Source organism: Candidatus Methanoplasma termitum, assembly GCF_000800805.1.
Lineage (GTDB): Archaea > Thermoplasmatota > Thermoplasmata > Methanomassiliicoccales > Methanomethylophilaceae > Methanoplasma > Methanoplasma termitum.
In genome coordinates this window covers 402,808-518,150 of sequence record NZ_CP010070.1, presented here as the reverse complement: position 1 = coordinate 518,150, position 115,343 = coordinate 402,808, and the positions used below count along the sequence as shown (strand labels likewise).

110 protein-coding genes, 1 tRNA gene, 1 other RNA gene and 2 pseudogenes (2 of these 114 only partly in view) are annotated in these 115,343 nt (G+C 48.7%); 55 read left to right on the top strand and 59 right to left on the bottom strand.

Annotated features, from left to right (window positions below):
- Nucleotides 1-1,066, bottom strand: partial view of a phenylalanine--tRNA ligase subunit beta gene (pheT, locus tag Mpt1_RS02425; RefSeq protein WP_048111761.1) — the 5' portion only. It extends 590 nt beyond the left edge of the window; 1,066 of the gene's 1,656 nt are visible here — the first part of the coding sequence; its start codon is at nucleotides 1,064-1,066; its stop codon lies off the left edge, out of view.
- 4 nt (nucleotides 1,067-1,070) lie between these two features.
- Entirely contained in the window at nucleotides 1,071-2,225 is a 1,155-nt protein-coding gene (hmgA, locus tag Mpt1_RS02420; protein ID WP_048111759.1) for a hydroxymethylglutaryl-CoA reductase (NADPH), read from the bottom strand.
- Nucleotides 2,226-2,297: 72 nt separating this feature from the next.
- Here hmgA and Mpt1_RS02415 point away from each other — a divergent pair, with 72 nt between their 5' ends.
- The 3 genes from Mpt1_RS02415 to rbr all read left to right on the top strand — a co-directional run bounded on the left by Mpt1_RS02415 (nucleotide 2,298) and on the right by rbr (nucleotide 4,795).
- A complete protein-coding gene (locus tag Mpt1_RS02415) occupies nucleotides 2,298-3,488 on the top strand; it encodes a sterol desaturase family protein (protein ID WP_048111757.1) in 1,191 nt (396 codons plus the stop codon).
- Nucleotides 3,489-3,531: 43 nt separating this feature from the next.
- Nucleotides 3,532-4,152: a tetratricopeptide repeat protein gene (locus Mpt1_RS02410; protein WP_048111756.1), complete on the top strand. Its 621-nt coding sequence runs from the start codon at nucleotides 3,532-3,534 to the stop codon at nucleotides 4,150-4,152.
- 103 nt (nucleotides 4,153-4,255) lie between these two features.
- Nucleotides 4,256-4,795, top strand: coding sequence for a rubrerythrin (gene rbr, locus Mpt1_RS02405; RefSeq protein WP_048111754.1), 540 nt, complete (start codon nucleotides 4,256-4,258; stop codon nucleotides 4,793-4,795).
- A gap of 25 nt (nucleotides 4,796-4,820) precedes the next feature.
- Here rbr and Mpt1_RS02400 read toward each other — a convergent pair whose 3' ends face one another.
- Both Mpt1_RS02400 and Mpt1_RS02395 read right to left on the bottom strand, forming a co-directional pair.
- The gene (locus Mpt1_RS02400; RefSeq protein WP_048111752.1) at nucleotides 4,821-5,348 is read right to left on the bottom strand and encodes a PH domain-containing protein; all 528 of its coding nucleotides are present in this window, start codon (nucleotides 5,346-5,348) and stop codon (nucleotides 4,821-4,823) included.
- Entirely contained in the window at nucleotides 5,345-5,887 is a 543-nt protein-coding gene (locus Mpt1_RS02395) for a zinc-ribbon domain-containing protein (RefSeq protein ID WP_048111750.1), read from the bottom strand. Before Mpt1_RS02395 ends, Mpt1_RS02400 begins: the two co-directional genes overlap by 4 nt.
- Before the next feature lie 98 nt (nucleotides 5,888-5,985).
- Here Mpt1_RS02395 and Mpt1_RS07905 point away from each other — a divergent pair, with 98 nt between their 5' ends.
- Complete coding sequence (locus Mpt1_RS07905; RefSeq protein ID WP_082007225.1) at nucleotides 5,986-6,183, top strand: zinc-ribbon domain-containing protein; 198 nt, start codon at nucleotides 5,986-5,988, stop codon at nucleotides 6,181-6,183.
- A gap of 7 nt (nucleotides 6,184-6,190) precedes the next feature.
- On the top strand, nucleotides 6,191-6,508 hold the full coding sequence (locus tag Mpt1_RS02390; protein ID WP_082007224.1) for a hypothetical protein: 318 nt from the start codon (nucleotides 6,191-6,193) through the stop codon (nucleotides 6,506-6,508).
- A 152-nt stretch (nucleotides 6,509-6,660) separates the two neighbouring features.
- Here Mpt1_RS02390 and Mpt1_RS07570 read toward each other — a convergent pair whose 3' ends face one another.
- Nucleotides 6,661-7,131 (bottom strand): hypothetical protein, encoded by a 471-nt coding sequence (locus Mpt1_RS07570; protein WP_148305803.1) that lies wholly within the window; start codon nucleotides 7,129-7,131, stop codon nucleotides 6,661-6,663.
- Nucleotides 7,132-7,181: 50 nt separating this feature from the next.
- On the opposite strand from Mpt1_RS07570, the gene Mpt1_RS02380 reads away from it, so the two are divergent.
- From Mpt1_RS02380 to Mpt1_RS02340, 9 genes are all read left to right on the top strand, one after another.
- The gene (locus tag Mpt1_RS02380) at nucleotides 7,182-7,760 is read left to right on the top strand and encodes a uracil-DNA glycosylase family protein (RefSeq protein ID WP_048111744.1); all 579 of its coding nucleotides are present in this window, start codon (nucleotides 7,182-7,184) and stop codon (nucleotides 7,758-7,760) included.
- Nucleotides 7,761-7,840: 80 nt separating this feature from the next.
- Complete coding sequence (locus Mpt1_RS02375; protein ID WP_048111742.1) at nucleotides 7,841-8,404, top strand: LemA family protein; 564 nt, start codon at nucleotides 7,841-7,843, stop codon at nucleotides 8,402-8,404.
- 33 nt (nucleotides 8,405-8,437) lie between these two features.
- Entirely contained in the window at nucleotides 8,438-10,321 is a 1,884-nt protein-coding gene (locus Mpt1_RS02370) for a DUF2207 domain-containing protein (RefSeq protein WP_048111740.1), read from the top strand.
- Nucleotides 10,322-10,418: 97 nt separating this feature from the next.
- Nucleotides 10,419-11,054, top strand: coding sequence for a zinc ribbon domain-containing protein (locus tag Mpt1_RS02365; RefSeq protein WP_048111738.1), 636 nt, complete (start codon nucleotides 10,419-10,421; stop codon nucleotides 11,052-11,054).
- Between the two features lie 278 nt (nucleotides 11,055-11,332).
- Nucleotides 11,333-11,761, top strand: a complete 429-nt coding sequence (locus Mpt1_RS02360; RefSeq protein ID WP_048113690.1) for a 30S ribosomal protein S19e — start codon at nucleotides 11,333-11,335, stop codon at nucleotides 11,759-11,761.
- A gap of 11 nt (nucleotides 11,762-11,772) precedes the next feature.
- Nucleotides 11,773-12,105, top strand: coding sequence for a DNA-binding protein (locus Mpt1_RS02355; RefSeq protein WP_048111736.1), 333 nt, complete (start codon nucleotides 11,773-11,775; stop codon nucleotides 12,103-12,105).
- A gap of 2 nt (nucleotides 12,106-12,107) precedes the next feature.
- A complete protein-coding gene (locus Mpt1_RS02350; RefSeq protein WP_048111734.1) occupies nucleotides 12,108-12,263 on the top strand; it encodes a 50S ribosomal protein L39e in 156 nt (51 codons plus the stop codon).
- Nucleotides 12,264-12,269: 6 nt separating this feature from the next.
- Nucleotides 12,270-12,533 carry a 50S ribosomal protein L31e gene (locus tag Mpt1_RS02345; protein ID WP_048111731.1) on the top strand — a complete coding sequence of 88 codons (264 nt, stop codon included), beginning with the start codon at nucleotides 12,270-12,272 and terminating at the stop codon, nucleotides 12,531-12,533.
- A gap of 5 nt (nucleotides 12,534-12,538) precedes the next feature.
- Nucleotides 12,539-13,198 carry a translation initiation factor IF-6 gene (locus tag Mpt1_RS02340; RefSeq protein WP_048113688.1) on the top strand — a complete coding sequence of 220 codons (660 nt, stop codon included), beginning with the start codon at nucleotides 12,539-12,541 and terminating at the stop codon, nucleotides 13,196-13,198.
- Here the strand turns inward: Mpt1_RS02340 and Mpt1_RS02335 are convergent, their stop codons facing one another.
- Nucleotides 13,199-13,840, bottom strand: coding sequence for an MBL fold metallo-hydrolase (locus Mpt1_RS02335; protein WP_048113686.1), 642 nt, complete (start codon nucleotides 13,838-13,840; stop codon nucleotides 13,199-13,201). It abuts the gene before it with no gap.
- A gap of 126 nt (nucleotides 13,841-13,966) precedes the next feature.
- On the opposite strand from Mpt1_RS02335, the gene Mpt1_RS02330 reads away from it, so the two are divergent.
- From Mpt1_RS02330 to Mpt1_RS02315, 4 genes are read left to right on the top strand one after another with little or no spacing between them, the layout of a single operon-like run.
- Nucleotides 13,967-15,109, top strand: a complete 1,143-nt coding sequence (locus Mpt1_RS02330; RefSeq protein WP_048111729.1) for a DUF373 family protein — start codon at nucleotides 13,967-13,969, stop codon at nucleotides 15,107-15,109.
- Nucleotides 15,087-15,782 carry a 6-hydroxymethylpterin diphosphokinase MptE-like protein gene (locus Mpt1_RS02325; protein WP_238603140.1) on the top strand — a complete coding sequence of 232 codons (696 nt, stop codon included), beginning with the start codon at nucleotides 15,087-15,089 and terminating at the stop codon, nucleotides 15,780-15,782. The genes Mpt1_RS02330 and Mpt1_RS02325 overlap by 23 nt, the downstream gene beginning before the upstream one ends.
- Before the next feature lie 26 nt (nucleotides 15,783-15,808).
- Nucleotides 15,809-17,377 carry a site-2 protease family protein gene (locus Mpt1_RS02320; protein ID WP_048111727.1) on the top strand — a complete coding sequence of 523 codons (1,569 nt, stop codon included), beginning with the start codon at nucleotides 15,809-15,811 and terminating at the stop codon, nucleotides 17,375-17,377.
- A 44-nt stretch (nucleotides 17,378-17,421) separates the two neighbouring features.
- Complete coding sequence (locus Mpt1_RS02315; protein ID WP_048111726.1) at nucleotides 17,422-18,399, top strand: methanogenesis marker 2 protein; 978 nt, start codon at nucleotides 17,422-17,424, stop codon at nucleotides 18,397-18,399.
- 2 nt (nucleotides 18,400-18,401) lie between these two features.
- Here Mpt1_RS02315 and ffs read toward each other — a convergent pair.
- An RNA gene (gene ffs / locus Mpt1_RS07410) (signal recognition particle sRNA) lies at nucleotides 18,402-18,707 on the bottom strand.
- A 146-nt stretch (nucleotides 18,708-18,853) separates the two neighbouring features.
- Here ffs and Mpt1_RS07685 point away from each other — a divergent pair.
- The 6 genes from Mpt1_RS07685 (at nucleotide 18,854) to twy1 (ending at nucleotide 24,631) form a co-directional block, all read left to right on the top strand.
- The gene (locus tag Mpt1_RS07685) at nucleotides 18,854-19,003 is read left to right on the top strand and encodes a hypothetical protein (RefSeq protein ID WP_158386738.1); all 150 of its coding nucleotides are present in this window, start codon (nucleotides 18,854-18,856) and stop codon (nucleotides 19,001-19,003) included.
- Complete coding sequence (locus Mpt1_RS02310; RefSeq protein ID WP_082007223.1) at nucleotides 19,003-20,769, top strand: sodium:solute symporter family protein; 1,767 nt, start codon at nucleotides 19,003-19,005, stop codon at nucleotides 20,767-20,769. The genes Mpt1_RS07685 and Mpt1_RS02310 overlap by 1 nt, the downstream gene beginning before the upstream one ends.
- Before the next feature lie 84 nt (nucleotides 20,770-20,853).
- Nucleotides 20,854-21,636 carry an ABC transporter ATP-binding protein gene (locus tag Mpt1_RS02305; RefSeq protein ID WP_052399243.1) on the top strand — a complete coding sequence of 261 codons (783 nt, stop codon included), beginning with the start codon at nucleotides 20,854-20,856 and terminating at the stop codon, nucleotides 21,634-21,636.
- 19 nt (nucleotides 21,637-21,655) lie between these two features.
- Nucleotides 21,656-22,204, top strand: a complete 549-nt coding sequence (locus Mpt1_RS02300; protein WP_048111723.1) for a zinc ribbon domain-containing protein — start codon at nucleotides 21,656-21,658, stop codon at nucleotides 22,202-22,204.
- 6 nt (nucleotides 22,205-22,210) lie between these two features.
- Nucleotides 22,211-23,665 (top strand): replication factor C large subunit, encoded by a 1,455-nt coding sequence (locus Mpt1_RS02295; RefSeq protein ID WP_048111719.1) that lies wholly within the window; start codon nucleotides 22,211-22,213, stop codon nucleotides 23,663-23,665.
- A gap of 6 nt (nucleotides 23,666-23,671) precedes the next feature.
- Nucleotides 23,672-24,631 (top strand): 4-demethylwyosine synthase TYW1, encoded by a 960-nt coding sequence (gene twy1, locus Mpt1_RS02290; RefSeq protein ID WP_048111717.1) that lies wholly within the window; start codon nucleotides 23,672-23,674, stop codon nucleotides 24,629-24,631.
- Here twy1 and Mpt1_RS02285 read toward each other — a convergent pair.
- A complete protein-coding gene (locus tag Mpt1_RS02285) occupies nucleotides 24,606-24,887 on the bottom strand; it encodes a DUF1294 domain-containing protein (RefSeq protein WP_048111715.1) in 282 nt (93 codons plus the stop codon). The two genes, twy1 and Mpt1_RS02285, sit on opposite strands and share 26 nt — an antisense overlap.
- The gene (locus Mpt1_RS02280; RefSeq protein WP_158386736.1) at nucleotides 24,884-25,291 is read right to left on the bottom strand and encodes a flavodoxin family protein; all 408 of its coding nucleotides are present in this window, start codon (nucleotides 25,289-25,291) and stop codon (nucleotides 24,884-24,886) included. The genes Mpt1_RS02285 and Mpt1_RS02280 overlap by 4 nt, the downstream gene beginning before the upstream one ends.
- A 158-nt stretch (nucleotides 25,292-25,449) precedes the next feature.
- Here Mpt1_RS02280 and Mpt1_RS02275 point away from each other — a divergent pair, with 158 nt between their 5' ends.
- Together Mpt1_RS02275 and Mpt1_RS02270 are read left to right on the top strand one after the other, a co-directional pair.
- On the top strand, nucleotides 25,450-26,394 hold the full coding sequence (locus Mpt1_RS02275; protein ID WP_048111713.1) for an HPr kinase/phosphorylase: 945 nt from the start codon (nucleotides 25,450-25,452) through the stop codon (nucleotides 26,392-26,394).
- A gap of 4 nt (nucleotides 26,395-26,398) precedes the next feature.
- On the top strand, nucleotides 26,399-27,286 hold the full coding sequence (locus Mpt1_RS02270) for a hypothetical protein (RefSeq protein WP_048111711.1): 888 nt from the start codon (nucleotides 26,399-26,401) through the stop codon (nucleotides 27,284-27,286).
- Here the strand turns inward: Mpt1_RS02270 and sfsA are convergent.
- The 9 genes from sfsA to Mpt1_RS02230 form a co-directional block, all read right to left on the bottom strand.
- Nucleotides 27,277-27,873, bottom strand: coding sequence for a DNA/RNA nuclease SfsA (sfsA, locus tag Mpt1_RS02265; protein ID WP_202965157.1), 597 nt, complete (start codon nucleotides 27,871-27,873; stop codon nucleotides 27,277-27,279). The two genes, Mpt1_RS02270 and sfsA, sit on opposite strands and share 10 nt — an antisense overlap.
- 99 nt (nucleotides 27,874-27,972) lie before the next feature.
- Nucleotides 27,973-28,542, bottom strand: coding sequence for a nitroreductase family protein (locus Mpt1_RS02260; RefSeq protein ID WP_048111708.1), 570 nt, complete (start codon nucleotides 28,540-28,542; stop codon nucleotides 27,973-27,975).
- 96 nt (nucleotides 28,543-28,638) lie between these two features.
- Nucleotides 28,639-28,726 (bottom strand) — tRNA-Ser (locus Mpt1_RS02255).
- Between the two features lie 32 nt (nucleotides 28,727-28,758).
- Nucleotides 28,759-29,694 (bottom strand): bile acid:sodium symporter family protein, encoded by a 936-nt coding sequence (locus Mpt1_RS02250; RefSeq protein ID WP_048111707.1) that lies wholly within the window; start codon nucleotides 29,692-29,694, stop codon nucleotides 28,759-28,761.
- Between the two features lie 40 nt (nucleotides 29,695-29,734).
- On the bottom strand, nucleotides 29,735-31,705 hold the full coding sequence (locus Mpt1_RS02245; protein WP_238603139.1) for an ATP-dependent DNA helicase: 1,971 nt from the start codon (nucleotides 31,703-31,705) through the stop codon (nucleotides 29,735-29,737).
- A gap of 90 nt (nucleotides 31,706-31,795) precedes the next feature.
- The gene (locus tag Mpt1_RS07680; RefSeq protein ID WP_158386734.1) at nucleotides 31,796-31,957 is read right to left on the bottom strand and encodes a hypothetical protein; all 162 of its coding nucleotides are present in this window, start codon (nucleotides 31,955-31,957) and stop codon (nucleotides 31,796-31,798) included.
- A 185-nt stretch (nucleotides 31,958-32,142) separates the two neighbouring features.
- Complete coding sequence (locus tag Mpt1_RS02240) at nucleotides 32,143-33,060, bottom strand: hypothetical protein (protein ID WP_052399241.1); 918 nt, start codon at nucleotides 33,058-33,060, stop codon at nucleotides 32,143-32,145.
- 112 nt (nucleotides 33,061-33,172) lie between these two features.
- Nucleotides 33,173-33,817: an acyltransferase gene (locus tag Mpt1_RS07780; protein WP_052399240.1), complete on the bottom strand. Its 645-nt coding sequence runs from the start codon at nucleotides 33,815-33,817 to the stop codon at nucleotides 33,173-33,175.
- A 164-nt stretch (nucleotides 33,818-33,981) separates the two neighbouring features.
- Complete coding sequence (locus Mpt1_RS02230) at nucleotides 33,982-36,741, bottom strand: SpaA isopeptide-forming pilin-related protein (RefSeq protein WP_048111703.1); 2,760 nt, start codon at nucleotides 36,739-36,741, stop codon at nucleotides 33,982-33,984.
- Nucleotides 36,742-37,235: 494 nt separating this feature from the next.
- Here Mpt1_RS02230 and Mpt1_RS02225 point away from each other — a divergent pair, with 494 nt between their 5' ends.
- The 9 genes from Mpt1_RS02225 to Mpt1_RS02185 all read left to right on the top strand — a co-directional run bounded on the left by Mpt1_RS02225 (nucleotide 37,236) and on the right by Mpt1_RS02185 (nucleotide 45,215).
- On the top strand, nucleotides 37,236-38,084 hold the full coding sequence (locus Mpt1_RS02225; protein ID WP_048111702.1) for a pyridoxamine kinase: 849 nt from the start codon (nucleotides 37,236-37,238) through the stop codon (nucleotides 38,082-38,084).
- A gap of 3 nt (nucleotides 38,085-38,087) precedes the next feature.
- Entirely contained in the window at nucleotides 38,088-38,567 is a 480-nt protein-coding gene (locus Mpt1_RS02220; RefSeq protein WP_048111700.1) for a GNAT family N-acetyltransferase, read from the top strand.
- Between the two features lie 9 nt (nucleotides 38,568-38,576).
- Nucleotides 38,577-40,289, top strand: a complete 1,713-nt coding sequence (locus tag Mpt1_RS02215) for a YgiQ family radical SAM protein (protein WP_048111698.1) — start codon at nucleotides 38,577-38,579, stop codon at nucleotides 40,287-40,289.
- Nucleotides 40,273-40,956, top strand: coding sequence for a M48 metallopeptidase family protein (locus Mpt1_RS02210; protein WP_048111696.1), 684 nt, complete (start codon nucleotides 40,273-40,275; stop codon nucleotides 40,954-40,956). The genes Mpt1_RS02215 and Mpt1_RS02210 overlap by 17 nt, the downstream gene beginning before the upstream one ends.
- A 230-nt stretch (nucleotides 40,957-41,186) precedes the next feature.
- On the top strand, nucleotides 41,187-41,699 hold the full coding sequence (locus Mpt1_RS02205; protein WP_048111303.1) for a helix-turn-helix domain-containing protein: 513 nt from the start codon (nucleotides 41,187-41,189) through the stop codon (nucleotides 41,697-41,699).
- Nucleotides 41,696-42,226, top strand: a complete 531-nt coding sequence (locus Mpt1_RS02200; RefSeq protein WP_048111305.1) for an IS630 family transposase — start codon at nucleotides 41,696-41,698, stop codon at nucleotides 42,224-42,226. Before Mpt1_RS02205 ends, Mpt1_RS02200 begins: the two co-directional genes overlap by 4 nt.
- A gap of 31 nt (nucleotides 42,227-42,257) precedes the next feature.
- A complete protein-coding gene (locus Mpt1_RS02195) occupies nucleotides 42,258-43,577 on the top strand; it encodes an ATP-binding protein (protein ID WP_048111694.1) in 1,320 nt (439 codons plus the stop codon).
- A 99-nt stretch (nucleotides 43,578-43,676) separates the two neighbouring features.
- Nucleotides 43,677-44,567 carry a tetratricopeptide repeat protein gene (locus Mpt1_RS02190; RefSeq protein ID WP_048111687.1) on the top strand — a complete coding sequence of 297 codons (891 nt, stop codon included), beginning with the start codon at nucleotides 43,677-43,679 and terminating at the stop codon, nucleotides 44,565-44,567.
- 12 nt (nucleotides 44,568-44,579) lie between these two features.
- On the top strand, nucleotides 44,580-45,215 hold the full coding sequence (locus Mpt1_RS02185) for a tetratricopeptide repeat protein (protein ID WP_048111685.1): 636 nt from the start codon (nucleotides 44,580-44,582) through the stop codon (nucleotides 45,213-45,215).
- A gap of 9 nt (nucleotides 45,216-45,224) precedes the next feature.
- On the opposite strand, the gene Mpt1_RS02180 is transcribed toward Mpt1_RS02185, so the two are convergent.
- Complete coding sequence (locus Mpt1_RS02180) at nucleotides 45,225-47,843, bottom strand: hypothetical protein (protein ID WP_048111683.1); 2,619 nt, start codon at nucleotides 47,841-47,843, stop codon at nucleotides 45,225-45,227.
- Nucleotides 47,844-48,141: 298 nt separating this feature from the next.
- Here Mpt1_RS02180 and Mpt1_RS02175 point away from each other — a divergent pair, with 298 nt between their 5' ends.
- The 4 genes from Mpt1_RS02175 (at nucleotide 48,142) to Mpt1_RS02155 (ending at nucleotide 52,529) form a co-directional block, all read left to right on the top strand.
- Complete coding sequence (locus tag Mpt1_RS02175; protein WP_052399239.1) at nucleotides 48,142-48,651, top strand: hypothetical protein; 510 nt, start codon at nucleotides 48,142-48,144, stop codon at nucleotides 48,649-48,651.
- Between the two features lie 74 nt (nucleotides 48,652-48,725).
- Nucleotides 48,726-49,604: a S1 family peptidase gene (locus tag Mpt1_RS02170; RefSeq protein WP_048111681.1), complete on the top strand. Its 879-nt coding sequence runs from the start codon at nucleotides 48,726-48,728 to the stop codon at nucleotides 49,602-49,604.
- A 313-nt stretch (nucleotides 49,605-49,917) separates the two neighbouring features.
- Nucleotides 49,918-51,024 (top strand): IS110 family RNA-guided transposase, encoded by a 1,107-nt coding sequence (locus Mpt1_RS02160; protein WP_048111665.1) that lies wholly within the window; start codon nucleotides 49,918-49,920, stop codon nucleotides 51,022-51,024.
- A 1,130-nt stretch (nucleotides 51,025-52,154) separates the two neighbouring features.
- A complete protein-coding gene (locus Mpt1_RS02155) occupies nucleotides 52,155-52,529 on the top strand; it encodes a fluoride efflux transporter FluC (RefSeq protein ID WP_052399238.1) in 375 nt (124 codons plus the stop codon).
- 426 nt (nucleotides 52,530-52,955) lie between these two features.
- Here Mpt1_RS02155 and Mpt1_RS02150 read toward each other — a convergent pair whose 3' ends face one another.
- The 12 genes from Mpt1_RS02150 to thsA form a co-directional block, all read right to left on the bottom strand.
- The gene (locus Mpt1_RS02150) at nucleotides 52,956-53,210 is read right to left on the bottom strand and encodes a hypothetical protein (RefSeq protein WP_048111663.1); all 255 of its coding nucleotides are present in this window, start codon (nucleotides 53,208-53,210) and stop codon (nucleotides 52,956-52,958) included.
- 51 nt (nucleotides 53,211-53,261) lie between these two features.
- Nucleotides 53,262-54,422 (bottom strand): IS1634 family transposase, encoded by a 1,161-nt coding sequence (locus Mpt1_RS07225; protein ID WP_148305802.1) that lies wholly within the window; start codon nucleotides 54,420-54,422, stop codon nucleotides 53,262-53,264.
- 238 nt (nucleotides 54,423-54,660) lie between these two features.
- On the bottom strand, nucleotides 54,661-55,197 hold the full coding sequence (locus tag Mpt1_RS02140) for a hypothetical protein (protein WP_148305801.1): 537 nt from the start codon (nucleotides 55,195-55,197) through the stop codon (nucleotides 54,661-54,663).
- A gap of 452 nt (nucleotides 55,198-55,649) precedes the next feature.
- Nucleotides 55,650-56,051, bottom strand: a complete 402-nt coding sequence (locus Mpt1_RS02135) for an IS110 family transposase (protein WP_048111659.1) — start codon at nucleotides 56,049-56,051, stop codon at nucleotides 55,650-55,652.
- Nucleotides 56,052-56,059: 8 nt separating this feature from the next.
- On the bottom strand, nucleotides 56,060-56,491 hold the full coding sequence (locus Mpt1_RS02130) for a hypothetical protein (protein ID WP_048111657.1): 432 nt from the start codon (nucleotides 56,489-56,491) through the stop codon (nucleotides 56,060-56,062).
- 55 nt (nucleotides 56,492-56,546) lie between these two features.
- Nucleotides 56,547-66,248, bottom strand: coding sequence for a beta strand repeat-containing protein (locus Mpt1_RS02125; RefSeq protein ID WP_048111655.1), 9,702 nt, complete (start codon nucleotides 66,246-66,248; stop codon nucleotides 56,547-56,549).
- Between the two features lie 345 nt (nucleotides 66,249-66,593).
- On the bottom strand, nucleotides 66,594-67,433 hold the full coding sequence (locus Mpt1_RS02120) for a recombinase family protein (RefSeq protein WP_048111653.1): 840 nt from the start codon (nucleotides 67,431-67,433) through the stop codon (nucleotides 66,594-66,596).
- 9 nt (nucleotides 67,434-67,442) lie between these two features.
- Nucleotides 67,443-68,240 carry a recombinase family protein gene (locus Mpt1_RS02115; RefSeq protein ID WP_048111650.1) on the bottom strand — a complete coding sequence of 266 codons (798 nt, stop codon included), beginning with the start codon at nucleotides 68,238-68,240 and terminating at the stop codon, nucleotides 67,443-67,445.
- A gap of 142 nt (nucleotides 68,241-68,382) precedes the next feature.
- Complete coding sequence (locus Mpt1_RS02110) at nucleotides 68,383-68,628, bottom strand: hypothetical protein (RefSeq protein WP_048111649.1); 246 nt, start codon at nucleotides 68,626-68,628, stop codon at nucleotides 68,383-68,385.
- Entirely contained in the window at nucleotides 68,629-69,087 is a 459-nt protein-coding gene (locus tag Mpt1_RS02105) for a type II toxin-antitoxin system VapC family toxin (RefSeq protein ID WP_052399236.1), read from the bottom strand.
- Complete coding sequence (locus Mpt1_RS02100; RefSeq protein WP_048111647.1) at nucleotides 69,084-69,299, bottom strand: hypothetical protein; 216 nt, start codon at nucleotides 69,297-69,299, stop codon at nucleotides 69,084-69,086. Before Mpt1_RS02100 ends, Mpt1_RS02105 begins: the two co-directional genes overlap by 4 nt.
- Before the next feature lie 195 nt (nucleotides 69,300-69,494).
- Entirely contained in the window at nucleotides 69,495-71,132 is a 1,638-nt protein-coding gene (thsA, locus tag Mpt1_RS02095; RefSeq protein WP_048111645.1) for a thermosome subunit alpha, read from the bottom strand.
- Between the two features lie 168 nt (nucleotides 71,133-71,300).
- Here thsA and Mpt1_RS02090 point away from each other — a divergent pair, with 168 nt between their 5' ends.
- Nucleotides 71,301-72,629: a cation:proton antiporter gene (locus Mpt1_RS02090; RefSeq protein WP_048111643.1), complete on the top strand. Its 1,329-nt coding sequence runs from the start codon at nucleotides 71,301-71,303 to the stop codon at nucleotides 72,627-72,629.
- 45 nt (nucleotides 72,630-72,674) lie between these two features.
- On the opposite strand, the gene Mpt1_RS02085 is transcribed toward Mpt1_RS02090, so the two are convergent.
- The gene (locus Mpt1_RS02085) at nucleotides 72,675-73,052 is read right to left on the bottom strand and encodes a YegP family protein (RefSeq protein WP_048111641.1); all 378 of its coding nucleotides are present in this window, start codon (nucleotides 73,050-73,052) and stop codon (nucleotides 72,675-72,677) included.
- A 537-nt stretch (nucleotides 73,053-73,589) separates the two neighbouring features.
- Here Mpt1_RS02085 and Mpt1_RS02080 point away from each other — a divergent pair.
- From Mpt1_RS02080 to Mpt1_RS02050, 7 genes are all read left to right on the top strand, one after another.
- Nucleotides 73,590-74,441, top strand: a complete 852-nt coding sequence (locus Mpt1_RS02080; protein ID WP_148305800.1) for a hypothetical protein — start codon at nucleotides 73,590-73,592, stop codon at nucleotides 74,439-74,441.
- On the top strand, nucleotides 74,371-75,906 hold the full coding sequence (locus Mpt1_RS02075) for a hypothetical protein (RefSeq protein ID WP_148305799.1): 1,536 nt from the start codon (nucleotides 74,371-74,373) through the stop codon (nucleotides 75,904-75,906). Before Mpt1_RS02080 ends, Mpt1_RS02075 begins: the two co-directional genes overlap by 71 nt.
- A gap of 234 nt (nucleotides 75,907-76,140) precedes the next feature.
- On the top strand, nucleotides 76,141-76,491 hold the full coding sequence (locus tag Mpt1_RS02070) for an ArsR/SmtB family transcription factor (RefSeq protein WP_048113666.1): 351 nt from the start codon (nucleotides 76,141-76,143) through the stop codon (nucleotides 76,489-76,491).
- 2 nt (nucleotides 76,492-76,493) lie between these two features.
- A complete protein-coding gene (locus Mpt1_RS02065; RefSeq protein WP_048113664.1) occupies nucleotides 76,494-76,715 on the top strand; it encodes a cation transporter in 222 nt (73 codons plus the stop codon).
- Nucleotides 76,712-78,589 carry a heavy metal translocating P-type ATPase gene (locus Mpt1_RS02060; RefSeq protein WP_202965156.1) on the top strand — a complete coding sequence of 626 codons (1,878 nt, stop codon included), beginning with the start codon at nucleotides 76,712-76,714 and terminating at the stop codon, nucleotides 78,587-78,589. The genes Mpt1_RS02065 and Mpt1_RS02060 overlap by 4 nt, the downstream gene beginning before the upstream one ends.
- Before the next feature lie 38 nt (nucleotides 78,590-78,627).
- Nucleotides 78,628-79,086, top strand: a complete 459-nt coding sequence (locus tag Mpt1_RS02055) for a hypothetical protein (protein ID WP_048111635.1) — start codon at nucleotides 78,628-78,630, stop codon at nucleotides 79,084-79,086.
- A 101-nt stretch (nucleotides 79,087-79,187) separates the two neighbouring features.
- Nucleotides 79,188-80,600 carry an aminopeptidase gene (locus Mpt1_RS02050; RefSeq protein ID WP_048111634.1) on the top strand — a complete coding sequence of 471 codons (1,413 nt, stop codon included), beginning with the start codon at nucleotides 79,188-79,190 and terminating at the stop codon, nucleotides 80,598-80,600.
- Between the two features lie 8 nt (nucleotides 80,601-80,608).
- Here the strand turns inward: Mpt1_RS02050 and Mpt1_RS02045 are convergent, their stop codons facing one another.
- Together Mpt1_RS02045 and menA are read right to left on the bottom strand one after the other, a co-directional pair.
- Nucleotides 80,609-81,364 (bottom strand): ubiquinone/menaquinone biosynthesis methyltransferase, encoded by a 756-nt coding sequence (locus Mpt1_RS02045; RefSeq protein ID WP_048111633.1) that lies wholly within the window; start codon nucleotides 81,362-81,364, stop codon nucleotides 80,609-80,611.
- The gene (gene menA, locus Mpt1_RS02040) at nucleotides 81,364-82,299 is read right to left on the bottom strand and encodes a 1,4-dihydroxy-2-naphthoate octaprenyltransferase (protein WP_048111632.1); all 936 of its coding nucleotides are present in this window, start codon (nucleotides 82,297-82,299) and stop codon (nucleotides 81,364-81,366) included. The genes Mpt1_RS02045 and menA overlap by 1 nt, the downstream gene beginning before the upstream one ends.
- A 74-nt stretch (nucleotides 82,300-82,373) precedes the next feature.
- Here menA and Mpt1_RS02035 point away from each other — a divergent pair, with 74 nt between their 5' ends.
- Entirely contained in the window at nucleotides 82,374-83,393 is a 1,020-nt protein-coding gene (locus Mpt1_RS02035) for a bile acid:sodium symporter family protein (RefSeq protein ID WP_048113660.1), read from the top strand.
- Here Mpt1_RS02035 and Mpt1_RS02030 read toward each other — a convergent pair.
- Nucleotides 83,373-84,296 carry a DUF1848 domain-containing protein gene (locus tag Mpt1_RS02030; RefSeq protein ID WP_048111631.1) on the bottom strand — a complete coding sequence of 308 codons (924 nt, stop codon included), beginning with the start codon at nucleotides 84,294-84,296 and terminating at the stop codon, nucleotides 83,373-83,375. The genes Mpt1_RS02035 and Mpt1_RS02030 overlap by 21 nt on opposite strands.
- A 52-nt stretch (nucleotides 84,297-84,348) precedes the next feature.
- Here Mpt1_RS02030 and Mpt1_RS02025 point away from each other — a divergent pair, with 52 nt between their 5' ends.
- Complete coding sequence (locus tag Mpt1_RS02025) at nucleotides 84,349-84,816, top strand: methylated-DNA--[protein]-cysteine S-methyltransferase (RefSeq protein WP_048111630.1); 468 nt, start codon at nucleotides 84,349-84,351, stop codon at nucleotides 84,814-84,816.
- Nucleotides 84,816-85,496: a DNA alkylation repair protein gene (locus Mpt1_RS02020; RefSeq protein ID WP_048111629.1), complete on the top strand. Its 681-nt coding sequence runs from the start codon at nucleotides 84,816-84,818 to the stop codon at nucleotides 85,494-85,496. Before Mpt1_RS02025 ends, Mpt1_RS02020 begins: the two co-directional genes overlap by 1 nt.
- Here the strand turns inward: Mpt1_RS02020 and Mpt1_RS02015 are convergent.
- The 9 genes from Mpt1_RS02015 to Mpt1_RS01975 all read right to left on the bottom strand — a co-directional run bounded on the left by Mpt1_RS02015 (nucleotide 85,493) and on the right by Mpt1_RS01975 (nucleotide 96,563).
- Nucleotides 85,493-86,029, bottom strand: coding sequence for a hypothetical protein (locus Mpt1_RS02015; RefSeq protein WP_048111628.1), 537 nt, complete (start codon nucleotides 86,027-86,029; stop codon nucleotides 85,493-85,495). The two genes, Mpt1_RS02020 and Mpt1_RS02015, sit on opposite strands and share 4 nt — an antisense overlap.
- Nucleotide 86,030: 1 nt before the next feature.
- On the bottom strand, nucleotides 86,031-87,110 hold the full coding sequence (gene hypD, locus Mpt1_RS02010) for a hydrogenase formation protein HypD (RefSeq protein ID WP_048111627.1): 1,080 nt from the start codon (nucleotides 87,108-87,110) through the stop codon (nucleotides 86,031-86,033).
- Nucleotides 87,110-87,490 carry a hydrogenase maturation nickel metallochaperone HypA gene (gene hypA, locus Mpt1_RS02005; RefSeq protein ID WP_048111626.1) on the bottom strand — a complete coding sequence of 127 codons (381 nt, stop codon included), beginning with the start codon at nucleotides 87,488-87,490 and terminating at the stop codon, nucleotides 87,110-87,112. Before hypA ends, hypD begins: the two co-directional genes overlap by 1 nt.
- Before the next feature lie 123 nt (nucleotides 87,491-87,613).
- Nucleotides 87,614-92,215: an InlB B-repeat-containing protein gene (locus Mpt1_RS07850; RefSeq protein ID WP_048111625.1), complete on the bottom strand. Its 4,602-nt coding sequence runs from the start codon at nucleotides 92,213-92,215 to the stop codon at nucleotides 87,614-87,616.
- A gap of 38 nt (nucleotides 92,216-92,253) precedes the next feature.
- Nucleotides 92,254-92,544: a hypothetical protein gene (locus Mpt1_RS07550; RefSeq protein ID WP_148305798.1), complete on the bottom strand. Its 291-nt coding sequence runs from the start codon at nucleotides 92,542-92,544 to the stop codon at nucleotides 92,254-92,256.
- Between the two features lie 328 nt (nucleotides 92,545-92,872).
- Nucleotides 92,873-93,778 (bottom strand): IS5-like element ISMte1 family transposase, encoded by a 906-nt coding sequence (locus tag Mpt1_RS01990; protein ID WP_048111623.1) that lies wholly within the window; start codon nucleotides 93,776-93,778, stop codon nucleotides 92,873-92,875.
- A gap of 63 nt (nucleotides 93,779-93,841) precedes the next feature.
- Complete coding sequence (locus Mpt1_RS01985) at nucleotides 93,842-94,537, bottom strand: endonuclease III domain-containing protein (protein ID WP_048111622.1); 696 nt, start codon at nucleotides 94,535-94,537, stop codon at nucleotides 93,842-93,844.
- Complete coding sequence (locus Mpt1_RS01980) at nucleotides 94,447-95,769, bottom strand: bifunctional folylpolyglutamate synthase/dihydrofolate synthase (RefSeq protein WP_052399235.1); 1,323 nt, start codon at nucleotides 95,767-95,769, stop codon at nucleotides 94,447-94,449. The genes Mpt1_RS01985 and Mpt1_RS01980 overlap by 91 nt, the downstream gene beginning before the upstream one ends.
- Nucleotides 95,769-96,563, bottom strand: a complete 795-nt coding sequence (locus Mpt1_RS01975) for an asparagine synthase C-terminal domain-containing protein (protein ID WP_048111621.1) — start codon at nucleotides 96,561-96,563, stop codon at nucleotides 95,769-95,771. Before Mpt1_RS01975 ends, Mpt1_RS01980 begins: the two co-directional genes overlap by 1 nt.
- A gap of 112 nt (nucleotides 96,564-96,675) precedes the next feature.
- On the opposite strand from Mpt1_RS01975, the gene nikR reads away from it, so the two are divergent.
- Both nikR and Mpt1_RS01965 read left to right on the top strand, forming a co-directional pair.
- Entirely contained in the window at nucleotides 96,676-97,116 is a 441-nt protein-coding gene (nikR, locus tag Mpt1_RS01970; RefSeq protein WP_048111620.1) for a nickel-responsive transcriptional regulator NikR, read from the top strand.
- A gap of 96 nt (nucleotides 97,117-97,212) precedes the next feature.
- Entirely contained in the window at nucleotides 97,213-99,564 is a 2,352-nt protein-coding gene (locus Mpt1_RS01965; RefSeq protein WP_048111619.1) for a DNA topoisomerase I, read from the top strand.
- A gap of 103 nt (nucleotides 99,565-99,667) precedes the next feature.
- Here Mpt1_RS01965 and Mpt1_RS01960 read toward each other — a convergent pair whose 3' ends face one another.
- The 11 genes from Mpt1_RS01960 to Mpt1_RS07675 all read right to left on the bottom strand — a co-directional run bounded on the left by Mpt1_RS01960 (nucleotide 99,668) and on the right by Mpt1_RS07675 (nucleotide 108,211).
- The gene (locus Mpt1_RS01960; protein ID WP_048111618.1) at nucleotides 99,668-99,988 is read right to left on the bottom strand and encodes a hypothetical protein; all 321 of its coding nucleotides are present in this window, start codon (nucleotides 99,986-99,988) and stop codon (nucleotides 99,668-99,670) included.
- A 178-nt stretch (nucleotides 99,989-100,166) separates the two neighbouring features.
- The gene (locus Mpt1_RS01955; RefSeq protein ID WP_048111617.1) at nucleotides 100,167-101,354 is read right to left on the bottom strand and encodes a nicotinate phosphoribosyltransferase; all 1,188 of its coding nucleotides are present in this window, start codon (nucleotides 101,352-101,354) and stop codon (nucleotides 100,167-100,169) included.
- Between the two features lie 4 nt (nucleotides 101,355-101,358).
- On the bottom strand, nucleotides 101,359-102,624 hold the full coding sequence (eno, locus tag Mpt1_RS01950) for a phosphopyruvate hydratase (protein WP_048111616.1): 1,266 nt from the start codon (nucleotides 102,622-102,624) through the stop codon (nucleotides 101,359-101,361).
- Nucleotides 102,625-102,626: 2 nt separating this feature from the next.
- Entirely contained in the window at nucleotides 102,627-103,526 is a 900-nt protein-coding gene (locus Mpt1_RS01945; RefSeq protein ID WP_048111615.1) for a response regulator, read from the bottom strand.
- Between the two features lie 109 nt (nucleotides 103,527-103,635).
- Nucleotides 103,636-103,785, bottom strand: coding sequence for a 50S ribosomal protein L40e (locus Mpt1_RS01940; RefSeq protein WP_048111614.1), 150 nt, complete (start codon nucleotides 103,783-103,785; stop codon nucleotides 103,636-103,638).
- A 56-nt stretch (nucleotides 103,786-103,841) separates the two neighbouring features.
- Nucleotides 103,842-104,789, bottom strand: coding sequence for a TIM barrel protein (locus Mpt1_RS01935; RefSeq protein WP_048111613.1), 948 nt, complete (start codon nucleotides 104,787-104,789; stop codon nucleotides 103,842-103,844).
- A gap of 27 nt (nucleotides 104,790-104,816) precedes the next feature.
- Nucleotides 104,817-105,404: a DUF4443 domain-containing protein gene (locus Mpt1_RS01930; protein WP_238603138.1), complete on the bottom strand. Its 588-nt coding sequence runs from the start codon at nucleotides 105,402-105,404 to the stop codon at nucleotides 104,817-104,819.
- 18 nt (nucleotides 105,405-105,422) lie between these two features.
- Complete coding sequence (locus Mpt1_RS01925; RefSeq protein ID WP_048111612.1) at nucleotides 105,423-106,649, bottom strand: methionine adenosyltransferase; 1,227 nt, start codon at nucleotides 106,647-106,649, stop codon at nucleotides 105,423-105,425.
- 100 nt (nucleotides 106,650-106,749) lie between these two features.
- On the bottom strand, nucleotides 106,750-107,661 hold the full coding sequence (gene rnz / locus Mpt1_RS01920) for a ribonuclease Z (protein WP_048111611.1): 912 nt from the start codon (nucleotides 107,659-107,661) through the stop codon (nucleotides 106,750-106,752).
- Nucleotides 107,662-107,668: 7 nt separating this feature from the next.
- A complete protein-coding gene (locus tag Mpt1_RS01915; protein ID WP_048111610.1) occupies nucleotides 107,669-107,884 on the bottom strand; it encodes a hypothetical protein in 216 nt (71 codons plus the stop codon).
- Between the two features lie 159 nt (nucleotides 107,885-108,043).
- Nucleotides 108,044-108,211, bottom strand: a complete 168-nt coding sequence (locus Mpt1_RS07675) for a hypothetical protein (RefSeq protein ID WP_158386730.1) — start codon at nucleotides 108,209-108,211, stop codon at nucleotides 108,044-108,046.
- A gap of 87 nt (nucleotides 108,212-108,298) precedes the next feature.
- On the opposite strand from Mpt1_RS07675, the gene rpe reads away from it, so the two are divergent.
- From rpe to ileS, 3 genes are all read left to right on the top strand, one after another.
- Complete coding sequence (gene rpe, locus Mpt1_RS01910; protein WP_048111609.1) at nucleotides 108,299-108,964, top strand: ribulose-phosphate 3-epimerase; 666 nt, start codon at nucleotides 108,299-108,301, stop codon at nucleotides 108,962-108,964.
- A gap of 9 nt (nucleotides 108,965-108,973) precedes the next feature.
- Nucleotides 108,974-110,002: a flap endonuclease-1 gene (gene fen / locus Mpt1_RS01905; RefSeq protein ID WP_048111608.1), complete on the top strand. Its 1,029-nt coding sequence runs from the start codon at nucleotides 108,974-108,976 to the stop codon at nucleotides 110,000-110,002.
- 90 nt (nucleotides 110,003-110,092) lie between these two features.
- Nucleotides 110,093-113,041 carry an isoleucine--tRNA ligase gene (gene ileS, locus Mpt1_RS01900; RefSeq protein WP_048111607.1) on the top strand — a complete coding sequence of 983 codons (2,949 nt, stop codon included), beginning with the start codon at nucleotides 110,093-110,095 and terminating at the stop codon, nucleotides 113,039-113,041.
- 19 nt (nucleotides 113,042-113,060) lie between these two features.
- On the opposite strand, the pseudogene Mpt1_RS07900 reads toward ileS, so the two are convergent.
- The 4 genes and pseudogenes from Mpt1_RS07900 to Mpt1_RS01885 all read right to left on the bottom strand — a co-directional run.
- Nucleotides 113,061-113,441: pseudogene (locus Mpt1_RS07900) on the bottom strand (NUDIX domain-containing protein); the annotation flags it as partial.
- 30 nt (nucleotides 113,442-113,471) lie between these two features.
- Nucleotides 113,472-113,843: pseudogene (locus Mpt1_RS07895) on the bottom strand (aconitase X swivel domain-containing protein); the annotation flags it as partial.
- Nucleotides 113,840-115,015, bottom strand: coding sequence for an aconitase X (locus Mpt1_RS01890; protein ID WP_048111606.1), 1,176 nt, complete (start codon nucleotides 115,013-115,015; stop codon nucleotides 113,840-113,842). The pseudogene Mpt1_RS07895 and the gene Mpt1_RS01890, both read right to left, overlap by 4 nt.
- Before the next feature lie 238 nt (nucleotides 115,016-115,253).
- Nucleotides 115,254-115,343, bottom strand: the 3' portion of a protein-coding gene (locus Mpt1_RS01885; protein WP_048111605.1) for a hypothetical protein. 129 nt of this gene lie beyond the right edge of the window; the window shows 90 of its 219 coding nt (coding positions 130-219); its start codon lies beyond the right edge, outside the window; its stop codon occupies nucleotides 115,254-115,256.

Here is a 115,343-nt window from a genome sequence, read left to right as displayed (position 1 = left end):
TCTGCTGGGATATGTAGGGTCCGCCGAACTTCTCGAACCCGTAGCCGATCGCAACATCTTCGAAAACGTCGACCTTGTGCATCATATCAAGTCTTGTCGGCGGGATCGACACTTTGATGTTGTCTCCTTTTACAGAAGCACTCACACCCATCCTTTCTATGGCCTTTTTCATTTCCTTGCCGGAAAGACCCAGACCTAAGAATTTATTACATTCTGAAACAGAGATCGTTACTTCTGTCTCGGTGAGAACGGGGGAGTATTCGGAACTCCCGTTGATAAGTTTGACTGAATGTATCTTCCCGCCCCGCTCGGCCAGCGCTGTAGCGACAATATCCAAAGCTCCTTTGACGGCTTTCTGATCGTTCCCGGTGACATCGATGAAAATATTCTTTGTTCGGGTGGTGACTGTGGTAAGTGCGCCGTTTATTATCGGCGGGAAGGACAGAACATCGTTGTTCTTATCCAGGATGATCGGATATCTCTCTTTCCCGAGGAGAAGATGTGCGTAATCCTTTCCTTTATCGAGGGTTCTCAATATCTCGTTCAGATCCATTTTTTCGGTGCCGTTCAACGGTACAAAAGATACCTCGGACGGTCTTACCGCTGTGTAGACGAACGGCGGCCTTACTTTGTCCATGTCATGGAGGCCGATGGCGATCTTGTTCCTTTTTCTCCCGATGGTCATATGGAGCTTTTCCTGAAGCTCCATCATGGACCTTATCAGATCGTCGGTGACATTGAGACCTTTAACTATCGCACATGCGAAGCACGGCCTTACGTCACGTACAGATTCATCCACGGTCACAATGCAGTCTGAACCGGAGACCTTATACTTCTTCAGACCCGGCTCTATATCCAAGAATGCCCTGAGCGCCCTTGCCAGACCTTCGACGCTGAACAGGTCCGGTCTGTCTGGGAAGAACTCCACCGAAAGATCCTCCGTAAAGCCTTCTATGTGGTGCATGTCCGCACCTATCAGGGGTATCTTCTCCACCAATATCTCTTCGGACACTTTTTTTCCGATCAGATCGCAAAGATCGCTGTATTTGAAATTTATTACCGGCATCAGATCAGCGTCCCAGCTCCTGATGAGCTTTTCCGAGATGGCCTGCCGCCTGAGCGGAGAGCGTTGACAATTCTCCGGCAAGCACCGTTACCGCAACTATCTCTGCCAGTTTCTTTGCCATTCCGTCACCCAGACATCCCATTATGCTGAGCGCCTCGGCCTGGAACGGCAGTCTTGTTCCACCTCCGACGGTCCCCACTTCGACCGACGGCATCCTTACGGAAATGTACAGATCGCCGTCCATATCTTCGCACATTGTCGTGGCCATGCTTCCGCTGACGACCTGTGCGGGGTCCTGTCCGGTCGCAATGTACAATGCAGCCACCATATTGGCTGCGTGGGCGTTAGCGCCCATTGTGACCGAAAGCGAGCTTCCTACGAAGTTCTTTCTGATGTTCGTTTCGACAATGGCGTCCACCGTGGAACGAAGCTTGTTCTCTACGATATCCTTCGGGATCACGGCTTCGGCGATGACCGATTTGCCGCGGCCCCTTATCAGATTTATAGCCGCGGCCTTTTTGTCGGTGCAAAGATTCCCCGATACCGATATCATGACCGCTCCGGTGTGATTCTCTATCTGCCTGCATACTGCTTCGGTCGCTATCGTCGCCATGTTCATTCCCATGGCATCTCCCGTTCCGTAGGTGAAACGGATGAACAGGTTCCTTCCCGCCGGGAAAGATTCGATCGAGGTCAGTTTTCCGTGGTTCGTTGTGGTATCTACGACGGAAGAAAGCATCTCTCTGTTGTCGTTGATCCATTCGATGACCTTTGAGCAGTGATCTATTCCATCTGTTCTGAAGACGGGCGCTCTGGTCATCCCGTCCTGGAATACCTTAACTCTTGCCCCGCCGCTGTTTGTTATTACGGTCATCCCTCTGTTTATCGATGCCACAAGCGCACCTTCGGTGGTAGCAAGCGGAACAAGGAACTCTCCTTTGGCATGGTCCCCTTTAATGAAGACGGGACCCGCGATCGCGAGAGGTATCTGGGTGGCTCCGATCATATTCTCTATGTTCTTGGAAGCCTTCTCGGCGTCAAAACAGAACTTAGAGATGCTTTCAAGCTTTTTCCCTGTGAACTCTTCGACCGCCTGTCGTCTGTCATTGACATCAAAATGAGAATATCCTCGGTTCTTCAGGCCCTTCCTCTCTTCCATATCGGTGGAATTGTTTCAGTGATAATATAACTATCGAATATAGCTTATAATAAGAAGGGCTTTATTGAAGCAATGGGAGAGTCGTCTGACGGGATCAAAGAAAGGAAGCGGAATCCACACGCCCCCGGGAGTAATGTATATGATGCGTCTGACGGGATCAAAGAAAGGAAGCTGAATCTTATTGCATATCTCAGAGGCGTCGTCAACCTCGACGAGGAGACCAAACACGACAAACTCGACAGGCTTGTTCTGAAGATATTCCCTCCTTTTTTGGTGGTCTGTGCGGTGTTGATCCTCGCTTTGGTGGTCTACCTGCACAACTATACGGTGATGGGGGTCGTGTTCGGGATCTGCCTCGGGTTCATGCTCGGATTCACCGTACTCGGCATTGCGTGCATGTTCCTCTCCGACAGAGGGGTGATATCCAGATGGTATGTCATCCCGGCGATCGTATTCATCCCGATCCTTTTGTCGGTGATCCTGTATCCGCTTGGCACAAACTTAGGTTTCAGTGACTTTGTTGTGAGATATTTCGACATATTCGGGGCGAGCGTAAGCATCTATTCTTTCTTGGTAGCGCTTTATTCCGTTACGATCGTGGTATTTTTTGTCGCATACGGCGTCGTCTCGGTGATCGTCGGGTACTTCAGAAGCTACTTCTACAGAGTACTGAGGTCGTTGGAGGTACCCTCGAAAAGCAGGAGGAGACGCATTGCGGACTGGTTGTTCCAGATCCCGGACATCATTGATATCCACGGCGTCGAATTCGAACCAGAGGCCGATAAAGGGAAGTTCAACGTCCAGCTTTTTATGAACACCGCTTTCAGCATATTCGTTCTGGGTATCGTGATCTGTTCGTACATCTTCATCAACCCGCTGTTCCTTCAGATCGTATCATTCGATGAGATGCTGCTGATAGGGATGTTCCTTTCCCTTTTCATCTCCACACTCGTGATACCGTGGAGCATAGTGAAATCCATAGGTGCCAAGATAACTTCGGACGCACCCCGCGACTTCTATCTATGGAAGGGGATGAAGGGCAGACTCTATCAGGGATTCTTTGCGATAACATTTTTTATGATGCTTTTGACGCTCTCGGTGTATCTGGGTATGGACCTGTCCAGAATAGTGACGACATACATCGGATATATTGCGTTCGTCGCGTTGATATCTATAATAACCTCTTTTGTCTACGTGAACACATATTACAAGGGATTCAAGAACGGCATCATCAAAAGCTATATGCGGTCAAAAGAAGAGTGATCGTTCTCACAAATGTTATTAACACGGCATCCTTCGTCTGTTCATGGCAGACCCGGAGTACGAAGCTGTTTCCAAAGCGAAAAGGCAGGCCGAGAGCGGCAACCCCGACGGCGCGATAAGCACTCTGAGGTCATTTTTAGAAAAATACCCGGAAAGCACGACGGCAAGGATACAGCTCGCAAGAACACTCGTTTATGATAAAAAAGAGATCGATGCGGGGGTCAAGGAATTGGACATTGTTCTTGAACAGGACCCTGACAACGTGGATGCTTTGAAAGCGCTTGTGACCGTTCTCATCAAACACAAAAAGAACAACAAGAGGATGGAAGGGCTTTACGAAAAACTGCTGGTTGTATCTCCTGACGCCGATGTTTACAGCGCATATGCGGTATTCCTCAGGATCCAGAAAACGGATTTCAAGAGGTCCGCCAAATACTACGAAAAAGCGATAGCGCTTAAGCCGAACAAACCCGAATTCCACCAGAATTATGCGGTCCTGCTGCTGAACGATCTGAAAGATTACAAAAAAGGCAAAGAAGAGCTGGAGATCCTGCTCAGACTGGATCCGAACAACGAACCGGCAAGGAAGAATTACGACCTTCTTATGAAAAGGAAGTTCGACTCGGAAGGCAATCTGAAAAAGAAATCGCTATTCCGGAAATAACTGCGTAAGCAGCAGACTTTTCACAATATAGATGAGAGACAGTATACAAATGTAACAAAAGCCCTTTTATTTCAATAACACTTTATCACGAACCGGTGAACATATGGAACTAAAAGGATCCAAGACAGAGGCTAACCTTATGACCGCTTTCGCCGGCGAAAGCCAGGCTAGGACGAAATATACGTACTATGCCTCACAGGCAAGGAAAGAAGGATACAACCAGGTCGCAGACATATTCATGGAGACCGCAGAGAACGAGAAAGAGCACGCAAAACTCTGGTTCAAAGCACTCCACGGCGGATGCATACCCGAAACGGTCGAGAACCTGAAAGACGCCGCATCCGGCGAGAACTACGAGCACACTCAGATGTACAAGGATTTCGAGGCCACCGCAAGGAAAGAAGGGTTCAAACAGATCGCAGACCAGTTCAAACTGGTAGGCGAGATCGAGGCCGTACACGAGAAAAGATATCTGGAACTCCTGAAGAACATAGAGAACGGCAAAGTGTTCAAGAAGGACAAGGTCGTAGTGTGGAAATGCCAGAACTGCGGTTATTTACACGTGGGAAAAGAAGCTCCGGCCGTATGTCCCACATGCAACCACCCCCAGTCCTTCTTTGAAGTACAGTCACAGAACTGGTAAACAGCGGGAACCCCCGCTTTTCTTTTTAATTATCTGTCGTTTTAGGACCTCTGCCGGTCCATTTGCTCAGCCTTTCATAAAAACTGACAGTTTCAGCCTCTGTTTCGAGATTGAACACCAAGACCCTTCTGTTGTTACTTCTGACAACGATGTACTTCTTGACCGAGACTATCGCACTTAGGTCGTAGACCCCGAACTCGCTGTTCCTGAATTTGCCTCCGAGCCTCTTCATTCCGGCATATCCGCCTACGCGCAGGCCGAAGTTTATTTCATCTCTTATTTCCACTGAAGTGATATCGCTGTACGGGATCTTCACACTCAACATAGCGCCGCGTACCGTTAAGCCGTCATATCCCAGCTCCGAAGCGGTCTTCCTGTCCTTTAACACGATCGCCAACAACAGAAAAGTGAGGACAAGAACCGCCGCCGTCAACAGAATGTACATGCCGATATTCTCATACCCGAGCACAGCGATCATTAAGATCACGATGGCCAGGACGATGATCGCAGCGACCAGCAGCCAGGATATATTTGCCCTGCCTGTGATCTTCATAACGTTCCCTTTTTGGATGGGGCGAACTCATGCTTTGACTTGTTAAGGAAGTATGCAACGATCAGGCCGATTATGCCGAAAAGCCCTATCAACATCAGCACAGAGCCGATTATGCACAATATGAGCGCGACGGTGTGTTGCTTCCTGATAAAGACAAGGATTGCCGTCATAAGGGACATTATTCCGCTTATTAGCATAAGAGCCCCCACAATAGTAAACACATCAACAAGCGTTTGCGGATCAAAACCAATCGTTTCAAGTTGATCCAAGATGTCCGGAGTAAGAGCACTATAGACCATATCGTGAGCGTTGAGTAATGTGCTCAGGCCGGAATATATCCCAAGGATCGCCCAACCTATCGCAAATATGATTATCACCCACAATGTCGTGCTTCTTTTTGAATCGATGTGTTGCACGTTTTGTGGAGCTGACATCTGTGTCGGTGTAACGCCGACCTCTGCACCGCATTTAGTACAGAATGTATCAGAGTCTTTTAACTGGGCCCCGCAAATGGTGCAAAAAGCCTGTTTCTCTTCCATATCGGTGAAAGGCACATAATTTGTATTTAATTATGACTGGGCAAACGGCATGTTAAAAAAGACAATATAGTTAAATACGAAATAACCTACTTACAATTATGGCATCTTACTGTTCAAAATGCGGTAGACAGCTCGGAGATGGAGAAAGATTTTGTCCATCATGCGGGTTCGATACCATGAGTCAAGGAAACAGTAGCAACCCGTCTGGTAGCGGTTACACTTCGAATAGCAACGAAGGTGCACACAGCAGCGGAAGTTACGAACCTGAAAAAAATCAACAAGGAACATACTTCTAATACAAACGTGAAATCAAGCCCGATACCGACCAGAACTTATTATTTGGGAGGGCTGTTAGCAGGTATATTATCCATTTTACTTGGATTCGTTGACTTTTGGAATTACAGCATCCTTTCGGGCGTAATAACCATCGTGGGTGGCATACTGATCATAATCGGTGCGGTCACGATCAAGAACGGGAGCAATGTTAAACAGGCGGCGATATTTTTCCTGATCGGTTCCATACTACTTGTAGCCAGCCTGATTGGAGTCACACTGATACTTATCCCCATAATCGGTATCATCGGAGTATTATTGGCCCTTATCTTGTTGGTAAAGAAATGAATTAAAAAAATAATGGCCTAAACGGCCGTTTTTCTATTCTCTTTTGATATAAAAATTTCTAATTCCTGAATGGTGACGGTTGATGAAATGGACAAGAATCAGATTCCGCTTACATAAAATCCACACAATTCAGAATAGAACTTTTTTGCCACTCAATGATCAACAAAATCATCTCTGTATTTGTACAGCCTATATGCCACCACCAGCCCTATAACTCCCAAAATAAGGGGGAGAGCTAAAACAGACGAGATGATGCAACACGCAAACGCAGCAATGAATCCTCTCCTGATGAAGGCCAGTATCGCCGTGAACATAGAAAATATACCGCTTAAAACGGCCAGTATGCCTGTTGTTCGTATCATATCCGTAAACGATGATCCGTCCTGCTTAAACACAGACAATAAAAACAGCCCGACAGCAATAGCAAAGACTGCCCATAAGAGCGACCAAATGCCCAAACTCCTCAATCTACCGCTGTTGAATTTGATATTGTTGTACGAAATATTCTGTGAGGTATTTTCTGTTACCGTTACCGGAGCTCCGCAATATCTGCAGTGCCTGTCGGATCCGCTGATTGTTGAACCGCAGTTTTTACAACTTGTAGGGAAGTTGCCATTTTCCATAGTTGTTGATGGTAGAACGTTTATTTAATGAATATCAATTCGGTTTTGCAATGTATGATTTGGAAAAACTCAAGGAGGAGTTATTCGCCTGTAAGGAATGCTGGAATCTCTTCGGCTTCGAGCCCAGGCCCGTCTGCATGGGGAACTCTGATGCAAAGATAGTCCAAGTGAGCCAGGCCCCGTCCGTTCACGTACACAACACAGGCAGGTCCTTCAACGACATAAGCGGCAGAAGACTGAGGAACGATTGGTACAAGATCTCCGAAGAAACATTCTATGACCCAGACATCTTCTATATCACATCAGTGGGACACTGCTACCCCGGAAAATCTAAGAACAAAGGAGATAATCCTCCGCCGAAGATATGCGCTCAGAAATGGCTCAGCAAAGAGATAGAGTTGATCAATAACGACATCTTCATCCTCGTCGGTAAAGCCGCATCTGACTTCTTCTTTCCGAAAAGCGATTTCACAGACCTTGTTTTCTCGGATCACACGATCAAAGGTAAACCGGCGTATGTGATACCTCATCCTTCCCCACTAAATGTCAGATGGTTCAAGGAACATCCCGAGTTCGAGGAGGAAAGGATCGCTGAGATCAGAGACATCATCCACGAGTCGATATTTTAACGCCCTGTTCTTAACAAAAATTTACTGTCTGTCAGTTATTTATATCTACACACAGATAGTGAAACCACAGAGGGGATAAAATGTCGGCACTGACGATAGTTTTGATCGCGTTGGTCGTTGTTGTTATTCTTCTCGCCGTAGTTCTGATTCTGTTCTACAATAATTTTGTAGATAAGAAATTGAAGGTCGAGAACAACTTCAGCCAGATAAAGATCCAATGTAAGAAAAGGTTCGACCTCGTACCGAATCTGGTCGAGACCGTAAAAGGTTACGCAAAGCACGAGCAGGACACTCTTGAGAAAGTGACCATAGCAAGAAGTTTGGGAACGACGGCGGAAAGCGTAAAGGATCTTTCGTCGGCAAACAACCAGCTTACCCAAGCGCTAAGCAAACTGTTCGCATTGGGCGAGCAATACCCGGAGCTGAAAGCGAACACAAGTTTCGAGAATCTTCAGCATGAGTTGGTCAGCATCGAGAAGGATATCGCCACGTCGCGCAGCTTCTACAACGATTCCGTAATGATATACAACAAAGCTGTGAGATCCTTCCCGGGCAATGTCTTTGCTAAGATGCTTAATTTCAAGGAAGCTGAGTTCTTTGACGCACCGGAAGAAGAGATGCAGAACGTTCATGTCAAGTTCTGAGTACACTGATCGAATACTTCGAGCGGGGATGATATGAGAAGACCGGAATTGATCGTTCTGGGCGTATTTGCAACAATAATGGTAGTGATATTTGTATTCTCATTGACGCAGGACGATTCACAGAACAACGGCTTCGATCATTACAAGACAGACGTTCACATTAACCTCCACAACGACGGCAGCGCAACAATATCCGAAACATATGATTTCAGGTGGTCAGGCGAAGACAGCGGCGAGATGTACAGGACCATATCGGACGATGAGGCGGGCAGGATATCTTCTGTCACCTGCACGATCGACGGTGTGCCCGCCGCATTGGTCCCATACGACGCCGGTAAAAATGCAGCATCATCCGCACCTTTGTATTCCTACGGCTGGAACCAGACAGCATATTCAAACGATTGGGAGATCAACGCTTTCTACCAAAGAGCGTACTCCGGAGAACACACAGTGACATTCCAGTATAATGTTTCCAATGCGGTCACAAAATATTCGGACTGCATCGAATTCTACTACAAGGTGTTCGAATATTTCTCAAACGATCTTAAGGACCTCACTGTGACGGTCAACATGCCGACGGGGAGCCTTCAGAACGAGACATACATTTTCGGCCACGGGGACAGTCAAAGCAACCGCTGCGAATTCATCGGCGGCACTGCAAATTCGATCTTTGTAAGCCCGGATCTGGCAGCATATTCATTGTTCGAGATACGTGTGGTAAGCAAGCAGACCAGCCTATATCCGCAGATACCAACCAGCGGCGGCAGGACATTCGACTCGATAATGGCCGAGGAAAAGAACTTCCGGGACACAACGGATCTCCATATCCTGCTGGCGAACATCCAGCTTGTGCTGATAATCATGCTTCTGCTCGGCACGATTTTGTTGGTCTTATTGAGATTCAAGTTTTTCAAACGCAACAAGCCGACCTTCAACCACCCCTATACCCGTGAGATACCCTCGGTCAAACCCAATATCGAGGCGGAGTTCGGCAGTTATTACAAACTGTTCAAGGGGAACAACTTTGGAAATAAGATCGCCGCCACCATTCTGAATCTCGCTTTGAATAAAGCGATCGCGATCGAAAAGGTCGGCGATAAGGAGATAGCTTTTGTCTCTCTCAACGAAAATGCTCCGGTGAGCGGGTTCGAGAGGGGAGTGTACAGCATGCTGTTCTCCACAGTAAGGGGAAAGGAAGAGGTCAGGATCACGCTTACCCAGCTGAAGAAGGATCTTGCGAGCCGCAGGTCCGATAATTTCAATCTTTCCTATACGGATAGGAACGAATTCGCCGCAGGCGGGTATGTTGACTCGAACCTTGAAGAACAGAGCAGGAAGTGGAACAAGGTCCCCATGATACCTCTCGTCCTCGCCGTACCGATCATTGCCGTCGCCATTTACACCGGGTTCAGCGACTACATACCGTACTTCTTCGGTGCTTTGGTGGTATCGTTCCTTTTGGTCGGGGTCACATCGGAAAGGACGCCGAAACCGCTTACAGTCGCCGGCGAGGACGAATACGCTAAAGCGAAGGCATTGAAGAAATTCTACACAGATATGACGCTGATGAAAGAAAGAAGAGCGATGGAACTCCCTCTTTGGGAACAGCATCTTGTTTACGCCACGGCCCTGGGAGTGGCCGACAAGGTGATCAAAGAACTGGATGTGCGGTTCGCAGAACTGAAGGACCTCGGTCTGTATACGCCTGCTTTCACTTATCTTCCGGTGATGTACAGTGCGGGACTTGTTCACAGTATGAACTCGATCAGCCGTGCTCCTTACGCCGCGTTCGTCAGAAGCGCAGGCCCCGGCGGAAGCGGGGGAGGGTACAACAGCGGCGGCCGTATGGGCGGCGGAGGGGGGTTCTCCGGCGGCGGTGGCGGCGGGTTTGGCGGCGGCGGAGGAGGACACAGATAAGTGTTTGGTCGCAGAAACTTTGGTGCATTTTTCGTTCATCTGAACTGGAGGGCCGGGCTACTGCCTATTTAATATATTTACATCTACATATGTAACTATGGCATCATTATGCTCAGAATGCGGGAGTGAAATCGACGATGATACCGGGGTGTGCCCCGCGTGCAGTTCCGAAACGACCGAAAATGCAAACGAGAATGTTTACGCTGAAAACAGCAACGTAGGCAACATCGTTGAAAATAACGATCAGAACTCTACCCAACAAAACGGTCAAAAGCATGAAATGGGTAAATGGCTGAAGGTTCCGTTTGTGCTGGGAGTTATTTGGTTGATATTCGCCTCTGTTGAGGGCATGTTGCTTATCCAGATGAGCCCCTTATACATAGAACGCTACTCGAACTCACTATATTTTGCAGATGCAGTAACATCGTTTTATTGGACGCTTTTTGTTGGAGTTCTTCTGCTCATAAGCAGTATTTTGATCATCCTTTGTTGTATTCATATGTATAAGCTTGAAGAACACAAGAGAACAAGCATCTACTATGTACTTGGGTTTTTGATCGCCATTATTTCTGGGATTGTCTTGATTTATGCTGAGACCAGAGTTGGTGATGTCGTAGTTTATGATATCTCATTGGGCATATTCATTTCCTACGGGTATGGAATTATCGTTGGCGTATTAGGACTGATCTTCTACCTCATCATACGCAAAGAAAAAGATCGTTTCACCTCATAAAGTTTTAAAAAGGGCTTTAGCGGGCCCGTTTTCTTTTTACAATAAAAGAACAGTTCAATTCATATACTTCGTCGATATTCTCTGCTTCACGGATATCATGTAATGAGTTCTCATTCATGCCGTGGCGGGAATTACTCCCGCAGGCCGCACGGGGGCCAGACCGAACGTGCGGAGATGGTTTTTCACTGTTTTAATTAGCTATGCTTTTATATAACATCCCTTATACCAAAGCTCGTAGTTGTCAGAATCATCATTTTGACAAGAAACGAGGAATGAACATGGTAACAGTCTATGATGTCCCTGCCGAGGAACTCATACTCAAGACCGCTGAAAAACTGAAGGGAAACGACAAGATCGTCCCTCCGGAGTGGGCTGAGTTCGCGAGGACAGGCAGGCACACTGAGAGAGCACCTACACAGGATGACTGGTGGTACACAAGGGCCGCCTCCATCCTCAGGAAGCTCTATGTAAAGGGACCGATGGGGTCCTCCAAACTCGCAGCCGAGTACGGTGGATTCGCAGACAAAGGTTCGATGCCGAACAGAGCGGTGAAAGGAAGCCGCAACATTGCAAGAAAGTGTATGATGCAGCTTGAGGCGGCGGGATACCTCCTGCCCACAAGCAAACAGGGCCGCATGATCAGCCCCAAGGGCCAGTCGCTGCTCGACAACACTGCAAAAGAGGTCTTCGACAAAGGAAAGAACTGAAGGTGTAAAGCATGACTGAAGATCCCGAATTGGAAGCACTTAGGCAGAAAAGAATGCAGGAGGTCCAGGCCCAACAGGCCAATCAGGCCGCCCAAGAGGAAAAGGCCCAGCAATTCGAGAACCAGAAACAATCCATCCTGAGACAGATACTCACGCCTGAGGCCAGGGGCAGGCTCGCAAACATTAAGCTTGCGAACCCCGAACAGGCCAACATGATCGAGATGCAGCTCATACAGATCGCACAGAGCGGAAGGCTGCAGAGTGTCATAACGGATGCCATGCTGAGAGACATCTTACAGAAGATCACACCTCAACAAAGAGAGATCAAGATCGAGAGGAGATAATTATGTCCAGTACAAAACCGGCCGCCATGAAGGGCAGGCTTAATAAGAAAATCAAACAGAACCGCCGTGTACCCGCCTGGGTCATGATGAGAACGAACAGGCAATTCCTGCGCCACCCCAAGAGAAGGTCCTGGCGCATGTCCAAGCTGAAGGAGTGATTTGGCATGGCAGATGACATAGAAAAGATAATGGTCATACCGCTGAGGAAGACCAAACAGGCTCCCCGCACAAAGAGGGCGGCCCGCGCGATAAAAGAGATCAGAGCCTACATTATGAGACACATGAAGGTCGAAGAAGAGAACGTCTGGATAGACGCTTCGCTTAACGAGAAGATCTGGGAGAACGGCATAAGGCACCCACCTTCCAAAGTGACCGTCAAGGCAGTCAAATTCGATGACGGGCTCGTAGAAGTCTCCTTGGCAGAGTGAATAAGATGATGAGGCTCTCGCGCTGCAACGGCACTCCGAACATCGGAGTTTATGCATCGGTGAACGAGAGCCTCGCACTTGTGGCTGCAAACTCCGCACCCGGTTTCGTCGAGGATGTCGAGACGGTACTGGGTGTGGAAACTATCTTAACAACTATTTCGGGTTCTTTTGTTCTCGGTTCGTTGATAAGAATGAATTCCAACGGCGCTGTCGTATCCGGAATGGTCGAATCTACCGAGCTGGAGAGGATAAAGGAAAAGATCCACGTCACCGTGCTTCGCGACAAGGTCAACGCCGCCGGCAATAACGTTCTCGCAAATGATCACGGCGCAATAATCAACCCAAAAATAGGTGCCTCTGCGGAGAAGAAGATCGCCGAGGCACTCGGCGTACAGACCGTAAGGTCCGAGATCGCCGGTTTTGACACGGTCGGTTCCGCATGCGTGGCGACCAACAAAGGCTGCCTGTGCAACGTGAACGCTACCGACGAGGACATCGGACTGATAAGGGATATCCTCCGCGTCAACGTTGTAAAGGGTTCTGTCAACCACGGTTCAAAACATGTCGGAGCGGGCATCCTGAGCAACTCGAAAGGTGCGTTGGTCGGCGACGATACCACTCCGATCGAAATGGGGAAGATAGAGGACGGACTGGTCCTCTACTGATCACCTGTCAAATACCCAGACGCCTAAGAATTCATCGAGTTCGTCCGTGGACAGCTCAACTTCGTTCCCAACGTAAAGAATGTTGTCCTTCGGTATTCCGTTGAGGAAATCATCAACGGTTTTTAGCGGAAGTGTTATACCCCCAACCCTATAGTGCATCGGGACTACGATCTTCGGCTCTACCCTGCGGATGAAGTCCTTGAGCAGCGGTATCGACAATGTATAGATTTCGCCAACGGGGATAAAAAGAATGTCTACTTTCCTTATCGCTTTAATGACATCTTCCGAGGGAGTGTCCCCCAGATCCCCGCAGTGACATATGTTTATGCCGTCCATTTTGAATTTGTAGATTATGTTGGATCCTCTTAATGCCCCTTGCTGATCATCGTGGAAAGACGGCAACCCCTCGAAAACGGTACCTTTTACTTCATGTTTTCCGATTTGAGAGATGATTGTGGAATGTTCGTTTTTTATCATTCTTGTAGCATTATGGTCGAAATGGTCATGGGAAACAAGAACGATATCCGCATTGGAGATGGGAGGTTTTATCCCGATTGACTTTCCGTCATGAGGGTCTGTGATAACAGAATTCTTCGGACCGAAGAACTCAAAACACGAATGACCCTGCCACCTTATGCGCATAGCCTCCGACATACCGTAGCTATAGAAAAACACTTGCAATGGTTGTTTTGACTTACAGCTTGAAACACATATAAAACCGCCGTTCTGCACAGAACTCTATTATATTCCTGAAACAATCCAGTTTTAATGAAGAGGACATTGGTTCTGGTCGTGGATAGGGATGACGACTTCGGTGTCAAGGGCGATGTCGACACGCCTGTAATAGGTGTGGAGGATTGCTCGGTCGCAGCGACAGCGTTAGGTATAGCCGATCCGGAGGACTCAGACGTCAATGCGCTTTATGCGGCGATTAACATCTACAAGGAGATCAAAAAAGAAGGGAATGACAACGTTGAGGTCGCACTCATCGGCGGGAATGCGAAAGTGGGCCACCGGTCCGATGCTGCAATAGTTGATGAACTAGAGATCGTCCTAAAAAAGGTAAACCCCGAAAGGGTCATCCTTGTCGGCGACGGAGCAGAGGATGAGTATGTTTATCCGATCATCTCTTCAAGGATCCCCATAGATTCTGTCAAAAAAGTGTATGTTAAACAGGCCCCGGGACTCGAGGGCACAGTCTACATTATCTCTAAGATCCTAGAAGATCCCGCGAAGAAAAAGCGGTTCCTTGCCCCGATAGGCGTGATAGTAGCCCTCATATCATCGGTCTTCCTGATATTTGCGCTCGCATCGTACTTTAATGAGGGGGCTTCCCTTTCTGTTCTGACCACGCCGATGGTCTTTTTCCTTATCGGCGCTTTCATAGTGCTGTATGGGTACAACGTCGCAGAATGGGTCTCTTCGCGCAGAGTAAAATGGATCGACAGGATAAGGAGCGGGAGCGTTTCCTTTACGTTCATTTTTCTTGCCCTGCTTTTTGTGATAGTTGGTCTGGTTGCCGGGTATCTGTCTCTTAATGAACTTTATGTTCCTACGATCCTCGAAGGCGGCCTATGGTTCATCTCAAACGCATTGTGGTTCATCATATTCGCGATCCTGATATATCAGGTAGGTGACCTGGTGGATACATACCTTTCAACGAAGAAGATCAAGATTAGCTTCATTATCGGAAGCATAAACATAGTTGCGATCGGACTTATCATAACAGGCGCTTTGGACATAATCCTTGCATATTTGGAAATGGGAATGCAGAACAACACCCTCTTCGGCCTGGAGCTTGTGGGCGGTATTGTGCTCGCTCTTATCTCGGCTATGCTGCAGCGCCATATGAAGGGGACCATCAAAGCCGCGGAAGAAGAGATAAAGGATGCGGGAAAGGATGCTGCCTGAGGAATGGGAACGTATCTACGAAGACATCCTCTATGATTTCGGATATTCCAGAACCGAAGACGAGAGTTCGGCGCGTCTGCTGAAAGCTGTGATGATGAATTCAGACCTTATCTTTGATGATGACATCAAGGTCCAGCGGAAAGCGACTGTGTTCGGATGCAGTGATGATCTTGAGAACGAGATCGAAAAGGACCCTCCGAAAGGAACGCTGATAGCCTCGGGGTCGGCTGTCGGTAGGCTGAAGGACATAGGCATCATGCCGGATATTGTAGTGACCGACCTGGACGGCGATATTATGCCGCAGATAGAGGCCAGCAAGGCGGGTGCCGTGACATTCATGCACGCACACGGTGACAATTCCGAGCTTATACAGAGATATGCACACAGTTTCATAGGCCCCGTGGTTCTTACGACCCAGTCCAGACCAGACAACATCCTATCGAACTACGGAGGTTTCACAGACGGGGACCGTGCGGTATGTATCGCAAGGCATTTCGGGGCGAAGGACATCCTTCTTTTGGGGTTCGATTTTGAGAGACCTTCAGAAAAAGCGGGAACCGACAGCGGGGTCAAAGCCAAGAAACTCTTGTGGGCGAAAAAGATAATATTCGACCACAACGAGCCCGGGGTTTCCGTCAGGCGCCCGTCTGGTACTTTTTATAACAAAAAGTAATATGGGGGATTACCGGAAGTAGAGTCTTGGAACTAACCTATTGGATCCTGTTGATGTTGGCAGTCGTTTACGTACCGATCTACGTTTGGGTATGGAGATCGCCTACTGCAAAGAAGTACGGCCTTGTGAAATACGGCCCATGCATAATGATCAAGACTAGACTGGGAACAAGCTTGATGGAAAGATGGTCCAAATACAAAAGATTCTGGAGGCTCTTCGGCATCTTCTCCATCACTGTGTCTTTCTGTCTGATGGTGTTCATCGTCTATATCCTGATAATAGGCCTCCTGAACCTTCCCACGAGCCTGAACAGTTCGGGTCTGGGGATAGAGTATGCGCTAGCTATACCGGGTATCAACCCCCTCATGTCGGGAAAATTCTTCTGGTATGCGATACTGGGATTGTTCGTTGCGATGGTCATCCATGAGCTTGCGCACGGCTTCCAGACAAGAGCGAACGATATGCGCGTCGATTCCACCGGCGCCCTGTACGGAGTTGTCCCGTTGGGCGCTTTCGTTGAACCGAACGAAGAGGACATCGGGAAGAGCACCAGAAGAGCAAAATTGGATCTTTATTCGGCGGGGATAACAACAAATTTCCTCGGCGCGATAACCGCGTTTTTCATATTCGCAGTGTTGATGATGGGAGGGATATCCTCCGATTTCGGAGACAACACTGCAGTTTACAAGGTAACCGGGGACTCGCCCGCACTGGAAGCCGGGATCCCCGCCAGTGCGATAATATTGACCGTAGATGGGCAGGCGTACTACTACAACGGCACGAACACAGTGGATTTCGCCCCCGGAAGCTTAGTGAGTGTGGAATATATTACCGAAAGCAGCAGAGATACGCCGATAAGCACTACGATCCAATGGGGGGTATTCATTGAAAATGTGACCGGGGGGAGTCCGGCCGACGGTAAACTGATGAGAAATACATTCATACGTTCGATAACCATTGACGGTGAGAAAACACAATTCTATGACATGGCCGAATTCCTTTCTTTTATGAAGACCACCTCGCCCGGCGATGTTGCCGCGATAGAATACGTCGGCAGAGGCAACGACAACTCCTCAATCGACAGTTCTTCGAAGACCGAGACGATCACCCTGGGGAACAACGGCGGAATAGGATACATCGGCGTCAGTACGACAACTTCCGGTATGAGACTCACAACACCGAATGTAACTCTTGAGATCGGAAGGAACCCCATATACGGTGCGGACGGCATTGTCGGTGTGGGCAGATCGCTGATATCTTACATAACGGGGCCTATGATCGGATACTCTCCGATCCCCTCCGGGGCCCAGTGGTGGTTCGATGTTCCGCTGGGCGGCGCTTTCTGGATAATCGTGAGCGCATTCTATTGGATATTCTGGCTTAACGTAATGCTCGGGGTGTCCAACGCCATTCCCGCGATCCCCTTCGACGGGGGATTCATTTTCCAAGGCGGACTCAGCGCAATACTTGAAAGATTGAAGATGAAAGACGAGAAGAAAAGAGAGGAGCTCGTTTCGCGCATCACCGGCTCTTTTTCAATGATCATGATCTTCGTGCTGATCGTTGTGATAGCTGTAGCGGTCATTCCGCGGTGATTCCGAGGTACGTATTATTTATCTTCGGTACATTATGTGTGTTCATGACTCTGGAGGCCATCGTCAATGCTATCAGGACATTTCCGGGAGTTACCCGCAAGAAGGCCATACATGATATCGTGAGTTCCATTTCATCGAAGAAGTTCCCCCTCATCGGTGCCTCTGAGGGAGAGGACGCCGCCGCCGTGGAATACGGCGACAACTACATTCTTTTTGCGACGGACGGCATTATGGAATCTCTGGTGAATTCTCACCCGTACTATGCCGGTTATTATGCCGTTCTTGTGAATGTCAACGATATAGCGGCGATGGGCGGAAAGTCCTTGGCGATGGTCGACGTTCTTTCCATCTCTAAGGACAGGCTATGCGGCCAGATACTGAAGGGTATGTCGGCCGCGGTCGAAAAGTTCAACGTTCCGATCGTGGGCGGGCATACCCACCCCGACTGCAACTATAACGCGATCGACATGTCGATCATCGGAACGGTGCCTAAAACCGACATCATACTCAGCAGCACAGCGGAGGACGACGACGACATCGTCTTCGTAATGGATCTCGACGGATTCTTCCCCGAGGGGCTCAAATACGCCTGGGACACCACTACGAGAAAGGATGCTTCCATTGTTCAGGCTCAGATGGACATGATGACAGTGATCGCATCGAAACACCTTACTCATTCGGCAAAGGACATGAGCAATCCCGGATCGATCGGGACGCTCGGGATGATGCTCGAGACATCAATGAAGGGAGGCACCGTCGACATAAACAAAATACCGACACCGAAGGGGATCGATCTTATCCAATGGATCTTATCCTATCAGGGCTGTGGGTTTGTGTTCTCCTGTCCCCCCGAGAACTCCGCCGAGATAATCTCTCTTTTCAAGAGTGTGAAGTGCGACGGCGCCGTCGTGGGAAAGGTCGACGGCAGCATGAAACTCAAACTTACGATGGGCGGTAAGACGATGACGCTTTTCGATTTTGAGAAGGATATCATCACCGGCTGCAGTCCGAAAAAGAAATAAAGTGTTAGGCCACAGAGGTGGACATCATATCCGTCCCAAGTTGACCGCTTCGTTTCTCAACCCTGCGACCCCGCAAACGTCAGTAGCACAGAGTAAGGCTGCTCCCGTCAGGACCTGGCCCGGTTCCCCCGATGAATGTGCGCGATACGACCCTCCGGCTGTTCGACACACAAACTCCGACTCTGCAGGACAAGATCTCATAGTTGCTATGCGGGCTTGGACCTTCAACTCTGCCGCCCCCTGCTGTCACCCCCGCTATTGACGATTGCGGGTGAAGGGCACGCCAAGCTCCCCGGTCAAGCCTAACGGCAATACCTATTGAAGGAAGATATTTAATATCTTTCCATAAAAGAATGCGTGTTTATTCTTGTTTTTTGACGTTCTTAATGGTATATTATTATAAACCCGATTGCAATCCATGTACCGTGTTAACATTTAGCATGGAGGAGAAAAAATGGCATTTTTTGGACTGACAGATCCATTCATTATCGCAGGGTATTTAGGATGTTTCTTAACAGTGGCAGCTTGCTGCATTTGGGCAGTTTTCTGGAAAGAAAAAGAAGGTGAGGACATTACCGAGGATGATATAAAGGGTGAGGAATAATGGCTAATGAGGCGGTTTCTTTCCCTCTTTTCATAGCAGTGATGATCCTTTTCATTATTGCGACGATCTTTTTGGGTTGGTACGGTTTCCACCACACAAAAAGCAATAAGCAGTTCCTTCTAGGAAGAAATAAAACAAATCCCTTGATAATCGCCCTTTCATACGGCGCAACATTCCTGAGCGCTTCTGCGATAGTCGGATTCGGAGGTCAAGCGGCCGTACATGGAATGACAATGATCTGGTTGTGCTTCCTGAATCTGTTCTTAGGCTTGTTCATTGCTTTTGTTGTGTTCGGGAGAAGAGTAAGAAGAATAGGTTTGAAGTTGGGAGCGTCGACTTTCTCAGATCTTTTCGGAAAAATTTTCAAATCGAAGGGAATTCGCATGTTTGCTGCAGTAATCATCATTGTAATGATGCCTATCTACTGCGCTGCAGTCCTGAAAGCAGGCGTGAATTCTGTTGTGACCTTTATGGGCCTTCAGGAGTTTTACAATATTATTCTGATAATTTTGGCAGTAATTGTCGGAGCGTATGTAGTGTACGGCGGAATAATCGCCGTTATGTATAACGATGCTCTGCAGGCGGGGATAATGTTCGTCGGCATGATAGTAATTTTAGTTATTACACTCATAACAGTCGGCGGATTCACACATGCTGTTGATTCTTTGAAGGATTATGGCTTTGTAAAGGGTATGTTGGATGGAGGTGTGAATTTAGCGGCATTCCCTGTTTTCAATTCAAAAGAGTTCTGGCTGGTGATATCCACATTTATCTTGGGTGTTGGAATCGGCGCACTTACTCAACCTCAGCTGGTCGTCAGATTTATGTCGGCTAAAGATAATAAGACCCTTAACAAGTCTTTGATCATTGGTAGCATATTCATGATTGCTATCGTGGCCAGTGCCTATACAGTAGGTGCTTTTACAAATGTCTACTTCATGGAAGAACACGGTATGACGGCCGGTCAATATATGCTGTCTCTGCCAGATTATGCGAACGCCAAATCGATACCTGTTGATTACATAATCCCACAATATGTGCTTGAGGTGTTCAAAAAATACAGTTTAGGAGATCTGTTCATTTGTGTCTTCATATTGGCTCTGCTCGCTGCAGCAATATCGACACTCAGTGCACTTATGCACACAATCGGCACCGCAGGAGGCCATGACGTTTTCGCAGTGTGGAAGGATTGGAAGAAAAAGAGAATAGAAGATGGTAAATCCACAAAATTCAGCGACAATATAGTGGCTACTTGGGAAGATTTTAAAGTACGTGTGCGAAAAGGTGGGAGGAAGAAAGAAAGTGATGATCAGCAATCTCTGTTCGTCAACAGATCAGTAACAGCAATAGTAATGGTTCTTATCGTTGTTTATTGTTTCCTTATGCCCAACGACATCGTTGCAAAGGCGACGTCGTTGTTCATGGGTCTGACCGCAGCAGCGATCCTTCCTCTGATGATATACGGATTATTCGGAAAGGATCCGAAGAAGAACGTCGCACTTGCAAGCATAACTGTCGGAACGGTTTCGTATTTGTTTTGGGCACTGTTCATCAACTCAGGCTCGTCGATATTCCTTCCTATTTGTAAATGGCTTACAGGAAACCCAGTATTGTTTGGCGGAACGATACAATACGTCGATGCGTTGATCATTTCGCTTCCGTTATCAGCAGCGACTCTGATCATAGCATATGCCATAATGTGGTGGAAGAACAAAAGGACTGTTGATACGGGAATCGAGGTTGTTGACGAAGGGAACGAATCGTAAATTTCCAGAAACATTTTTTAAAAACATCTTCAAATCTTTCTTTTTTGTGTAACCTTTTTTAGTATGGTTATCTATGGGTCAGGCATGAAGATGCTGGAAATGAAGGATGTTTCTGTGGTAAGGAACGGAAAGAAGATCCTCGATTCCATTGACCTTTCAATAGAAGAGAATGAAAGCGTTGCGATAATCGGATGCAACGGTTCCGGCAAGACCACGCTTATAAAACTGCTTAGGGGCGAGATACGTCCGTTCTATAATGAGGAGTCTCCCGCGGTAATGAAGATATTCGGGGACCCGTATTGGAACATCTTTGACGTGAGGAGCAAAATGGGCATCGTCTCAATGGACCTTCAAAGCCGGTTCGAAGACGATACTACAGTGAGCGAGGTGATCGTTTCCGGATTCTTCGGAAGCTTGGACGTGTTCAGAGGCATGACCGTTACGGAAGAAATGATCTCAAAAGCCCATGACACAGCGGTGATGATGGGCATCGATGATCTTTTGGACAGAACCCTGGACGGGCTTTCCTTGGGAGAGATGAGACGCGCATTGATCGCCAGAGCTTTGGTCACTGATCCTTCCACGCTCGTAATGGATGAACCTATGACGGGCCTCGACATCACAATGGCATCAAAGTTCAGGAAGATGTTCGATATTCTCATAGATTCAGGCGTAAGCCTTGTCATTGTGACTCACAGCCTTGAGGACATTCCCGACAGGATAGACCGCATTATAATGATGAAGGGCGGAAAGATATTCGCCGACGGGAAAAAGACATCGCTGTTCACATCAAAGATCATAAGCGACCTGTACGATGATGATATTAAAGTCAAACACAATAACGGAACATACCATATGCACTTGTGAGTGCAGTTGAAGGAGTAAAATGAATTACATTTGCCCGGAGTGCGGGAGCGACATCCCCGAAGAATCCGAATTCTGCTACCGTTGCGGGAGGAAGAGAGACAACACCATCAGAGTAGATCCGGCAGGGCATTTTGTCGAGCCGGAAAAGAATAAGTGTACTGCCTGCGGGGCGGAGATGTCCCCGAACGACCTCATATGCCAAAAATGCGGCGAGCCGAGATCGAGGATCCAGATGGCAACTTTCAGACCGAAAATGGTAAAGAACGGCTGGATAGGGATCGCACTTGCGGTCATAGGCGGGATACTCGTTTTCCTTCCCATCGGACCGATAGGGCCCTTATCGGGGATGTTCAGTATCTTCGGGCTCGGACACTTTTATTTCAAAAAGTGGAAGAGAGGAGCGTGGTTCCTTCTGATAACCGCGCTAATGTTCTTCATAATGTATACCGAACCGGAAATGACCACACTGATGCATTTCTTATTCTTCACCGCATCGGTGTTCTTCTTCCTTATGCAGACAATGGAAGTGGTGATGCTGGCATTCACCCCTCCGAAAACAACGGAGTGATACCTCTTGGCGGAAGATTGGACCGAGAAATACAGACCGAAGAAGCTTTCTGAAGTAATCGGCAATCCGTCTGCCGTAAAGGAATTGGAAGAATGGGCATTGTCCTGGAAAGCCGGGATACCGGATAAACGTGCGGTCGTGCTGATAGGATCACCGGGCATAGGGAAAACATCATCCGCCATCGCACTCGCTAACGATATGGATTGGGACCTTGTTGAGATGAACGCTTCCGATCAGAGAACGGCCGCGGTTGTGAAGGATATCGCCCAAAGGGCATCATACTTCAACTCCATAGGTATGGATGAGGAGTACAAAGGGGGGAACAGGAAGAAACTCATCGTTATGGATGAGGCGGATAACTTATTCGGGAATGCCGACAGGGGCGCCTTGCCCGCAATAAACGATCTCATCAAAACAACAAAACAGCCTGTGATCCTGATAGTGAACGATTTCTATGCCCTTTCAAAGAAAAGCGCCACGGTGAAGAGCGACACGATACAGATAACGTACAGAAGACCGGTCGCAAGGTCTATCGCAGGCGCTTTGAAGAAGATCGCCGCATCCGAAGGTGTTTCCGCCGACGACGCTGCGCTGATGAAGATAGCCGAGAACTCCAACGGGGACATGAGGGCCGCGGTAAGGGACCTGGAGGCACTCTCCCACGGAAGAAAGGAACTGAACAAGGAATCGACGGAGATACTGCAGGAAAGGATCGTCAAAAAGGACATGTATTCTGTTCTGGGAAAGGTGTTCAGGGAGAACGACCCCTTCGGAGCGAAAAAGACACTGTCAGATGTGGATATAGAACCCAGAGATGCTATGCTGTGGATAGATGAGAATCTGCCGTACGAATACAAAGAACCGGGCGATCTTGTGAGGGGGTATGAAAAGCTTTCACGTTCGGATGTGTTCTTGGGAAGGGTCAGCCGCCGCCAATATTTCGGCCTCTGGTCGTACGCAAGCGATATGATGACCGCGGGCGTGGCGGTCTCCAGACACGGCGGAAAGGCAGGGTACGGACAATTCAGATTCCCGACATATATGGTAAAGATGTCCAGAACAAAATCCATGCGCGGAATAAAGTCGTCGCTGTGTCTGAAGATCGCCTGTGCAATGCATACATCGACCAAAGGGGTTGCATTGGATATCCTGGGTCCTTTGAAAGAACTTGCCAGGAATGATGAAAAAATAAGAATAATGCTTGTGAGAGAGATGGGGCTGGAACCCGAAGAGCTCGGATTCCTTATCGATGCTAAGATAGATTCCAAGATCGTCAAAGAGACCTTGGAGAAAGCTTCGCAAATGAGGACGAATAAAGAAACGGAAACGCCGCGGGAAGAAGTTCCAATTAAAGAAACATATCCGCGCGATACCGGGATACCCGAACAGCCCGAGAAGAATGAAAATAACACACCAATAACGACCGCAAAGAAACCGGGGAAGAACCTGTTCGATTTCTGAGGGACCATGGACGAATCCTATCGTGAATTATTGATAAAACAGCAGTATCGTTTATATAAAGATCACGCGGCAGTGAAACTGTGCCATTGGATGAAAGAGAGTATGATCCACGGAAGACACTGCTATAAGCAGGACTTCTACGGCATAGAAAGCCATCGCTGCCTGCAGATGACCCCGGCGATCAACGAATGCAGCCATTGCTGCAGTTTCTGCTGGAGGGTCCAGGAGAGGGACTTCGAGGTCAGGGATTGGGCAGAGCCCAAAGAGATGTTGGACGCTCTTATCGCACATCACAGACTCCTCATATCCGGGTTCAAAGGCGATCCGAGATGCTCTAAGCAAATGTTCGAAGAAGCATCCGATCCGAATCAGGTTGCCATATCTTTAGCCGGCGAGCCGATAACCTATCCTTACCTGTCGGATCTCATCAAGGAATGCCACAGAAGAAAAATGACCACATTCCTCGTGACTAACGGAACATACCCCGATCAGCTTGGATCTTTGGACGAATTGCCGATGCAGCTGTATGTGACGATCGCCGCTCCCAACGAAGAGATATACAAGAAGGTCTGCCGCCCGAAAATAAACGACGGATGGGGCAGACTCATGAAGACCTTGGACCTTCTTCCGTCACTTGATACACGCACTGTGATAAGACACACTCTGGTAAAGGACCTGAACTTCGGATGGGTCGATGAGTATGGGAAACTTGACAACAGGGCCGATCCGGATCTCATCGAGCCGAAAGGGTATGTCTTTGTCGGTGCATCAAGACAAAGGCTTTCGCTCACATCAATGCCGTCATTCGAAGAAATAAGAGATTTCTCATCTCAATTGGGAGATATCGTAGGTATGTCGATAATAAGGGAAAGGCCGGACAGCAGAGTATTGCTCATGGCAAAAGAAGATCTCGATACAGATGTTAGGAACACGCCGCGCATCAGATCGAGAAATAGAAAAATATGATGTAAATGATGATCAGGTGGACCATCGGGAAGAGATAAACTACCTTGAACTTCAATTTTCTCGTTTTGTGCCTGAATATCTCCATCCCCGCTATCGCACCGAACGGGCCGAGGAACCCTGCCGTCAATAAAGTGGATTCTTTAATGCGGTATTGTTCCTTCATCGCCCTGCGTTTATCTATCCAGAAAAGAAGAAGCGCTGCGATGTTCAGCGCAATGTAAAGAATGATGATCAGAAAGACCGTTTCCCGGTTCATCTTTTCAACATCTCTTTAATGAACTCATCAACAGATACCTCCATTCCGGCATCGTTCTTTTCTCCCTTTCCGTGGAAAAAGAACGCGTCGCGGATCTTGAGTTCGCTTGAGACCCTTTCCAACTGATTCACGCCTTTCATATCATCATACATACAGGATATGAAAAGAGACTCTTTCTTATTTATCAGTTGATTCCGATTCTCATTCAGGAAAGAGACCAGCGCCCCATAAGGTTTTCCTGCGCATATCCCCGTACCGAGCACAATGTGGTCATATTTAGAAAGGTCGATCACAGATTGCTTTTTAAGATCAAATTCATCGGCGTGCAATTCTTTTGCGATGTATTTGGCTATTTTTCTTGTTTTTCCTAGTCTTGAAGTATATATTACTGCTTTCGCTGGCATTTTGTTTCCCATCGTCCCATCCTTCGGCATCTATTTTGTTGATTATTTGATGCAGTATCACCAATGGCATAGCTGATATTTTAATTATATAGTTCTGAAAACGGTTTTTGCCGGCATAGTTCAAGTAAATATGAATACTCCTACCCGAATTAGGCTGTATGGGCTACAAAGTAGAAACGATCGGTTTGGACAGGTCTTATGAGCTGCGTTCCAAATACAAAGGGCTTAAATCCTATTCATCAAAAGTGAACATTTCCGGCCTTTGCGTTGAATTCCTGACAGAGGACAGAGAACATCTGAAAATGTGGGAGGACAACTTCTATTCAATGTCCGAAGAGATAAGGTCACACGCAAAGATCTACTCCATAAGGGATCCATCGCATGAGATGAAGGTCCTTTTCGAACCGTCGACGAATGTAGCTTTCCTATACAATTTTGATTATTACGGATGGATAAAAAGTATAGCGCTGGGTATATCGGGGAATATATTGGAGGAGGCCCACGACATATATTCCGTTCACGGCGCCGTGCTTGATATCGACGGAAAGGGCGTTACCCTGATCGCCCCCTCAAAAACGGGAAAAACAACTCAATCTTGGGGGCTGCTCAGGATGGAGAACGCATACCTCGTCTCTGATGATTGGTACTTTGTCAAACTTGGCGGTGGAAGACCTATTGCATACGGTTCGGAGAAGAACTGCTACATAGATGCAGATATAGGCGATGTTTGGGAAGAGTACAAACCGCTGGTAAGCCAGGTCGTGTTTGATAATAAAGGGAGGGGGATCGCCAATGTCAGATGGGTAACGGGAGAATCTTCGGTGATACCGATGACCAAGATCCGCTGTATATTCCTATTGAAACGCGATAAAGACGATCCCGTTACGATAAGACGCCTGTCGCCAAAAGAAGGAGTTGATTATCTGCTTAAGAACGACCTCTGCAACCCTCACCAGATCATCTGGAACGATCATAAGAAAAAGGTCAGGACAGCGTTCTTCGCTGATTTCCTTTCCAAGTGCGAAGTATATTCTGTGAACACGATAAAGACCCCGCAAGAGACGCAAGAGCTAATAAGAAACACGATCATTCAAGACCTGTGATAGGATGAAAATACCGGATATTGCAAAAAAGATACCGGTTCGGAACAGTCCCAGAAAGAAAGGACATGTCAGTGCCGAAAGGACATACATGTCGAAAATACTGATATTGTCGGTACTTGCGATAATAGCTTCCCTTGTCATCGTCTGGGCCATCTTATTCGTTGCCGGAGAGGGTGTCGGCCCGGCAGAGATCCTGAAAGGAAGTCTGGGGAGCATATTCGCGCTGTTCTTCGCAGTGATATTCCTTGACAACATCAACGCCTATAACGATAAAAGAAAAAGAAAGCGCGACGAAAGGAAGGCTGTGGTCCGTCACAACAGGATCGTCCAACCCATTATTGATATGTATCTGGTCAGAAAGAATATGGTCATCACTCCTAATGACAAGACCGTCAGAAAATTCCAAATAGATTCTACCTTCACAATAAAGGACATGAGGGACATGTACGGCCAATCCGAATTGATATCGGATGTCGGTAAATCGAAGATCGAGATCTATGCCTTCCATCAAGATAAACTGAACGAGAAACTCACGAACCTGGTGGAAGAGATAAATTTCGATTACTATTCGGACCTGTGTGATGCTGCGATGGAATTCATCACCGCCACATCTTACGGCGCATCCGCGATGAACGCAATTCTTGGATACCAGGACGCGATGGCCGGCACAAAGTCAATGAAATCTGTGCTGCTGAACATGCTGAGGGAAGAACCGGAGAACGGAAAGTTCGCCACTGCCCAGCCTGCATTGAAAAATCTATATCTTGTACACCAGATGATCAATGATCAGGAAAAGGCGCTTGTAAAATATCTGAAATTGATACAGCAGATAATCGAAGAAGATGATGCGGACTCCGGGAAGAGCGCCTCTTCGGATGCGGATTACGAATGATCCCTGAACTTAACCTCAACTTGCCTTCCAAAAGTTAAGCCGTCCTCTGTCACTTGGCAGTCGAATGCCAGTATCTTAACTCCTAAACTATAAGCTCTTTCGACCTCCAGTGCGAATTCTTCATGCATCTCATAATTCGGGGTGAAAGATCTCGGCCCGGACATTTGTAAAAGGAACATGACATATGCTTCATAACCGTCCCTCAAGGATGACTCCAACTCTCTGATGTGTTTAAGCCCCCTTTCGGTGGGGGCGTCTGGGAACAGAGCCATGCCGTTGTTCTCAAGGGTCACTCCCTTGATCTCCATAAGCTTCTTTGTATTCCCGGTCTTTGCGAAAATATCTATGCGGGAATCTCCGTAAGTGTATTCGCGGCGTATTTCGTCAGCATCCTCGAAACCTGATATAGACCGTATGGATTCTTCGACCACTTTGTTAGGCGCCTGAGAATCGATGTTTACAAGCATATCCTCTTTGTATACTGCGATAAGATCGTATGCCGTGGATCTGTCCGGGTTATCGGAGATCGAAAGCACTGCTTTGACTCCGGGAATAAGAAGTTCTTTGCATCGACCTGTGTTCTTCACATGGCATTTTTCTTTTTTCCGTTTACCTCAACGTAAGCGATGAATCTGTTCGGCCTCTCTATGAACGTACCGAGCAGTGTCTTTCGGTATCTCATTCGGTCACTTTACCCAGCTGAGTATCTTTATCTCTGAGCGGGAATGCGTCCCCATACTGCCGTCGGGCTTTCCTAACGTCATGCATGCGAGGTATCTGTGGCCTTCCGGAACGTTCAACTCGTTCCTGAATTCTTTATCATTACCCAGTCCTGCGGCGAAGCCTATGAAACACGTGCCGTATCCCATCGAGTGTGCCGCCAACATCATGTTGCCTACCGCCAACGAACCATCCTCGACAGGCGTTACCGCACTAGGGTTCGCAAATACGAACACAAGCATCGGCGCATCGTGGAATATGTCCGCTTCGGGATTCTTCACCATGTTCTCGACCATGGGGTTGGAGTGTCCTGCCGCTCTTATCATGTCGGCATAAAGCAATATGGCCTTCCTGTTGTATTTTTTGATCGCATCCTTATTTTCCAGCACTGCGAATTCGAGCGCCTGGCGATTCATGCCGTTGGCGGCGTGGAATCCGGCTTTTATGATCTCCCTCACATCCTTCTCCGGGACCTTGTCCGGCTTGTATCTTCTTACGGAGGCTCTGCCGTAGATGTTTTTCAGTACTTCGTTCATGACTGGACAACCCATTACTCGCATTAATCTTTATTGCAGGAACAGCTCGGACAAAAATTTTGAATTTGAAAATTCAAACATCTGGGTAGGTAAAAGTGGCGCGGAGGGGGAGATTTGAACTCCCGGGGTGAGACACCACCGGTTTTCAAGACCGGCGCCGTGGGCCGGGCTTAGCTACCTCCGCTTAATTCATGCAATATGGTGGTCATATTTAACTCAACCGTTAACGGCAGAAATAGGATTATCACTAGGCCAGATCTTTTCTATATAACTTGATATCGATGCGAACCAGAGGACCTCGACAAGCAGAGATATGGCGCACGGCAGGGCCGCTCCGGCGGCACTTCCGAACAGAACGAAACACAAAGTCGTTGCAAGACCGGAGTTCTTCCACACCGACATCGGGATGTAAACAAGAGCGTTCTCTCTGTTCGAACCCTTTTTCTTGAAAATGTGGGTCATCAGGAAACCTACGACAAAGACGCGTACTATGCATGCGATGATCACAAGAATAACCACGACCGGTTCCGATGACAGAAAATCCCTGTTCGCACCCAGAGCCAAGAACACCATCAGGAACATCATGATATTGACTGTTATCATTCTTGTCGTGCGGTCGATCTTTATTTTTTTCAGCGGGAAAGACGCCGCCATGGGCACAACGACGAACAATATCACATATGAGAGTATTTTGAGCACGCTGACTGCCTCTCCGAGCATCACCAGAGTTATAAGAGGCGTCAGCGCGAGAGCCAAGAAATATACCACCGCTAACGCAAGCACGCACATCGTCGTGTTGCCTTTAAGATAGAATGACATCGTCACGCATGATACTGCGCAGGGAACTGCCGCAAGCAATACCCATCCATTCCACAGATCTTGGTGACCGGAAATGAAGAATGACCCGATTATCAGCGTAACTCCAGCAGAGATGCCGAAGCACCCGATGACAGAATACAGAATCGGCCTTTTGTTCTTCTTTATATTTTCTGAATTCAGCGTAAGGCCGTCCATGGACAAGGTCATCTGGATTATCAGGACGATGATCAGCAGATTCGAAGAGAAGTCCCCGATCGGCCCGATCAGTAGCGCCATCGCAACGCCCAGAATTATCCAGTACCTCATATTGGACAGGGTGCCGATCAGCGCCATATTCCACTTAAACCTGAGGTCGATATTTCATGCTTTGCATTTATCTTTTTGAAAAGAAGTCGACCGCATCTTTTATCGGGTGTTTTGACAATGTTGCTTCGAGCTGTCTTTGATACTCCGATACCCGGGAGTCGAGTATCACAGCCATGCCGTAGTCCGTTTCGGTCCTGATCATCCTGCCTATGGCCTGTCTGATCTTTCTTATAGCGGGAACTTCGCTGGTGTATCTCCATCCCATCCTCGGCCCATATCTTGCGTCGAACATATCTGACATTGCCTTTAATTCAAGCGATGGCGGCGGGTACGGAATACCCACGATGATGGTGAAACACAACTCTTCGCCCGGGAAGTCGATACCTTCCGCCACTGAACCCCCCATTACGCTGAAGAATACGCCGTTTGAGCCTCTTCTGAACGCATTCAGAGCGTTCATCGTTCTTTTCTGCTGTCCGGATTCCTCCCAGAACATAGGTTTTTTGATCTTAAGTTCAAGACTTGCGCGCATATCCTTCATCATTTTATACGAGGGGAAGAAGACCAGTGTGTTCTTCTCGACCGCATTGCACAGATCGATTATCCTGTTCTCGATACGTGACATCATCACGGGATCCCTTTTGTCGTACTTGGTGGTCACATCGTCCACATATATTACCGAACGATTCTCCTTTGGGAAGGGGGAAGGGTACGTCCTGGCGATCGCCGTTCTGGGTAATCCCATTACTTTGTAATATTGTTCGAGAGGTTGCAACGTTCCGGACATGTGCACAGCGCCTTGCTGCTCCTGCATGAACTTCACTATGTCGGACGGATCTATGCATGCGGCGAACAGGTATTCCCCGTTCTCGGATGTTTTCACTGACCTGACATATCTGTCGTTATCTGACATGACCCAGTCCCTCAAAGCTACGCCGAGTGTGTATATCTCGGAGATGGAGAAATCCCCTTTTTCAGATAGAGTGTCCATTCGTTTGTCGCCGACGCCGATCATATCTTCGATGAGAACGTTCAACTCGTTCCTCGTTACGTTGAAGCGTTTCATGATCAGGCTCTCAAGGGCATCCTTTCCGAGTCTGAATTCTTTTACCCCGAGAGATATGTTTTGGGTCGCAAGTTGTTTTATCGCAGCCTTCAGGAATTTGATAACGTCCTCTATCTTAATGCTATTAAGCGTTTCTCCCGTCTTTGTTACAGTGCATTCGTCCATCGCCGCCTCTATCATCCTCATGGTGATGGAAAAGCTCTCCTGATCCCTCGCCGCATCGATCAGATTGTGCGCCTCATCCACAATAAGTAAAAGCGGAACATCCTCTCCCCCAAGATTTGCGATGAAGTTCGTTCTGATGTCTTCCGACAATATGTGGATATATGGCGCAACGACGACGTCCATCTCCTTCATCAGCATCTTCTTCATCTCATACGGGCAGACGCCCGCTTTCTCGCAGTAGGTATCGAGTTCGGCGGAGGTGGGGAATTCTTTGAGACAGTAGCTCATGACATTGTTGATCTCCGCCTTTGTCCTGTCGAAGAACCTGCAGCCGCCTGCGTTGTCGTTCATGCTCTTTTTTTTCTTGTCGTCGCACATCAGCGAAAGCACATTGGGAGGAAGATCGTCCAAACCCTCTTTTGCAAAGAGAGGGCAGGATTTGTTCCTTCCGGTTATCGTTATTCCTGAGACCTGTTTTATTGTGGAGATGGCTCTCAGCTCTTTCATCACCTGGTCGGATTGAGATATCGTTCTTGTGAGGTAGACTATCTTTTTTCCCGTTCGCATGGCGTGTTCCAAGCCCGCCGCGAGAGAGACGATGGTCTTTCCGGTGCCTGTGCCCGATTCCATCACGATGTGCCTTCCTTCGTCGATCGCACGCCTTACGTCGGTGATGATCTCAAGCTGCATCGGCCTCGGCTCATACGGGAGGTACGGCGCTTCGGGGTTCTCTTCCTTCACCATTTTCTTCTCCGGCTGGGATCTGTTAAGGAAACTGTCCAAGCCGATGCCGGAGGATCTGTCCACTGCACGCCCGCACGAACCGCATTTTTTCTGGTTCGGAAAAATTATCGAACTGCAATTTGGACAGAATTGTTGCTCCATTTGATCCACCTCTTAACCAATTTTCAACTGGTTAGTATTGCTAACCACTTCACAACCTTCCCCACTCCCAATAATATCTATGGTCGAGAACCGCCACTTCTCTTTTTCCTCATCCCATGTTGCACGGACTTCTATGTTCTCGAACAACTTTACTTTTTCACTCGGTTTGTTCATTTTTCATCACCACTGCTCCTTCAGTCGAGTTTTGCTCGTTGTGAAAAATACACCACAGTAAAGTCGGTTTCAACTGTGATTTTGATGACAAAATCCGGTCCCTTTTCACTTAATTAGAATAGTGTTTTTTAGGTATATAAGCAAAATCGGGGGGTGTCCGAAAGTACCCGAAAGTACCGAGAACATCACTTTTTGTCTCTGTTCACATACTCGCGGATGTATTCTTCCGCCCCGTCCATGTTCAGAATCACTTCTCTCATAAGATGCTCTTCGGCCTCTTTGACCATGTTCACGGTCATGTACGAGCTTGCGATGTCCTGATGCATCCTTACCAATACTGAGATATCATCGAGCTTGTTCATGGAAAGAAGTTCTTCCAGCAGGGATATCGCCGCTTTCCTGTCTATGAAATATTGTTCCAAAAGGCCTTTCCTCTGTTCGATATCCCCTCTTACTACAAGCGCAAAAACAAGGGACATATAATCATCCAGCAAATTCTTTTGGAATAGGGTGTATCCGGTGGCGATAGCTTCGGAGAGGTATTCCATCGCCTCGTCCTCCATGCCGAGATCGAACATCGACTGGGCACTGAGATTCATTAACTCGAGGTATCGGTTCTTTGACCAATTGTCGTCCCTGCCGACCAGCATCTCATACAGTCTATCAATGTACGGCGCCGTTCCGCCCGAGAGCCCGTTGTCGACGAGATCTTCGCAGCAGTCCATGCACATGCGGATCATCTTTTTTCGATCGTAGTATTTTGTATCATCTTTGATCTCTGCAAGACGGGTCGAAGCGACGGCGTAATCCTCTGCCATTTGGCTCGGGTCTGCGTTCAGCTCCCCCCTTGAGACAAAAACACGAACAAAGCTTCCGGGGTCGACCGGTTTCCCGTTCTTTTCCATCTGAATTATCAGATCTACGGCATCGTTGTAGTCGGCGAGTGCGGAAGTGTAATATTCCATCATCGAAAGGGCGCTGCCTCTGTTGATCAGGGCGTCCAGCATCTCTTCGTCAGAAAAACCGGATTCCTCAAGCTGATTGATCCTGTCGTTGCAGTCGCGCAAAACAGCCTCGAGATGTTCGTCGAATGATGGCATCATCTTATGCTATGTTATCTTTTGATTTAAATTTGAGCAATGAACTGGATTTTGGATGTGTTTTCAGTAAAAATCATACTGTTGGATCTTTGGCAACACATTCGTTATCATTCGATTAAGCTCTTTCTTTGATCTTTTTTGCCGGTACCCCTACGACAACGCTGTACGGCGGGACATCCTTCACCACAACGCTGCCTGCGCCGACAACTGATCCCTTTCCTATCCTTACGCCTTTGAGTACGGCCACATTTGCGGCGATCCACACGTCGTCCTCGATGACGATCTCCTCTGAGACATGACCCTGCAGGTATATCGGGGTCTTCGGGTCTGTGTATACATGGTTGCCGGTGTTTATCATCACATTGGGCCCTATCAATACATTGTCCCCTATCTCCACCCTGTCCCTGGCCGTAATGAAGACGTTCCTGTTCATGTAGACATTGTCCCCGATGGAGATGTTGTATGGGAAGTAGAATGTTACTCCCGAGTGGATGTACATGTTCTTCCCGCAGTTCGTAAGGGTCTCTTCGTAAAAGATCGCTCTGAGCTTCGGGCCCAGCCCCGCGGAAGCCAAATGACTCAGCTTCTCTTGCTTCACAAGCCATTTATCTGTCCCGGCTTTGTATCTTCTGTAAAAGAACGGTGCCGTTCTTATTCTCAAATTAACATATAATTTTTCAAAAGGAGTTGTTTTGTTCTGATCCGGAAATTTCTTATTGAACTCCAGTATCTCATTTCTCTCGCGGAACTCTCTTTTCATGATGATCCTCTGTTGCGAATTTTATTCTCTTCAGCTATAGTGACAGGAAATTATGTAGCTCTTTTGATTTGATAAAGATGATGGCAAAATGATAGAAAAAATAATGACACGCCCTGAGTGCTTTCGCACCCAGAGTGTGTGCTGTTTGTGATTAAGGTTTTTTATCAGAGGTAGACTATTTCAGTCGAACCGAGAGCTGTCAGGACCAGTGTGCCGAAATCGACGTTGGTCGTTTCGCCGGGTTCTACGGTCACTGTTTCTGTGCCGATGACCTCGCCTCCGGCTGTAACAGACACTGTGTACTCGCCTGCCTTAAGGTTATCGACCAGACCGAGAGCGCCGCTGTAGACCTCATCGCCCGCCGCATTCGTGACGGTCATGGTGACATCTCCCGCGTACTCTCTTGCCAGCGGTCCTTCCTTATGGTCCAATGCCCAACCTGTTTGTACAAGCGGCAAGAGGGTCCATTCGCCCTTATCCACATGGAAGAACAAGTAGACAGTGTCGCCTGCAGGCAGATCGCATGACTGCACTTCGACTCTGAAATGCTTCAGCGAACTGTCGTTGGGGTTGTCGGTCCATGGTGTATCGGACACCTTGATGCCAAACCCTTCTCCCGACCCGAATAGGCTGCTGCTGCATGTGACGACGATCTTATCTCCGACTATCTTCACATTGTATGTGTAGCCGATGCTTGTGTTCGATGGGTCAGACTTAGCGATACCTATGTTTGCACCAGCGTCTCCGAGGGCCCTCAGTGTCCCCACATCTATCTTCAGATAGGTGAATCCGTTGTTGACAACGGCTCCTGTGAAGCCATCGGGCAGATCGGCACGGTTAACGGCCCAGCTTACCAATGTATCGGGACCGGCGGTCTTGTACACTGGCTTGTAGTACCACTTGTAGTAGTTCTCCTGCACATCGGCGGTCACCTTGAGTGCGCCGGGTGCGAGGTAGTTGGTGAAGACAAACATGTTCTGCTGCGCAATTACCGTGCCTTCCTCGACCGCTACGATCTCAAAGGATTCTCCTGCGGTGGATACATATCTGGAACTCTGGGTCACCTCAGAGACGTAGTATATCTCGCCGGGTATGATGTCTTCGGAAGGTCCGAATGTTACGATACCGTTCGCATTCGATGTTGCGTTGGCAATGAAGTTACCGTCTGAGTCATAGGCTGCAAAGGTGAAGTCCGCTCCGGCAGAAGAAGTGCCGTCGATGTTCTCGACCATTTTCTGGAATGAGAACTCTCCCTGTACCTTATTCTCGCCAGGTATGTTCACCGCTCTGACGACCGTGTTGTTCTCGCCGACGACCGTTACCTTGACGGAAGGTGTTGTTACTGCGCTTCCTCCGTCCACGTAATAGGTTGCGGTCCATCCGCTGGCAATCTCTTTTACAGTGTATTCGCCGGGGATGAGGTCAGTGAGCGTTACTGAGCTGTTGGCCGTAACGCTGACTAATTCGCCGTTCGGGAAGCTCGGGCCGGTCACTTTGAAGTCAAATGCCGCTCCGATCGGAGCACCAAAGGTGTTCTCGTATCCGCTGAGACCGTCAAGGTGTATGTATACGAAAACCGGATTCTTCAGGTTCAGCCACGTTGCATTGAATGTGAACGAGTTTCCGCTGAAGGCGATCTGCTGCTGACCGGGTGCTGTCGTCCAGATGTTGTTCTTGTTGTAGTTCTTGTCGTTGGTGTTCTTAGCGGCCAGGATAGTGTTCGAAATGGACAGGTGTGCGCTGTTCGTCGACATTTGGTCGTTGAAGGTCACTGTGAAGCTTGTCCCGCCGTTGTATGTTATAGTATAGTTGCCGACTTGAGTGAGTTTGTCTCCCTGCACAAGTGCAAAGTTATAACTGTCGCCTGCGTTGGCGAACGTCATGCCGGCCGTTTTGTTGTCGGCGGCACCGCCGTTCCACTGGAACCAGTTAACGCCACCCTCACCGAGTTTTGTAGCCAGGTCATGTGCGTATATTGTGTGGTCCCATGTCTCCTTACCGTTCTTTGCGACCGTTGGCTTCGCTTCGGTCGGATAACCGCCTGTTATCGAGCCGGGGTAGCTGGCCTTGTTGCCAAGATCCTTGGCGATCGTAAGGCTGCCGAAGGTCGGCTCAACATAGTTTGTCGGGCCGAAGATCGGGACGATCTGAGGCTGGTGCGAGACCGTGTCGTCCGGGAAATTGGGGCCGACCAGGTAAACGAGGTCTGTTATTGCTCCGCTTCCGGTGTAGCCGGCCGCAACAGCGGCAAGTATCTCTGCTACGGCATCGTCAAAGACACCAAAACAGGGGCTGTAATCCGGGCCGCCGGGGTTAGCATACATAGCCTTAATCACATCGATATTGTCATCCATCAGCATCCATATTGCGATCTGAGAAAGGACATTGGTTGTGCCCTCTACCGTTATCGGCCTGTCGTAAGGCTGCCCAAGCTGACCGTTCCATCCGATCTGATTGTCAACTTGCCACGAATCGATGCTTCCGTATTTGTCGTAGATGTAGTTAAGTGCCGAAAGGATGTTCGCCTTCAGCACCGGATCAAGAGCGCCTGCCTGATAGCTGTCGTCCTGTCCGAAGGATTTCGAGCCGTAATGGGCACAGAACGCTGTGTATGCGCTGTAATTGTTCGGATCCAAAGAGTCCCTGACCGTAATATCAAGAACTGAGTTGCTTCCTCCTATTCCTTTCATGTCGCCCCAGAATCCACCGTCTGTGAACCAGGTGTTGACGACGACTTCGCCTTTCCCAAGGACCCACTGATCAGATATCCAATACTGAGCATTTGGGTCAAAATTGCCACCTGTCGGGCCACTTCCGACAGGCGCCGCCTCGGATGTCGTTGAATGGCTCAGTGGTACAAGTGCTGTCAGCACCATCACCATGACCACGACAAATGCAGCAATTGCAATCGTATTTTTTCTCATGTGTATTTCCTCCCTATACCAGAGAAAATGGCGCCCCCCGCGATTCATATTGACGCGTATCGGCGGCATTCCATGACGGCGATTAGCCCCCCAGTATGGTCACACACTTAATCTCGTTTTTTCTCTTGAAGCGGAATGCCTATTTCTGTATATATATATATATATATATATATATATATTGTCTATTAAGCAGTATAGCTTTAATGTCGGCGTTCATAGATTGCAGAATATTATATTTTACACATCTGGCACATTTACACGCTATCCTTTATATACTATTATTCGGCGGGAATTAACCATCGTTCAAATATGGCTGCTTCGGAGGAAATCGATATATTATCTACGGTTTGAAAAATTACTGACAAAAACATTAAAACAGGTCGGTCAATAAACGATTCGAATCATAACCACATCCAAGAGGACCGCATGTTTTGCAACACGTTCATCCCGCTTCACAGTAGTTTATTATAAATCATCTGACCTTAACTGACCATATGGTCCAAAAAAGGGTCCTCGCCGTACATGATATATCATGCTTCGGCAAATGCTCGCTCACCGTTGCGCTTCCTATAATATCTTCGACAGGAGTGGAATGCACGGTGATGCCGACGGCGGTCCTGTCCACGCATACCGGAGGGTTCACCGGATACACCTACCGGGATCTCACCGAGGATCTCATACCCATACTCGACCATTGGAAGACCCTTGATGTTCGTTTCGACTCCATATATACGGGATTCCTCGGATCCTTTGAACAGATCGATATTGTTTCAAAGATATTCACCGAATTGAAAGACGCGGACACCATGATCATAGTCGACCCCGTAATGGCGGATAACGGAGAGCTCTACCCCATCTTCAACAAAGATTTCCCAAAGGGAATGAGGAGATTATGCGAGACGGCGGATGTTATAATCCCGAACATAACAGAGGCCGCATTGCTTCTCGGTGAAAAATACATCAGGGGTCCATATTCAAAGGATTATATCGAGGGATTGCTGAGAAAGCTGGGGAGGATCGGTTCGAAGAAGATCGTTCTCACCGGCGTGTTCTTCGATAATAAACGCTTAGGTGCGGCGGCCTACGATACCGAAAAGAACGAGATATCATACTCTTTTTACGACCTTATACCCGGCTACTACCACGGGACCGGTGATGTCTTCGGCTCGGTGATAGTCTCCGCTCTCATGAAGGGTCTGGATATTAAGAAAGCAAATGCTTTAGCCGTAGAATTCACTGCCGAAAGCATAAAAAGGACCAGGGAGGCCGGCACGGATATCAGGTTCGGAGTGAACTTCGAAGAAGGACTTGGCAAACTGATCAAAAAGATCGAAGAAGGATAAGAAATGAGATTCTGCGGCGTTGAGGAAGCGAAGGAACTGGCCGATATGGCGGCGGATATCTGGATGGACTACTACACCGGATTCCTTGACAGCGAAATGATAGAGTATATAGTAAAGATGGTCCAGTCCGAGAGCGCGATAAAACAGCAGATAGAAGATGGGTATCTTTATTCTTACATAATGGATGGGAACGATAAAGCAGGATATTTCTGCGTAGTCCCGGAAGACAAATCCCTTTTCATGAGCAAATTGTACCTTTCAAAGGATTTCCGCGGTAAAGGGCTCGGTTCAAAAGCGATAGATGACATTCTGGGTCTTGGAAAGATGATGAAAAAGGAAAAGGTATATCTGCGCGCCAACAAGGACAATAAGCCATCCATCGAATTCTACAAAAGAAAAGGGTTCGTCATCACAGAAGATATCATTGAGGATATCGGCAACGGTTTCTTCCTGGATGATTATAAGATGGAATATTGTTATTGAGATGCCGTTATGTTCATACCAACCACTCCCAAAGAGGTCAACAAAAGAGGATGGAAAGCCCTTGACGTCATCATAGTTTCGGGCGACACATATATCGATTCTTCTTACAACGGAGCTGCGGTCATCGGACATTGGCTGATAGACAACGGATTCAGAGTGGGCATCGTCTGCCAGCCCGATATCGATTCTGATAAGGATATCACAAGGCTCGGGGAACCGGGATTGTTCTGGAGCGTCACCGCCGGTGCGGTTGATTCTATGGTGGCAAACTACACTCCCACCAACAAATTCAGGAAAGATGATGATTTCACACCCGGCGGCATCAACGACCGACGTCCGGACCGCGCCTGCATCGCATACACCAACCTGATAAAGAAATACATCAAGGGCAAGCCTGTCGTACTCGGCGGGATCGAAGCGAGCCTTAGGAGAATAGCACATTACGACGCATGGTCCGACTCAGTCAGAAGAAGCATATTGTTCGATTCAAAAGCGGACGTCATCACATACGGAATGGCTGAATTATCCAATCTGGAACTTGCACAGAGGATGAGGGACGGGAAGGACATTTCAGACGTAAGGGGTATATGCAGGATCGGAAAAGAGCCTCCCTCCGGCGGCTATATCGGTATGCCCGCCTATGAGAAATGCGCCGAGGACAAGAACGATTTCATCAAAGCTTTTAAGATATTCTATGAGAACAATGATCCCGTCTCTTCCAAAGGGATATTCCAAAAACACGGCGATCGGTACCTGATCCAAAACCCGCCGTCGAGACATCTCACATCCGAGGAGTTGGACCGCATCTACTCTCTGGATTATGAGAACGCCGTGCACCCGTATTATCTGAAGAAGGGAGCGGTCAGAGCGATGGATACCATCAAGAACTCCATCACGTCCCACAGGGGATGCTACGGCGAATGTTCCTTCTGTGCGATATCCGTTCACCAGGGAAGGACCGTTATATCCAGATCGGAAGGATCGATCATATCGGAAGCGGAAAGGATCGCTTCCCGACCGGGGTTCAACGGCATAATATACGATGTCGGAGGGCCGACCGCGAACATGTACGGGATCGAGTGTTCGATCAAGCCCATAAAGGGCGCCTGCAAGGACAAGAAATGCCTCTATCCGAAGCCGTGCCCATACCTTCCCATAGACCACTCAAAGCAGATCGCTCTTCTGAAGAAGATGTCCGAGATACCGGGAGTGAAGAAGGTCATGGTCGCCTCCGGAATAAGATACGACATGGTCATCTTTGACAGAAAGAAAGGCGCTGAGTATGTGGATCGGATAGTCGGGAATCATGTTTCGGGTCAGCTGAAAGTGGCTCCCGAACATACCGTCCCGCACGTTCTGGAACTTATGTGCAAGCCCGGCCCCGATGTCCTTATCAAATTCAAGGAGATGTTCGACGAATCGAATAAAAAACAAGGAAAGGACCAATTCCTCACCTATTATCTCATGGCGGCGCATCCCGGCTGCTATGAAGAGGACATGGAAGAACTGAACAATTTTGTCCACAGGGAATTGAAGACCAACCCCGAACAGGTCCAGATATTCACTCCCACACCCTCTACCGTATCCACATTGATGTATCACACAAGAAGGGACCTCGATAACACAAAGAATCTGAAGTCTGAACATTCGATGCAGACGAAACAAAAGCAGAAAGATATCCTGTTGGGATCCAAGGGGAAAGGGTATGAAAAAAGACGATGAGAGACTGTTCGATCTTATCTCCCCTATTGTCTCCGAGAATGGTCTGGATCTTAGGAATGCCGCATTCTTCGGCCCGAAAGAGTTCCAGGCTACCTGGAAAAGATCAGGGAACATGATAGACATCAGGATCTCCGATTATCTGATCGACGCACCGGATGATGTTATAGCGGATTTTTCAAAGACCGTCATCGGAACGATAAAGAAAAAAAGACCCACATACGGAAGAACATACTTGGATTGGGTGAGGTCCGACGAATACATCGACAGTAAAAGAAAGATATATCTCAGAAGAAGCAGGAACCTTACGGGATCGCCGGAAGGGAACGAAAGGAACCTTATCGAATCCTTGGACAGGCTGCTTGACTCCGGACTTCTGGATCCGGGCAGCATCGGAAATTCATTCTTCTCCTGGACAAAGATCCCCAATGTAAGGAAGTTCGGTTTCTGCTCACCCATGATGAGGGTCGTGGGTATATCGTGTTTACTTGACGATGTCTCGATCCCAGAATTCGTCTTGGATTATGTGGTGTATCACGAAGCGCTCCATCTAAAGCAGGGATACAGGCCAGGTCAGAGATCTCATTCCAAAGAATTCCGTCAGCAAGAAAGAAAATATCCAAAGTATGAAGAAGCAGAAAAATATCTCAAAGCTCTCGGCAGCAGATAAGATATCGTTCACAAACTCATGGTACAAATTCAACCATTGATCGGATCCACATTCAGAGAAATTGTTGCAAAACATTCGTTAGTAAAATGCAGTAACATTGCCAAACATTCGTTAGTAAAATGCAGTAACATTGCAAAACATTCGTTAGTAAAATGCATGCCAGTAAAATACAAATAGAAATTATAGTTGCGAACCTAACTTATTTGAATGATTAAGTTCATATCTCTTTCATGGCGGGAATTGAACTGATACCGATCTCGAAGCCTGTCGACCTGAAGTTCATCGAAGGAAAGCTGAAAGAGATAGAGGCAGAGAGCAAGAAACAAAAGAAAGCGGGCGAAAGACTTGAGTTCATCAGATTGAGGTATCTTGGATATTCGGTCCCGGAAGCGTGCATGATCAAAGGCATAACCATTCAGACCGGATACAATTGGCAGAGTTCCTGGAACGAGAACGGCATTGATTCCGTAATGCCTAACTACGGAGGCGGGAGACCCTCCGCCATGACCCTTGAACAGAAAGAAAGGTTCAGGGATGCGGTGGCAAGGGACATGATGACCACCGTTGAGGCCGGGGCGTTCGTAAGAGAACATTTCGGTATCGAATTCACTCCGAAACACATCCGTTCCATGCTCAGGTCCATGGGATTCAGACATGCCAAGCCGTATGATGTCGATTATCGGCGCCCTGCCGATGCGGAAGGCATTTTAAAAAAAGACTCGGAACAGCGCTGGACTCTGTGAGCCTGAACGATATCGCCTGGGGGTTCGCAGACGAATCCGCACAGAGGATCAGCGTAAACACCGCAAGAGTGTGGTCGTTGGGAAGACCCGTTCGAAAGATGAACTCCGATCGTGTGAACGCCAACACATTCGGGTTCTATGCGATCAACGGTAATTCTTCCGTGCTGTTCCCGGAATCATCCAAAGGCGCTGACATGTGTGCTTTTCTTGATGCGATCCGCGCAGCCAACGGAAACACGAAAGTGCTGATGATATTGGATAACGGCAGGATCCATCATACAAAGGCAGTGAGATCCCATGCGGCCGAACTCAATATCGAGTTCCTTTTCCTTCCGCCGTATTCTCCGCAGTTCAATCCGATCGAATTCATATGGAAGACCGTCAAAGCAAGGGTCTCCGGTATGTTCCTTCTCTGCAAAGATCATCTGGTGGAGTTTGTTAAAGAGACATTCATGAAAGAATCCCTGAAAATGAGCTATGCTGAAGGATGGAAGAGGACTTTTTTAATCGACCATGAGTCTAAATAGTTAGGTTCGTGATTATAGATAATATCTCTTCGTGCAGAGAGAAATCTACAGTAAACTCCTCGAATGGAAGAACAGAAAGGATCGCAAGCCCTTGCTCCTTGAAGGTGTAAGACAGTGCGGTAAAACTTATATCCTTAACAAATTCGGAAAGGAGAACTACGAGGACGTCGCATACTTCACTTTCTATAATAACCCCCGTCTGAATGACATTTTCAGTATGGATCTTGATCCAAAAAGGATAATAGATCAGCTTGGTCTGTTCCGTATGAAAAAGATCGAACCAGATAAGACGTTGGTGATATTCGATGAAATACAGCTGTGCAATCAGGCGATTGCCTCACTGAAACCCTTTTATGAGAACGCTCCGGAATACCACATTGCGTGCGCGGGTTCATTGCTAGGAGTGCTGACCTCCCAACCGTACTCGTTCCCTGTTGGAAAGGTCAACAGGCTACAGATGAGACCTATGAACTTTAGGGAGTTTCTGCTCGCGAACGCAGAAGACATGTTGGTAGAGCATATTGACAAGAGCGATCCGACTGTGCCGCTCCCATTGCCTATAGCAGACAAACTGAACACATATCTTGACTACTTTTATCTGGTGGGTGGTATGCCTGAAGCGGTAGCTTCATGGATCAACAACAAAGATATCAGAATGGTCGAAACGATACTTGAAGATATAATAAAAGGCTACGAGAAGGACTTCTCAAAACACGCTTCGGAATCACTTACCAAACTGACGCTGATCTGGAGATCCATTCCGGGCCAATTGGCAAAGGACAATAACAAATTCGTATTCGGCCATGTGAAGACCGGTGCACGATCAAAGGATCTGGAGGATGCTCTGGAATGGCTCATCAATGCGGGGCTTGTTTACAAGGTGATTAAGGTCGTGCAGCCCGCCGTGCCTATGTCAATGTTCGCAGACAATGCAAATTTCAAAGTATATCTGGCAGATATTGGGATACTGAGAAAGATGGCCGGCGTTCCACCAGATTTCATTTTTAGCAAGGACAAAGAGTATAGTCAGTATAGGGGAGCAGTTGCGGAGAACTATGTTCTTAATGAACTGGTAGCCTCTAACGGAGATGTACCGTACTATTGGAGATCTGAAGGCGTAGCGGAAGTGGACTTTGTTGCGCAGATCAACGGAATAGTAGTCCCGATCGAAGTCAAAGCCGGCAGCAACAAGTCAAAAAGCCTTCTGGAATTCATTAAAAGGTATGATCCAAAAATCGCTGTTACCATTTCCGTAAAGAGCGGAAAAACGGACAATGTGATCTACATCCCGCTTTACGTCATTTGGAAGCTGAGAGATCATATTTTGAAGACCGTCAAAAGGAAAGAATGACGCCAACCGTACAGGTCCTATTTTGAATTGAGTGGAACACTCAGCGTGGGCCATAAAAACGAAGTGAAATGATATAAGACAGACGGCATATTCACCCTTGTGCCCGAAAAAAATAAGGATTTTGTATTCGAGACGGACAACGGCTCTTTTGACGCCGATCTGGATGAAGTAAAGAGAATGGCAAAAGAAGGCGATCCGGACGGGTTGTATGCTTTGGGAATGGCCAATCTGTTCGGCATCGGCATCGAACAGAATGTCGATAATGGATTCGAATTGCTCGAAGAAGCAAGCAAGGGAGGGAATCCGGATGCGATGACTCTTTTGGTAAAGATGTTCATGTCAGGCGATTACAAAAAAATGGACAGGAAGAGGGCCGTCGAATATTCAAAGATCGGCGCAGAGGCAGGAATAAGCGATGCTCAGTTGTTCCTCGGGATAGCGTATATGGACGGTGTAGAAGTCGAAAAAGATTATAAAAAAGCCGCCGAATTGTTCAGAAAGTCCGCTAAACAAGGCAATTCGGAAGCAAGGAACTCTCTGGCGTTCCTATATCAAGAGGGATTGGGTGTCGAAAAGGATCTGTCAAAAGCATTCAAACTCCATAAGAACGCGGCATCGGCAGGGAACATAAACGCCCAATATCAGACCGGCGTATGCTATGAGAGCGGCATGGGCGTAAAGTCCGATTTTAAAAAAGCGGCCGAATGGTACGAAAAAGCGGCCGGCAACAACGACGTCTTTGCTATGGAGCGGCTCGGGATAATATACAATGTCGGGTCGGCAGAGCTGCCTAAGGATCCGGAATTGTCTTTTAAATGGTTCACGGAAGCGGCGCTCGGCGGTATGTTAGGCGCGATGTACTTTGTCGGGATGTATTATATTGACGGCTTCGGGGTAGAAAAGGACGAGGAAGAAGGGATGAAATGGCTCAGACTCGCCGCATCCAGCGGAAGCGGAGAGGCGAGGGACCTGCTTTCCAAGATTGAGTAACGGAGGAAGATCATGGAAGAAAGAGAGTACAGCGATCCGGACGATATGTATAATGAAGCTATCCTTCTCCTGAATGATGGCGGGGATGCGGATCTGAAAAGGGCGGCCGAGCTGCTCACAAAGGCTTGCGAAGAGGAGCATCTTCCATCAAAAAGAGTTATGGGGTTCCTGTATCTGGACGGAAAGGGCGTCGAACGAGATCTGAAAAAAGCTTACGATATGATCTCCGAGGCCGCGGGGGTTCTCGATCCGGTAGCGATGTATGCCCTTGGAGGAATGTATGAACGCGGTCTTGCCGTTGAGCAGAACGACCGCGAAGCGCTGTTCTATTATGCATTTGCCGCCGAAATGGGCATCCCTGGTGCTGAAGATGATGCAGATAGGATCTATACCAGACTATCTGAGCTGAGAAGCAGAAGATTGAGATCCAGGCCGATCCTGAACCTTGAGATATCCGACCAGGATGTTGAGGCGGTATGCTGCAAAAAGATGTATGACGCGGTCCTTGACGACCATTTCAGGGTCGTTGAAACTTATAAAGGAACAGAGTTGGTGGGAGATGACGAGAACGGCCTCGAGACCATATGTACCGAGTGTCCTTTCTGCGGCAAATCTGTAAAAAGAGTATCAAAAGATAAAATTTATTGAAAAAGGTTTTCAGTGTGCCACTATTGTCACTGTGTCGGTTATCTCTCTTTTCGGTATTGAGAAGTCTCCGTTCGGTGTTTGGCGAATTATCCTTTTTTCGCCTTCTTCTCCGATCGTGTAGGAAACTTCGGAATACGTTCCCTCTACTTTGAATGAATATCTGCTCTTCCTGTGTGCCCTGTCTTTACCGACGATCGTGACTGAGGTTCCAACTTTTATCACGTCATAATATCTTCTGTAGAACAGGAAGAACCATATCAGCAGCACAGCGAGGATCAGTAAGAGTAAAAGGCCGATTATCCACCATGGGAATCCGCTGTTACCTGTAGCGTTGCTGTTATCGATAACGTTGCTGTTATCAGTGTAACCCAACATACCGTCTCCGCCGTCTCCTTTGCCGTCGCCTCCGGAGTATATGGCACTCTTCACGTCTATTGTATGGTTGGACATAACGATGGTGAAGGAGTACGATCCGCTGTCGATCTCCGCTTGTGTGAGACTGTAGATGCCGTCTATCGACACCGCGGTTATCTTGTAGCCGTCCTTTGCCCCAAAGGTGAACGCCTGATCGTTGCCTGCCTGCACCGAGACCTTTCCGCTCGGAGTTATTGTGGAGCCGGGGTCGGCGGTCGCTGTTACGGTATAGGTCTTACCTTTCTCGCCCTTGCCGCCGCTGTCTCCTGAGTTTAACGTGCTCTTCACTTCGATCTTGTGGTCGGCCATCACGCCGGTGAAGGTGTATGTTCCGCCGGCTATCTCAGCCGGTGTCAAGCTGATGTAACCGTCTATCATTACCTCGGTTATGGTGTAACCGTCCTTCGCCTTGAAGAAGAAGTTTTGGGTGGCGCCCTGCAGCTCAACGATCTCTCCGCTCGGAGTTATGGTGGATCCCGTGTCTGAGGTCGCTTCGATGATGTAATTTTTATCTTTCCCTGTCGGGCCTGCAGAGTTTACCGTAAAGCTTACGGTGAAACTTACAGAGTTGACAGCCTTGGCGTTCCCGGCAGCCGGTCCGACAGTAATTGTTGCTGTATATGTTCCGGGAGAAAGGCCGGCACTGGGTGTGACCGTGAAATAATAGTTTTCTCCCGGCCCTATGTTTGAAACACTGTTCAAAGAGACAAAGAAATCCTCTTTGTTTGCACCTGCGGTCGTTATCGACAGGGCACCTGTGCCTGCATTTCCGATGTTGGTTACTGTGACATTCAGGACCTTTGGAGTGTAACCCTGCGTTTCTGTGGCAAAATCATATGGGTTTGCACTGTCGAATATTGCGCTGGTATCACTATCTTTCAGCGCAATTTCTATCAAACGAGGTATTGCGACGAGTTTGTTCCCATTCTCCACCGATACATCGAAATCATACCCTCCGGCCGAATATGCTTTTGATGCGGGACTGTTTGCTATTGTTCCGCCGCCTATGAGAACGATCTTGTCCCTAGCATGCAATACCGGAGGAACGACCCAGTCATCGCCGAAAAATACGTTGGATATATCGTTGGTCAGGTCGGTCTTACCGGTAATGGTCGCATATGTGAGATCATCGCCCGGTGTACCCGTAAAGGTCAGTTTGTAGCCTGCGGTTGTCGAGAAGTTGCCGTTGATCTTACTTCCGGCACCGAACGAGATCGTGTTCGTTCCGGCGAGAGAGACATTTCCGTTTATTGTGTTGTTGTTGATAAGAGTGATGTTATATCCGTTATTAATGCCGATGTTCGAACCGGTGATTATACCGTCATTCTCTATTTTTGCTCCCGCCGTTTCGACATTTATACCAATGTTTCCGCCCTCGATAGTGCCGTTCTGGTAATTGATGAAGGTCCTGATTCCTCCGTTCGATGTACACATTATTCCATAATTCACGCCGTATATGGTGCCGTCATTCGTGACCGTTAGGGCACCGGCAGAGTAAATACCCGAATCGGCGCCTTCGATCGTACCGTAGTTATAGACCACACCGGGATCGTAGATGCCGCTCTTTTTGGTGCCGATTATCTCGCCGTAGTTGTAAACTGTCGATACTACAAAGCAGCTAATATAAAAGCCGTTAGGGCCCTGGATAATACCATAGTTGGTAACTGAAATGTTGGAGAGAGATACGGTCCATGCTATTGCCCCCCTCCCAACATAGCTATTTTCATCATTTTTTATTGTGGCTACGTTGATCAGAGTGCTTTGAGCGCCTGTAAGCTTAATCGTATTTCCGCCTGTTGAATACAAAAGACCGGTTCTATCTTCTCTCGGGCAAACAGACAGGGTGCTGTCGGCTTTCACCTGCACGCCGCCGTTGGAGTTGTTCGGTACGGTCATTGTGCATCCGTCATCGATGATGATACGGACCTTGCCTTGGATGGAACAGATTGAAGTGTATGAGATGTTGTGGCTTACATAGTACGTGACATAATCCGTTGTTCCGCCGTTCAGGGTCGTTTCGGTGCCGGTGAGTTCGATCATCACATCCGGCAGGTCTTCGAGTACATTATTCTCATTATAAAATTGACCTGCGGCTGCTTCAGAAGACTGATTGAACGCAGGAAAAATGACCGCCGCAAAAGTTACAACTGCTATCAGCAGGAGCAGGCTCGTTTTTTTATTATTGGAGCCAATAGATGTGATCCGTTTTTTCATATTATCCCCCCACTTGATGCGATGGAATATAGAACACAAATGTTCCATCTACCACTGAACTGCACATACGCACCCCCCAGTCCTTCTCCTATAGTTATTGTTTTCCTAAATAAACATTATTGAACTACATAGAATTTATCGGTTTTTCCGGCAAAAAAAATGACTAACATTGAAAGATGAAGCATAAAGCGCATGGGAAAACAAACAGGCATATTTTATACACTTCAACGAAAAAGACTATAAGAACCAAGCGTATATGTTATAGTAAGTTCAAGTATTATATGGACAGGTGAATTAAATGGATGGGAATATCGACATAAGAAAACAAGTGGTGCTGCTTCGTTCCGTCATAGGCCGTAAGATCATGGAGATCGACGAGCTCGAGGACAAACTGACAGTGATAAAAGGCGATGAAGCGGATCAATACCTAAACATGATTGATTTCCTCAAGAAAGATATTATCGGCTACAAAACGATAGTTGACGACCTGAAAGACGGAAGCAACGACCTAAGCGGATACATTGAGGACATAGCGACCCTTCCTCCGGACTCGGTCAGGATCTACAACGACATGTACCTTCCAGCCCTCTCCGATGAGGACAGGATAGAAGATAACGCCGCGATGGATATCAAGATAAAGTATGTTCAGGATCTTAGGAGAGCGAACGAGTTGTACCTCGGAAGGATGGCTCTCACCGACCCCAAGGTGCTTGATGTCATGCTCGCCGACGAAGAACTTGTCAGACTGATAGGGAACATCGTGATGGAAACCCCGGAGTATTTTGACATCATCTTAAAACAATTATGAGGGCACAGCCCTCTTTAACCACTTCTTTTCCTGTCTGAGATAAATTTATACTACAAGGACATTAATGTGCTTGTATGTTTGCGGATGCATGCGATAAGGCAGCAAAATTCACAAGACCCTTGATAATCTCAACGAGGCACATGGATGGCAAGGTGGATGCCACTTGCGGTGCGTTCGTCATTTTGAACAAAGAGGGGTGGATAATGACCGCCGGCCATATGTTCGACTCCTTTGTAAAATTCCAAGGGGATCAGAACAAGATCAAGGAAGTGGAGGGGCTTAACTCTTCCAGAGGCCCCGGAACGGGACATATGCCGGGTATGATCCGCACAGACCCGGACTGGCTTACCAATCACTCTTTTTGGTGGGCGTGGGACGGCGTAAGGCTTGTCGAAGCGTTCGTGGACAGACAAATAGATATCTGTGTCGGAAGATTAGAACCGTTCGATTCGAAATGGATCACTGAATATCCCGTATTCAGAGATCCGAACTCTCTCAGGCCGGGCACCAGTGTATGCAGGCTGGGTTTTCCGTTTGCGAACGTCGAATCCGAGTTCGATGAGAGCGTTAAATCATTCAGGATAAAGAAGGGAGTGCTTCCGCTCCCGCTTTTCCCCAACGATGGAATGCATACACGTAACGTCCTCAAAGGAAGAAGCAAAGAAGGTAACTACGAGATGCTTTACGTGGAAACCACAACACCCGGCCTCAGGGGACAATCGGGAGGCCCGATCTTTGACACAAAAGGAAGGATATATGCTATGCAGGTGCAGACAGCGCACATGCCGCTCGGATTCCAGCCGACGGCCGAGTATGAAGGGAAGAGGGTCGTTGAGAACCAATTCATAAATGTGGGTCTCGGGATACATACGAAAACAATTCAGACGATACTGAAAGACCGCAACATAAAATTCCAAGTAGAGGGAGAAAAGAGCGGTTACAGGATATCATAATCGCCACGCATTTTTCCATCTGGCAGGGTTGTAGTTTCGGTACTTTAGGATACCTCCCCCGCTTTGCTATTAATATGAAATGCAACATGGAGGAATTACCGGTAGTTGGGCAGTTCGGGTACGCCGACGCTCAAACCGCCGGCGTACCCGGAACCGACCTGGAAGGAGACTGCCCAAGACATAAATTGTGGCCTGCGCCTCTGTGTTTGCTTACAACGACAAAGAGCACAGGTCATGGATCATATGGGCTGGGCAGGATAAAAACCCCTTCTTTAGACAGTGCTCTTTCTCTTGTCAGCGGGAGAAAAAGAATATGAAAACAGCGATTGGCATGGATGTCCATGCAAAGTTCTGTTCCGCCTATGCCGTTTATGCGGGCATGGGGGAAACACGGGAAAGGCACGAGAAGTTCCTGGATTCATTCAATAAAGAGTTCTGGAAATTCCCTGCCGACGGAGATGGAATGAAGAAGATGGCGGCGTTCCTTTCGAAGCACGAATGCCATGTCCTGATAGAGAATTCGACGAAATCTCACGAGATATACTGGATGCTGAAGGGCCTAGGTATGAACGTGACCGTTGCTCAGGCGGTGGACCTGTACCGGATAACGAGATCGGTGAAGAAGACAGACCGCAATGATTCCATCGAACTGGCGGCATATATGAGGAGAAGGCTGAACGGCGAGAATGAGTTCGCCGCTTGCTTCATCCCTTCTCCGGAATGGATGACCAAGCGGGAGATGTGCAGAGGAGTGTACAACGAAAGGATATATCTCAAAGAGGCCAGGCAGAGGATCAGAGCGCACCTGCTTCTCCACGGCATCAGTTTGTCAAAGGAATACGATGACATTCTGTCCGTCAAGGCCGTTCGGGAGATGCAGGAGCACAAGGACCCTTATCTGCTGATGCAGATAAAGTTCGCCTTGGATGCCAAATCCAGAGTAAGGTTCGTTGAGAAGGCGATAGCCCAGATGTTCTCCGGGAACCGCATGTATGAATTGATCCTTTCCATCCCCGGAGTAGGGATTGTGCCCGCAGCGTATCTGACGTCCCTGATCGTGGACATCGGAAGATTCGGCAAGGTCACGCAATTCACCGCGTCATTCGGTGTTGTGCCGGGAAAGAGGGACTCGGCCGACCACAGTCCTGACTGTCCGACCACCCACAGAGGGGACGAGGTAGCAAGGGTAATGCTTAAGCGCTGTGCGTTCTCGCATATCCAGAATGTCGAGGATTCGGTGGTCACAGAGATGTATCGCCGACTGGTGAAGAGAGGTAAAGTGAAGAACGAGGCGCTGACCGCAGCATCGAGGAAGCTGCTGACCGTGATATGGTCGGTGTTGAAGAAAAACGCACCTTACACAGTCGACCCCGAACTGCTGAAGCGTGCAAGAGAAACGGAGGATGCCGAAGAGGACTGAGCATATGATGCGAAGCGGAGAAAGGAACCGGAAACCGAAAGATTGCAGGGCTCACCGGGTCTCATGTCCTGTCGGACATCGAACGAGCAGGAGATTGCACAGTAGGGTTCCGTTCGGCCGGAAGCAGATGTGGCCTCGTTTAGCGATGGTCGGAAATGAGATGCCCTTCCCGTACCTGTCCGAGCATTGAAAAAAACTCCTTGTGATCCGTCTTTTCGCAACATGACATAGCGATAGCTTTCTAATTGTAGTAACGTATATCGCATAAATGGGGGTGTAGGCCCCAATTTATGTCTAAATGAGGTGTATACACATGATTTCCAGAACAGTGTTCCGCGTCAGGATCACCGTAGTCCTGGGTGACACCGAGGTTGTTATAGACCTCGACATACACTAAACTACAGTCGTGTGGTTCTCGTAAAGAACCCAACTCCCCTTGGGGGGTCGTTAAACACTTCCTGTGTTCTATACCAACCTCACAATATTTAAGATTTTATCAATTTTCGTTTAAGTGATATTTATTAAATAAGTATCTATATTAGCTTAATTAATTATGCCACATTATCATTATACTAAACTCAAAATCATCTTTTTACAAAATTGAACAAATAATATTGTTAATAACGTATTTAGCTTAATTAGTTACACTACGTTATATTACAGCTGATTAAAATTGCAATATCCATCACCACAGTAAAAATAATTTATTTAGTTAAGCTATTAACTAAAATAATTATAGTGTGTAATAATCTATGGTGCTTAAAAATAAAATTTACATCATATAGTGAATTTATTTTATTCAGTTAAGCAATTAACTTAATAAAATACACTGAGTAAAAATTATTGCAAAAAAATATAAAAAATATCATTTTCTGAGGTAAAAAATCACTTCACTTGAAAAAAACGATAAAAACGATCATTTTCTACAAAAAGTCAACAAAAAAGTGTCTACGACGGTTCCCCGAATATCAACTTGAACACCCTAAAAATCAACGTTTTACCATACAGAATCATGCATAATGTCGGGATAATGTGATCATTCTATCTTTTTAGGCTCAACCACCCTAAAATGCACGCTTGTGACCCTTTCCGGGAGCATGACTTATATCCGATGAGGCACTCAGGCTTTTGTGGGTGTCGAAGATACAATGCTGCAGCTTGCAGCTGTTGCACTTGGTGGGGCTGTCGGCTCCGTTGTGAGGTACGGCATTACAAGATGGTTCCCCTTCATCAAACCGATCTTATGGGGCGTGTTCACAGTGAACATAGTCGGGTGCTTCCTGATCAGCTTCATTTTCTTTTACTTCACAGATATGACCGAGATCATGAGACTGTTGATCTTCACGGGATTCTTCGGAGGGTTCACTACCATGTCTTCGGTTTCCATGGAGATGGCTCAGCATTGGAAAGATAAGCCCATGAGGGCCCTTGTTATTTTCGTACTAAGTGCGGCCGTATGTATCGGAGTGGGATTCTTAGGCAGAGGGCTTGCTTTAGTGTTATGATCTGAAACTATGGCCAAAAATGGTTGCCATTTCACTACTCAATAATAGTTAATGTTATTAAGCTATTACATTAACTAATAAAGCATTAACACACAATGTAATTATTGAATATGGTAAAGCATAATAAATTAATGTAATTAAGCAATTAGCTTAATTATTTAAATAGGTTCTGTGCGAGCCATAGCGCTGCTACTACTACCACAACAAGAACCATTATTCCTACCATGAACCATGCCATCATCTTGATCTTTTTCTCTTCTCTCATGGGATCTGAACGTCATATCTCTGAAATGATATATTTACATTTACACCCTGACCTCGACAGATGATCTTGTTTTCTAGGAAATTTGGCAGTTGAGCTTACGCTGAGACAAAGGCCGCAGACGGGTGCTTTTGCACTGTCCGAAGAAGGGTTCCGATGGGCTTTCAGCCCCCGGAACCGTCGGTTTTGATCAGTATTTCCCTAAGAATGAGCGAGTTGATCGGTTCGAAGTTGGAGAATATGCGCCTGAGGATGTTCTTTTTGTCATAGATGTACGTTACTGTCAAATTTTGAAGGGACGCGATGATGAATTTCGTCGATCTCGTCCTCAATTCGGGTACTTCGTACCTTATCATGGAAACGATCGCCTGAGCCGGGAAACCTATGAAAAGGATGCCTTTGACGGAGTTCTCGGACAATACCCTCAGCGGTCTGATATCGATTTGGTTCTTCAGGGACTCTATTAGTTTCTAGACGGAATCTCTTCTGCGGTATATCTTCAAAACATCGGCAGATGTCATTTTCTCGCTGCATTCGAGCTTAAAAAATCCCTCTCTGCCGTTGCTCAGATGCTCCCGCACATAATGAAAACTATCTTCGTCGGAACCGAGGGGTTTGCTTTGGATCCCCACGTTCAGCGATATCAGAGGGTTCCGGAGACGTTTGATCACCGTCCTCGATATCCTCAACGTTCCGTCCTTCTTTCTCTTGATGACGTCCTTGGCATCTTCCACGCACCTCTGCGCCATGCCGTCCAATATGTTCATTTTATCTTTGTACAGCTTCTCCGAGAAGAACAGGTACGTAGTTCTTCCGGAGGACTCGAAGGTTCTGGTCTGACTGTACACTGCGCCGTCATCATCCTTGTAACAGACGTTCTCCTTCCGGAACTTCGATATCCATTCGTCATCTGACGTGTCGAGCTTCTTTCGCGTGATATACCTCATGCCCTTCCCCGCTATCGCATCGGTGATGTTCTTGGAGTCGCCTCCGGCATCGAACACGAACATCGAACCGTCCCTGAGTTCGTTCATTATGTCATCCACAAGTCTCAGGAACGTGACCGGATCGGCGGTGTTGCCTTTCTCCACCGTCAAATGGAAAGGTATGTTGATCGGATCCCTCAGCTCGGCAACGCCGATGTTCACCTGCCTGAGATCGGGACGTTTATCTCTCGAATAACCGAATTCGAATATATCGGTCCGCTTCGAATACAACGCGACGGATGTGGTATCGGCGTTCACATCCGTATGCTCAAGATCGTACAGCGAGAACAGCGAATCCCGAAGGCGTACCAGCGCATTCTCCATGTTCTCTCCCACTCTCTCCACCGCTCGGTTGAGCATCCTGCCGCTTACTTCCGCCCTTATCCCGAGCTCCTTTCTCACTTCCTGCGAAGACAGCCATCTTCCGCAACCCTGTATCGAGAAATTCTCTGTCAGTCGATAAGAGATAAGAGCAGACACCAGCGGAGATAACGGCGATCCTCCGCTCTTGATCCCGTCGAAGTATTCGTCCAATCCCAATTTACCAAGGAACTCTCTCACTGCCGTTATCGTCCCGATAGGCAGGGATTTATTATCATTCGGCTCTATGGAACACGTCCCGGGCAGAAGAGGTTTTGTGGTCATGAACAAACATCCGGTCCGGGACACTTCTACCTTGCGCCAGCATCGCTTCTGATACAGCCTTAAAAAGAATCAGGTGTCGAACTCAGGTTTAACACCAACCAAATACGACAACATGACTGAATCGGTACATAACGTCATTGCAAACCGCCCGAAAACACTCAAATTGAATTATCCGACAAAGTACAAAGAAATAGTAAAATTAAAGGTGTTTTCGAAAGGGTTTATTTGCAATCCTCGCTTAGACGGCCGGAGCCTTCTCTGTTGCGATCGCAAATGCAAGATATACACTGAAGATGAAGTTGAACAGTGCTGCCAACCCAATCAGCCAGTGCCAATAGTCAGTGTTCGCTCCAATAAAGTTCGCCCCGTTGGGGTCAATATACAATGCTATTCCAACAAACAGGAATATCAGAGTTGTCGTGACCAGTATCAGGCTCAGGAACTTCGGAGTCTTTACGAATATTGACCATACTATCGCAATTGCAAACGTAATCGCAAATGCAATATTCTCAAATGCACCCATTCCAAATCCAGTCAATGCAACTGCTGCACCGACAAGTCCAAAGACCACGAATCCGAAATTGGCTTCTGCTTTATATGCAAAATAGGCCACAGCAATTGCAAACAGTCCGATCAACTGGAAAAATACTCCAGAGGGAAGACCATATGCACCATCTTGTCCGACCAGTTGCCAGAACGCTAGTGCAAATGAAACTACTGCGACCAAAAAGAGACCCAATGATGTCGGGTCCAAACATTTTTGGCATTCTACCATCTTTTTTCCTCCTTTGAGGTTTAACCTCAGCTACTGGATTCCACTTAGATAATATAAATAACCTTGTGTGAGGAAAATCTTTTTCTAAAGACCCAGACAGTTATTTTTTTTTTGCTCTGTCGAAGTTGTACTATTACACACTTTTTAATGCAATATAGACAAAAAACTAGAAAGATATAAATACAAATTAACGTAACGCAACCTTACAATAGTAGTTAAGCATAAGAATTCAATCCCGTAAAATACAAAATTTGATTGTAGGGGGACGGTGTTCTCCGCTTTGTAAGTATTGTTGTTTATAGCTTACGCTGGTGAATTTCCACCTTTCGACACACTGTCCTGTTCGGAACATCTCAGTTTCCTTAGGCGACAGATTCCGCAAAGGAAACGGGGCATGTCTTCGGCCCTTATTCTCTCATGACAGCGTGCGGGGATGGGGCCGAATACGGCCCTCACGAGAGGAGGCTCATGCCTTGAACTGATTGGTCCCTGAGTACGGCGAATATCACTGCCAGCATCTTCCTGGACGCTGTTATGAGCACTTTCTTCTTTCCCATCTCCTTCTCTTTTCGGCGGTAGTATGCCGTGACCGATGAGTCGCAGTGCTGGATGTGAGAGAGGGTCACCATTCCCATTATCGGTCTCATTATCTTGTCGCCGGTCTTGATCATCCTCTCATAATGTACTTTCCTGCCAGAGTCCCCGACTTTTGGGACCATCCCGAAGTATGCACACATCTTTTCAGCATCCTTGAATCTACCGACATCGATAATCGTGGACGTTATCTGAACGGCTGTCCATCTCCCAATCCCCGTTATGCTCATCAGAAGACCCACATTCAAGTCACCCGGCATTCTGGACTCTATGTCCTCACCGCCCCTTTGTATTCGGTCAGCAGCCTGTGGGATTCTCCGATTCTCAGCTGCTGCGTAACACTCTCGGCCACCGGGCCCTGATGTACTCTCTCGATCTCGCCGCTGAGAAGTTCCCCTATTCGGCAGAACAGCTCCTCGCAGTACCTGTATATGTCTTTCAGTTCCACCTGTTCCTGGGTCGGTATGGAGGAGATGTAAATATCCGGTATCCCGCCTTTCTTCCAGAGCCTCAGCATGATCCCAATCGCTTCCGCGTAGTTCCTGTCAGTCTTCTTGGTGGATTCTGTGATCATCTTCAGACTCCGCGTATGGACAACATGCGCTTCTACTCCCATGGATTCGAAGAACCAGTAGACCCGGTACGAGTATGTGGATGATTCCATCATGACGCAGTATTCAGCAGCCCCCAGGTCATTCACGACCTTTCCGCCTGCGAAATGGTTGCTTTATACGCTGGACTGCATTTCTGATTATTTATTGTGATTGTACACCGTAATACCTGAACGCCAACACCCAGTCATCGATTGTCAACATCACCCCCTTTGAAGCATCGTGATTAAGGAAAACATTTAACTCTGTAAACATACAAATCGCCATAGCCAAGCATTCAACTGTCAATACCGTGTCAACAACGAACCATATCTGCCCTATCAGAGGTATTACATAACCTGCTTTCTTTATAGCATCTTGAACTTTTTCGCTATCGATTATTTTATCAGCAATATCTATAGCGACACCCGCTGCGTCATCCGCATTAATCCCTTCAAAGAGAAGTCCGACCACACTCCCATATGGTACTCCCATTTCAATTGTCAAAATTAAAATCCCAATCCTATCTGATTCTTTGAAATAGTAATTTGTTAAAGTGCCTCCGAGATCCTCTTTACCGCTTATCCCACCTTTTGGTGCGTAGGTTATAGTCACGTTGTAGTTCTTTGTAACATTTTTAATCAAATAATATCCTTCTTTTATCTCTGCTTTGGTCAGTTCCTTTCCGTCCACCCAGGCCCCGAATACAAACCAACCTGCCGGAGATAGGTCGATTCCAACATTACTTCCACCGAGTACCCCAACCATAGAATCTGTAAGATCGCTATATTTGAAATTATCCTCCACCGTTTGATAGTGTATTATAATTTTATAGTCAGAAGGTATATTTTTTACTTCAATGGTAAATGTCTGAGTGTAATTGACACCTTTTTTGGTGCCATCCGCTACTGTCGCTTTCACTTTTACGATGCCTGCCCCTGTTGTTGAAAGCGTATTGCCGCCTATCGTCGCTCCTGTAGCAGTAGTTCCTATTGGCTCAACCGTCCACGTGATCGACTTATTTGTGGCATTAATTGGAGATATTGTTCCTGTCAAAGTAAGCGCCATCCCTGCAATTGCCGTTAAAGGAACCTCGGTTATGTTTGTAATTCCCATTATGCCATACTTCACAATCACAGCATCTCTATAATATTCAGTAAAACCAGGAGGGGTTAATCTATGGCCTTGTGTGTACCCCACTGCGAAATAGTTGCCGTCCGCTTCCGCTACCGAGAGATACCTATTACCGCCGGACGCTTCCAGTCTCTTCTCCCATAGGATATAGCCGACATCATCATATCTGACGATTAACGCATAATTGCATACTGTTAGAAGACCGACGGGGTTTTGTTCGGAACTCACTGTATGCCCTGCGACAACGAAGCCTGCACCAGGTATTGCCACAACAGAATGGAATTCTGTGTCGCCGGCAGTCCCCCCATATCTCTTTTCCCAATTAATATTGCCGCTGCTATCGTATCTGACCAAGAGCGCATCTCTTACTATCTTCAGAGTATTGCCTGGGATTTGTTTAGAAATCTCTGTGTATCCCACGGCAACGAAGCCTAAGCCACCCTGTATTGCCGTTACTGAATGGAATTCGGCATCTCCAACGGACCCCTCATATGTCTTTTCCCATTCTTTACCGCCGCCATAGCTGTACTTTACAACGAGCGCATCTTTGTATACAGAAGTGAACGCACCGGGCCTTTGTTTGTAGGCCCCCGTATATCCTGCCACAATGACACCGTCGGATACGTCAGTGATTGATTGATACTTATCATCGCCGCCTTTACCCTCATATTTGTCGTCCCATTCGGAGTTGCCGCCGTATCCGTACTTTACAATGATCGCATAATTGGTGTCCGCCATAAAGGCTTTCGTGATGAACGAACACCCTACAGCGATTAAGCCTCCGTCGGAAGTCGCAGTTACCGAATCGAAATAATCGTCACCTGTCCCGCCGAAGTTCTTCGTCCACTTCCATACACCGTTCCCATCAAACTTTACGACGATCGCATCATTACCGCCTTTTCCGGTGATGCCGGACAGGTCTTTGTCGAATTTGTTGGAATAACCAACAGCAATGATGCTGCCGTCAGACATTACGATGACTTCATTGAAACTGTCGTCGCCCGAACCGCCGAAATTATTCTTCCATATCACATTGCCATCTTTGTCATACTTCACTATCGTTGCGTCAGTGCCGCCTTTACCCGAAACACCCACCCATATGCCGGTGCCAAACGAGGAGGAGGAACCTACAGCGATTACTCCGTCACCTACTGCTGCAACCGAATTATAATTATTTTCGCCGGACGCGTCGGAGTTCTTTCTGATTAATCCATCAAATTCCCCAGCCACTGGAGTGAATGCCTCTATTGTAAAGTCTTTCATGAAAATATTACCTTGAACGTTTGCTATTGTTGCTGTTACAACTGCCTTTCCACTTCCAGTTGCCGTGAGAGTATTTCCACTGATCTCGACTCCAGTTGTTCCTGCACTCTTCACAGACCACGTTATGGTTTTGTACGTTGCGGTAGAAGGGACCACCGTTCCGTTTAGAATCAAGGGTGTGCCTACTATCATTGAGTCTGGTACCCCATAAATATCCATTGCTAGGACGCTTATGTTCCATTTTGCGTACATTGTGACCGTCGCAGTTCCTACTAAGATCGAGTCGCCCGGTTGGTAGTATATACTACCGTTGGGCGTGGTGGTCCAACCGAAGAACTCATAGCCTGTTTTTGTCGGTATTATTTTGGGTATCACCATTAACGATGATGCCGCTTTATCCTGCAACGTCTGCGTCGTAGGAGCGCCCGTTCCGCCGTTGGCGACGAATTCAAGCGTGTGGGTGACTGTGGGGATATAACTCCACTGAGCGTACAGCGTGACCGGCGCAGCGGTGCTGACATTGATCGAGCCGCCGGGCTGGCAGTCCGTGCCCCAGCCTGTTGCCTCGCTGTTCCAGCAATAGAATTTGTAGCCGTCTCTCGTAGGAACGGTAGAGGGTATTGTGAATGCGGTCACTATCGACGTGTTCGTTATCGTCATTGTCTGTGGGACACCGGTTCCGCCGTTGGCGTTGAAGCTGAGCGTATGGGTGTAATTGGTAGGAGTGGTTGACCACTTTGCGTACAGCGTGAGCCCGGGAGTTCCGATGGTTATCGATGCTCCCGGAAGATATACCGTACCTGTTCCGGCCGCATTATCGGTCCAGCCGGCAAAAATGTAACCCACTCTTGATGGAACTGTGAGAGGTATTGTATGCGTTCCCGTCGAGCTCACGTTCACTATCGTCATCGATGCCGGGGCTCCGGTCCCGCCGTTGGCATTGAAGCTGAGGGTGTGTTCATATTCCCATAAGGCGTTCAATGTAATGGGAGAGGTCCCCACGTTGATCGAACTTCCTGGTTGGTATGTCAGGCCCATTCCGCTGCTGACAACCCAGCCGTTGAAGTAATATCCCGCTTTGACAGGAATTATGTTGGATATTATCATAACCTCAGATGTGTTCTTTGTCGTTACTGATTGCGCCGCGGGTCCTCCCGTCCCGCCGTTGATGTTGTAATTGATCGTATGTGTATAAGCGGGCATTGTCCACTTAGCGTACAGCGTGACGGCTGCCGCTCCGACGGATACGAAGGTGCCCGGTTGATAGGTGGTCGCGCCGTTCCCGTCCGCGGCGGTGTTCCAGCCGGCGAATATATAACCTGCCCTTGCGGGTGCTACGAAAGGTATCTGTATCCCGGCGGTTGCGTTGATGTCCTGCGCCGTCTGTGCGGCCGGGGCACCCGTTCCTCCGTTGGCGTTGAAGCTGAGGGTGTGTGTATAGATCCAGGTCCACTTTGCGTACAGTGTTACCGCAACGTTAACCACACTGACCGAGTCTCCGGGAAGGTAATTCGTCCCAGTTCCGGCGGAGTTGGTATTCCAGCCGGCGAATATATAACCGGCTCTTGCGGGCAGTGAGGACGGTATGGTGATCGGCAAGGTCACGTTCGCATCCGTTATTATCTGTGAAGCGGGCGCTCCCGTTCCTCCGTTGGCGTTGAAGTTAAGCGTGTGGGTGTATGCCGTTCCCCATACGGCATATAGTATGACCGCAGATGTCCCCACCTTGACCGAGGCACCGGGAAGGTAATTCGTTCCTGTTCCGGCGGAATTCGTGTTCCAGCCGGAGAGTGCGTAACCCGATCTTGTCGGCACGGCCGACGGTATCATGACATTGGATGTTTGATAGGTGTCCGTTACCGTCTGCGCTGAAGGCGCTCCCGTACCACCCATGGCGTTGAAGCTGAGGGTGTGGGTGTAACTGGTCGCGGCAGCCGACCAATATGCGTACAAAGTGACCGCTGTCGTTCCCACGGATATCATATCTCCGGGTATATATTTCGTGCCCGATCCCGCGGCGGTCGTGGCCCATCCGGAGAATACATAACCGGTCCTTGCCGGCACTGTGCCGGATATTGCGACCGATGACGTTGATGTTATATCTGTTACGATCTGTGAAGCAGGCGCTCCCGTTCCGCCGTTGTCGTCGTAGATGAGCGTATGGGTATAAGCCGCCGACCATTTTGCATAGAGCGTGACGGCCACGGTCCCGATGGGTATTGCGTCACCGGGCTGATAGACCGTGCCCGTGCCCGCGGCGGTCGTTGCCCATCCGAGGAACATATAACTAGTCCTTGACGGTATCGTCAGCGGCACGGTCAGTGATGTTGTCGCCGTTGTATCCGTTATGATCTGTGAAGCAGGCGCTCCCGTTCCGCCGTTGGCGTTGTAGTTTAGGGTGTGGGTGTATGTCATCCATTTTGCGTACAGTGTGATAGGTGCGGTCCCGACATTAATGCTGGTGCCCGGTTGATAGATCGTGCCCGTCCCGGCCGCGATCGTCGTCCACCCCGCGAAACCGTAGCCTGTCCTGGTCGGTATAATATCAGGTATGATCATCGCAGTTGTTTTCGTCAGATCTTTGATTATCTGTGTCGGCGGCACCCCCTCTCCTCCGTTGGCGTTGAAGTACAGGGGATGCGTTATACTGCCGTCCAGCACAATGAAAGTGATCTGCACATTGTAACATCCTGGCGTTTTGGCTGCATCAGTGAACAGAATGTCGTACTCACGGAAATACGTCCCGGGTGCCGTGGGTATACCTGTGAAGTTCAGAACCCCCTGATAACCCGGGAGGCCCTGGTCATCACGCACTCCCGGCGGAAGGGTACCGTATGCGGTGTGTGAGGCCACATTATAGTAACTCATGTAGCCGTCGAGCTTCTGTCCCGTTGTGAGTACCCACGTGTCCTGTTGTATGTATTCCCCCCATACATTCATACGGTCCGGATTGGGGAATATCTTCGATCCCGTTAATGTCGGCCCATTGTAGGTGTTATTTACATAGGGGGGTGTTGCCGCCCAGAAAGCGTACAGCGTCACACCATCGGATCCCACAGCTATCACGCTGCCCGGCTGATATATCGTGCCGGTCCCGTCTGCGGTAACTGTCCAGCCTAAGAACGCATAATCGGTCCGTATCGGCATTGTCAAAGGTATCGTCAAATTCGAAACGGCCGAGGTGTCCGTCGATACAATAGAGGCCGGAGCCCCGTTACCGCCGTTTGCGTTGAAGTTAAGTGTGTGGGTATAAGTAATAATGGTCCACTTTGCGTACAAAGTGATCGCCGCGGTGCCGACCGATATCCTGTCATCCGGCTGATAGATCGTGCCTGTTCCGTTGGAAGCGGTTGCCCAGCCGGAGAATGCATAACCTGATCTTGCCGGCACGGTCAAAGGTATCGTCAAATTCGAAACGGCCGAGGCGTCCGTCAATATCATAGATGCCGGAGCCCCGTTACCGCCGTTTGCGTTGAAGTTAATGGTATGGCTGTATGTGATTATAGCCCACTTTGCATACAGAATGATCTCCGCGGCGCCGACCGAGACGGTTTCTCCGGGCTGATAGACGGTACCGGTCCCGTTGAAAGCGGTGGTCCATCCCAAGAATATATGATCTGCTCTTGTCGGCACTGTCGAAGGTATCGTCATGTTAGATGCGGTCGAGGTGTCCGTCAGCATCATCATTGCCGGAACCCCGTCTCCGCCGTTGGCATTGAAGGTGAGAGTGTGAGTGTAATACGCAGTTGTAACAACCGATATCGTGTGATCCCCCACCACATTGGCGAAGGTGTATGTCCCGAGGTCGATCATCGCCTGAGATAACGGCACATCATCCACAGTAATTGAAAACACCCGATATCCTTCGTTTGCCGAGAATGTAAAGGTCCGGTTTGCACCGTAAACGACCTCCGTCCTTCCCGACGGAGATATCGTCGAACCTGCGTCGGAGACCGATGTTATGCTGAAGGTCACAGGCAGCATGTAAGGGAGCGAATAGCCCGGCCATCCTGCGATAAAACGTGTCAATATCAATTCATCTAATTGGTCGATCGTTCCGTCTGCGTTGACGTCTGCCGCTTTTTCATCTACTGTGTAACCTGGCAATCCTGCGACAAAGCTTGTCAAAATCCCCAGATCGAATGTGTCGACATTCCCGTCCCCGTTGACATCTCCGCAAAGTACTATGGTAACATCAAAGGATGTTGTCTGTGTTATTCCGTTCTCGGTGTAAGTGACGGTAACGGTCCGTGTACCGGCGGTGCTGAATATCGATCCGTTCTCTGGGGATGTTGTATAGTCGGTCACATCGGCACTCGTTCCATTGCTGTAAAACGCTGTTAAGGCCATTCCTGTGAGGTCGAATGTTTCTCCGATGAAGTATTGTGTCCTTGCCGGAACTGTGACCTCGATGGAGGTGACATTATTGGTTTCGGCGATGATCATGTTGTATTTCACAAGGATCGCGTCGATGTTGCCTTTACCTGCGACACCTGTCCAATCCCCGTTGCCGAATGTTTGAGAATAACCTGCGGCGACGATCCCGTCCGACACTGCAGCGACAGAATTATACCGATCCAGGCCGGATCCTCCGAGGCTGTCCTTCCATGTTATGTTCCCCTGGTCGTCATACTTAACGACCGTTGCATCATAGGCACCTTTGCCCGTCATGCCGGTCAGATCGGCGTCGCCGAAAACGTTCGAGAACCCAACGGCGACGACCCCGTCCGAGACGGCGGCCACCGAATAAAAGTAATCGACTCCCGACCCTCCGAAGTTCTTCTTCCATGCCGGGTTCCCCAAGCTGTCATACTCCACTATGACCGCATCAGTGCTTCCCTTACATAGAACGCCGATCCAGTCTCCGCTGCCGAAGGTCGCCGCTTCCGAATACCCTACAGCGACGAACCCATCCGGTACAGCGGCGACCGAATTGTACTGATCTGCGCCGGATCCTCCGAGGGCATTCTTCCACAGCACGTTCCCGTTGCTGTCGTACTTCACTATGATCGCATCGTAGCTGCCTTTTCCTGTGATGCCGACCCAATCTCCGCTACCGAATGCTGTCGAGTATCCTGCTACTGCGAACCCGTCAGATGTAGCGGCGACCGAATTAAAATAATCTGTGCCCGACCCTCCGAAGTTCTTCTTCCAAATTACGTTCCCAAGGTTGTCGTACTTCACGACTATCGCGTCGTCGCCTCCTTTCCCCGTCATACCTACCCAGTCCCCGTTACCGGAACCCATAGAATGCCCAACTGCGACAAACCCATCCGGAACCGCAGCAACCGAATTGTACTGATCTGTGCCGTTCCCGCCGAAGTTCTTTTTCCATAATACGTTCCCATCGTTATCGTACTTAACAATGATCGCCTCGGCGGCACCGTTCCCCGTGACACCGGTCCAGTCGCCGTTGCCGAATGATTCTGGGTTAGAATACCCAACCGCGATGAACCCGTCGGATACCGCAGCGACGGAATTGAAATAGTCGCCTCCGGACCCTCCGAAGTTCTTCTTCCATGTTATATTCCCAAAGTTGTCATGTTTTACGATTATCGCATCTACGCCGCCTTTACCGACGGTGCCGCTCCAGTCCCCGTTACCGAAGGATGTCGCATCCGAATACCCGACTGCAATGACCCCGTCGGTAACAACGGCTGCCGACTGATAATAGTCCCCTCCGGACCCTCCGAAGTTCTTTTTGTACAATTCATCATAGGTGATGCCTTCTCCGGCCACCGCCGTTACCGCGATCGTGAAATCTTTTGTGAAATTCGTGCCAAGCGACAGACCGTTCTCGACCGTCGCCGTCACGACGACGGTGCCGGCACCGGTGGTCAGGAGGATGTTATTGCCGGCAACTGCGGCGCCCGTGGTCCCTGCGTTCTTCACCGTCCATGTTATTGCTTGGCCGGTAGCGTTCGAGGGGATGACCGTTCCCGTTAGTATTAGCGGCACCTCTGCGGTCGCGGCCGAGGGCGCACCGATTATGTCCGTTACGGGGATGACGTCCGGAGCCGTACCGTACTTCACAAGGAACGCATCAATACTGCCCTTCCCCTCGACGCCTGTCCAATCCCCGTTGCCGAATGTCTGAGAATACCCTGCGGCGACTACTCCGTCCGACACCGCGGCGACCGAATAACATATGTCTGTGCCGGAACCCCCGATGTTCTTATTCCATACTATGATTCCGGAATTGTCATACTTCACGACCGTTGCATCAATACCGCCTTTTCCTTCAAAGCCGATCCAATCGCCGTCGCCGAAAACGTTCGAATACCCCGCGGCGATGATCCCGTCCTGGACGGCGGTAACTGCTTGGAAATAATCTGTTCCCGTCCCCCCGAAGTTGTTCTTCCACACCGTATTCCCAAAGTTGTCATATTTCACGACAATAGCATCATAATAACCGCCTTTTCCTTCACAGCCTGTCCAATCGCCGTTCCCGAAGGCGGCGGAGATCCCTGCCGCAACGAATCCGTCTGATGTTGCTGCGACGGAATAGAAATAATCCACACCTGTCCCTCCGAAACTCTTCTTCCAAACTATGTTACCAAGGTTGTCGCACTTCACGATGATCGCATCATAGGTGCCTTTGCTTGCCATTCCGATCCAATCCCCGTTGCCGAATGCGGATGAGTATCCAACAGCGATGAACCCGTCCGATGTTGCTGCGACGGAGTTGTATCGATCGTCGCCGTTCCCGCCGGGGTTCTTCTTCCATACCACGTTCCCGATATCGTCATATTTTACCGCGATCGCGTCATTGCTGCCTTTGCTTGCGACCCCTGTCCAATCTCCGCTTCCGAATATGCTCGAGTATCCAGCGGCGATTATCCCGCCGGATACCGCAGCGACCGAAAGATATTGATCTGTGCTGTTCCCTCCGAAGTTCTTCTTCCATATCACATTCCCGTTGTTGTCGAATTTTACGATGATCGCGTCGGCACCGCCTTTTCCCCCTACCCCCATCCAATCCCCGTTACCGAAGGATGTTTCGTCCGAATACCCCACGGCAACGAACCCGTCCTGAACGACCGCCACCGATTGGAAATAATCGCCTCCGGCCCCGCCGAAGTTCTTCTTCCATATCACATTCCCGAAGTTATCATGTTTTACAATTATTGCGTCAACGCCGCCTTTCCCGGCGGTGCCGCTCCAGTCACCGCTTCCGAATGCGGCCGAATACCCCACGGCCACTATGCCGTCGGGTGTGCCGGCGACCGAATAATATGCATCTGTGCCGGCCCCGCCGAAGTTCTTTTTGTATAGTTCGGAAAATTCTGATTGATCACTGTATGTTTGGGCCTGGCTGCCTAAATAATTAGTTGACGGCAGTCCCCAATGTTCCTCTTCCCCCCCCCCCGCTGCTGCGTTCGAGTTACCGGCAAAAAGTGCGACCGGTACTGAAGCAAGCAACATTATCGATATTGCCAAGATTGGCAACAGCTTGTTCAATCCTTTCATCTTATTCCCTCATTGACTTTTTTATCAGCCCCCCATTATGGCAATAACGTTAGTTTGAAAACTATATAAAAATGGTCAATCTACAATAATAGTATAGAATACCAGTCTGTTATATATACTATTAAAATCCATGTTGCTTGCAGTTGTTTCTAAACAAGTAGAATAATTGTATTTGTCATTGGCAAAGCCGAAAAGGGAGAAACTCTAATGAAATCCATTATTGCATCATGCAAATTAACAAAAGTAATCAGACCTTGATGCTTCGGACTCGAACCGAGGTCATGTGGAAATATTCACATACGAACTATTGTTCAGCAGGGTTTCACCAGAGCCGTCATAGTCGTGTCATAATTCTTCTGGGATTTTTCTGTCTTTTCTCTTCTTAGGATCCCTGATCTTAGAGGAAATCATGTCCTGAACACGGTTGAACTCATCAGCCGACACAGCCTCCTGCGCAAAGTGCCTTACCAGCACCTTATCCCATCTCATATACCCGGCATAAATGGGATTGTGGAGAACGGTCCTGATGTTGAAAATGTTCCATGGATTGCCATTTTTCGTCAATTGGTCGGCGTTGTTCAATCTGTACGCAATGCTGTCCATTGTTGATCCGTCCAAATATTCTTTGAAAATACTCCTCACGACGGCCAATTCCTCAGGCACAGATATCAGAACGCCTTTGTCAAGACCGTACCCGTATGGGGCATTGAACCCCATCGTCCGGCTCTCTTTTTCGGTGTTGACCATCGATCTCGCTTTCTCTTCCATTCCAAAGTACGTTCTTTCACCGATCTGCTCGCTTTCCAGCTGAGCTATCATCTGTATAACGTTTACAACGAATCTGCCCAATGCATTTGTGGTGTCCAGAGAGTCCATCGCAGAAGCGAATTTCTTATCCTTCTTGTTCAGATCGTCCATCATATTCATGAAATTGCGGATGTTCCTGTGTATACGGTCGATCTTCAGGACCAACAGTACATCCCATTTTTCTAACTCGTTGAACATCCTTGTGTATTCGGGCCTCTTTATGCTTCTCCCCGAATACCCGTCATCCGTATAGATGTCGAAGACTTCCCACCCTTCCGACAGACAATAATCCAAAAGTATCGACCTCTGAGCATCCAGCGAGTATCCTTCCATCGACTGTTCTTCTGTTGATACTCTCAAATAAACTGCCGCTTTCATGAGAGGACCTCATTCGATTGGGCCGTTGATCGATTCAAAAACACCTTTGTTCACTATCGCGGCGTGGTCTCCGGTGCGGATAATGCATCTTGTTTTCTGTGTGTGCTCATCGAAGTATGTCCATCTGACATAGCCCGCATAGAGCGGGTTGTGAACGATCTTCGAGATCGATTGGTGGGTCCATCTTCCGCCTTTTTTAGATAAGATGTATGAATGGTTCAATGCGTCCGCAATGGCCCTCAGGGACATTCCCCGCTGATGCATGGAGTAGATGTCCCTTACGACCCTGGCTTCGTTCTCAATGACCACCAAAGAGCCCCTTTCGTAAACATAACCGTAAGGATGTCCGGAGCCCATGTACCCTTCTCCGGACTCGGCCTTTCTGGCCATTCCGATCTTTACTCTTTCCCCGATCTGTTCGCTTTCGAGCTGGGCGATCCTCTGCATCATGTCCATAGCGAATCTGCCCATAGCGGTACCGGTGTCGATCTTCTCCTGAGTGGAGCAGAACTCTTTCTTGTTCTTGCGGAGATCGTCCATCATCAGTGTAAAGTTCACACTGTTACGGTGTATCCTGTCCATCTTCAGCACAACGAGGACGTCCCAGTTGTCTTGGTCTTCCATCATCCTCTTGTATTCCGGACGCTCGGTGTTCCTTCCGGAACACCCTTCATCCCTGTAGATGTCGGATATCTCATACCCTTTAAGCCTGCAGTAGGCTTCCAGTCTTTTTGTCTGTGCATCGAGGGAGAACCCTTCTTTTGCTTGGTCTTCCGTCGACACTCTGACGTAGAGTGCTGCCCGCATGGATCCCCATCCTTATACACCATCTAATGAGAGATATAAAAAGGTTAGAGTTGAGTGAAATTGATAAATGTTGTACCTTTACCAACATTAATTATAAAGACTTGCCTTTTGCGAAGAAATCCCTTTTCAAAATTGTTCATTTTCAATCGCATTCATCTATACTCAAAAGATCCTTTAACATATCTAATGCCGGCTTTTCTGATGTTTGGCCGTTTTTAAATTCAGCATCAGCAAGTTCTGCTATTTTCTTGACTTCATTCTTTAAATAATCAGATGCAGAAAGTACCCCGATGGCTTTGCATTTTCTCATGATAATGAGATCCTCTAACAGAGACATTGCCACACATTGTTCAAAATTGGCAGCTAACTCTTCTTCCCATACTTTCATTTAATCACCACACTTTAAGTCAACCACTGATTTTCCGGACCTGATACCCGGCTCAAAAATTTTGTCTATTTCAGAAGGATCTATTACAAAAAGATCCGTGTCATAGAAATCTTTTGTGTTTCTCGTAATGATCGCATCTAAATCGTTTCTCTCTGCGGAAAAAATTAGTAAAGCGTCCTCATAGTCCTCTTGACCGGACATTAACGCAGATATTGAATCCTCTGATGTAACATCAATAATGTTGAACAAGTATGCCAATTGTTCGATTGGTAAGAACGGGTCTTTGCTCTTGTATTTTTCTTTGCACACATAAAAGACATCCCTTAGTGATTGCACGGAAACATAACCCTCGATCGTTTCGTCGATCGCCATCTGAAAAATTTTTTTTGAATCCTTATAGAACGGCTCTCTCATCTGCACTACATCTATCAAAACATTTGTGTCTATGAGTGCTTTCAAAGTTCATCCAACCTTTTTTTAAGAAGGTCTTCAAGATCCCCTTCGTGTTTATATGATCCGGCATATGCTTCAAGAACCCTCTTTTTTGACTGTTTATCTGCAGATAAAACTCCGGCAAACTTTCCATATTTCATTATGAAGACGTCTTCTTTTACCATTAGGTCAAGGTATTTTCCGACATTCGTTCTGAATTCCGTAGCAGTAACGAGCATATTTATCGGAATAATATCGTACTATTTCTATAAATAATTTCCTTCGAAATTGTTAGGCAGAAAAATGGAATAGCGGACACGTGTCAAAAGAAGTTAGAAGTGACCGCTATCCTCATTAACTGGACCGAAAAATCCTATGCTTATCTTTGTAAAAGGGAATAAAGGAAGGAGGGTATTCCCCCCGAAAGTTTAGTTTTACATCATGCCCGGAGGCATTCCGCCGCCAGGTCCGCCAGGTCCGCCAGGCATCTGCGGCGGTGCTGTGTTCCTGCGCGCGGCGATGACATCGTCGATCCTGAGGACCATGTTCGCCACTTCAGCAGCTGCGCTTATCGCCTGCGTCTTGACCCTGAGGGGTTCTACGACGTTCAGTTTCAGCATATCGACCGCATCTCCCGTGGAGAGATCGATGCCGTAATACTTTCCGTCCTTCTTTTTCTCGTGGGCGTTCTTGAGTTTGATGATGCTGTCGATCGAATCCAATCCCGAGTTCTCCGCAAGCGTCCAGGGTATGATCTCCATGGCCTTTGCGAACTTCTCTATTGCGAGCTGTTCCCTGCCGCCGACTGTGGACGCGTACTCGGAAAGCCTGAGGCAAAGCTCGATCTCGGGGGCGCCTCCGCCCGCGACGACCTTCTTGTCCTCATATGTTATGCCGACCGTGCGTATCGCATCGTGTACCGCTCTCTCGACCTCTTCCAGGACGTGCTCGGTCCCTCCGCGCAGGAAGATCGTTACTGCCTTGGGGTTCTTGCATTTGGTGATGAACGCCATTCCGTCCTCTCCGACCATCTTCTCTTCGACGAGACCGGCTGTTCCGAGGTCTTTCTTGGTTATCTCCATGACGCTGCCGACGACTGTTCCGCCTGTAGCTTTCGCGATCGCATCGAGATCGCTCTGTTTGAGCCTTCTGTATCCGAGTATTCCGGCTTTTGCGAGGTAGTGCTGCACAAGCTCATCTACGCCTTTTGAGGAGAACACAACATTTGCTCCGACCTCTTTGATCTTGTCGACAAGAGCTTTCATTGCGTTCTCTTCCTCGTTGAGGAATTTCGACATCGAGGCGGGGTCAGTGATCTGTATCTGCGCATCGAACTCTGTTTTCTTTACTTCCAATGAAGCGGCAAAAAGTGCGATCTTTGCGTTGGACACTGTCTTAGGCATGCGTGAGTGCACAGCCTCTTTGTCGACGACAACACCCTCAACAAGGTATGTGTCGCCGATGACTCCGCCTATCTTCTTCTCTACGCGGACGTTGTCTGTGTCGACCTTTCCGTCTTCAGCGACCGCTTTCACCGCTTTCACGATCATTTCTGCGAGCTTTTCGTACTCTTCGCCTACCGATTTGCCTGTCAGCGAGGTGACTGCGACCTTTTTGAGGACGTCGTCCTTGGTCGCATCGACTGCGATATCATTCATGATCTCGGTCGCTTTCTCCGCCGCCATCCTGTATCCGTTGGTGATAACAGTGGGGTGGATCTTTGCGTTGATGAGTTCTTCCGACTGTTTGAGAAGTTCTCCTGCGAGCACGACTGCGGTGGTCGTTCCGTCCCCGCACTCGTTGTCCTGTGTCTTTGCAACCTCTACGACCATCTTTGCCGCCGGGTGCTGTACTTCGATCTCCTTAAGGATCGTTACTCCGTCGTTCGTGATCACGACATCGCCGATGGTGTTCACGAGCATTTTGTCCATTCCTTTCGGACCGAGTGTGGACCTTACGGCGTCGCCCACAGCCTTTGCGGCTGCGATGTTATTGAACTGGGCCTCTTTGTCCTTGGTTCTCTCCGTGCCCTCTTTCAGCACGATGATGGGTTGGTTTCCATTCGCATACATAGGATTTTTCTCCTTTATTTGGTATTGGTAATTTTGTTCTTCTATATTAACATTCTTCTGCAAGGTACGTGTTCAGTACTGATGGGACATATCTTCCGAGGGGCATATATCTTTCCAGCTAATGAAAACAATAAAAGCAGTAAAGTGCCATACCTATTCGAACCTACCATGGAGGACATCCCGGCAATCATACTGCAGATATTCGTTTTACTGCTTCTTTCTAAGATCCTGGGGAGTCTTTTTGAAAGGGTCAAGCTGCCGAAACTCATCGGAGAGATCCTCGCCGGAGCGGTGTTCATCAACATGATAATCTTCGTACCCGAGTTCTCAACCCTTATGAAGTTCAGTATCGAAGGGTTCAATTCGGATACGACCGAGAACTTCTTTCATATAATGGGAGAATTGGGCATCGTTTTCCTTTTGTTCGCAGTCGGCCTCGAAACAAAATTCAGCGATATGATGAAGGTCGGAAAAACAGCGTCTTACATCGCCGTGTTCGGCATAGCGATACCTTTCGTGGGAGGAATGCTGTTCATACTCAAGGACAGCATCGACTTCAACGCCGCATTGCTCATCGGTGCGGCGCTGTTCGGTACGAGTACGGCGGTGGGTGTGGAATGTCTGAGGAATATGGAAGCAATGAATACGCACGAGGCGAAACTCATCGTAAGCGCCACCATTATTGACGATATCCTCTGTCTTGCTCTGCTCGGAGTCATAATAGGGGCGATCAAACCAAATGCGAACACTACGACGATAATCATCAACGCCGCCATCGTGGCAGCGTTCGTGATCTTCATGTTCGTCTTTATATCCAGAGTAAAAAGGGTTTCTTCCAGAAGAAGGAAAAGACATCAGAGGTCCGCTGTGAGAGAAAGGGTTGACGATTCGAATTCGCCTGCATGCGCATGCGAGGAGCCGGGGCCCATGGGTGAGCTGAGTTCCGTCGGCCTTGCTATAATGGTATGTTTCGGTTTGTCCGCAGTTGCGGTCAACATCGGTCTGGCGGCAATCATCGGGGCGTTCTTCGCGGGAATGATATTCGCAGAGTTCAAGCTCACGATCCCATGCGAACATAATTTCAACATAATCACATACTTCATGCTCCCATTCTTCTTCATCTGGGTCGGGATGGAGCTGCAGATGGATAGGATAGATCCGGGCATCCTGCCTTTATTCAGCTTGATAATGGCCGTGGCTATAGCCACCAAATATGTGGCGGGATATATCGGAAGCAAGATGGGAAAACTCCCCAACGACTCGGCCCATCTGATAGGGGTGAGTTTCATTCCGAGAGGGGAGGTCGGCATCATCGTTGCCACGATCGGCCTCAGTACGGCTGTGTTCACTTACGATATGTTCACTTCCATAATCCTCATGGCACTGGTCACATCGATATTGGCGCCTCCGCTGATGACCCATGCATATAAGAGGATGGAAAAGAACCGTACGGTAGCGATCGAGAAACTGCTGACAGATGAGGAAGCGAATCAGTGATCTTTAAAAAATATGAATGCAGGGCGATGAACCCTGCTTTTTGGTTTATTCGTCTTCTTTGACGACTGTTGCGTCAGGGGCATTTTTCCCGACGCTCTCTATGCCGTTCTTGCACGAATCCTTGCCCGCATAGCCCTGGGACACGGCAATGATCTCTCCGTTCATCGCTTTAAGGCGGAAGTAGTATTTTTCTCCGTTCTTGTCCATGAATATCTCGTATTTCGGGTTTTTAAGCTTTGCATAGTCCGCAACGGTTTGATCCTCTACTTTGGACTTGCAGTTTTTTCTTACGCTTTCCACTCCGTTCATGCACGTGGCCTCGCTCGCATATACTTGCGATGCCCTGCATATTACCTGTCCGTTATTTGCGAACAGATTGAAGGTCATTCCCTCGCTTGCTGGTTTAACGACAAATTTGCCCATGTTGTTACCTGTATGATGTCATGGTGTTAGTCTTTTTTATAGGTTACCGCTTCTTTTAAAGAAATTTATATATAAAATACCATAAAAATCATGCTTTTCCATATTGCTTGTAGTCGGAAAGGGGGTCAGAAGCCTTATCGGCGGCCTGCAACCGAGTGCACTTCGACAACGGTCGCCGGTGATGGAAAATATATTTCGTCTAATGTTTGTTCAGAAAATCGAATCGCACATCTGATACTATGTAATGCTGTGTTCGGATAATCAGGCCGTACCTGAAAGCCCTTTCATTACTGATTTTTATTGATCGAAAGTCAGTACCTTCCAGTGGGGTTCCGCAGCCATCATACCTATTTCCATTGCCCTGAGGGTTTACGACAGCATACGCTTGAAATCGGAGAATGTGCACTCAATATTCCGCCTTATTCTGTACCCTACCGATGGATAGATAAGATTATATACGAGTGCATTATATATACCAGGAATGCTGGGATGGAAAGAGATGCTTTCTTAACTTGCATTATCAGGGGGGAGAAAAGTATGACCATTATTGGTTTAGATAAAAAAAGAAGCGTGGTTGCCGTGCTTTTGGCAGCGGCGCTGCTTATGACAGTGATCGCCGCCGTACAAGTTACGGAGAGTTCCGCGGCCGGGGCATCCGGCGGAGGGACTGTTGTCTTAAGCAAGAGCAACTTCGGCGGGGCGGACAGCGATACGTTCAAAGGTGTCGCAGCTACCTCGGACGGAGGATTCGTTGCGGTAGGGTATGCTCAGGAGTATTCCTTCGGCACCGGCGACTTGGGAGGCATTGCTGGGTACGGCGGGGTAGATGCTCTCGCCGTAAAGTACGACAGCAACGGTATGGTTAAATGGGTGAGGACATTCGGCGGGGAGGGCAATGATATTTTCTACAGTGTCACAGCTACCTCAGACGGGGGAGTCATCGCGGTAGGGTATTCTTATGTGGATTCTTTCGGCACCGGCAGTTTGGAAGACGTTGAGGGGTACGGTTCATATGATGCGATCGCCGTAAAGTACGACAGCAACGGTATGGTTAAATGGATAAGGAACTTCGGCGGGGAGGGCGATGATGTATTCTACGGTGTCGCAGCTACCTCGGACGGAGGATTCGTTGCGATAGGGTATTCTTATGTGGATTCTTTCGGCATCGGCAGCTGGGATGGCGTTGCGGGGTATGGTTATAGTGATGCGATCGCCGTAAAGTACGACAGCAACGGTACGGTGAAATGGGCAAAGAACTTCGGCGGGGAGGGCGATGATGACTTCAGTTGTGTCGCAGCTACCTCGGACGGAGGATTCATTGCGGCAGGGTATTCAAGCGAGGATAGCTTCGGCACCGGCAGCGTGGGATGGCGTTGCGGGGTATGGTAATGGTGATGCGATAGTCGTTAGGTTTGACGGCAGCGGTACGGTGAAATGGGCAAAGAACTTCGGCGGGGCGGACTATGATAGATTCCGCAGTGTAGCAGCTACCTCGGACGGAGGATTCATTGCGGCAGGGCTTTCCTATGAGGGTTCCTTCGGCACCGGCAGCTGGGACGGCGTTCCTGGATACGGTTCATATGATTCGATCGCCGTAAAATATGACAAAAATGGTGCTTTGGAATGGGCAAAGAACTTCGGCGGGGTGGGCGACGAAGGCTTCAATAGTATCGCTGCTACCTCGGACGGAGGATTCATTGTGGTAGGGTATTCAAGCGAGGATAGCTTCGGCACCGGCGACTGGGTAGACGTTACAGGGTACGGCGATTATGATGCGACCATCATAAAGTGTGACGGCAGCGGCACGGTGGAATGGCTGACGAACTTCGGCGGGGGGAGCTATGAGTACTTCTATGCTGTCACGGTAATCTCGGACGGAGGATTAGTCGCGGCAGGGTATTCGTATGAGGATTCCTTCGGCACCGGCAACTGGGAAGGCGTTGAGGGGCACGGTTATTTTGATGGGATGGTCGTAAAGTACAAAGGTCTCGATCCCATCGCTCCCGGCGTAAAGAACAATTACATAAACGCAAGCTCCGACAGCAACTCGACGATAACGCCGAGCGGAGTTGTAACCGTGCAGAGGTTCAATGACCAAACGTTCCACTTCTCCGCAGCCGACGGATATGTAGTATCGTCGGTAACGGTGGACGGCAGACTCTTGACGCAGGAGCAGATCGATTCTGGAAGCTATACCTTCACGAATGTGATGATGAACCACATCATCGACGTTAAGAGTTCGGTCGCTGCATCGGTCACTCTGACGATAGACATAACGGAAGGGAAAGGATATGCGAAATACAGCACGGACGGTCTGTCCTTCCTGGATTACACCTCGCCGGTCATCCTCGCCTACGGCACGGAACTGTTCGTGGTGCCGGTGCCCGAAGACGGTTACACCTTCAGCACGTGGAAGGTCAGCACAGAGGCTCATCCCGATGAGGTCACGGCCGAGCCGAACCTCCATTTCGACAGCGTCACAGGCAACACGCACCTAACCCTCTACTTCGAGATCGGTTCCGGCGGCACAGCCGCCAGCGACAGCGGCATCGGGTGGTATGTACTCGGTATCGTCGTCCTGCTCATAATCGCAGGCATCCTGCTATGGTTCTTTCTGTTCTACAGAAGATACTATGACGTTCTCAAGAACGAATCATTGAACATCGCAGGTGCTGACAGGGTGCACAGGAAGAGCGAGTACCGCTTCAAGGTCGAAGGATACTCCGGAACGATCGTCTACCGCATCGGCGACAAAGAGGATGTTGTCTGGAAGACGATACTCCCCAACGCCGACGGCAGCTTCGTAATACCCAAAGAAGAGATCACCGGCGACGTGACGATAGAACCGCGCTGAGCTATTCGAACAAACCTAAAAAAACCTTTTACAATTTTTCCTTTTCTCCTTTCCTTTACTAAAAAGTGCGACTTTTTCATAGAACCTGGAAGCAACGCATTATTTTCATAGATGCACACTGTGTACGATTAAGGACCAATCGCATAAAATATTTCGACTTTCGGATTATGGGAAGTATTATATCACATAAATATATTTGAATGGTTGTTCAACTGTTCAAGTAATGTGAATATCATGACAGCACACAAAGAACATCTCGGAGAGGAACATGACGCGCTTGTAAAGAGAGGACAGAGTCATGTTCCGGATGAAAAGACCGCAAAAGAGCTTTCCGAGCTTTTTAAGGTCGTTTCCGACCCGACGAGGATTAAGATCCTGTGGGCAATCGGCGGCGGAGAGGTCTGCGTTTGCTGTATATCAGAACTTCTCGGTATGTCCGTGTCCGCCGTCTCACATCAGCTTAAGACACTCAGGCAGGCGCATTTGGTCAAGGCGAGAAGAGAAGGCAGGAACATCTATTATTCACTGGATGACCACCATGTGAAGATCCTGCTGGACGTATTACTGGAGCATATGGAGGAATGATAATGAAATTCACTTACCGTCTTGAGAACCTCGGCTGCGCCGCATGTGCAGCAAAAATGGAAAGAGCGATCAGTAAAATAGACGGCGTATCGTCCGCAAGCATCGTTTTCATGACAACGAGGATGACGATCGAAGCGGACGAAACGAAAATAAAGTCGATCGAAGCGGAAGCTGAAAAAATGATCAGAAAGATCGAACCGGATGTAAGGATGAGAAAGGTGTGACCTTGTTCGGAGCGACCACGATTGTAAGGGTGATCGTCTCGGGGATATTGCTTGTGATCGGGATATTCTCCGGTTTTGAGTATAATGTGAATCTGATCGTATTCCTTGCATCTTACGTCATAGCCGGATACCCCGTGTTCATCCGATTTTTGAAAGCGATATGGAATCGGCAGCCTTTCGATGAGAATTTCCTTATGACCGTGGCATCGATCGGTGCTTTTGCCGTAGGACAAGCCCCGGAAGGCATTGCTATACTCCTTTTCTATCAGGTCGGAGAATTGTTCGAGGACTATGCCGTCGACCGTTCGAGAAGATCGATATCGTCTCTGACAGACCTGCTTCCGGAAAGCGTGAATCTCCTTAAAGACGGAGAGATCGTCGGATCTGAGCCCGAAAAGGTGATGATCGATGACCTTATTGTTATCAGGCCAGGCGAAAGAGTGCCTTTGGACGGCATAATCACAGAAGGTTCGTCAATGATCGATACCTCCTCGATAACCGGAGAATCCGTTCCCAGAAAAGCAACGGTCGGAGATACAGTGTTGAGCGGATGTATTTCGGTCAACGGCGTACTGACAGTGCGGGTAACGTCCCTGTACGCCGACTCGACCGCATCCAGAATAATCGACATGATCGAGAACGCATACGAAGCAAAATCCAAGTCCGAGAATTTTGTGACAAAATTCGCAAGATATTACACTCCGCTCGTCGTCCTCGGCGCTCTTTTGCTTGCTTTTCTTCCCCCGATCATCCTAAGCGAAGCGTTCGACATCTGGATATACAGGGCGCTCACATTCCTGGTGATCTCCTGCCCGTGCGCGTTGGTCATCTCGATACCGCTTGCGTTCTTCGGAGGCATCGGAGGGGCGTCGCGTCTGGGCATATTGATCAAAGGCGGCAATTACCTGGATGCTCTTTCCAAAGTTGACACCGTGGTCTTCGACAAGACCGGAACGCTCACGGAAGGAACTTTTGATGTTGAAAGTATCATTCCCGACGATATTTCGGAAGAGGAGCTGCTTAGGATCGCTGCCCATGCCGAGTTCCACTCGAACCACCCTGTGGCCGTCAGTATAAAAAACACATACAGCGGAGAAATAGACGGTTCGATCGTCGGTTCGGTGGAAGAGATCGGAGGGAAGGGAGTAAAGGCATCGGTGGGCGGGCGCAATGTTCTCCTCGGGAACGAGTCTTTAATGTCTGCCGAAAACATCGTTTTTGAAAGACCGGATATTTTCGGAACGGTGATATACGTCGGAGTGGACGGCGTTTACAGAGGATGCATCGTGATAACCGACCGCATCAGGCATGATTCCTTACAGGCCGTTTCGATGCTGAAGGATGCCGGCATAAAGAATATCGCAATGCTCACGGGAGATATCGAGATAGTCGGAGAACATGTCGGCGAATCGATAGGGATAGATGATGTATACGCGGATCTTCTTCCCGGCGATAAGATATCGATAGTCGAAAGGCTGCTCTCGGAAGGCAGATCGGTCGCATTTGTCGGCGACGGTATTAACGATTCGCCTTCGCTTGCGCGATCGGATGTGGGTATAGCCATGGGGGCTATGGGATCAGATGCGGCGATTGAAGCGGCGGATATCGTCATCATGGACGATATGCCATCTAAGGTCCCGATCGCGATCAAGATATCAAAAAAGACCAGATCCATTGCTTTCCAGAATATTGTTTTCGCATTAAGCGTCAAGGTATTGTTCCTGGCGTTGGGCGCATTGGGTCATATAACTCTGGTCGAAGCTGTGTTTGCCGATGTGGGTGTCGCGGTCATTGCGATATTGAACTCGATCCGCATGTTAAGGATATCGAAATATAGGTCTCAACTGAAGGATCTTGAATTACAAAAAAAATAACGAGAGTAATGTATAAATTCCCCCCCCCCTATAGGATTATGGCAGAAGAATCTCCAAAAAAATCATATCGGTGGGTATTAACAGTCATCGTGATTGCGGCAACATGCATTGCTATGTTCGGCAAAGCGACTGCTCATCACACCGTGAGTACTTTCGACCCTCATGCAATAGATCCTTCTCAACTCGATAAGCTCAAAGAACTATACGATCTAGAATATAACGCAGAGCATCCCGCCCTCATTCAGATAGAAATAACTTCCACACGTTCAATGACCGTCAGCGCTGATGTATATATCGATGGGAAATTTTACATGACCTACAACAATATTACACCTGGCTCCACATTCCATAACGTTAATGATTACAAATACACCTCATCAACAACAGGTAAGAGTATGAGCGTAAGCGTTACTCTAAAGGGGAGCAGTCAGGTACAGGATAGTAAAACAATAACCACTTACGCTGATGGCAAATATACTGTGCGTCTGTATGTCTGATCCTTTTTGTGCCCTGCGGTGATTTGAGCCCATAGTGTGGGGCATAATCTTTTTCTTTTTACATACACAACAATCAAGTAATCAGCCAATAATTAAGGGTCATGGCAGATAAAAAAAGCGAAGGACAGAAACTGGCAGAAAGACTTCTGATGAAACCGAAGAACCTTGGGGAGACCGATGGGTCTCTGCTTGACAAAGCCATTGAGTTCTGTGAAGATTATAAAAAATTCCTGTGCCAAAAAACGGAAAGGGAAGTTGTGGATTACACAATACCGATCCTGAAAAAGAAAGGCTACAAAGAATTCCAGATGGGAAAGAAATACACTCCCGGCAACAAATTCTACATGAACAACAGGGACAAATCCCTCATAATGGTGACAGTCGGAAAGAGACCTATATCCGAGGGCCTCAGGATCGGTGTGAGCCATATAGACAGCCCCAGGCTGGATTTCAAACCGAACCCATTGTTCGAAGACACCGACATGGCTTATTTCAAGACACACTACTACGGCGGTATCAAGAAATACCAATGGGCCGCCATTCCGTTGTCCTTGCATGGAGTCGTAACGCTTACGAACGGCAAGACAGTGAAGATCAAGATCGGAGAGGATGAGGGCGACCCATCGTTCTGCGTCACCGATCTGCTACCGCACCTTGCCCAGAATCAGATGAAGAAGCCGGCCCCCGAAATAATCGAAGGGGAGCAGCTAAACATACTCGTCGGGTGCTGGCCTTTCGGAGATGAGAAGGTCGTAGGCAAAGTGAAACTGAACATAATGAATCTGCTCAATGAGAAATACGGGATCGTGGAGAAAGATTTCCTTTCCGCAGAGTTGTGTGCGGTACCCGCGTTCAAACCGCAGGATGTGGGACTCGACAGATCAATGGTCGGAGCATACGGACAGGATGACAGTTCATGCGCGTTCGCCAACTTCATGGCCGAGATCGATTGCAAAGAGCCGGAGTTCACAACGATTACTGTCTTCGCAGACAAGGAAGAGACCGGATCCGACGGGCCGTCGGGAATGCGGTCCTTCTTCTTCAGGGATTTCATAGAGGATTTTGTTTCTGCATACGGACTGCAGGTCCGCCATGTGCTTAAAAAGTCATTCTGCCTCTCATGCGATGTCAATGCGGCCATAGACCCGGCGTTCGGAGATGTGTTTGAGAAGACGAACTGCTCGTTCCTCAACCGCGGGCCGGTGGTATCGAAATACACCGGAAGCAGAGGAAAATACTCCACGAACGACGCTTCCGCAGAGACGATGGGATTCCTGAGGAAGATATTGGATGAGAATGGGATCCCGTGGCAGGTGGGAGAGTTGGGGAAGGTGGATATCGGAGGCGGAGGGACCATCGCCGCAGACATATCAGTCCACAATCTGGATACAGTAGATATCGGCGTGCCCGTGCTGTCGATGCACTCTCCGTTCGAGATCGCATCCAAGACCGATGTGTATCTTTTGTACAAAGCCATACTTGCTTTCTACAACAGCAAACTTGAGAAGAAGTGAGCTTCGGCTCACTTCTTTATACCCAGATAGATGTTCACGGCACCCAATGATTTAACGAAATACTGTGCGTCTTCGAACCCGGCCTTTTTGAACTTATCTGTCATCTCTTTCCCGTGAGGGAACCCTTCTATCGACGATGTCAGCCACTCATATGCCGGCTCTTTCCCGTTGATCTTCTTACCGCCGCCGTACTTCTTTCCGAGCCAGTACACTCTGTGATTCATGTATAAGTTGTAGAAGAATCTTATAAATCTGTTATTCGGCTTCGAAAGCTCCGCGACCACTGCCCTTCCTCCGGGCTTCAGTACTCTGAACATCTCGTTAATCGCTTTTTGAATGTCGGTGACGTTCCTGAGCATGTATCCGGAGGTCACAACATCGAAATAACCGTCTTGGAATCTCAACGACAGGGCGTCACCCACCTCGAATATGATCGGTCTCGGGATATCCTGTTCCTTCATTTTCATATCGGCATGTTCTAACATTCTGGGAGTTATATCGACACCGTAAACTTTGCCGTCCTTTCCGACGTTCTTTGCAAGAAGGAAAGCGATCTCGCCCGTACCTGTGCCTATGTCCAGGCATATCTTTGAATCGATGTCCCCGGCCTTTTTCATCATGAATCTATGCCATCTTTTGATCATACCCATCGACATAAGTTCATTCATCTCGTCATAATATGACGCTATCTCGGTGAAGACCTCCTTGACATACTCTTCTTTACCCTCGAATTGGGTGCCGTTAGGTCTTAGTTCTTCTTCCATCAGAATGCTCCGGGGATGATGTACTGCCCTATTAAGTATCCTGCCACAAGAAGGAGTCCGAAATGCCAGTTCATCCTGAAAGATAAAGGCACAAGAAGCCTGCTCTTTTTCTTGTCGTTTGGTGCCCCTTTCGCATTTCCGTACAATAGATACATGTTGATAAGCGTGATGAATGCAAGGGCGCATGCCCAGGGGATCGTTTGGAATACGATAAGCACAAGCAATACGGGGAAAGCTATTGCGTTGAGTACCAAGTACAGCCTCAGACTTCCTTCGTACGACAAGAAGCTGGAGAGCGTTCTGACCCCCGCCTGTTTGTCCTCATAATAATCTCTTGTTTCGTTGCCGCTGAGAACGGCCGTCAGAACAAATGCATTGGGCAGGGACATCAGAAGAACAACGTAAGACATCTCCCCCGAAAGGACATAGTATGTTCCTAATGGCATCAGTATCCCCATCATGAAGAACACGCTGATCAGGCCCATCGCATGATATTTGTATGAGATGCCGACGGTATACAGGCCTGCGCCAGCGATGCCGAGTATCCCGAAGAACAGTATCCCCCATCCTATGTACCAGATGAAGACAACTCCGCACAGCGCCGTTATACCCAGACATGCCAGGCCAGCCATGAATATCGCCTTCGGTCTCAGCGTTCCGGTTACGAGTTCGGGAGACCTTGAACGGTCTTCGAGAGTGTCGACGGTATCCGTGCCCCTTACATAATCCCCATATGTGTTCAGGAGGTTGGCCGCAGACTGCAGCAGGATACCGCATATCAGTACCATGACGAATATCCACCAATTCGTTTGGTCCAGATAACCATCGTAATAAGCTACTGCGCCTCCGATGAGGACGGGTATCACCGCACCGTGCAGAGACCATGGTCTGAATGCGTTGTACCACCCAGGCCTCACACTCTTGACATCAGCCATTATTTACATGACTCTCTTCAATATTATCTATTTTGCGCATATGCTTTGAAATATAACCTATGCTTTCAATAATTATGCGTCCGGCGATAAAACTCCTGACGAGCAGCGCCTTCATGATGGCGGCTGCTCTGCTCGTAGCTCTTGTCACGAACTTCTCTGGTTTTTACCATGATTTCTTACTGCCAAATGGGTTTAACACCAACGTCACCAGCAACCTGACGATATTCCTGCTTGCGGTCATGATGACGATCTCCCTGTCAAGGATACCCAGTAAGAATCTGAGCCCTGCGAAGAACCCGATGGCCATCGTAAGAGCGTTGGTGCTCGGATTGGTATTGGCATCGATCTTCCCCCTCTTGGGATATTTATTACTTAAGGATACAGAAATGTTCCGCGATTATGCGCCCGGGCTTGTCTTCATTGCGGCGACACCCTTTGCCGCATCCGTCGCGCCCCTTTCGTTCATTCTGAGGGGGGACATGGAACACGCCTGCCGTGCGACGATATATACATATGTTGTTTCTCTTGTCTGGATACCTTTCATCGTCTTCATCCTGCTGGGAAGCCAAGTCGACATGAAGGACCTCATCATCACTGTGATCGAGTGCGTCGGTATCCCGCTTTTGGTATCTAGATTCATAACAAAGGCAAAGATGAACAAGACAGTGATGGCGGTCGTTCTGAATTGCATAATCGGATTCCTTGTCTGGATGTCGGTCAGCTCGACAAAGTTCCCGGCGGGAGAGAATGCTCTGATGATCGTGGCGGTGTTCCTGCTGGTTGGCGCTCTCAGAACTTACGGAATGGGCAATGCAGTAGAGGTAATCGAAAAACGCATGGGTATCGGATGGTCCCAGAGGGTCACGGATATCCTGATAATGTCCTACAAGAACAAAGGGATCGCCATCGCACTCTGCATCGCTGTCATGGCTCCGATAGGTGGTCCGGTTGCCGTTTCGACGGCTATGGTAGCCGTTGCGGTATCCGTCATAATGGAGACGCTCTGGGTGGTGTTCATGGATTCGGTCCTGTTCACAAAGAAGAGGATGAGGCGCGAGCTTGAGAGTGAAGGTTCAGAAATCGGTGATCTTTGAGTTCTTGTTCGAAGCGAGCTCGACGATCTTGTCCGTTCTGTGAAGGGTTCCGAAGAGGATCTTGCTTTCGGGGTCGTACTGTTTCTGACTCCTGATCCCTCCCGGAGTTCGGTTCGCATAACAATAGATGCAGTCATGGTCGCACGTATCGTATTCTCCGATGTCGATGTTCCTCACACACTTGCATCTGTCCCGTATGGGGGTCTGCATCTCTTCGTAAGGAACACCCAGCGCTTTCATCTGCTCCTTGTCGATGCACCCTCTCGACGATATCCCGTATTTTGTGAGATCGTATTCGGAGCAACAAATACTCAGTTCTATCCCGCTGTCACGTGCTGTGTCCGACAGCACTCTGCCGATATCATCCGCCTCTTCCGGCGATATGTTCCGTAATCTGCCGTTCGAGTAGTATCCCTTCAGCTTGTCATGCTCCTCGACGAAGCTGAATATGCAACGTTCAGTATATCCCGACAGTTCTCTGCACAGAACCTCGAACTTCCTCTGATGATATCTTACATCGAATTTATCGTTCAGGATGACCGGGTCATATCTCCAGATCATTCTCTCTTTCCCGATCGTCCTCGATATCGTCCTAAAAGCTTCTGCGATGTCCGCTTTGTCCGGGACCCCGGGTTCGATGTCCTTTCCGTATGGCGTGATGGTTATCTGGAATCCGATGTTCATCTTCATTTCCTTTAACTCTTCAATGAACGGGATCAACGGGCGAGGGTCCTTTGTCATAAGAAGCAGGAGGTCGACGCTTCTCGGGGACAGATCGACCTTATAAACAACATTCTTCGCCACCGGGTTCCTGACCAACGCATATCCTTCGCGGATGCGGTTCATCAGCCATTCGGAATGGAAAGCGGGAATATCCGTCCTCCTGCTGGCGCAGATGATCATAATTCAATGATGCAATAGAAGGAGATTAATATTCTCAAAAAAATAACTATTCATGAACGGAGGTATACAAACCTACATGACCCTCATCGGAATGGTCAGCATTTCCGACGACGGATCCGGCAGCATCGACGGTGTATACTTACCGAACAGCAACCTTCCTTTCAGGGAACAGAGAGAATGTCCCGCATTGGTCGAGGCGGCGCGTCAGATAGATGAATATCTCACCGGGAAAAGAATGACCTTCAAACTTCCTCTGAAAACAGAAGGCACCGAATTTCAAAAAAAAGTATGGAATGAGATAAAGAACATCCCGTACGGCGAGACCGCATCCTACAGCGATATCGCAAAGAGGATCGGAAACCCAAACGCTTACCGCGCAGTCGGCAGCGCCTGCAACGCAAACCCGATACCGCTGATAATTCCATGCCACAGGGTCGTCGCTTCGAAGGATATCGGAGGGTACGGCGGCGGCCTCACCTTAAAGAAAAAGCTGATGGAGATCGAAGGAATAAGATTCTGATGAACGTGCGGAAAGAACTTTTTGACAACGCCGACCCGGAGTATAGGGAGTTCCACACGAAGATCGTCGCCGGGTCGAGAGAGATCATCGGCGTCAGAATGCCCGTTCTGAGAAAGATGTCAAAAAGGATCTGCAACGGCGACTGGCGGCAATTCCTTGATCGACCGGCAGAATACCACGAAGAGTGTATGCTTAAGGCGCTCGTGACAGCGAATGTGAAAGTGAGCTTCGAAGAAAGGCTGGAACTTACAAAGAAGTTCATGCCTGAGATAGATAATTGGGCGCTATGCGACATATTCTGCGGCGAATGGGTTGTTAAAGAAGCAGACAAAGAAAGGTTGTGGGATTATTGTATGGAACTTATCAAAACAGATGATGAGTTCATGATGAGAGTGTCGGCCGTGATGATGTTGGACCATTTCCTGGATGACGATCATATCGATATGGTTCTCGAACTCCTAACAACAAAATACAATCCTGGATACTATTACAAAATGGGTGCGGCGTGGACGCTGTCATACTGCTACATCAAATACCCGGACAGAACAGAACCCATGCTGTTCGGAGGTCCGTTGGACAGCGATATAAGGAATATGGCGATCCGGAAGATAACCGATTCTTTCAGGGTAAGCAAAGAAGACAAAGCAAGGCTCAAAGCAAAGAAGAAGTCCCTCGATTAAGACTCTTTCTCTATCAGTTTGAATATCGCATCGGCGTTGGCGCTTCCGAGACGGGCACCCTTTCTTTCGAATGCGATCCATCCTCTTTTTTCGCATTCCTCTTTGAAAGCTGGACACGTCACAGCTATCACTTTGCCATACTGGAATGTGTTATCTTTAAGCATCATCTCGAACATTGCGTTCGGAACGCAAACGATGATCCTGTCGAAATACATGGTCATCTGTCTCAGTTGGCCGAGATAGTCCTTTTCCTCTTGGACACGGATATAATCTTCCTTTTTGTCCATGACGTGGTCATACTTTGAGATCACGTAGTTCCCCGGGACGAAACCGAACCTTGTGGAGATCACTCCGAAAGAGACGTCGCAAAGCTTTCTGTCGCCTTTTGTTGCGGTATCCAGCCTTGCGACGAAGTTCTTTATCTCCGTGACACGCCCGCCGAACATCTCGAATGCGCTGGCCAGTCCCTTATGAAGGAACACCGTAGAATCGTTCGTTACTACCACAACCGACCTGAGGTTCGCCACTTTCATTTCATCTCTTCCCCGAGAACCTGTATGCAATGCTGCAGTTCCCTTCCTCTGATACCATGCACGGTCCCTTCGGACTCGAAGGCTTGCATGCGGTGCCGAACATCGGACATTCTTCTGACTTTATAAGCCCTCTCAGAACCTCGCCGCATTTGCATCCTTTGGCTTCGGCCTCCACTTCGGGCGTGAGAGCGAGGATATCCTTGTGCACGATGTTGGCGTCGTGCTCGGCATATTTCGGTTTAAGTGCCAATGCGCTCTTGGGGATCGTTGGGAACCCTCTCCATTCTCTGTCCACGGGAACAAAGGTCTCTTCCATCAGCTTCTTTGCGATAGGGTTGCCGTTCGGCTTTACCAACCTGGTGTATTCGTTCTCCACCTCTGCGCGGCCCTCCTCTCTCTGTTTTGTTAACATGTAGGCTGCCATCAGCATGTCTAGAGGTTCGAATCCGGCGACCACCTGGGGCATTCCGTACTTCTCCGAATATACCTTGAAGGGTTCTGTACCGGTGATAACTGCGACATGGCCTGGCATGATCATGCCGTTCATCCTTATCTCGCCCATGTCGAATATCGCATCCAGTATCGGAGGGCATATCCTGTGGCAGCTGTAGATGCTGAAATTCTCAGGCAGATTGCCTTTTTTCAGCGGAACGCATGTTGAGGGTGCCGTGGTCTCGAATCCCACCGAGATGAAGACCAGCGGTTTCGTCTGTTCGGATGCCATTTTAACGGCGTCCTCGATCGAATAGACGATCCTCACATCTGCACCGTCGGCTTTTGCGTCGAAAAGGGACCCCACGGTTGTGGGGACGCGCATCATATCTCCGAATGCCGTTACGGTCACTCCGTTCCTTGCAAGCGTGATGGCCTCTGCGACCTCTTTGCTTGTTGTGACACATACGGGGCATCCGGGACCCTGACATATCTCGACGCCTGCGTCCGCTAAAAGTTCTTCGAGACCGAAACGTACGATCGTATCCTGATGTGTGCCGCAGACATGCATGAATTTGCTTTCGACACCCGTATCTTTTATTGCGGCCAGTATCTTCTTTGCTGTGTCCCCGTCCCTGTATTTGAACATCAATCCGCCTCCTCGATATCAATTGAACTGACGCGGCACGATTTTCCGGCTGTTATTATCACAGCGCTGCCGCATTTGGGGCAGGATAGGATCGGAACGGAAAAATGGGATTCTTCTCCGATATCCATGTTGTTCACAGGCCCCTCGTATCCGCATTGGCTGCATCTGACCTCTATTTCTTCTTCTTTGATAGTAAGTTTCGAACCGTCGAGGATCGAATCCTTTGACATTATCTCAAATGCGAATTCGAGCTGCTCCGAGCCTAGATTGGTAAGTTTACCCACTATGAGATAGACCTCTTTGACGGATACCACGTCATATCTTTCCAGTTCCTTTTTGATGGCTTCGATCAGGTCGGCCATAACAGAAACTTCATGCATTGGACTCGGTATGGCAATTCAACTATAAACTCAATATGTTCTCTTTTTCTTATTGAAAAATGGGGTTGTGCCGGCCTAAGCCGGCTGAAGTTTGAAAAATTGTTTAGATCCGTCCCAGACGCCTTACTTGAAGAGTATCTCCAATTTTTCTCTCCTGCTCTCCATCACGACCGTCATTGGCAGACCTGCGGCTATGCTTCCATCCTTGGCCGCCGTTGAGATCGTGACCGTGGATTTCTTCTTCGCGGGTATCTTGCACTTGCCACCTGAACCTGTGTTCTTGATGCCGTTCTCGATCTTGCCGTCCTTCTCTACTCTGAAGGTTATTGCCGCTCCCGATACAGCTTCGCCGTTCTTCAGGGCCTTGACGAAGAGTCCGGACCTTACCCAGAGCAGGAACAGCAGGAACAATACCAGCAGGATAATTAGGATCAGCAGACCTATTATCAGCCACGGGACACTGTTGCCGCTGACGGCGCTGGTGTCGCTTGTTGCGAAGTATAGGTCAAGGTGCACGGACACTCTGACATCATTGATGGTGAACAAAGAATTCGTGTTGACACTCGGGGTCTCCCACTTGACGAAGCGGTAACCGTCGGCTGCGATCGCCCTTACGGAAACGTTGTCTCCGGCCTGTAATGTAACAGGTCCGGAGTATCTGGTGAAGCCCCCGCCGTTGATGCTGTATTCTTCATATCCGTTCCCTTGTGCGATGCTGATCGTCAGGATTATGTCGCTTGCTCTTGGGCCGACAATGCTCTTCACAGCTATGGTATGGTTGGACATCACATTTGTGAAAGTGTAGGATCCGCTGTTTATTTCCGCTTGTGAGAGCTGATACGTGCTGTCTATCCACACTTCCGCTATTGTGTAACCGTCCTTCGCTGAGAAGGTGAACGTCTTGCTGTCGCCCTCCTGCACTGTGACTCTTCCGCTCGGAGATATTACGGAACCCGAGTCGGCGGATGCGGTAATTGTGTATAGCTTAGGCTGCGGCGGGACAGGCACGGAAACATACTTCCATGTTGCGAAAACAGTGGTATTCTTTACCATATGAACAGTTGTAATAATCCCTGTGATCGTATCAGTTGGAGCGTAGATTTTCGTGTCGGCCGATCCCTTCCATCCTGCAAAGACTATTGCCCTGCCATCAGCCGCATTGGCATGGGTGGGCAATGTGGTTGAGTTCAATGGATAGTCTGTATAAATAAGGATATCAGGGACAGGTGCCGGCACCGATGATGCGTTGCCGCCGTTAGCGTTGTAGGTAAGTGTGTATGTGGTCTCCAGAATATCCGGTATTCCGTCGCCGTTGCGGTCGTATCCCCATACGGCGTAGAGGGTCACGTCGGCGTTGGTTATGGTGACGTCCGTTTCGAGGGTCGGAACGGTGTCGCCGTGTTCGAGTATGACCCCTGACGTTGTGTTGTCAAGGGTCCATCCGATGAACAGGACGTTCACTCCCGATACCTGAACATGTGTCGGGTTCGGTGTGGACAGCGGGTATGTGGCCGCTATCCTGTCGGATATCGTTCCGGGTCCGCCGGTTCCGCCGTTGTCGTCGTAGATCGTGTCGTATCCGGTCTCGTTCACATCGGGCGTTCCGTCGTTGTTGCGGTCGTATCCCCATACTGCGTAGAGGGTCACGTCGGCGTTGGTTATTGTGACGTCCGTTTCGAGGGTCGGGACAGTGCCGCCGTGTTCGAGTATGACCCCTGACGTTGTGTTGTCAAGGGTCCATCCGATGAACAGGACGTTCACTCCTGAGACCTGAGCATGTGTCGGGTTCGGTGTGGACAGCGGGTATGTGGCCGCTATCCTGTCGGATATCGTTCCGGGTCCGCCGGTTCCGCCGTTGTCGTCGTAGATCGTATCGAACATCGGTTCAAACTCTACCGTGACATCTGTGTCAGCGGTGATCTGATAGGAGAATGTTTCCGATGTTACACCTGGAACTTCTATTCCGTCCACGTACCAGGCCTTTACGCACCACCCTGCATCGGGCGTTGCATCAAAGTCGACGGTCTTACCGTCAATGACCTTGGCCGGTGATGTGATCTGAGTTGAACCGACCGCTGCGGTGATCGTGCCTCCTGTGTTGTTCTTTACATCGAACGTCACATTCCAGCCCCACATCGCGGTCAATGTCATGTCGCCTAAAACTGCATCGTTACTGAAGTCCCACGGAACATCGGAACCGCTGGCGTACCATCCGACAAGTGTCATACTGCCGTATTCATACGCGGGTGTGCCGTCTTCCTTTAGCGAAGGATCGCTTACATAGCTTGACGGTCTGACCAGGATGGACCAAGGCAAATCTCCTCCGTTGAGCGGACCGCCGTTGTTCGGATCGAACGTCACAACGGCCGCCTTTATCATCACGAAGGTCAATAGTATCGGAGCATTGACATCATTGTCCATGACCCATGTCCACTTCCAGTCCGCCGGCCAATCTCCGCCGTTGTAGGTAGGCGTGGTCTCATCTACTAAGTATCCCGTATAATCCAAGGAACCTATTTTTACCCAAAGCCAATAGTCGCCGAGTCCAGGAACATATCCTTCCGGAGCCTCCACCACTATTTCGGCAAATTTATCCCCGTGCAGATCTTGCGTTATCACTTCTTTTTCTGTCCTGTCAACGGTACGTTCTTCGTTAATTGGGAGTGTTGGATTATATTCGTCTTCCTCAAGATCGACATATACGGTGAAAGATATCTTTACGCCCTCCATTTCATTCCCGTCCTGATCCACAACCGTGATTATCATAGGGTGGGCTTCATTCGCATATCTCATTGAGAAATTCGGCTCGATATTCTTATCAAGGAAGAAATGAAGCGGCGACGGTTGGAATGGCACCCAAGGTGATGAGGGAGATGTAGAGTACATATTTTCATCGCCTGCCGCATTCAACACAAATCCCGCCTTAGTGAGTCCTTTTATTACGATCTCGTCTCCTGAGTGGGCTTGTATATCAAAATACCCATCTGGGTCGGTCATTATGGGCGGTTGGTCGACGCCGTTAACGGAGTATTCTATTTTGACCAGATTCATCAGGTAGCCGTTCAGCATGTCCTGCCAAGTTTGAGAAAGCCTCCAGTCGTAGAATTCCACATGGCCAGATATCGTAAATGTCACGCTTGAATCGAAATACATCGTGAAATCCAAGATATCCCCGTCATTGATGATCGGGTTCGCCGGCAATTGACTGTTATCGGATAGTTGATAACCTTCCCTCACCACATCATTGATCTCGACGCTGTCTCCTATCGGGAAACGTACCACATAACTCCCATCTGAAAGGCTGGGTGCAGAGTACAAGAGAGGACTTTTTACGCCGTTATGTATTAAATAATAGGACACTACGACATCCGAGATGGGTTCGCCATTGAGAGGGTGTGATGGGTTGGTGGGGTCGAAAAAGGTGATCGTACCCGTGAACTTCCAACTGTCCACGACCTCCCAGGGTATGTCAAAGGGGGCCGTGTCGAATGCCGTGCCGTCCCAATAGTAGTTCCACACATCTTTTAGCGAGATAGTGGCTGTATAGCTACCTATCATGCTATAGACATTGCCTGTGATGTCCATTGCGTTGCCGTCGAAATCATTCAGAGGGAGTGTCACGGGTGTTGAATTGTCTATCCACGGGACCCTGGTTATGATCGCAGTCGGTTTGATCAACGGTTTTGAATCAATTATCAGTGTTACTGTCACCGGTCCATCCGGGTTGAGCGAATTATAAAGCGGATCTCCGGGAAGTGCAAAATAGTATCTGTCTGTGTTGTAATTCAGATCGACATTCACGGAATAGGTACCCGCATCGGTCGGCGCGACATCGGTCGGACCATATGCCGTTCCGTCTCTGAGTGTGCCCGTATATGTGAACTTCAGATAGTAAGCGGAGTTAGTCGGTATAATTCCGGTCGTCAATCCTTCGACTGTGGCTGTAGTTTCGATTATTGTCTGAGGAGAGCCGGAATAAGTTACAGTCTGGGGGCCGGCATGTATCCTGGCCGCCTCCTTGAATGCATATTGGATGATGGTGATATGCCCAGCACCACTGTTCGTAGAGACTGTTGGCGTACCATAGGATAAACTGTTGCTGATATAACTTGAACCGCCTCCGCCGCCGGCGCCGGTAGAGTACCCTTGATTACCGCTTCCGCCTGCACCTCCGCCTCCCGTGAAACCGGTGCCTCCGCCTCCTCCTCCGGATCCTTCATAGTTTCCGCCGCCCGCACCGCCGTTGTTGCCGCCGGGGGTCAGCGAGCTGCCGCCGTTGATGCCGATCGTTCCCTTATTTCCCGCAACGCCCCCGGCTCCGCCGGCAGTGGTGCCGCCTTTACCGTTGCTGTCGGTGACGGAACCTTTGCTGTCTATGCTTAAGTACCCATCGCCGCCGTAATAGACAGTACCGTTGGCGTAAGATGCTGATGTGCTGCTCATGGTTCCGCCGATACCGCCGGCACCACCATGTTGTTGGTCATCGGTAGCCTCTGCTCCTCCTCCGCCCCCTCCGCCGGCCACAAGTATTGTGGTCCCGTCATAGGTCAGAACGGTCGCACCGCCGCCGGCACCGCCGCTTTTGAGATTCCCTATTCCGCCGGCACCCGAGCTGCCTACGTTGCCTGTCAGATAGCTGACCTGTATAGCCTGTTCCCCCGGTCTGGTCAGATCCAACCATGCGGCAACAACACCTCCATTGCCGCCGTCGGCATTACTGTTCACTCCGCCGCCCGCGCTGCCCTGAGCGCCGCTGACCTCGATCAGATATATATATACCCTTCTTCAAGCGTAACGCTTCCGTTATTCGTCTCAGAATTCAATATAGTGCGCACTTCTGTAAAGCCTGATGTGTGCGATAACGTCCAGTCTCCGGGGGCGGCAGAAGATGTATCTGCGCCCTTATCAAACAATGTTGCCCCCGCCAGTGCGGCGACAACTAACAAAAGAGTTACAAAAAGAGCATTTTTCGTAGCTCTTGAGCCAGAGTAACTTCTCCTGTATAGTCTTTCGTTGGTCTCATTTATATTTGCACGATTATTCTTTGATGACATTAAACTCACCTGTATTTTTTGACACAGATGCTTAATGCCCCCTCTCGTGGACACCTGCGAAACCCTATTTATAAAACCTACTCTGGTATAAAGTATATAATTGTTCCCTACAAAATATATCCTTATTAAGCTGGTATAAGTTTTAGATAGAATCCTGAGCAAAAAGCAACGAAACATCTCTGTTCGACTGGCAGCCGTTAAAAAAATAATAGTGCATAGACAACTCATATACTTTTTTTCAAAGTACAAAAAAAAACGGTTTTTCAGACAATGTACAGGTTCATATATATAATATTTTGCCTTTTCTGAACTGTGTTTCATAATTCATTCACATACCTGCCGCCTTCATCATATTAAAGCACTCGATGCTCCTGGAGATCTCCGCCACCATGTTCTCGAACGTCTTCGAAGAAACGGATTCTCCGAACATCCTCTTGAGGTCGGAGAAGACCGATTCCACTTTCCATCTCATGTTATAGCCGTACCTCTTACGCCACTCGTCCTCGCCTATTGCGTTCCTCTCCCGTACATGCGCGCTTCTCACGGTGCATCCTCTGGATGTCGTCGAAGCATTCTTCCTGATGTGGGCTATGAACTCTATCTTCCTCTCCCTCATCCCATTCCAGTTCTTCCTCGTGTCATACGCCCCGTCCGCAAGCACCTTCGCTATCCCGTGGCCTGCGGCCAAGGCCGCATCCACAAGTGCCAGCAGGTGCTTGGCATCGCTTGATCGTTCGTCCGTCGCCACGAATGCGAGGATCTCGTTCGTCTCCACATCAGAGAGAATGTGAAGTTTAAGCCATCCTTTGTGCACCTTCCACTTCTCCCTCATCCATCCTCCCCTGACGGTGACCTTTATCCCTGTACTGTCGACCGCAACGTTCCTCTTGCGCGCGGTCGCCTTGATACCGGCTGCCGCTTCCAGAGAGGTACAGCGCCTCCAAAGCGTCGGATAGCTCGGCACCTCTATCCCGATCAGATCGAACACGGGCTTGAAAAGACCCTCCAGCATCCTGAAGGGGATGCCCGTGACCGTCCTGACCCTGGAAACATAAGATATCAGAGCATCCCCGTACAAACGCGGCCGTCCTCGTTTCTTTTCATTCGAACCTATCTCATCCAGATGCTTAGGGACCCATGAAAGGTCCCAAAATATCCTTCCCCGTTCGACAAGTCTTTGGTTATACTCATCCCAATGTCTATTATACTGTCTGTCCCATCCCATCTCTGCCATCGTCTGGCTCCTGCTTTCTCACAAGCACCGGACGATGGTCCTCTGAAAATTAATCACCATCGGTCAGCGGGCCAACGAATTATGAAACACAGTTCCTTTTCTGATGATCATTTCTGAATGATCGCACATAGAGCGAACGGAGCATTTCCCACAACGAGGATGGTTTGGAAGACAGACAGTCTGTCCGTGCCTGACAAAATATTTGTTTATGTCTATCCACCTCTCTTTCGGAGTTATCCTCATTAGCTCCATTTCAGTACCTGCTGGGTCTTTGGTATTGACCAGTCCGATCAGATTGGATATCCTATGGACATGCGTATCTACGCACACTGCGGGGATCCCCATCGCATATGCTTGCACACAGGCGGCCGTCTTCCTACCCACCATCGGCAATGTCAACAACGTCCTTGTGTCCTCCGGGACCTTACTGTCATGGTGATCTTTCAATATCTTGCAGCACTCCACGATTGCCTTTGCCTTCTGCTGAGGGAACCCGGCGGGACGGATCAGAGCCGCAACTGTATCTGTATCCGCTTCGGCCAATTCCTCGATGGAATCATATTCTCTGAATAGGTTGTCGGATGCCTTCCTGGTGTTGTTATCTTTGGTCCTTTGGGAAAGGATCGTTGAGATCAGCACATGGAACGGATCAGCCTTCCACTCGGGATTCAGTCCTTCCGACGACCTTCCCGGGTATGCTCCTCTTCCATAATCCTTTGAGAGTATATCCAAGATCCGGGATACATCTTTTTCAGCCATGTTATTACCTCCCCTGTCGTGTGAAACGACCCTGTTACCAATATATTTCTGCCGCTATTCTTTGACATCGCCGTATCCATAGCGTCGGACACGTTCTCGCAGGCAATGACCTCCGGAAGTTTATTGCCGAATGCTCTTAGAAGGGTTTCCAGTCCTGCGGTCCTCTCGGTATCGAGCATGGTGATGAACGTCCTGTCCGAGATCATGGAAATATTCTCTGCCATTGTGTCTGGGTCTTTATCTTTGAGCATCCCTATAACAACATCTACCTTACCGTATATTTTTGATATATCTTCTGCGAGAGCTTTCGAACCCGCCGCAGTGTGGGTGACGTCCAATATTATCGGCAACTCGGGGATCTTCTCCAGCCTGCACGGCCACCTCACATCCCTGAGCCCTTTCTTTACGTTGCATCTCAGGCAGTGACCGTATATCTTCAATTTGGCCACGGCCTCGATCGCCATTGACGCATTGTCCGCCTGACGGCTTCCGGGAATGGAGATCCTGTATCTTTCCTCTTTGTAACTGAAATCGACTCCTTTCTCATCCATTTTTTTGATGATGATGTCTGTCGGGTCGATGCGGGTGATCGGTGCGCCTCTTTCATCTGCCGCTTTCCTAAGAACATTGAACGCAGGGCCGCCGTTCAATGTGACGCAAGGTACGCCTGGTTTTATTATCCCGGCTTTCTCAAAAGCTATCTTTTCAATCGTATCGCCGAGATATTCAGTGTGTTCCATACTGATGTTGCCGATAACGCTTACTTCCGGGATTATCACATTGGTGGAGTCCAACCTCCCGCCCATCCCGACCTCCAGAACGGCATATTCCACGCCTTTGTTCTTGAAGTGAAGGAACGCCATTACCGTTATCAATTCGAAGAATGTGGGCGTCTTCCCCGCGGATTCCATCTCTTTGACGCAACCCCTCATTCTTTCCAGTATCTCTTCCGCCTCCGCATCCGTTATCATCTCCCCGTTGACGGTGATGCGCTCGTTGAAATCCTCTATATGGGGCGATGTGTACAGCCCCGTTCTTATGCCCGATGATATCAGGATCGATGCTATACTTGAGGAAATGGAGCCTTTTCCGTCGCTTCCGCCGACATGCACATATTTCATTCCAAGTTGCGGGTCGCCGAGTTTTTTTAACAGGGCATTCGTATTATCCAGATCTAATTTTATTCCTTGCGCTGTGAATGAGAACAGCCACGAAAGCGCATCTTCGTCCATCACAATACCTCTCTCCTTATGAACTCTATCAACTCGGCAAAGGTCTGACCGTTCATCCTGCAGATCCTTTTTATCAGGACCATCACGCCGGAGCCGTATTGGGCGGCTTTTTTCTCCTTTGAGGATATCCCGGCATATCCGAAGGTCTTGGCGGCCTCTCTCAGAACCCTCTTTCTGGAAGCTGGATCTTCTGAAGAGATCAATTCATTGATGTCCAGTTCCCCGGCCGCCCTTATCACATTTTTGTCGAGGAATGGATGATGGATCCTTTTCCCGAAATGCTCTGCGATCTTCTTTTCGTAAGGAACAGTTAACTCAAGCACTTTCTTCAGATCTTCTGCCATCATTCTTTTCAGATCTTCTTCTCCGAGACCGACGTATTTCGAATACCCAGCAAAAAGCTCGTCGGCACCTTGACCCGTGAGGATATCCTTCTCCTCTGCGTACCGGCAGACAAAATACAGGGGGATCTCGAAGGACACCGTGACCGGATCTTTCATTCCCGTTATGGAGAGGATCTCCCTTATGCCTTCGAGGACATCGTCCTCGTTTATCTCCAGGTATCCTCCGCTCATCCCCAGCTCTTCTGCCGATATCTCTGCTTCTTTGACATCGTGGGAATCTCTTGTTCCAACTGTATAGAGTGTGGCCTCTCTCGCATGTTTTTTCACTAATGCGGCAATGATGCCTGAATCGAGCCCGCCTGAGAATGCGACCGCGATGTCCTTTCCGGTAACCGCATCGCACACGGCGTCTTCTAATGCTTTCCTCAGGTCCTCCGAGCCGCCTGTCATCGACTGTGTATTGACTGCTCGGAGATAAAGACAACGATGTCCGTTCCGTTTCTGAGCAAAAAGCGACCCCGCGTGCCATATTTTATATTAACATGGATTATGATTATCTTATATGGATGGTGTTACGCGCATCGGTGTTTCTCTTGAGCCTGAACTTCTGAAGGAATTTGATAAAGTCATTTCAAAGAAAGGATATGTCAGCAGATCTGAGGCGATACGGGACCTGGTGCGCGATTCCCTTGCCGAGAGCGAATGGAAGAACGACAAGGACTACATGTGCGGCGTTATCGTAATGATCTACGACCACCACACAACGGGGATCGGAGAGAAGCTCACAGAAGTACAGCACGGAAAGATGCAGAACATAAACACCTCTGTGCATGTGCACCTCGACCATGACAGATGTATGGAGATCCTGATCGTCGAAGGTGAGCTAGGTCAGCTTAAGACGCTTACAAACGAGGTCTCTTCGATCAAAGGCGTTCTGAGATGCAAGCTCACCATGGCCTCTCAGTCCACGGGCCATATGCACCACATCGGAGTGAGACGTTAGCCGGAAAAACACATAATGCGGTCATTGTTTGATGCTTTTGATGTTGATTTTTCAAGTTCCCAATAATTAAATAATCCTTAGGTATCGCATGGTCGAATGAGAAAACTGATTATTACGGAGAAGGCTAATGCCGCGAGGAGGATTTCCACAATATTGTCTGACGGAAAATCAAAATCCGAATCGGGAAAGGACGTCACTGTGATAAAATTCGAAGCGGGAGGGGACGAATATACAGTTGTGAGCCTTAGGGGGCACATTTTAGAACTGGACTATCCCGAAGAATACAACGACTGGGGCGGCATCTCTCCGGTGGACATGGTATATGCCGAGCCGATCAAAAAAGTAAAAGTAAAATCCATACTCAATAAGATCGGGGAATTTGTTAAGACCTCCGATGAGATAATAATCGCAACCGACTTTGACAGAGAAGGAGAGCTTATCGGGATGGAAACAGTTACCGCCGTGAACGCCGATCTCTCCAAAGTCAAACGCGCTAAGTTCAGCGCACTCACAAAGGGAGAAGTGGAAAAAGCATTCTCCGAACTCACAGAGCCTGATAAAAAGCTCGCCGATGCCGCTGAGGCCAGGCAGATCATCGACCTTTCGTGGGGCGCAGTGCTTACAAGGCTTGTTTCCTTGTCGTCCGGTCAGGTCGGAAAGAATTTCATGTCTGTCGGAAGAGTTCAAAGCCCTACGCTCAAATTGTTGGTGGACCGCCATGAAGAGATCGAAAACTTCGTTCCGGTCCCGTTCTGGAACATAATAGGGAAATTCGGCATGCTGGCTTTCAAAGGAGTGCATGTAAAGAATCCGTTCTGGAGCAAAGACGATGCGGATAAGGTAATGTCTGCGATCGCCGACGCTAAGACCGGGAAGGTCAAAGCATACACTGTTTCCATGAAGGAAGAGTACCGCCCCGCCCCCTTCGACACCACAATGATGCAGGTGGAGGCCAACAAGATCGGCATCCCGCCCAGCGTAGCGATGAAACTCGCAGAGGATCTGTACACCAGCGGTTACATTTCATATCCCAGGACAGAGAACACCGAATACCCGAAGAGCCTCAGCATGAAGGGAGTTCTTGAAAAGCTCAAAGACTCAGAGTTCAAAGAAGAGGTTGAGGAGATACTCAAACAAGACAAGATCGTCCCCTCCAGGGGGAAGAAGAGGACCACCGATCATCCGCCCATATACCCTACGGCCGGTGCAAGCTCGGATAAGATGAAGGGCGATAAGTGGAAACTTTACGAGCTCATAGTAAGAAGGTTCCTGGCAACAGTGGGTCCCAACGCAACAGCCGAGATCACCGACTGCGAGATCGAAGTTGCGGGAGAAACGTTCAAGGCCGACGGTTATGTCCAAAAAGATCCGGGCTGGAAGAAATACTATAAGAAGTACCTTAAGTCCGCAGAGAGCCGCGTTCCGAAGTTGAATGTCGGGGGCGAGATCGAGATAAGATCGAAGAACCTCGAAGAATCAGAGACAAAGCCGCCATACAGATACAATCAGGGATCCCTTATCCAAGAAATGGACAGATTACAGCTGGGAACAAAGAGTACACGGCATGAGATCATCGGAAAGCTGTTCTCCAGGAACTATGTTGAGGGGAACAATCTCATCCCCACTGCCAGCGGTACCGCTCTCACCAAGTCGTTAGAGAAACACGGCGGCGGCATCACCGAACCGGAAATGACATCGAAACTCGAATCCGACATGATCGATATAAGTGAAGGCAACAACACTTTAACGGAAGTTGTAAAAGAATCACAGAATATGCTTTTCGTTGTCGCAAAGAAGATTACTTCCGAAAAGGAACAGTTCGGCGAGGACATAAGATCCGCTTTGAGGTCTGAACAGTTCATAGGCTTGTGTCCCACCTGCGGCAGCAGCATGACCATCAAGAAATCAAAGAATGGGAAATTCATCGGATGCGATGGGTACCCGGAGTGCGCAAGAGCATATCCTTTACCGAGAGGTGCGATGATACAGACCACCGAGACGGCCTGTCCGGAATGCGGACTTGCGCAACTTAAGATCATAAGGAAGGGCATGCCGCCGGTGATCCAATGTATAGATCCAAAGTGCAAGTGCAACACCGAGAAGAATAATCTCGGCCTGTGTCCGACCTGTCATAAGGGTACGATCAGGATAATGTTCTCTAAAGGCGGCAGACGCTTTGCGGGATGTTCGGAATGGCCAAAATGCACTCAGACCTACCCGCTCAGGCCGAGAGGCACAGTGGCGCCTTCCGGCGATCAATGCGCAGTATGCGGCGCTCCGGAGGTGCAGTTCAACGGCCACAGAGAGTGCATCAACCCCGACTGCGATACCCGCGGGGGAAAGACCCGTAAGACGCCTGTCAACAAGGCAACAGTCAAGAAGACGGGTACGAAGACCGTTCCGACAAAGAAAGGTACATCAACGAAGACAAAAAAGGAGATTGCCTGAGAAAACAGCGTTTTCATATCTCCCGCCGACAAAGGATTTTTATCATACATACGATTTATAAAAATCGTGTTATTTGTGTCTTTTCTATACTATGACTGTTAATTCAACAGAACGACTCTTCTTCCTTTGAAAGCGGCCCATCAAAATGTTCGTTTATAGAATCGATCTCCCGGGATATGCGTGCGTTCCTGCATGTGGTGCATTCGAGATCTTTCTTCAATGATTTTTTGATGTTCATTTTCTTTTTATCAAGGTCCACTATCTTTCCGCAGGCACAATATATCTTAGTAAAAGATCTCGGGCCGGCGCTATCCAGCGTTAAAATGCCGGCATCACCTTGCGGAATTACTCTGTTGGATGTAAAGCTGTGAACTATGATTGCACGCCCCCTATTTTTTGCGATCGTTATCGTCACAAATCCCATCCATTATGCGATAGACTAACCTTAGACATCCCATATCTTAGTAGGGATATAAGCTTTCTGTTTCGGGTTTTTACAACCCTATTTATACCCCTCGGTAACGGCAGAGATTCAAAGAATTTTTAGGATACATTTATATATCACCTCTTAGGGATTTTTTTCATGAAAGATCGCCGGAAAGTCAGAGTTTTCCGGCCGTTTTGAGTTGTTTTATCACGTAGTCGCGGATGTCGGACGGCGTCCTCTCCTTACCTACCCTTTTGCCGTTGCGGAGCACTTCCTTCTCGACCATTTCCATCTTGTTGCCGCAGCCGCAGACGACCTTGTCATCCGGTCTGAGGGAAACACCCATCTCGAAACATTTAGGACATCTGTACGTGAATTTCCTTCCGCCGAATTTGCCTCTCTTTGAGATCGGCTGCCCGTCTTTTTCAACGACATCCATTGATAGATCCAATGTAGGCGCATTGCTTATGGAAGTCCCCACACCGAACCCTGACACGGAAGTATCCACTATATCGGCGATGGATGACTCGTCAAGCCCTCCCGAAACGATGATATCGACGTCCTTGTGCCCATTCATATCCAACTCCCATCTTACCTCGTTGATGAGTTCTTTGAAGTTGCCTCTTCTCGAACCGGGCGTATCAAGCCTCACGCCCTTGAGGTCCTTGATCGAGGTGCATGCTTCCAGCGCCGCTGTCCTTTCGTCCGAGAATGTGTCTATCAGCATTATTCTTGGAACTTCCTTCTCTATGACCCTGTCGAATGCTCTGAAAGCGGCATCGTTGCTTCCCATGAGGAGCATTAGCGTATGCGGGACCGTGCCTATTGCCTCTTTGCCGATGATGTCACCGCCGATCTTTGATGATACGCCGTCGCATCCGCCAATATAGCATGACCTGTCCAGGACGCCTGCGATCGCAGGGTGCATCCTTCTATTCCCGAATGCCAATACGGTCTTGTTCTTAGCCGCGATCTTGGTGCGCGCCGCAGCTGTTGCTGTGCCGGACGGCTGACAGAGCATTCCCAGAATGGCCGTTTCGAATATGCCGAAATCCGTATACGCGCCGAAAATATTCATTAAGGGGACGCGTACGCTGTCCGGGGTCCTTGTTTTGAATAATGTTCCTTCGGGAACGGCATATATCGATATGGGAAGCCCTTCCGTAAGCCTTATCACTTCTTCCAGCCCGCAGAACACTCCCCACTCCCATCCTCTCGGGAGAGAGCTGCCTGTTATCTCTGCGCAAACTTTGGTTTCGGCCAGTCCGGATGCCTCGAGGATCTTCTTCGTTCTTTCGAAGTAGATATCCATTGTGTATCCATCGCGCACATCTTTTTCATCGGCAATGAAAAGCTTTTCCATCTTATCACACTCTGAATACTTTCTTTCCCGGGAAGACGGCTTTTGACCCCAGTTCCTCTTCTATCCTCAGCAGCCGATTGTACTTTGCGGTGCGCTCTCCCCTTGCGGGGGCGCCTGTCTTTATTTCGCCGCATCCCCAGCCGACGGAAAGATCTGCGATCGTTGTGTCCTCGGACTCTCCGGACCTGTGTGACACCACCACATTGTAACCGTTGTCAAAACTCACCTGTGCCGCGTCTGCCGATTCGGTCACTGTCCCGATCTGATTCACTTTCAGAAGCATGGCATTGGCGGAGCCCATTTCGATGCCTTTGCACAAACGTCTTGTGTTCGTTACAAAGAGATCGTCCCCGACGACCTGGACATTCTTCCCGATCATTGATGTAAGCTCAGCCGTTGTGTCAAAATCATCCTCGAAGAACGGATCCTCTATACTTATCAGAGGGAACATGTCAGCCAGATCTGCATAATGGTCTGCCAGCTCCCCCGCGGAAAGTTTCATTCCGTCGACGTCATAGACGCCGTTGTCATAGAATTCCGACGAAGCTGCGTCGATAGCAAGGAAAACATCCTTTCCTGAAGAGTATCCTGCTGCGGATATTGCGGAGATTATCGTTTCCAGCGCCTCTGCGACGGTTCCGAGCGGTGGGGCGAACCCGCCTTCGTCGCCGATGTTCACCGCACTTGCGCCGTATTTCTTTTTCAAAATGGATTTCAGCTCCATGTATATCTCCGAGGAAGCCCTCAGACACTCAGAGAACGAATCTGCGCCAGCTGGAACGATCATACACTCTTGTATACTGAGGTCCCCTCCGGCATGTTTTCCTCCGTTGATTATATTGAACATTGGTACAGGAAGAGTGACATGATCATTTCCAACATGCTCATAGACCTCTTTTCCCAGAGCATAAGCTCCGGCTTTGACCGCCGCGAGAGATACTGCGACCAGAGCATTACCGCCGAGCCTTGTTTTATTGTCGGTCCCGTCCAGGTCTATCAGGGCATAGTCGATGCTTCTTTGGTCTGACGGATCCATTCCCACCAACGTCTTTGCTATCTCTCCTTTTATATTCTCGATAGCGGTGAGAACGCCTTTTCCTTTGTATCTGCTGCCGCCGTCCCTCAACTCATGGGCCTCCCATGTGCCTGTTGATGCTCCCGATGGAGCGATCGCAGTTATTTTCTTCCCGCGCACAGTGAGTTCGGCCTCGACAGTGGGGTTCCCCCTGGAGTCGAGTACCTCTCTGGCCCATACTTTTTCGATCTTCATTATTATTCACCGATCTTATCAAAATCTTCCATTTGTTTCAGCAGAATCCCTCTATCTTTCGCAGTGAACGTTTCAGGGTCGACGGAAACAAGGAACGATACACTCTTGCCATATTTCTTTGTGATCATTTGGTGTAACGCCGTCAGTGCGGAATTCATTCCATTCCTGTTTATTATTTCATTAAGGTTATCAAATGCGACCACCGGCCTGTTACCGTTCCTTATGAATTCATCCACTTCCTCGATCATAGAGCCGAGGCTATATATGCTTGAACGGCCGCCGAACAGCCTTACCGTCATTGTAAGAGCTTTTACATTATCGCTCCTGAACCATTCTGTTATTGTCTTCCTTTTTCTGGTCGTTACAACGAGCACATCGCAACCTTCATTGTCAAACGATGCTATCAGATCATTTATCGCGGCCGGACTGCTGCGGAACAAAACATATGATCTCCCAAAGGGTACTTTCCTTTGAATAAAGGTCTTACTCTCTGGGATGGTCTCTTCGATCTTCTCTTCCAGCATTTGAGGCGGATCGTTCGCTTCGGCATTTGCGGCCAGAGCTTTGTTTATCTCCCTCCGGACATCGGACGATGAGAATGGTTTCTCGATATGACCCTTTATCATCGAGATGTCCTGCGGTATCTGTTTGTTCTTGCTTCGGATCACCACGACGGGGATATCTATAGGAGGAACGGTGCTCTGCATCCTGTTCAAAAGCGCCAGCCCCTCCCCGTTGTGCATGTCGATATCGATGATCATCACATCGTGGCTATGCGAAATAATTAACGGATAAGCCGTATCGGCGGAAGAAACGACCTCGACCGTATTGTCTGCATCGGCAATAACTTCGGCCAGGACCGCCTGAAGGGCAGCATTGTCATCCACTATCAGAACATGCATCTTATTACTTCCCGATATCAGATGATACCTAACTGCCCCAGAAGTATATTAAAGGAGTGAGTGCGGCCCCGTTCATAAAAAGAAGCTGGGGAAGTTTCACACAAAAGCATCACTGCTTTCTGCTCTCTTTTGCTTTTGGCCTGAGGTTGCTGTATCCGCACTTGCGGCATTTATCCGCCTTCTTGGGATTCGTAGCATAGCAACTCATGCATACGGATTTTTCAAGGAGCCTGTGCTCAGCTTCTTTAAAACGCGCCATTTATTAATTCCTCTGGCAGTCCCATTATTGAAGTATTATTTATAAGATTCGTATAATTAAAAATGTGCCCTTTGTTGAACAAAATCTCTGATCACGTGCTCCGTGGTCGGACCGCTCATCTCATGCGTCACGAAATCCGGAGATATCGCCTCGACAAGCAGCTTACAGTCTCTGTTCGAGAATGGCCTGTGCTGATCCACTTTCGAAACATGAGGATATATCCTTGTAACAGCCTCGAGCATCGTCTCTCCGGGAGGTCTGGCCTCTTCTTTGAAGGTGTTCCTGAATTCTGCGCTGGTGCTCACATGCAGATGCATGTTCTTTATTCGGTCCTTCATCTCATCGGGATATTTTTCGAATATCTTCAGAAGCCTGTCTATGCATCTCCGCTCGTCGTACGCATCATCAAGCGTGTTCATCATGTGCCCCGTGTCGAGACAGAACCCCCAGTTATCGAATTCTAAGTGCGAATCCATGTATTCGTACTCCCATTTATCTTTCAGCTTCAATCCGGGCCACCAGAGGTTCTCGAAGACAAGCTTGAACGGAGGCTCGTTCCCTTTGAACCCGGACACTGCCCTGTTCATCATCTCGCAGAACGCTTCCAGAACGTCTTTGCTGTTGTCCGTCTGCTTCCTGAGCATCGCTTCATCGAGGTTCGTTGTGCTTGCGTGGATAACGCCGTAAGCTGGTCTTATCTCGGTTGCAAAACTTATCATCGCTCTGATGTTCTCGACAGCCTCTTCCCTGTCCCTTCCGAACATAACGAATTTCACGTTATCTTTATCAAACTCGTTCGGATCGGCCTTGCCTGTCCACCCGCTGTACCAATCCACGGCATACGGGAGATGCACCGAAACGGACATCCCCTTGTAAATATCTGGTATCCTTTCAAAAAGTGTGAACAACTCCAACCCATCGCACCGGATGTCTTTCAGACCATGTCCTCCGAGTGGAAGTTCTTCCACGCCCTGCATGACAGAATAGTTCAACAGATGTTTCATGAGTTTAAGTAAAATAATAAAAAGGTTTCATATGAGCTCGAAAGCTGCGTTTATCGCCGCTTCCACAGCGAGCATCTTTGTGTCTGCGCTCCCTACGATGATGGCATCGTTCTGTGTGATGCCCGTCTCCTTCCGGATCTTGTATGCAAGCTCCGGGTTTCTCTCATCGACATTCCAGTCGGGAGGTATCATGAGTGCGCCGTCCCTGATGACAACGGTCGTGCAGCCGGTCGCACCGACCTTGATCCCGGCATCCCTCTGCTGCATCCCGTTGTACACTCTGTCTGCCACTCCCATTACCAATACGCTTTGAGAGAAGGACCCGACCGTTGAGTCTCCGAGTTCGACATCCACCACTCTTATCGGGATCTGAGAAAGGAACGCCTGTCCCGATTTGGTGATGGTGATGCCCGTTTGTCTCACGATGACATAATTCCAGTTCTTCAGGGTATCTATGATCTTCCTCATGCTTCCCTCACCGACTCCGACCATCTCGGACAGTTTCTTCCTGCCTATCCTCCTGCCGTCAGACAGAAGATGAAGTGCCCAGTAGATGTTCGCATCAGAGAATCTGAACATCGGCCCGAACTGAGGAACTTCGATTATCTTCATCATTTATCCCCGAGGACCGTATCAGAATGTTCTGACCTTTCCGTTTATGATGCTTTCAGATACCCTGTCAACATTGTCCAACCAGTCCGCTGCGATAGCTTCTGCTTCTGACTTCCACTTCGGAAGTTTCGGGTCGGAATCTGCGTTCGTGGTCACGATGTCGATCGATGCGTTGAGAGGTTCGGAAACGGGTTTTCCGATCTGAGAAAGCAGCCTTACTCTCACCTCAGCGTCCCCTCCTATACTCTTCGCCACATCGTCAGCGATCATTTTGGACATTATGTTATATATCTTCCCAATGTGAGTGATCGGATTCTTTCCAGATGTCGCTTCCATTGACATCGGCCTGTTCGGTGTGATAAGACCATTGCATCTGTTACCTCTTCCCACAGACCCGTCGTCTCCCATCTCCTGGGACATTCCGGTGCAGGTAAGGTAGATCACCTTCCTCTTGTAGTCATCGCCTGTGTTGACGTCCAGGTCCACCGTGACCTTCTGCGAGCCTATTATCTTAAGTGCATTGTCGAGTACCGAGCTTTTGAGTTGCTCCACGGCCGACCTGTACTCTGTCATGTCCGCGATGTATCTGTCGACCATGGCGCAGGCGACTGTAAGGGTTATCTTGTTACCCACCCTGGATGCCATGACCTTTACATCCTGACCGCTCTCGGGGAGTTTCTTTTTAAGGTTTCCGTTTATGTATTCTTCTGTTTTCAAAACAAGTTTATCTGTTATCGAGAACGGAGCATATCCCACTCCGAACGATGTGTCGTTTGCGAGGTGTCCGGACGCTTTGTACACGCCGGTGAGATCGTCGGATCCCATTCCCAACTTGGCATCGACCACCACCTCTGAATCGACGTCCAGATTGGGGAATGTCTTATCCAGGTATTTTCTGGCCGCTTTGAGAGCGGTAGGTTTGCATGGAAGGGATTTCTCTTCCTTCCCGACAGCGATATGGGTCGTTGTGCGGCCCACAAGAAGAATGAACGACGGATCTATTATTGTACCTCCGCCGAATCTCGGGGCTGATTGACCTGCCGCAATTTGGGTCTCGTCGGTGTTGTGGTGGAGGACGTGCCCGAACTCTTTGATATACATTTTACAGAGCGCTTTGCTTACCTCTTCGGCTAACGCATCGGCAACACTGTCGGGGTGTCCTATTCCTTTCCTTTCTACGATCTCGATGTTCCTTTTCGGCAGCGGTACCTCATTGACACCTGCCACATAGATATTTTTCTTTCCCATTTTTCATTCCTTCTTGACGCACCATAAACATTAGTATGATGTTGATGTATTATTCTCCCCATTAATAAATTAATTCAGACGAAAACGGATTTGAAGATGTTCAGACCAGCCGTATCTCGGCCATTGACACCTTATACATGTCCATATCGCTCGGGACGACAATGTTGTCGAAGATGGCCTTCGCTTCTTTTTCAATGAACCATTTATCGTCGTACCTGTTGCTTATGTGTATCAAAAACAGTATCCTGCATCCGCATTCTTCTGCCGTCTCGGCAGCTTGAACGCATGTGGAATGCTTGTGCTCTGCGGCGAGCTTCGATTCTTTCCCGGAAAAGGTCGACTCGTGGATGAGCACATCGGCTCCAGCGGCGGCTTCTGAAAGTTCCATGCACGGGACTGTGTCTCCGGAGTAAACGATGCTGCAGCCGGGTCTTGAGGATCCCATGACCATCTCGGGAGTCACACCGTTCACCGTTTCGCCGTTCTGAAGCTTTGAGAAGTCCGGACCGGGTCTCAGACCGAGTTTGATCGCTTTCTCTTTGTTGAACCTGCCTCTGAATGCATTCTCGACCAATTTGTAACCGAAAGACGGTATGCTGTGGTCTGTTCTGAATGCCGAAACAGCGAAACCGTTGAATTCTATTCTTTCGCCGGGCGCTATCTCTCTGACCTCTATCTCATATTCAATGTTCCCTTCGCACACCGAAAATATCGCTTTGAGAGCCGCAGACAGCCCCTCCGGCCCGCATACCACCAATTTATCCTTCCTCCCGGAAAGCCCCATTGTCTGAAGCAGGCCCGGCAGCCCGAGGAAATGATCCCCGTGCATATGTGTTATGAAGATCCCTTTGATCCTCATGAATGACATCGGCGAAACCATCATCTGTCTCTGTGTACCCTCGCCGCAGTCAAAAAGCACAACTTCGGAATCGCAGCGCACCGCCACGCACGGCATCCCTCTTTCTCTGGAAGGTATGCTTGCGCCTGTGCCAAGGAACAAAATGTCCAGCATTTCTTCCTCATCGGTAGATCTGGTCGATCTCTCTGCTTGTCTTTGTTTCTTTCTTATATGTCTTATAATGTTCTTTACAGAGGTGCACGCTTCTTACGTTCGAATCTTTGAGTTTTAACGAGGACTTGGCGAACTGTTTCATGTTTATAGACCTCTCTGCCTCTTTGTCGCAGCCGGAAACATCGCAGACCTTTTCCGTTTTATTGTGGTTGGTCAGTGCCATGGATGCTTAACTGAAACGAAAGATATATTATTTTCTTGAAAAGTTCTGGTCGGAGGTTGTGCGTTGACTTTTTTCATAAACTATAGTGGGAACCGCTTTCTTTCGGATCGAGCGGTGTTTTCGCTGCAAAACGATTGAACGATAAGCGCATATTTGAAATCAGGAGAAGCCGCCGCTGAGCGACCCTACGTCATATGCACCTGACATCACACATGTCCTCTCATTGCGCGAAGAAAAGTTATTGGATGTCGAAACGAACTGGAACGTAAAGCCGCTTTGCACCTGGGAAATAGATGGCGGTTCGTTCGAAATGTCGATCACGCCCATGGCAAGAGCGATTGACCCTTTCCGAGAGCGTGCAAAACACACAGTTCAAATCCAAAATTTAAATCAGATGAGTGCATTAGCCCATTCATGACCAAGGTCGCACCGTCCATGCTGTCCGCCGATTTCTCCAAACTGGGGGAAGAGGTCAGGAGAATAGAATCCGCCGGAGCAGATTGGGTGCACCTCGACATCATGGACGGGATGTTCGTACCGAATATCACAATAGGTCCGTCCGTGGTCGCATCGTTGAGGAAATTGACCAAGATGCCTTTTGATGTCCACCTTATGATCCAAGACCCTGTCAGGTACGTTAAAGCGTTCGCAGATTCCGGTTCCGATATGCTCACTGTCCACGTGGAAGCGGACGGGGATATCAGAGGAGCCCTCAAGAGTATAATGGATCACGGCATCAAGCCCGGAATAACCCTGAACCCAGGAACACCCATCGAGAGTATCGAACCTTATCTCGATCTGGTCGATCTGGTGCTGATCATGACCGTGCAGGCAGGGTTCGGCGGCCAGAGCTTCAAAGAAGTGGGCCTGTCGAAGATCGGCTGGGTCAGAGAGTATGCCGATGCTCAGAACCCGAGGCTCGAGATATCTGTCGACGGCGGGATAAACAGGAACACCGGAAAATTGTGCGTTGATGCGGGTGCGACCGTGCTTGCGGCTGGGAGCTCCCTTTTTAATCACAGCGACATGGGAAAAGAGATCGCACTCTGGAAAGGGTACGGGCCGAACGCCGAACAATGAGGTCTTCCCATGGGAGTGAATCTTTCCAGCCTGACAGAGCCCAAAACCGTGGAGTTGTCCGAACTTGAAGGTAAGACGGTCGCTATCGATGCGTACAACACAATATATCAGTTCCTTTCTATCATAAGGCAACCGGACGGCCAACCATTATGCGACCGTACCGGCAGAGTGACCTCTCATTTATCCGGCCTTCTCTATCGCACTGCAAATCTCATCACCAGCGGGATAGAACCGTGTTTTGTGTTCGACGGCAAACCACACCCGCTGAAAATGGCAATACTCGCCGAGAGGAAAGAGAGACGCGAGAAGGCCGCGGACGAGTGGGAAGAGGCGATCGAAGAAGGAGATATCAAAAAAGCATTCTCCAAAGCACAGCAAACGTCGAAAATGACGCCTGAGATAAGGGAATCATCAAGAGAGCTCATATCATATCTGGGCTTACCGATGGTGGACGCTCCTTCTGACGGGGAGGGGCAGGCGGCGTATATGTGCTCGAAAGGCGATGTCTGGGCCGCAGCGTCGCAGGATTTCGATTCGCTGTTATTCGGTGCACCCACACTTGTAAGGAACATGACCATTACCGGCAGGAGGAAGGTCCCCGGGAAGGATCAGTATAAGGATGTAAGGACAGAGGTCATTGATTCAAAAGAATTCTTGGAGTCACTGGAAATAACGAAGGAGCAGCTTGTGGATATATGTATCCTGATGGGTACCGATTTCAACCCAGGCATCCCGGGAATAGGTCCGAAGAAAGGTTTGAAGCTGATCAAGGACCATGGGGATCTGGAACATGTGATCTCATCCAAGTCCTATGACATTCCTCTGTATCAGGATGTGAGAGATATCTTCCTGAAAAGCAAATACACCGACGATTATTCTACAACCTCCTCGGAAATTCAAAGGGATAAGATCATCGGCATGCTGGAAGGGTATGATTTCTCCAAAGAAAGGATCGAAGGAACGTTAGATAGGATCGATGTTGCAAGAAAAAACAACAGATCTAAAAAAAGCCAACGCAGCTTAGATGCTTGGTTCTGACCCATTCGGACCAATAGCGTAACTATTTAATCATAATGATGATTGCCTTCTACCGCCTGGCAAGATATACCGGGCAAAAGAGGATTAGCGATGATAAAGCAGGTCCGCGCGAATTATGATGCGCCAGTAATAGAAAAAGAGATCCAGAGCTACTGGAACTCGACCAAAGCTTATGAGAAGACCAAAGAACTGAGGTCCAAAGGAGAGAAATTCCACTTCCTTGACGGCCCGCCGTATACAACAGGTGCGATCCACCTCGGAACGGCGATGAACAAGACCCTGAAGGACATCATGATCAGATATCTGAGAATGAACGGTTACAATGTCCGAGATCAACCGGGTTTTGACATGCACGGGCTTCCGATCGAAGTTCAGGTCGAAAAGAAGATAGGTGTTCACTCAAAGAAAGAGATCGAAGAGATCGGAATAGATAAATTCGTAGACACCTGCAAGAAGTTCGCAGTCGAATTGAGAGAAAGCATGACCGACCAGTTCAAGCAGCTGGGAGTATGGATGGACTGGGACAACCCATATCAAACAATAAAGTTAGACTATATCGAGTCAGCATGGTGGACGGTCAGCAAAGCATACGAAAAAGGATTACTCGGACCTTCCAGCAAGGTCATCACATGGTGTCCCAGATGCGAGACCGCTCTCGCAGAGGCCGAGATCGAATACTGGGATGAGACGGACCCTTCCGTGATAGTAAGGTTCCCGCTGAAAGATGGCAGCGCATCTCTGGTCATATGGACAACGACCCCATGGACCCTGCCGTCGAACATGGCGGTTGCCGCACACCCGAAAGAAGAATACGCAAAGGTAAAGCTCACATCTGACAAAAAGGAAGAAACGGTCATCTGCATGCTGTCCCAGGCAGAATACGTCGCAAAGAAGGGCGGTTACGACAAGTTCGATGTGATAAAGAAAATGTCGGGAAAACAACTGGAAGGTCTCGAGTACATACCGCCGTTCTTCATAGACGAGAAACACCTGAAGAGAAGCAAATGGACATTCAAGGTCCTGAACGCCGACTATGTGGAAAAAAATAATACCGGTCTGGTCCACACGGCGCCCGGATTCGGTCCGGATGACTACGAAACCGGGAAAAAATACAGCATCGAACCGTTCTGCCCCGTGGGAGAATCGGGCAGGTTCACAGAAGAGTTCCCCCTTATGGCCGACAAGAAGGTAAAGACCGCCAACGAGGACATACTGAAGTACCTGGCCAATAAAGGATTACTTTTCAATTCCGACAAAACAAAGCACAGGTACGGGCACTGCTGGAGATGCAAAACACCCATAATATACAGGAACACCCGCCAATGGTTCATCGAAGTTCCGGAGATCAAAGAAAAAATGCTCGAAGAGACAGAGAGGGTCAAGTGGGTCCCGGAATGGGCCGGTGAATCCAGAGAGAAGAACTGGGTCGAAGGCGCAAGAGAATGGTGCATATCCAGGCAGAGGTACTGGGGGATACCCATACCCGTCTGGGAGTGCAAATGCGGAGAGATGCACGTTGTAGGTCAGTACAAGGACCTTCGCGGCGGCATCGGGTACAAAGAAGGAATGGACACCCACAGGCCGTGGATAGATGAGGTCACATTTGAGTGTAAGAAATGCGGGTCCGTCATGCACAGAGTAAAAGATGTTCTGGATGTCTGGTTCGACTCCGGCGTGGCCGCATGGGCGCAGTTCGGATATCCCGCAAAAAAAGAGGGTTTCGAAAAGTGGGGATTCGGAAAGTTCATAATCGAAGCCCACGACCAAACCAGAGGATGGTTCTATACCCAGCTTGCGTCCGGAGTAGTGTCCTTCGGCCGCGCCCCTTACGACGAGGTCATGATGCACGGCTGGGTGCTCGATCCTAAAGGACAGAAGATGTCCAAGTCAAAGGGGAACGTGATCGAACCGCTGGAGATAATAAACGAGCTCGGAGCGGATTCTCTCAGACTTTACCTGATAAAAGCGAATGCTCCGTGGGAAGATACAGCTTTCCAGAAGGACGGGCCGAAGAATGCGAGAAAGATCCTCAACACATACTGGAACGTCGTTAACTTCGCTTCCACATACATGAACATAGATAATTACGAACCGTCCGCCCATACCTTGGAAAGCGTCAGCAAGAATCTTAGGAACGAAGACAAATGGATGCTTTCCAGAACCGAAAAAGTAAAGAAAGCGGTCACTCTCGGCCTTGAGTCCAGAGAGCTTCACAAGGTCGCGAGAGCGCTTGAGGATTACATCATGGAGGACCTCTCCCGCTGGTACGTCCGTCTCGTAAGGGACAGGAGCTGGAGCGAAGGCAGCGATTCATACGACGACAAGATGGCTTCTTATTTTGTTCTTCATTATGCGATAATGAACACCGCTTTGCTTCTTGCGCCGCTGACCCCCCACATTGCCGAGGAGATCTATCAGCACATGGGCGGTAAGAAACAATCGATCCACATGGAAGATTGGGTGAAATGCGACGAATCCCTCTTCGATGACGGTCTGGAGCGCAGCACCTACCTGATACAGAATGTCATTGAGGTCATAGCCGCGGAAAGGGCGAAGATGGGAAGCAAGCTCAGATGGCCTCTGAAACAGATATTCATCAAAGGCGAGAAAGATGTCAACAAAGCGATATCGGTCTTTGAAGAAGTCCTGATGCAGCAGGGCAACATCAAGAAGATAAAGTATGTGAGATCCGACAGCGAAGTTAAGGATCTGGAAGGGGTCGAGTTCGACGGCGGGAAGATCTTCATCGACTTTGACGTAACGCCGGAGATCGAAGCGGAAGGTTATGCGAGAGAGCTCATCAGAAGGATACAGCAGATGAGAAAGGACATGAAGCTCAACGTCGAACAGTACATAAACTGCGATGTGAGCGCCGAACCTTATCTGGTGGGCCTTTTCAACACATGGGCGGATCATATCTCGTCCGAGGTAAGGGCGAAGAAACTGGTCTTCACAGACAGCCCCGGCGGGGATGAGATAAAGACATGGGATGTCACGGGAAAGGACATAGTGATCGGTATAAGTTCTGCCGAACAGTAAAAACCGAGGGCGTGCGCCCTCATTTCAACATTTTTAACATTTTATTGACAACATCGTATGTCTGCGGTACGATGGATGAATCTTTCTTGATATCCTCCGGCGTGATCCACTCGAAACTCAGATTTTCCTTGTTCAATACTGGCCTGGGGTTCCTCACTCTGAAAAGGAAGGGATAGACCTCCCAGATGGTACTCCCTTCTCTTACGAATATCGGCGGGAGACGTGCATCCGGTTCAGAGACCTTGATCCGTGTCTCTTCCATTATTTCCCTGGGTGCAGTGTTCACGATGTCCTCGCCCGGCTCTACCTTGCCCGCAACAAGCGATCTTCTTGAGGGGAACGACTTTGCTGTGTCTGGACGTTTGAGAAGCAGGACCTTGCCGCTTTCGTTGAGAAGTGCGCACGAGACCGTTTGGACCACTCTGATGCCTTTTATCTCCACGGTGCCGTTGTCGCCATCTATTATGACATCGTCGCCGTCCTGAAGGAGATCGATGTCTATCTTGTCGACCATCGGTATCGAGGATATCACCGCACCCGTGGTGACGATCGTCTCTGCGGTATTGTTGACGACTGCGATCGGCGCCTTACCGTGGACCATCAGATCGTACATCACAAAGGAACCTACAGTGCTCCCTTTGCCTGCATAGAAAACGAACACTTTCCCCGCGATGTTCCCTTCGGCGACCTTGAGATCCCCGGTGGTCGCATTGACGCCTCCGAGAAAACTGAACGTTTCGTTGAGTTTCAGGACCGTGCCTTCCACTTTCCCCGATGATATCGCTCTTCCCTGAATTATCACAGGACAACCTCCATAAGTTTCGGTATGTCCCTGCAGATCGCTTTCTGCGAGCACAAGGTCGGAAGATAGTTTCCCGCTTTCGCCGAGTTCGTTCCCGTTCTCTGGAAGGTTCCTTCTATCGGGGAAACGACCATGCATGTGTCTGCCAGAACAGGGCCGAATCCTTCCATTATCTTAACTTCCTCGGGGCACTCATCGCGTACCTTTGACGAAGTGCAGAACCAGATCTCCACATTTTTGTTCTTCTTTTTCTTTCCTTTCAGAAAAGCGGCGATATCTTTCATTTCTTTGACACTGAGGTGCGGGCAGCCGATCGCGATAAGCTGTATGTCTTCTGTTGTGTTCAGTTTGTCGTATGCTTCCTTAAGCTCTTTCTTCCCTATGTGTATCGTCTCAAGGCCGCTTACATCATAGTTCCCTGCCTCCGGTGTCACTCCCTCCACATGATACAGTGCAACCGAGCCCGATGCCGCCATTGCGGCCGACATGGTCTTTGCGTCATCCACCTGAGGGTTGATGCCCCTGAAATACGGTATGCCGCTTCCTATGGCCATTCCCACCGCCTGTCCGAGCATAGAATAGCTGAACACGGACCCGTCGATCTCCGCATCGATTATTACGGTAGGTCTCCTGTTCTCATCCAGATGCAGACCGTAGTTCGCCGTCTTTCCGATAATAGCGGATGCTAACGCTCCCGGCCCCCCTTCCCTGTTCGTCCTGGCGCCGATATAAGAATTGACAAAGGAAAGAGCGGATGATTCCGCCCATGCGACGTGATCTCCAAGCGAGGGTACGTTGTCGCCTAAATACGGTGTGCAGGAACAGGTGGTCCTCACGCCTATCTTCCTGTACAGCTCGATTATCTTCAATTGTTTCTCCGCGAATTGAGAGGTGATGTGCATCTCTTTCCATCTTTCCCTGTCCATCCCTATCGGATTCAGGGTAGAAGGTACAGATACCGTCGCCCCTCCCTTCACAACATCCTCGAGGTACTTCAGGCCGCCGTCGCCGATCGTTTTGTATGATGCGCCCGAAAGATGTGCGGACGTAATGTCAATAAGATCCTCTGCGCCGTATATCTTACCCAGTGCCACGACGAGTTCCATTGCTTTACGGCTGCTCTCGCCGTCCTCTCCGGCAAGTATTCTCTCTTCACCTCGAGTAAGATACATACAGTCAGTAATGGAACAATCATTAATCAATTATTTGATTGCCAGCGGCCTGAGGCACACCGGAAGATTTCCTTTTTCATCGCGGTGGTAAGGCACGCAAGCGCAGCAATTCCCATGGCGCGGGCATTCTGTTTTCGGGCATGTACATTTGACGGGGGGATCGCAGGTCATGATGGGAGTATAAAAGAAGAAGAAATTAAATGGTTTTGATTCTAGTCCGTTCGAGAATTCTTTTCTCTTACAGCTTGAATGCGTCCTTGATTCCGCCGCCGGCGATAAGCGTACCGGCCGTCAGTATTGATGCTGCCATTGCAATCGCATCTGCGCT

What these genes read in the sequence shown, in the direction of transcription:
- hmgA (WP_048111759.1), bottom strand. Translation starts at nt 2,225, where the DNA reads ATGGAAGAGAGGAAGGGCCTGAAGAACCGAGGATATTCTCATTTTGAT.
- Mpt1_RS02415 (WP_048111757.1), top strand. Translation starts at nt 2,298, where the DNA reads ATGGGAGAGTCGTCTGACGGGATCAAAGAAAGGAAGCGGAATCCACAC.
- Mpt1_RS02410 (WP_048111756.1), top strand. Translation starts at nt 3,532, where the DNA reads ATGGCAGACCCGGAGTACGAAGCTGTTTCCAAAGCGAAAAGGCAGGCC.
- rbr (WP_048111754.1), top strand. Translation starts at nt 4,256, where the DNA reads ATGGAACTAAAAGGATCCAAGACAGAGGCTAACCTTATGACCGCTTTC.
- Mpt1_RS02400 (WP_048111752.1), bottom strand. Translation starts at nt 5,348, where the DNA reads ATGAAGATCACAGGCAGGGCAAATATATCCTGGCTGCTGGTCGCTGCG.
- Mpt1_RS02395 (WP_048111750.1), bottom strand. Translation starts at nt 5,887, where the DNA reads ATGGAAGAGAAACAGGCTTTTTGCACCATTTGCGGGGCCCAGTTAAAA.
- Mpt1_RS07905 (WP_082007225.1), top strand. Translation starts at nt 5,986, where the DNA reads ATGGCATCTTACTGTTCAAAATGCGGTAGACAGCTCGGAGATGGAGAA.
- Mpt1_RS07570 (WP_148305803.1), bottom strand. Translation starts at nt 7,131, where the DNA reads ATGGAAAATGGCAACTTCCCTACAAGTTGTAAAAACTGCGGTTCAACA.
- Mpt1_RS02380 (WP_048111744.1), top strand. Translation starts at nt 7,182, where the DNA reads ATGTATGATTTGGAAAAACTCAAGGAGGAGTTATTCGCCTGTAAGGAA.
- Mpt1_RS02375 (WP_048111742.1), top strand. Translation starts at nt 7,841, where the DNA reads ATGTCGGCACTGACGATAGTTTTGATCGCGTTGGTCGTTGTTGTTATT.
- Mpt1_RS02370 (WP_048111740.1), top strand. Translation starts at nt 8,438, where the DNA reads ATGAGAAGACCGGAATTGATCGTTCTGGGCGTATTTGCAACAATAATG.
- Mpt1_RS02365 (WP_048111738.1), top strand. Translation starts at nt 10,419, where the DNA reads ATGGCATCATTATGCTCAGAATGCGGGAGTGAAATCGACGATGATACC.
- Mpt1_RS02360 (WP_048113690.1), top strand. Translation starts at nt 11,333, where the DNA reads ATGGTAACAGTCTATGATGTCCCTGCCGAGGAACTCATACTCAAGACC.
- Mpt1_RS02355 (WP_048111736.1), top strand. Translation starts at nt 11,773, where the DNA reads ATGACTGAAGATCCCGAATTGGAAGCACTTAGGCAGAAAAGAATGCAG.
- Mpt1_RS02350 (WP_048111734.1), top strand. Translation starts at nt 12,108, where the DNA reads ATGTCCAGTACAAAACCGGCCGCCATGAAGGGCAGGCTTAATAAGAAA.
- Mpt1_RS02345 (WP_048111731.1), top strand. Translation starts at nt 12,270, where the DNA reads ATGGCAGATGACATAGAAAAGATAATGGTCATACCGCTGAGGAAGACC.
- Mpt1_RS02340 (WP_048113688.1), top strand. Translation starts at nt 12,539, where the DNA reads ATGATGAGGCTCTCGCGCTGCAACGGCACTCCGAACATCGGAGTTTAT.
- Mpt1_RS02335 (WP_048113686.1), bottom strand. Translation starts at nt 13,840, where the DNA reads ATGCGCATAAGGTGGCAGGGTCATTCGTGTTTTGAGTTCTTCGGTCCG.
- Mpt1_RS02330 (WP_048111729.1), top strand. Translation starts at nt 13,967, where the DNA reads ATGAAGAGGACATTGGTTCTGGTCGTGGATAGGGATGACGACTTCGGT.
- Mpt1_RS02325 (WP_238603140.1), top strand. Translation starts at nt 15,087, where the DNA reads ATGCGGGAAAGGATGCTGCCTGAGGAATGGGAACGTATCTACGAAGAC.
- Mpt1_RS02315 (WP_048111726.1), top strand. Translation starts at nt 17,422, where the DNA reads ATGACTCTGGAGGCCATCGTCAATGCTATCAGGACATTTCCGGGAGTT.
- Mpt1_RS07685 (WP_158386738.1), top strand. Translation starts at nt 18,854, where the DNA reads ATGGCATTTTTTGGACTGACAGATCCATTCATTATCGCAGGGTATTTA.
- Mpt1_RS02310 (WP_082007223.1), top strand. Translation starts at nt 19,003, where the DNA reads ATGGCTAATGAGGCGGTTTCTTTCCCTCTTTTCATAGCAGTGATGATC.
- Mpt1_RS02305 (WP_052399243.1), top strand. Translation starts at nt 20,854, where the DNA reads ATGAAGATGCTGGAAATGAAGGATGTTTCTGTGGTAAGGAACGGAAAG.
- Mpt1_RS02300 (WP_048111723.1), top strand. Translation starts at nt 21,656, where the DNA reads ATGAATTACATTTGCCCGGAGTGCGGGAGCGACATCCCCGAAGAATCC.
- twy1 (WP_048111717.1), top strand. Translation starts at nt 23,672, where the DNA reads ATGGACGAATCCTATCGTGAATTATTGATAAAACAGCAGTATCGTTTA.
- Mpt1_RS02285 (WP_048111715.1), bottom strand. Translation starts at nt 24,887, where the DNA reads ATGAACCGGGAAACGGTCTTTCTGATCATCATTCTTTACATTGCGCTG.
- Mpt1_RS02280 (WP_158386736.1), bottom strand. Translation starts at nt 25,291, where the DNA reads ATGCCAGCGAAAGCAGTAATATATACTTCAAGACTAGGAAAAACAAGA.
- Mpt1_RS02275 (WP_048111713.1), top strand. Translation starts at nt 25,450, where the DNA reads ATGGGCTACAAAGTAGAAACGATCGGTTTGGACAGGTCTTATGAGCTG.
- Mpt1_RS02270 (WP_048111711.1), top strand. Translation starts at nt 26,399, where the DNA reads ATGAAAATACCGGATATTGCAAAAAAGATACCGGTTCGGAACAGTCCC.
- Mpt1_RS02260 (WP_048111708.1), bottom strand. Translation starts at nt 28,542, where the DNA reads ATGAACGAAGTACTGAAAAACATCTACGGCAGAGCCTCCGTAAGAAGA.
- Mpt1_RS02250 (WP_048111707.1), bottom strand. Translation starts at nt 29,694, where the DNA reads ATGGCGCTGATCGGCACCCTGTCCAATATGAGGTACTGGATAATTCTG.
- Mpt1_RS07680 (WP_158386734.1), bottom strand. Translation starts at nt 31,957, where the DNA reads ATGAACAAACCGAGTGAAAAAGTAAAGTTGTTCGAGAACATAGAAGTC.
- Mpt1_RS02240 (WP_052399241.1), bottom strand. Translation starts at nt 33,060, where the DNA reads ATGATGCCATCATTCGACGAACATCTCGAGGCTGTTTTGCGCGACTGC.
- Mpt1_RS07780 (WP_052399240.1), bottom strand. Translation starts at nt 33,817, where the DNA reads ATGAAAAGAGAGTTCCGCGAGAGAAATGAGATACTGGAGTTCAATAAG.
- Mpt1_RS02230 (WP_048111703.1), bottom strand. Translation starts at nt 36,741, where the DNA reads ATGAGAAAAAATACGATTGCAATTGCTGCATTTGTCGTGGTCATGGTG.
- Mpt1_RS02225 (WP_048111702.1), top strand. Translation starts at nt 37,236, where the DNA reads ATGGTCCAAAAAAGGGTCCTCGCCGTACATGATATATCATGCTTCGGC.
- Mpt1_RS02220 (WP_048111700.1), top strand. Translation starts at nt 38,088, where the DNA reads ATGAGATTCTGCGGCGTTGAGGAAGCGAAGGAACTGGCCGATATGGCG.
- Mpt1_RS02215 (WP_048111698.1), top strand. Translation starts at nt 38,577, where the DNA reads ATGTTCATACCAACCACTCCCAAAGAGGTCAACAAAAGAGGATGGAAA.
- Mpt1_RS02210 (WP_048111696.1), top strand. Translation starts at nt 40,273, where the DNA reads ATGAAAAAAGACGATGAGAGACTGTTCGATCTTATCTCCCCTATTGTC.
- Mpt1_RS02205 (WP_048111303.1), top strand. Translation starts at nt 41,187, where the DNA reads ATGGCGGGAATTGAACTGATACCGATCTCGAAGCCTGTCGACCTGAAG.
- Mpt1_RS02185 (WP_048111685.1), top strand. Translation starts at nt 44,580, where the DNA reads ATGGAAGAAAGAGAGTACAGCGATCCGGACGATATGTATAATGAAGCT.
- Mpt1_RS02180 (WP_048111683.1), bottom strand. Translation starts at nt 47,843, where the DNA reads ATGAAAAAACGGATCACATCTATTGGCTCCAATAATAAAAAAACGAGC.
- Mpt1_RS02175 (WP_052399239.1), top strand. Translation starts at nt 48,142, where the DNA reads ATGGATGGGAATATCGACATAAGAAAACAAGTGGTGCTGCTTCGTTCC.
- Mpt1_RS02170 (WP_048111681.1), top strand. Translation starts at nt 48,726, where the DNA reads ATGTTTGCGGATGCATGCGATAAGGCAGCAAAATTCACAAGACCCTTG.
- Mpt1_RS02160 (WP_048111665.1), top strand. Translation starts at nt 49,918, where the DNA reads ATGAAAACAGCGATTGGCATGGATGTCCATGCAAAGTTCTGTTCCGCC.
- Mpt1_RS07225 (WP_148305802.1), bottom strand. Translation starts at nt 54,422, where the DNA reads ATGACCACAAAACCTCTTCTGCCCGGGACGTGTTCCATAGAGCCGAAT.
- Mpt1_RS02140 (WP_148305801.1), bottom strand. Translation starts at nt 55,197, where the DNA reads ATGGTAGAATGCCAAAAATGTTTGGACCCGACATCATTGGGTCTCTTT.
- Mpt1_RS02135 (WP_048111659.1), bottom strand. Translation starts at nt 56,051, where the DNA reads ATGCCGGGTGACTTGAATGTGGGTCTTCTGATGAGCATAACGGGGATT.
- Mpt1_RS02125 (WP_048111655.1), bottom strand. Translation starts at nt 66,248, where the DNA reads ATGAAAGGATTGAACAAGCTGTTGCCAATCTTGGCAATATCGATAATG.
- Mpt1_RS02120 (WP_048111653.1), bottom strand. Translation starts at nt 67,433, where the DNA reads ATGAAAGCGGCAGTTTATTTGAGAGTATCAACAGAAGAACAGTCGATG.
- Mpt1_RS02115 (WP_048111650.1), bottom strand. Translation starts at nt 68,240, where the DNA reads ATGCGGGCAGCACTCTACGTCAGAGTGTCGACGGAAGACCAAGCAAAA.
- Mpt1_RS02110 (WP_048111649.1), bottom strand. Translation starts at nt 68,628, where the DNA reads ATGAAAGTATGGGAAGAAGAGTTAGCTGCCAATTTTGAACAATGTGTG.
- Mpt1_RS02100 (WP_048111647.1), bottom strand. Translation starts at nt 69,299, where the DNA reads ATGCTCGTTACTGCTACGGAATTCAGAACGAATGTCGGAAAATACCTT.
- thsA (WP_048111645.1), bottom strand. Translation starts at nt 71,132, where the DNA reads ATGTATGCGAATGGAAACCAACCCATCATCGTGCTGAAAGAGGGCACG.
- Mpt1_RS02090 (WP_048111643.1), top strand. Translation starts at nt 71,301, where the DNA reads ATGGAGGACATCCCGGCAATCATACTGCAGATATTCGTTTTACTGCTT.
- Mpt1_RS02085 (WP_048111641.1), bottom strand. Translation starts at nt 73,052, where the DNA reads ATGGGCAAATTTGTCGTTAAACCAGCAAGCGAGGGAATGACCTTCAAT.
- Mpt1_RS02080 (WP_148305800.1), top strand. Translation starts at nt 73,590, where the DNA reads ATGACCATTATTGGTTTAGATAAAAAAAGAAGCGTGGTTGCCGTGCTT.
- Mpt1_RS02070 (WP_048113666.1), top strand. Translation starts at nt 76,141, where the DNA reads ATGACAGCACACAAAGAACATCTCGGAGAGGAACATGACGCGCTTGTA.
- Mpt1_RS02065 (WP_048113664.1), top strand. Translation starts at nt 76,494, where the DNA reads ATGAAATTCACTTACCGTCTTGAGAACCTCGGCTGCGCCGCATGTGCA.
- Mpt1_RS02055 (WP_048111635.1), top strand. Translation starts at nt 78,628, where the DNA reads ATGGCAGAAGAATCTCCAAAAAAATCATATCGGTGGGTATTAACAGTC.
- Mpt1_RS02050 (WP_048111634.1), top strand. Translation starts at nt 79,188, where the DNA reads ATGGCAGATAAAAAAAGCGAAGGACAGAAACTGGCAGAAAGACTTCTG.
- Mpt1_RS02045 (WP_048111633.1), bottom strand. Translation starts at nt 81,364, where the DNA reads ATGGAAGAAGAACTAAGACCTAACGGCACCCAATTCGAGGGTAAAGAA.
- menA (WP_048111632.1), bottom strand. Translation starts at nt 82,299, where the DNA reads ATGGCTGATGTCAAGAGTGTGAGGCCTGGGTGGTACAACGCATTCAGA.
- Mpt1_RS02035 (WP_048113660.1), top strand. Translation starts at nt 82,374, where the DNA reads ATGCGTCCGGCGATAAAACTCCTGACGAGCAGCGCCTTCATGATGGCG.
- Mpt1_RS02030 (WP_048111631.1), bottom strand. Translation starts at nt 84,296, where the DNA reads ATGATCATCTGCGCCAGCAGGAGGACGGATATTCCCGCTTTCCATTCC.
- Mpt1_RS02025 (WP_048111630.1), top strand. Translation starts at nt 84,349, where the DNA reads ATGAACGGAGGTATACAAACCTACATGACCCTCATCGGAATGGTCAGC.
- Mpt1_RS02020 (WP_048111629.1), top strand. Translation starts at nt 84,816, where the DNA reads ATGAACGTGCGGAAAGAACTTTTTGACAACGCCGACCCGGAGTATAGG.
- Mpt1_RS02015 (WP_048111628.1), bottom strand. Translation starts at nt 86,029, where the DNA reads ATGAAAGTGGCGAACCTCAGGTCGGTTGTGGTAGTAACGAACGATTCT.
- hypD (WP_048111627.1), bottom strand. Translation starts at nt 87,110, where the DNA reads ATGTTCAAATACAGGGACGGGGACACAGCAAAGAAGATACTGGCCGCA.
- hypA (WP_048111626.1), bottom strand. Translation starts at nt 87,490, where the DNA reads ATGCATGAAGTTTCTGTTATGGCCGACCTGATCGAAGCCATCAAAAAG.
- Mpt1_RS07550 (WP_148305798.1), bottom strand. Translation starts at nt 92,544, where the DNA reads ATGTCATCAAAGAATAATCGTGCAAATATAAATGAGACCAACGAAAGA.
- Mpt1_RS01990 (WP_048111623.1), bottom strand. Translation starts at nt 93,778, where the DNA reads ATGGCAGAGATGGGATGGGACAGACAGTATAATAGACATTGGGATGAG.
- Mpt1_RS01985 (WP_048111622.1), bottom strand. Translation starts at nt 94,537, where the DNA reads ATGGCTGAAAAAGATGTATCCCGGATCTTGGATATACTCTCAAAGGAT.
- Mpt1_RS01980 (WP_052399235.1), bottom strand. Translation starts at nt 95,769, where the DNA reads ATGGACGAAGATGCGCTTTCGTGGCTGTTCTCATTCACAGCGCAAGGA.
- Mpt1_RS01975 (WP_048111621.1), bottom strand. Translation starts at nt 96,563, where the DNA reads ATGACAGGCGGCTCGGAGGACCTGAGGAAAGCATTAGAAGACGCCGTG.
- nikR (WP_048111620.1), top strand. Translation starts at nt 96,676, where the DNA reads ATGGATGGTGTTACGCGCATCGGTGTTTCTCTTGAGCCTGAACTTCTG.
- Mpt1_RS01965 (WP_048111619.1), top strand. Translation starts at nt 97,213, where the DNA reads ATGAGAAAACTGATTATTACGGAGAAGGCTAATGCCGCGAGGAGGATT.
- Mpt1_RS01960 (WP_048111618.1), bottom strand. Translation starts at nt 99,988, where the DNA reads ATGGGATTTGTGACGATAACGATCGCAAAAAATAGGGGGCGTGCAATC.
- Mpt1_RS01955 (WP_048111617.1), bottom strand. Translation starts at nt 101,354, where the DNA reads ATGGAAAAGCTTTTCATTGCCGATGAAAAAGATGTGCGCGATGGATAC.
- eno (WP_048111616.1), bottom strand. Translation starts at nt 102,624, where the DNA reads ATGAAGATCGAAAAAGTATGGGCCAGAGAGGTACTCGACTCCAGGGGG.
- Mpt1_RS01945 (WP_048111615.1), bottom strand. Translation starts at nt 103,526, where the DNA reads ATGCATGTTCTGATAGTGGATGACAATGCTGCCCTTCAGGCGGTCCTG.
- Mpt1_RS01940 (WP_048111614.1), bottom strand. Translation starts at nt 103,785, where the DNA reads ATGGCGCGTTTTAAAGAAGCTGAGCACAGGCTCCTTGAAAAATCCGTA.
- Mpt1_RS01935 (WP_048111613.1), bottom strand. Translation starts at nt 104,789, where the DNA reads ATGAAACATCTGTTGAACTATTCTGTCATGCAGGGCGTGGAAGAACTT.
- Mpt1_RS01930 (WP_238603138.1), bottom strand. Translation starts at nt 105,404, where the DNA reads ATGATGAAGATAATCGAAGTTCCTCAGTTCGGGCCGATGTTCAGATTC.
- Mpt1_RS01925 (WP_048111612.1), bottom strand. Translation starts at nt 106,649, where the DNA reads ATGGGAAAGAAAAATATCTATGTGGCAGGTGTCAATGAGGTACCGCTG.
- rnz (WP_048111611.1), bottom strand. Translation starts at nt 107,661, where the DNA reads ATGCTGGACATTTTGTTCCTTGGCACAGGCGCAAGCATACCTTCCAGA.
- Mpt1_RS01915 (WP_048111610.1), bottom strand. Translation starts at nt 107,884, where the DNA reads ATGGCACTGACCAACCACAATAAAACGGAAAAGGTCTGCGATGTTTCC.
- Mpt1_RS07675 (WP_158386730.1), bottom strand. Translation starts at nt 108,211, where the DNA reads ATGGGCGTGATCGACATTTCGAACGAACCGCCATCTATTTCCCAGGTG.
- rpe (WP_048111609.1), top strand. Translation starts at nt 108,299, where the DNA reads ATGACCAAGGTCGCACCGTCCATGCTGTCCGCCGATTTCTCCAAACTG.
- fen (WP_048111608.1), top strand. Translation starts at nt 108,974, where the DNA reads ATGGGAGTGAATCTTTCCAGCCTGACAGAGCCCAAAACCGTGGAGTTG.
- ileS (WP_048111607.1), top strand. Translation starts at nt 110,093, where the DNA reads ATGATAAAGCAGGTCCGCGCGAATTATGATGCGCCAGTAATAGAAAAA.
- Mpt1_RS01890 (WP_048111606.1), bottom strand. Translation starts at nt 115,015, where the DNA reads ATGTATCTTACTCGAGGTGAAGAGAGAATACTTGCCGGAGAGGACGGC.